Genomic DNA, 115343 nt, shown 5'->3' with positions numbered 1-115343 from the left:
TGGAGTTTTCTTCGCCATGAAACGGATTCTTATAGCTGACGATCATGAAACGGTGCGATCCGGACTACGTGCCGTGTTGGAAGCGCGCGCCGGATGGGAGGTCGTTGTGGAGGCGCGCGATGGCAAGGAGGCGGTCGCTGGGGCTGTGGAAAAAAGGCCTGACGTTGCGATTGTTGACTACGCGATGCCGTTTATGACTGGGGTGGAAGTTGCGCGGCGCATCAGGGAACATCAGCAAATCACGGAAATACTCATTTTCACAATGCATGACTCGGAGGTGCTTGCGTTGCAGGCGTTTCAGGCAGGTGCCCGCGCATTTTTGCTGAAGGCTGATGCGAACAAGATGCTCTTGGCGGCCGTCGAGTCATTGATAACTCATAAGCCGTTCTATGCGGGTTCCTTCACGAGCGAACTGAAGGGGATGGTGACTGGAAAGGGCGAGCCGAACCAGGTGCTTTCCCCTCGGGAGAAGACGATCGTTAAATTGGTTGCGGAAGGGTACAGCAATAAGGGCGTGAGCGCGGTCTTGAATCTCAGCATAAAGACGACGGAGACGCATCGCGCGGCCGCTATGCGCAAGCTTAACATAAATTCGACGGCGGGCCTGGTTCGATACGCCGTTCGCAGCAAGCTCGTGGAGGCATGAGAACTCGGTTTGTTCGTCTAAGAAAAGCGAGTTCGTGCCAAAATCTGCGCATTCGAACGCTTTGATCTAAACACAAATAGGATTCTGGTGAGATGGCGCTGCCCCTTGTGAGGAGTCCGGGAGAGCTGGCCGACCAGATGATGAAGGGCGGCGCCTCTAAGGTGTTGAAGATTGTTCAACCGAGAAATCCGAATACTCATCCACCGAGTTTCAGGGTTTTGTGGGATTAACGCCAGGCAAGCCGATCAGTATGATGAGTCAGTCCTACTGTCGCATTGCTAGCGCCGATCGCCTTGGCCAGTGGTTCCAACCGGCAGGAACGTCACTGTGAAGCAGATCCTGATTGCGGATGACCATGAAGTCGTTCGCTCCGGTCTTCGCGCGATCATCGAAACTCGCGCCGACTGGACCGTGGGCGGAGAAGCGATCGATGGCAGGGAGGCCGTTGCGTTAGCTTTGAAAATGAAACCGGATGTCGCAATCGTCGATTACTCAATGCCCGTCATGAATGGGTTGGAGGTCAGCCGTCGAATTAGATTGCATCATCTACAGACAGAAGTTCTCATTCTCACAATGCATGAAAGCGAGGAGATTCTGACGGAAGTCCTTCTGGCAGGTGTGCGGGGGGTCCTACTAAAATCAGATGCGAGGAGCCATCTTATTATGGCTATCGAAGCACTACTTGAGCATCGACCTTACTTCACCAGTGTTTTGTTGGAGAAGTTGCTTCATGACTATCAGACAAATAAGAAGGATAAATCGGAGATCTTGCTATCTTCGCGAGAGCAGAGCGTTGTTCAACTGATTGCGGAAGGGCACACCAACAAGTCCGTGGCCGAGGTCTTGAATCTCAGCGTGAAGACGGTCGAGACCCATCGCGCATCGGCAATGCGTAAACTCAATATTTCATCGACCGCCGAGTTGGTCCGGTATGCAATTCGCACAAAATTGATCGGACTTTGAAACGAAGTTTTCTTTTGGCCAGTTGAACCTGCTGTTCCGGTTAAGAAGGCCGTTCCGCGTGTGGAGAAGCGCCGACAGCTGCAGAAACGTTACGCCTGTGCGAGCATGCGAGCCGCGCAAATCGGTGCACTGCGTAGGGGTATGATGCGTCTTCGTTGTCAACAGCCGGGTCCAGCACGCCGGGGTGATGCGCTACGGCGACCTGCATATAACCGCACAACGTGCCCACGCGCGGGCCGTTGCAAAAGTTCTGTGCGGCAAAAGTCCGCTGTCGCGAGGACAGTGTCCGTCCACAACGGTGTGTGTCCTGAGGCGGATATCATGCGCCACGACGCAGAGGTTCACACCCGCGGCGCTGCCAATCCCATGACCGATGTATCTTACTTTGTCCGCGCTGGGTTTCGGGGCTGGAGGAGCGTCAGCCCACGAGCTATTGGCGGAAGTATTGGCAACCAAATTGACCCGCGTGCAGGCCCGCTGCCCAATACCTGGCGTAACGTTGCGTAAACATTGCGATGCAATAGCATTACCCGCATTGTCTCTGGCCCGATCTCTTGCTTTGGCCCTCATATTTGAGGAATGACTTCCGGCGCAGGCATTATCATCCCCCCGTCGCTCGGCCCTGCGGTTGAATTCAGTGGCAGTGAGTTCGATGCAAAAGTCGTTCGCGAACGCAGATCTAATCCCGTAGGCGCCAGCAAGCGCATAAAGCGCAACAGCAGCGAGCGCAAGCAATCCAACTTTCATGGCTTTCCGGTATCCTCGCTCTGACCGTTGTATACCGCATTCCGAAGTACGGCACCAGAAGCGTCCCGCCGTGCATGGTGCCGGTCAAGTAATTCTCGACCAAGCAGAACTCGCCCCTGATCTCGAGCCCGTGCCTTGGCGGCACATGGGGCGAGGACTTGCGGGGACAGGCGGCAACTTCTGCCCACTGCGTCGATCATACGCATCTCGTGGCGATGCCATGCTTCCCATCGTTACGATGATGCAATTCATTTTCGAAACATTAGTTCCACGGCCAGCCCGCCGTAAGGCGACGGCCTGCATCTCTGCCTCACAAGGGCGAGCAACCGCGCGCCGATTTCATGGAGGGTTTTTTATGACGAGCCGTCCCTCTGAATCTGTCAGCTCACAATCCCATCGGGTGCGGCGACCTTCATTAACTTCGGCGCGAAGGCTGGCACTGATGGCGTCTGTCGGCCTCGGTGTAGCTGTTTACGGTTTCAGCCCTGCACCTGGCGCCTTCGATAGTTTTGGCGCCGCCGCGCACGCTCAGGTCAATCAAGCCGTCTCCAGCACCGCCCAGCGCGCGGGCTTCGCCGACATGGTGGAGCGGGTGAAGCCTTCTGTGATCTCGGTCAAGGTCACGATGAAGAAGGCAGCCGGAGCCGGCGAGGAAGGCGATGACGAAGGATCCGGTTCGCTGATGGAGCGCTTCTTTCGCCAGTTCGGCGGTCCCGATGGGATACCGCAGAGGCCCGGTCACGATGGCCGGCACCGAGGAATGATGGGCCAGGGTTCAGGCTTCTTCATTTCGTCCGATGGTTATGCTGTGACCAACAACCACGTCGTTGAAGGCGCCGAAAAAGTTGAAGTCACGACCGACGCAGGGAAAAACTACACCGCGAAGGTGATCGGAACGGATTCGCGGACCGATCTGGCCTTGATCAAGGTCGAGGATGGCACAGGCTTCCCGTTCACCAAGCTGTCTGAAAGCAAGGCCAGGATCGGCGATTGGGTGCTTGCGGTCGGCAATCCGTTCGGCCTCGGCGGCACCGTCACGGCAGGCATCGTGTCGGCCAGCGGTCGCGACATCGGCAGCGGGCCCTATGACGATTTCATTCAGATCGACGCGCCGGTCAACAAAGGTAACTCGGCCGGAGTCTTGGCGCGCGCCGGTTGGGGTTGATGCAGCGGGACGATGGATGCAGAAGTAGTGTCAGCCATTGGAACCGGTCCTTTCGGTTGTGATGGTCAGGCGTGGCGTCGTGCTTCCAACACGACGTCGCGCCGCTGAAAGTTTTGGTGGATAGAGCAGGTGTTCCCTGGGATTGCGCCCGCGCATACGCGAACGGTCACGATAAGATTCGGCCCGATGTGTTTAGTAGCGAGTACACACGATGACCGACAAAAAACCGCGTAACCTGATCACCTTCAAAGAAGCCCTTGCACGGGGCCATTTCAAATCGACCACGGCATACAAGCTGATTGCCGCCGGCAAGATCGACGCCTTCAAGATGGAGGGCCGGACCATGATCGATGCCGACTCAATTGACCGCTATCATGAGAACCTGCCGAAGATTGAGCCGAGGGGTCCGGGGTCACGCGACCATGCGTAGCTTGGGCGGCTGGTTGCTGGTGCGCATCTGATCGCACATATCGGCCCAATGCTGGAGCATGTGCGTTCGCTCCGGCAGGAGCTGGTTGCGGTTGTAGGTCGCGGCCTGTGAGGCGTCGACATGCTCCAGGCAATACTCGACCGCATCCTCTGAGAAGCGCGGCACCTGATGACCCTCGACGGTCACGCGCTCGGCGTTGAGCAACGTGCTGGCGCTTGATCGGAAGCCGTGCGGGCAATGCATGTCCTGGTAGGCCATGGAATTGAGTGCGATTTCCAATGCATTGGTCGAGAGCGGGCCGGGCGCGGGAATGCCGTTCTTCCCCGCCTTCTTCCGGCGCACGCCGGGGAAGAGAAAACGGCTGTTGCCCGTCAACCCCTGCAGATCACGCAACAGGGCGACCGCCTGTCGCGACAGCGGCACAAAATGAGGCTTGCCGCGCAGTTCCTTGATCTTCTCGCGGAATTTGCGCTGCTTCAATTTGGTGAACGGGATCGTCCACATCGGCACCTCGCCGTCGAGATCGAATTCGCTCCACTCCGCATTGCAGACCGTGCCGGGCCGAACCATGGTCAGTGTCAGCAGCTTGAGCGCGATGCCGACGAGATTGCCCTGCCGGCCGTTGTATCCCCAGACATGGCGAAGTACCCCGGTGAAGGGCTCGGTTTCCACCAATGCCGGGCGCGGCGTCTGCTCCGGCGTCGTGTAGCTATCGTTAAAGCCGACGCCGACCAGGGGATTGATCGGTACGTACTGCTTGCCGCGCGCGTAGGCCATAATTCGCAAGGCCGTAGCCTGCGCCCTTCGCCGGGTCTCGTGGGTGCCATTGCTTTCGTAAGCGTCCAGCACGGTGATCACGTCCCTGGGCTCGACGTCAGCGATGGCCTTGTTCCCGAAAGCAGCGACCAGCTTATTGACCATCCGGGTATCGCGATCCTGTGTCTTTTCCGAGCGCGGCTTCTTATTGATCAGCGCGATCCATTCATCGGCGACTTCCTTGAAGGGTTTGGTCCCGGACGTCACGGTCTCCTTCGCGCGACGTGCCTCGACCGGATCGGTACCGTCCTTAATCTGCTTGCGCGCTGTATCGCGCTTGTCGCGGGCCTCGGCGAGAGTAACGCCCTTCTTCGGGTCGGGATGGTATCCGCCAAAGGACGCGGTCCTGGGTTTGCCGCCGAAGCGGTAAGCCAACTGCCAGAGCTTGGTCCCATTGGGCCGAATCAGCAGATAGAGGCCGCCACCATCGAACAGCTTCCGAGGGCCGGCGGATGGCTTGGCGTGGTCGCATTCCTTGACGGTGAGGGGCATTCGCGAGTTTCCTTTTAGGTCGTTGCCTACACCGCCTTTTGGCGTTGCCTACACCCGTTACCTACAGGTTGGGGTGGTATGGGCGGTGCACGGCGAAAGGCCGCGAAAGAAATTGTACGTAAAAACCCTGAATTCACAAGGGTATCTGCGTTTTGGTGGGGAATTGCGGAGGGTCGCGGAGGTGCGCGAAAGCGCTTTTGGCTCCCCGGGCTGGATTCGAACCAGCGACCATTCGATTAACAGTCGAATGCTCTACCGCTGAGCTACCGAGGAACAGGCGAAACAAAGGTTCGCGAGCGGGCAGCGTATAACAAAGCCTTTCGGGCTTGCAAAGGACCAAATCACCGGCTGTGCGCTGGCTTGAAGCCGGGCCGGAAAGCCCTGCGGGACAACGATTTGTCGTCGTTTTCGTCCTCCTGGGTAACGGTAGCTGGAACCAGGCTCGTGCAATTCCGTCATACAGAGGTGTGATCGACCGGGCCGCCAATTCGACTTAATCGCCCAAAAGGCTCGGTCATGCCGGGTTTCAAGGGAGCTGATTCGATGCCAGCCATTACGGCCGACCTGATACGCACGGTACCTTCGATCGTCCCAAGCGACATTCCCGCAATGAGCGACGACGAATGCTTGCTTCGGCTCGCGCAAGCCATTGAAGCGCATGATACCGAGCACCTGGATGAAGTCGCGCGGCTGATCGCCCGGCTCGCCGTGGCGATCGAATAGGCGGCGTTTCCCGCGTCACGGCGGTGGCCCGGCAAGGCGGCGGCCGCATGTTGCGTTTTGCCGACGCTTGTACCAAAGATGACGCGGTTTCAGCTCTCGCTTCCAGTTCTCTTGCGGCCACGGCCGCATGCTCTCAGGGTCTTAGCCTATGTCCGGTTTTGCGACCGCGCGCCAGAAGATGGTCGATGGTCAGGTGCGTCCGAGCGACGTCACCGATATCCGAATTCTCGACGCCATGCTGGCGGTGCCGCGCGAGGCCTTCGTTCCCGACAACAAGCAGGCGCTGGCCTATCTGGACCTCGATCTCGATGTCAGCGAAGGCGGCGCGGCCAAGCGGTTCCTGATCCAGCCGGCAGTGCTGGCGAAGATGCTGCAGGCGGCTGAGATCAAGGAGAGCGACCGCGTCCTGGTGGTCGGCTGCGCCACCGGATACGCCGCCGCCGTGATCGCCCAATTCGCTCCGCAGGTGACCGCAACCGAGAGCGATTCGGCGCTGGCGGCGAAGGCGCAGGCGATTCTCGCCCGCAATGGCTGCGGAAATGTCACGGTCCGCGCTGCGGCGCCGGCCGATGGCGACGCGGCAGGCGCGCCTTACGATGTCATCGTGCTGAACGGCGCAACCCAGATCGTGCCGGAACAGCTCTACGGTCAATTGCGCAACGGCGGCCGATTGGTGGGCGTTTTTGCGACATCACGGCCGGCGCGGGCCACCATCGTGACCGCTTCGCACGGCGATTTCGGTCACCGGACGCTGTTCGATGCCGCTGCCCCGGTGCTGCCGGGCATGGAACTTGTTCCGGCCTTCGTTTTTTAGTTTCGCCGTTTCCGTGCCTAATATTCGCCCTCCGTCCCCGGCTAAATCCTCTTCGAAATCAGAAGTGTGGCCCGTTTGCCCCACGTGAAGAGTTTCGACGGCGTTTGCTTGCGGGGTGGTTCCGTCCAGCCTACGTGCGGACTAAGGTGAGCCGGGACTCACTTCGAGTGAAGCGACGTTCGGTTAATAATCATGTGCAACCATGATCATTGGGCCGGGCGACCAAAGAGATTGGATTGCTTGGGATGCGTGGGGTGAAGGTATTTGCCGGGGCCGCGGCTTCGGCCCTTCTATTATTGTGCATGGGCCCTATGCCCGTCTTGGCCGACACGATTGAGGCAGCGCTGGTGCGCGCCTATCAGAACAATCCGCAGCTCAATTCGCAGCGCGCGCAGGTGCGTATTACTGACGAGAACGTGCCGCAAGCGCTGTCGGGCTACCGCCCGAAAGTCGCGGTCACGGCGAGCGCGGGCTTCCAATATACGGATACGCTGAGCACGCAGGGAGGCGACGCCAACACCCTGGTGAAAACCCCTATTCACGGCGCCAATCCGCCGCGCAGCGTCGGCGCGACCATCACGCAGACGCTTTTCAACGGCCAGCAGACCGCGAACAGAACCAGAGCGGCCGAGGGCCAGGTCTCCGGCGCGCGCGAAGCCCTGCGGGCACTCGAGCAGACCGTCCTGCTCAGTGCCGCCACGATCTACATGGACTATCTGCGCGATTCCGCGATCGTCGAGGTGCAGAAGAGCAACGTTCGCGTGCTCGAGCAGACGCTGAAACAGACGCGCGACCGCTTCAATGTCGGCGAAGTCACGCGCACCGACGTTGCGCAGTCGGAGGCGCAGCTTGCCGCCGGCAAGACCCAGCTCTTGACCGCGGAAGCCAATTTGACGACGACGCGCGGGAACTTCCGCCGCATCATCGGCAACGAGCCGGAAGCGCTTGCGCCGGGCTCGCCGGTCGACCGCTTCCTGCCGGGGACACTGCCGGCCGCCGTCGAACTTGGTTTGACGCAAAATCCGAACGTCACCGCGGCGATGTTCGGCATCGACGTCAGCTATCTCCAGGTCAAGGTGGCCGAAGGCGCGCTGTTGCCGACCGTCACGCTTCAGGCCTCGGTGCAGCAGTCCTATGAGCAGAGCCTGATCCAATACCGCTCGTTCGGCGCGTCCGCGGTCACGCAGCTTTCGGTGCCGATCTATCAGGGCGGCGCCGAATATGCGCTGATCCGCCAGTCCAAGGAAACGGTGGCGCAGCAGCGCCTCATTCTCGACCAGACCCGCGACCAGACCCGCGCCAACGTTGTTACCGCATGGGGACAGCTCGTTGCCGGCAAGGCGCAGGTCGCCTCAGCCCAATCGCAGGTGACAGCGTCGGAAATCGCGCTCAACGGCGTCCGCGAGGAAGCCAAGGCCGGACAGCGCACCACGCTCGACGTGCTGAACGCGCAGCAGGCGCTGGTCAATGCGCGCGTCGCGCTGGTCACCGCACAGCATGATCGCGTGGTGGCGTCATACTCCGTGCTGAACACGATCGGACGGCTGTCACCGCAGGTGATGAACCTGCCGACCACGGTCTACGACCCGAGCGTGCACTATCATCAGGTGCGTGATAGCTGGGCCGGCGTTCGCACACCCGACGGCCGCTGATACCAGAGTCGATTTCCACACAGGCGGGATGAAATCGTCGCCCGGCGCCCGAAGCGCCGGGCGCTTTGCTTGCAATCAATTGTGGCCATGACGTACCGTTTCTGGGGCGAGCTGAGCGATTCGTGGCCCGCGTCTTTGCATCGTACGGACGCGCGTCGGGGTCGTTTTGAGGGGAGTAGGACCTGCGCGCGTTGCGGCGGGCGGGCTTGATCTGGGGACAAGTCGGGCTTGTGCGATGAAAATCCCGGCCTGCATATCCGGAACCGGCAATTCCTTCGTGGCTTTGATGTAAAATGGTTTCGATGTGGAGTCGGAGATGACGCAACCTGCAAAGGTCCAAGAGCCCTCGATGGAGGAGATTCTGGCGTCGATCCGTCGCATCATTGCTGACGACGAGGCAAAGCCTGCTGCCGCCGAGAAGCTGGTGAGCCCTGCGGCAGCCGTGAAGCCGGTGATGAAGGATATCCCGCCGTCGGCGATTGCCCCGGCGCCGAAGCCGGCTCCCGCGCCGAAGCCGGCCCCGCCACCACCGCCGCCGCCTGCACCCGAACCGGTCGCCAGCAACAGCCAGGATGACATCGACTCCATGCTGGCGAGCCTCGATGCGGCGACGCCCGAGGCGGATATCAGGCCGGCGCCCCCCGAGCCCGAACCCGACGTATTCGAACTCACCGACGAGATGGCATTGCCGGAGCCAGCACCAGCCCCCGCCGCGGCAGCATTCAGCAAGGTCGAACCTCAGGACGACATCGAATTCACCGAAGCCAAGGCGTCACGTCGCCAGCCGGCCTATGAGCCTGCGTTCGAGAGCACGCCAGCGCGACCAATTTTATCGCATTCGACCGTCTCCGCCGTGGAATCTGCCTTCAACTCGCTGGCCAATACCGTGCTGAGCAACAACGCGCGGACGCTGGAAGATCTGGTCAAGGAGATGCTGCGGCCGATGCTAAAATCCTGGCTCGACGACAATCTGCCTGGATTGGTCGAGCGGATCGTCAAGGCCGAAATCGAGCGGGTTTCGCGCGGCGGGCGCTAACCCCAAGACGTGCTTGGTCGAGGCTTGCTTGGTCAGGGCTTGCATGGTCAAGGCTGCGTCGGCGGACGTCGATCGAGACCCCATTCGTACCTTCAAACCGGCGTTACCACGGCTCTCCGCTGCCCCGGACCCGCGTTGTCCGGTTGACTTGAGGCGCTGTGGCGGCTTTCTAGGGCCCGGCCCGGCGTCGATCACGTCCAAACCGGGCGCTACCACGTTGATTTGATTTACATTCCTTGAATGGACCGGCGACGGTTTCGTTCAAGAGCGCCCCCACCATTCCCAATTGCAGTGTCATGATCGAGAAAAACTACCAGCCCGCCGATATCGAAAGCCGCATGTCCCGGATCTGGGAGGAGAGCGGCGCGTTCATGGCCGGTCGCCCGGAACGAAAAGACGCCGCGCCGTTCACCATCGTGATCCCGCCGCCGAACGTGACGGGCTCGCTGCATATGGGCCACGCGCTGAACAACACGCTGCAGGACATCCTCTGCCGGTTCGAGCGCATGCGCGGCCGCGACGTGCTGTGGCAGCCCGGCACCGACCATGCCGGCATCGCGACCCAGATGGTGGTCGAACGACAATTGATGGAACGGCAGGAGCACCGGCGCGACCTCGGCCGCGCCAAATTCCTCGAACGCATCTGGCAATGGAAGGCCGAGAGCGGCGGCACCATCGTCAACCAGTTGAAGCGGCTGGGCGCCTCCTGCGACTGGTCGCGCGAGCGCTTTACGATGGACGAAGGCCTGTCGCGCGCGGTCGTGAAGGTGTTCGTCCAGCTGCACCGCGAAGGCCTGATCTACAAGGACAAGCGGCTGGTCAACTGGGACCCGAAGCTGGTGACCGCGATCTCCGATCTCGAGGTGCTGCAGGTCGAGGTCAAGGGCAGTCTGTGGTATCTGCGCTATCCGATCGAGGGCAAGATTTTCAGCCCCGACGATCCCTCGACGTTTGTCGTCGTGGCGACGACGCGGCCCGAGACGATGCTCGGCGATACCGCCGTTGCCATTCATCCGGAGAACGCACGGATCGGGCATCTGATCGGCCAGCACGTGATCCTGCCGCTGGTCGGCCGCCGCATCCCGATCATCGGCGACGACTATGCCGATCCCGAAAAGGGATCGGGCGCGGTCAAGATCACGCCGGCGCACGACTTCAACGACTTCGAGGTCGGCAAGCGCCACGGCCTGCCGCAGATCAACGTGTTCGATCGCGAGGGCTGCATGGCGCTCAACGAGAACGAAGACTATCTGCGCGGATTGCCCGAAGGCGCGCTGATGCTGGCGGAAGAGCTGCACGGCGTCGACCGCTTCGCCGCGCGTAAGCTGATCGTGGCGCGGCTGGAAGATTTCGGCTTCCTGGAGAAGATCGAGCCGAACACGCACATGGTGCCGCATGGCGACCGCTCGAATGTGGTCATCGAGCCCTATTTGACCGACCAGTGGTATGTCGACGCAAAAACCATGGCGCAGCCGGCGATCGCGGCCGTGCGCTCGGGCGCGACCACGTTCGTGCCGAAGAACTGGGAAAAGACCTATTTCGAATGGATGGAGAACATCCAGCCCTGGTGCATCTCGCGCCAGCTCTGGTGGGGCCATCAGATTCCCGCGTGGTATGGCCCTGACGGCAAGGTGTTCGTCGCCGAGACCGAAGAGGAAGCCGTCGGCAACGCGCTCGGCTATTACGTCGAGCAGGAAGTCATCACGGAAGAGCAGGGGCGCGAGATGGCGCTCGATCCGGCCAAGCGCGAGGGCTTCATCACGCGCGATGAGGACGTGCTCGACACCTGGTTCTCGTCCGGGCTGTGGCCGTTCTCGACGCTCGGCTGGCCGGACGAGGCGGCGGAAGTGAAGCGCTATTACCCCACCAACGTCCTCGTCACCGGTTGGGACATCATCTTCTTCTGGGTCGCCCGGATGATGATGATGGGCCTGCACTTCATGAAGGAGGCGCCGTTCTCGACCGTCTACATCCACCGCCTGGTTCGCGACGAGAAGGGCGCGAAGATGTCAAAGTCGAAAGGCAACGTCATCGATCCCCTCGGCGTCATCGACGACTTTGGCGCGGACGCGCTGCGCTTCGCGCTGGCGCGCGGCGCGGCCCATAGCCACGACATCAAGCTGTCGCCGCAGCTGGTCGAAACCAATCGCAATTTCGCGACCAAGCTGTGGAATGCCTGCCGCTTCGCCGAGATGAACGGCTGTGAGCAGCCCGCGGACTTCGATCCGACGAAAGCCAAGGAGACCCTGAATCGCTGGATCGCGCATGAGACTTCGCGCGCCACGCGCGAGGTCACCGAGGCGATCGAGGGCTATCGGTTCAACGATGCGGCGAATGCGATCTACCGCTTCGTCTGGAACGTCTATTGCGACTGGTATGTCGAGCTCGCAAAGCCCGTGTTGATGGGCGAGGAGGGGGCGGCCAAGGCCGAGACCCGCGCCATGACCGCCTGGGCGCGGGACGAGATTCTCAAGCTGCTGCACCCGTTCATGCCGTTCATCACCGAAGAGCTCTGGGCGGTGACGGCCAAGCGGGACGGCCTGCTGGTGCTGGCCGAATGGCCGCGCAAGGCGAGCGCCGTAACCGAAGAACAGATCGCTTCGATGGCGCTGGCAGGACCCGGCGATCCGCTGATCGCGCCGGTCATGGCCGCGCTGGACGCCGGCGATTTCAGCGACCCCGCAGCCGAGGCCGAAATCGGCTGGGTGGTCGATCTCGTCACCGCCATCCGTTCGCTGCGCTCGGAAATGAACATCCCGCCGGCCACGCTGATCCCGCTGGTGCTGTCGGCTGCGTCCACGGAGACCAAAGAGCGCGCGCAGCGCTGGAATGACACCGTGAAACGCCTGGCGCGGTTGGCGGATATCTCCTTCGCCGATCGCCCGCCGGAAGGCGCGGTGCAGCTGCTTGTGCGCGGCGAGGTGGTGGCGCTACCGCTCAAAGGCGTGATCGACCTATCGGCCGAAAAGACCCGGCTCGACAAGGAAATCGTCAAGGCCGACGCCGACATCAAGCGCGTCGACGCAAAACTCGGCAACGAGAAGTTCGTGGCGAATGCGCCCGAAGAGATCGTGGAAGAGGAAAAGGAAAAGCGCGAGGCGGCGGTAGCGCGAAAGGCGAAGCTGCAGGAAGCGCTGGAACGGCTGAAGATGGCGTCGTGACGCAGGGCGCTGAATTATCCCCGTCATTGCCTGCGACAAACGCAAGCGTTTGCGCAAGGGAGCGAAGCGACGAAGCAATCCATCTATCCGTTATGCCGCACGATGGATTGCTTCGCTTCGCTCGCAATGACGGCGGAGGTTTTCAGTCATCATCGAGGGCCTGATCGATGCTGGACCACGTCTCCATCACCATTTCCGATTTCGCCGCCGCCGAACCCTTCTACGACGCGATCATGAAGGCGCTCGAAATCGTCAAGGTCGGCCGCAGCGACCGCTGGCTCGGCTACGGCGAACGCGCTGACGCCGACCACCCGGATCGCGTCTACATCGCCATCTACAAGGGCGCGAGGCCGGACGAGGCTGCCAGCCGCCACTGGTGCTTCAAAGCGAAGTCGCGAAGCGAGGTGGACGCGTTCTGGCGCGCAGGTATCGCCGCCGGTGGCACTGACGATGGGCCACCCGGCCTGCGCGACTATCATGCCGCCTATTACGGCGCATTCCTTCGCGATCCCGACGGCAACAAGGTCGAGGCGGTGTGCCACCGTGCGGAGTAGCAAGGGGAGCAAGCGTAGCCCTCATGAGCGAAGCGATATCCGGGGATGTGGTGGCCCGACATGTGGGGTGTGAAATCCAATTCAGAGCGGTCGGCGGACGTCCGCCTTGGCGCGCATTCCGGACTCAAGTCGGACATGGCACGAGGTCGGAAAAAGTGCCAGCAGGAGACATTCTGGGCTCGTCAAAGATCGAGATCGAGTGATGCTGGTCAAGGTCGCGAACAAGGATACCGAAAGCGTCGTCTCGGCGCTCATCAAGCAATCGCAGCGACTGCCCAGCGAACTTTACCGGTCGTTGACTTGGGATAGATGCAAAGAGCTCGCCGATCATCAGCGCCTGACATTGGCCACCGAGGTGGACGTCTACTTCTACGATCCCCGCTGTCCCTGGCAACGCGGGTCAAACGAAAACACCAACAGATTGCTGCGCCAGTATCTTCCGCGTGGCACCGATCTGTCCCTGCATAGCCAGGCCAAGCTCAGCGCGATCGCAAGACAGCTCAATGAAAGGCCGCGAAAGACCTTGCTCTATCAGACCCCAGCTGAGAAGTTCGCAGAATGTGTTGCGGCGATCAGTTGAACCCGCCGCGCAAAGCGGACATTCAGCCAACCAGCATTGTGAGTAGACATCGGCACTTGGTCGACCACCTCGTTAGCGGCGATTTCTGAATCGTGAAGTGAGACGGGCTCGGCGGCGGGATGCGGCAGCTTCTGCCGACCACGCAACGGAATTACTGCTTCGCCCCTGCGGCGACGGCGGTCGCCATGTACTTCGAATAGAATTCAGCGACCCGCGCGCGCCACATGCCGACGAACGCCTCCGATGTCACCATGTCCACCGATTTCCACGCCTTCTTGAGGGCCGGAAGGGTGTTGCCCCAGATCGCGCGTTTGCACCACTTCTCGCCCTTCTCCCTACCTTCGCTGGTGGCGCACATGGATTTCCAGGCGATGCGATCGGGCTGGCTGACGTGCTCGGCGGCGCCTTCCCAGCCCTGCTGATGGATCAGGTAAAGATCGTTCAAGTCCGGCTTCCGGTGCGTGATCCACTCGAACAGGATGCCTTCGGTAATGACCTTGTAGGCGGCCGCAACCGCATTGTCGCGGGGACTGCGAATCTGCCCAAAGCCGAATTTGCTGAACTCATATTCGCTCAGCTGAAACAGGCCGATATACGACCCGGTGCGTTGATTGGGGTTGAAACCGGACTCGATCTTGGCAACCGCTTTCATGAAATTGAAATCGAGACCGAACGCGTCGGAAGCACGTTTGATCTCCTCGACCGGCGTTCCGACCGGGATGTCCTTGAGCGAACGCAGGACGGTCTCCGCCGGCTTCTCGGCGGGCGGCACTTCGGACCAGACGTAATAGATGAGATATTGGAAATCCTGCGTCGCCGGCGCTGGGTTGGAGGCAACACCGGTCTCATCGCTCGTTGTCGGCGCCGGTTGGGTGGCATCATAGTGACCGAACGGCACCGATCTTGTCCCGATCAAATCGTCGCCTGCTTTGGCGTGGGCCGACGATGGACCGGAAGCGGCATCAAGCATCGAGCCAAGCGTGACTTCCTGCAATGGCGGCTCGGGGGCGGGCTCGGGCTGCGGCCGCGGCAGAGCCTGCATCATCTGCTCGCGTAGCTTGACCAGACCGTCGAGGCGGTCGGACTCCAGCGCCGGCGCTTCGTATGGTTGCTTGCACGAGGCGACCTCGGCCGGGCGCAAGGCGCGTTGGTGGACCGCAACCAGGATTAGCGTACCTATCGCCGCACCGGTGAAGATGACCCTGAAGGCGAGCATGGCAGCGAGCTTTCCATGCGCAACGGGGCGACAACATGGCGAGATCACGACCGAGCCCGGAATGTGTCCGAATCACGTATCAGCCAAGCGTCGGAAGCGGACTTAAGCGGGCCGCTGCCCATGTCCGCCTTGGGTCATTCGCGTCATTTTGGTCGTCGGCCGACTACTTCCGGTCTTCTTCTGGAAACGGACATCGGCAGGGCCGGTTGTCTCAAAAGTGCCAGACTCGGACTCATGCACGTTAAACCGACACCCCGTTGCCCGCCGTGAGACGAAAACGTGTCGATGATCGAACCGAGTCCATTTCCAACGTCCGTGAACGATGGGAGCATTCGCACCAGCTCGATCGTCTAAAAATGGTCGAGAAGAGGCCGCCAGCAAAAGGCGGCCTCTGGCTCAGATGCGCAAGCTACTCTGGCAGACCATCAACGGCAAACGAGCGGAACTTCGCGTATTTTTCGCCAACCTTGCGAAGCTCGACATATTCTGGATTGGCCCGCCAAGCCCGAATTTTCTCCATACTATCCCAGACCTGAACGACCACGCGCTTTGGCGGGTCCCCATCAAAAGCTGTCACCGTTCCTGTAGTTGCGGCGGATCCGCCGATAGCCAAGAAGCGACCGCCAGCTGCCTTGATGATGGCCTGAGCCTTCGGAGCGTACTCCTTTGCATACGCATCGGGGTTGGTGACGTCGATTTCTGCCACGAAATAGACCGGTGGCTTTGCCTGAGCGTGAAGACCTTGAACCGCGAGAGCGCCAATCGCGACACCTGCGGTCACTGCCACTGCGACTTTGTAATTTGATCTCATGGCATTCCCTCCTAGTGTGTGCAATTTGCCCCCCGAGGCACACGTTGAAAGTGCCCCAGCTGACGGTGGAATCAAACGTGCGCGGTGGATGTGAACCGGCTCACATGGGCGAATGCAAATTTCTGAGACCGACGGCGCAGATATGTAAGGAGGCTTGTCAAGTCGGAGTTGGGTCATTCGCGTCGATTTGGCCGGACCACTGCGACTTCCGGTCTACCGCGGTGAACGGACACGCTCAGGATAGGCCGGCACGTCTCAAAAGTGCCAAAAGCAGAAGTGAACGTTGCTATTCGATCACCTCGTCGGCGCGGGCGAGCAGCGTTGGTGGGAAGTCAAGACCAAGGTGCTTTAGCGGTCTTGAGGTTGATGGCCAGCGTGAATTTAGTTGGTTGCTCGACCGGCAATTCGCTAGGCCGGGCGCGCCTCTAAGGTCCCTCCGTAATCGTCCATGTGAATTTTTCTTGATCCTGCTCGCTCAATGTTTTCTTGTAGAACGTCTCCTTTTTTTCATCTCTTCGGCAGGTTGTGCCAACTGAATTAAACGGACCGCGATCTCAGCGTGAGCCAAGCGTCGGCTTGCACTGATATTGCCGATGTCCGGTTGGGGTCATAGGCGGACATCGACGAGCGCAACCGGGAAGTCCGCTTTGCCGCTATGAGCCGACGTCGTCAGCTCAGCCTTTTAGTTCGATAGAACTAACGTTAGGGCGAGGTCTCGTCGGGACGGCCGCCGGTGGCGAGCGGTTGCAGGCAGGTTAGGAATAAATGCGTGCAGAAGAAATGCGCCAGCCAAGGCGGGCGTGACGGCGGAACAGAACCGAGCGACGCTGTTGACGATGTGACCAGCCAGCGCCTCGACAAGGCTGCCTCGCTTCCAGGTCAGGAACCTTCGTGAAGTTGTGAGCCTCCGTTACCTAAGGTAGATTGGCAACATGACCACCGTGGAACCCCGACGCGACATCACAGTGTCGCTCTCGCCAGGCGACGATGCAGTCGCTACAGCGCCGCGCATTGTCAACGGCTTGACCGTCCGCCCGCGCAAGAAGGTCAATCTGTGGCCCTACGGTTTTCTTTTGCTGCCGGATTTCGCGGTGCCGCTAGTTATCGCCGGTCTCGGCATGCGTCGGTTGCTGCGATATCTCGAGGCCAATAGGCCGAAAAGTTAGCCGACGCGACAGCAGCTACGGTAATGGTCTGCTAAGGGTCAAAAGCGGCCATCGCACACCGGCCCATGAATAGGAGAGGTCGTCTTGCGAACGACCTCTCCTTCGTGCCCGGCAGTGTTATGCTTGTTGCGATCAGCTTTTTTGAACCGCGGCCGCGGCCTTGCGTATCACGTCGATAACGACATCGGGCTGAGAGAGCATCGGCACGTGGCTGCTCGCTACCTCGGTGACGGTCGCTCCCATGCGCTTCGAGACCCAGCGTTGCAGATCGGGATGCACAGTGTGGTCTTGCGTGGCCAGAATGTACCAGCTTGGCTTCGACCTCCACGCGATTTTGTCAGCGCTGAGCTTCTGTTGCTGGAACAGATTGTAGACGGGCGCGTAATGGGTGGCCCAAACAAGCTTCTGTTCTTCCTCGGAGAGGTCTCCTGCGAAGAACTCGGTGCCGCTCGGAAGCATCCAGGCACGCCCATCGGCGACCTCGACGCGCGAGAAAATATCCGACGGATACTTGTCGAGCTGATCCTGTACGGTCTCGCCGGCATCTGGAGCGACCGCTGCAATGTAGACGAGACCGACCACGCGCTCGTCGGTGCCCGAGCCCGTGATGGTGGCTCCGCCATACGAGTGGCCGACGAGAAGGACCGGGCTGCCAACACGATTGAGTGTGCGCTTCACCGTCGCCAAGTCCTCTTCAAAGGAGTCCAGGCCATATTGAACGGCGATTACCTCATACCCGTCGGCCTGCAATGCTGGAATGACCTTGCTGAAACAAGAGCCATCTGCCCAGATGCCGTGGCAGAAAACGATCGTTGGTTTAGTTTGCGCAGACATACTGCATTCCCTTTTCTAGAACGAACTCAGTGATGAGGGGATTGGAAGATTTAGAATGGGCGCTAAGGGGCAACCCCCGTTGCGCCGCTCAGATTATTCGTTCATAGATGGCCGGATAGCTGCAAATCGTTCGGTTCTTTCGTGATCAGAAGTCCTGAATGACAACGATTTTGGAGAGAACGGCCGGTCTCCTGGCCTTCGTGCGGACGGTTGATGCAGGTTCTTTCGCCGGCGCCGCGAGGTCGATCGGCGCCAGTCCTTCAGCGGTATCCAAAAGCGTCGCGCGCCTCGAAGAGCGACTCGGTGTACGCTTGCTGCAGCGCTCAACGCGCACGCTGAGCCCGACTTCTGAAGGCGCCGCTTATTATGAACATGTGGCCCCCCATCTTCGCGCGATAGAGGAAGCCGATGACATCGTGCAGGTCCCGGGCAACGTGCGAGGCGTGCTTCGGGTCACTGTGCCGAGCACATTTGGACGCCCATTGATTTCCGCATGGGCGGGCTCGTTTTTGGAGCGCTATCCGGACATAAAGCTCGACCTCAGCGTCACAGACCGCCGTGTCGATCTCATCCGTGAGGGTTTCGACCTCGCTGTCAGAATTGGAGAGTTGGAAGACACGAACCTGATCGGTCGTTCCCTGGGTGTCCTGCAATATGTTCTGGGCGCATCGCCAGAATATCTTCAGCGAAGAGGAATCCCGCAGTCGATCGACGATCTTACGCAGCATGCCTGCCTTCGCCACCTGCTTGGCGGCCGGCCGCAAGCGTTTACTTTTGCGGACGGCACGCGGATCATCCCCAATGGCCCCTTCGATAGCGACGATGCTCAGTCCTTGATTGAGGCAGTCGTAAAAGGCGTTGGTATCACGCAGTTCATGCGCATCGCAATCGAGGACGAGCTTGCCGCCGGACGATTGAATGTCGTGCTGCCGGAGGTACCGATGTTCACCACGCCGGTCTACGTCCTGCACGCGTTCGGACGGCAACTCCCACTGCGAGCGCGCCTGTTCATCGATTTTCTTGTCGAAGCCTTGGGCGTGTCGCGTAATTTGTAGCTCTGAACTTTCGGAACTGGACAGAAACGCGTCGGGCAGGGGCTACGTCACTAAACCTGAATTTAATGGAAACGATGGGGAGCGAACTCCACCTGTTCGTTGTGTAACGGTGTTTGCATAACCGCTCGAAAGGACAAAGCCATGAAAGTCGCAATGACAGCGCTGGTCGCCGCGTTAGTGCTCTCAAGCACGTGTGCATTCGCAAGTACGGCGCATCATGAACCGTTGGTCAGAAGCTATCCCATGTACAGGTACGCTGCTCCGCACGTCGTCCTGCATCCGAACTACGGCAATCCGAACGGAAATCCGGATGGTCCGACCACGTTGAGCGGCACCGGCGATTCTCAGTTCGGCGGCACGTCGGCCGGCACCAGCGGCTACAACTAGGTGGAAAGTAGCAGCGAGGAAGCCTAACTAATCCGGATGAGCGGAAACGATATCCGAGGGTAGCATTGCGCCAATCTGCGATTTTCTCCAGCAACTTCAAGCTGATTTGCCTTGTCCAGCTTCGGCCGCAAAAATATTCCGCTTCATGACGGACCCAAATCAACCCTACAACTCCCGCCATCCCGTCCCGAGAAGAGGGGCGTTGGCCATCGTCACGAACGTTGGGGCGGGTTGCGGTGGACGCGGCAGCGTCAGGCGCGAAAGGTGTTCGCAGGGCGGTTATCCGTGAGCGAGCACAGCGCGCAGACGAACGGCGCTTAAACGCTTTCGCCAGAAGTTTGGCCGGCGGCACTGGCTGGCTGAATGGTTCGGCGGAGGAAGCTGCGTACGGCAAAACCGTGTGGTCCTGGCACCCGTGGCTGGTGTCAAGCTGGCGGAGGTTTGCGAAGCCCGACCGGGCGACGCGAGCTGTCAATTCGTCAGCGACGGAGGCAAGAGGAATTCGTCTCCGGGGAGAGCTCGGCATAAGCCGTAAAGCCATTGCGCGGGGAATGCCGGGCTGCTCCGGCTGTACCTGTATGCTCGTGTGCGCATTCTTGAGTGCATCTTGCACACGAGACCGCGGGTGCCAGCCGGCACCCGGCATTCCCTGCGCCCTCTCACTCTTTGAGGGTGATCGACTTACAAGGCTCGGGCGCATCGTGTCGCGAGAATGCTGACACACATTCGCTGTCATCGCCCGGCTTGTCCCTACGATATTCACACATCTCCAAGGCCGCTTCCCTTGCAGTGTGTTCCGTTCTCTGAATCGATGATGCTCCCACGACAACGGGAGAGCGTTCATGGAAGGCAGTTTGGGACGGTTCGGCGACCGGCGCCTGGAAAAAGGGGGGCCTGCTTGCTGGCTCGGCTGGTTTGTGTTGGCCAATCGGGCATCAGCGTACGCCGCGTGGGCGGCAATCGCGCGGGCGAGATACGCTTTACCCGGTTTTTGCGTAACAAGCGGGTGAAACCCGACGCGATGGTCGCAACTGCCCGCGCGCGCACCGCCGGGTTAGTCATGGGGCGTCACATCCTGGCGATCCAGGACACGACGACTCTACGCGACGATGGCAAGCAACGCAGTCTGAACCTGCATCCAATGATCGCGGTGGACGCCAGTGATGGCGGGCTGCTGGGTCTTGTCGATGCGGTATTCCTCAGTCACGTCGGCGGCAAGAAGCGTCTATGCAAAAAGCGCCCCTTCGCCGAGAAAGAGAGCCGCCGCTGGCTTGACGCCACCAAGACAGCGGCTGGCTTGGTCGCAGCCGGAGCGGTCTGCGTTACCGTCATCGCCGACCGGGAAAGCGATATTTACGAAGAGTTCGCCTGCCGGCCCGCCGAGACGGAGCTTCTGATCCGCGCCAACCATGATCGCGTTCTGGAAGATGGTGGTGCGCTGTATGGCTGCATGGAGGAGGTAGCCGAACTGGGCCGCGAGACAATCGATCTGCCTGCCAATCCGGGCCGGCCTGCCCGTCAGGTGGTATTGGCGTTGCGCGCGCGTGAGGTCACCCTGAAGCGGCCGAAACGCAATCATCCCGCCGAGGCGGCAAAACTGCCGAAGACTGTCACACTCACCTTGGTGGAAGCGCGTGAGGTCGATCCCCCGGACGGCGTAACGCCGGTGCATTGGCGGCTGCTCACCACACATAAGGTGGCCACGCTCGCCGATGCATGTCGGATCACCGGCTTTTACCGCCAGCGCTGGACCATCGAGCAGGTGTTCCGGGTGATGAAGACCAAAGGCTTCGATATCGAAGCGGTGCGTGTCGCCGAGGATGGTCCATTCGAGAACCTGACTACTGCGACGCTGATCGCTGCCATTCAAGTGCTGCAGATGGTGCGCGAGCGCGATGGCGTGGCTGGGCGGCCGTTACAGGATGCGCTCGACATCGAGGACAAGCCCGCGCTGGAAGCGATCTGCCAAACCCTTGAAGGCAAGACCGAGAAACAGAAGAACCCGCATCCCAAAGGATCGCTGGCATATGCCAGTTGGGTGTGTGCGCGCCTCGGCGGCTGGACCGGCTACTACGGCAAGCCTGGCCCTATCGCCATGATGCACGGGCTACAAGCTCTCAAAGCAATGCTTCGTGGCTGGAAACTCCGAAACGATGTGTGAATCTTGTAGGGCTTGTCCGGGCGACCCAGTATTCCAGAGACAGCTATGATTGAATCGATAGGCCGCGGCGTACTGGTTCACCCGCCTTCGCGGGTGATGACAGCTAACGATGTTGACACAGCCCATCCATCAAAACGGCTTGCTCAGAAACTTCGATCCCTTCAACCCGTACCGCCACGGCAGATTGACCGCTTTTGTTATTCCGATCCGTATGCCGGCCGCGATGTCGGGTTTAGCGAGCCGCGCATGCAGCGCAAACGGCGGCTGATCGAGCGGCAATTCATTATGTTTGATCGTGATGCCCAGCGCCTCGCAGAGCTTGCCCGGGCCGGAACACAGCGCGCGCTCCTCCTGCAGGCCCCGGCGGCGGCGCATCGCGGGCAGGCCGTGGGTCGGCTGCAGCGCGCGGATCAGCACGGCGCTGGCCGAGCCTTCCTTTTCGCAGACGAAATTCACGCACCAGTGGATGCCGTAGGAACGGTAGACATAGGCAAAGCCCGGCGGGCCGAACATCACCCGGTTGCGCGGCGTCGGCCCATTGAAGGAATGCGCGGCCGGCTCGGTGTGATGATACGCCTCGACCTCGGTGATGATGCCGCCGACGCCGTCGACCAGCAGTGTCGCCCCGATCAGGTCGGGCGCGACTTCATGCACGCTGCGGCCAAAAAACGAGCGCTTCAGCGGCTTGCCGAGGCGAGGGGCGGCGGCAGTGGCCGGCTTGGGCTTTTGAACCATTTTCAGGTGAGAATCGTTCGTGGAATGGGTGAAATTCGTCATTATCTTGCACGATCTGCTAGGTTTCGCGAGCGGAGTCGCGCGGTCGTCCGCAACCGGGTTGCAGGCGCGAGCAACACGGATTAGCTAGGTATTCTCGCCATTTCCGGACTGAACATGGTCGTCCTCGTCGATACCGTCTCCGTAAACCAGGTGCGCCCGCGTCACCCCGAAAAGGTGAACCGGCCGGATGCGCTGTCGCCGCCGAAGCCCGACTGGATCAGGGTGCGCGCGCCGAATACCCGCGGCTATGCGGACACGAGGAAGATCGTCAAGGAGAACGGCCTTGTCACGGTGTGCGAGGAGGCCGGCTGCCCGAACATCGGCGAGTGCTGGGACAAGAAGCACGCGACCTTCATGATCATGGGGGACACCTGCACGCGGGCTTGCGCGTTCTGCAACGTCAAGACCGGCATGCCCGGCGCCCTCGATGCATCCGAGCCGGAACATGTCGCCGAGGCCACCTTCAAGCTCGGGCTTGCCCATGTCGTCGTGACCTCGGTCGACCGCGATGATCTTGCCGACGGCGGCGCGGAGCATTTTGCCCAGATGATCCGCGCGATCCGCGCGCGCTGCCCGACCACAACCATCGAGATCCTCACGCCAGACTTTTTGCGCAAGGAAGGCGCGCTCGAAGTCGTCGCGGCGGCCAAGCCCGACGTGTTCAACCACAATCTGGAAACCGTGCCGGCGCGCTATCTCACGGTGCGCCCGGGCGCGCGCTACTTCCATTCGATCCGCCTGTTGCAGCGGGTCAAGGAGATCGACCCGACGATCTTCACCAAATCAGGCATCATGGTCGGCCTCGGCGAGGAGCGCCACGAGGTGCTGCAGGTGATGGACGATCTGCGCTCGGCCGAGGTCGATTTCCTGACCATCGGGCAATATCTGCAGCCGACCCGCAAGCATCACGCCGTCATGCGCTATGTGACGCCGGATGAATTTTCGGGCTACGAGAAGGTCGCCTACACCAAGGGGTTTCTGATGGTGGCGGCGAGCCCGCTGACGCGCTCGTCGCACCATGCGGGCGAGGATTTTGCCAGGCTGCAGGCGGCGCGCGTCGCACGGACCCGCTAGTCTCGGATCGAACCAATGCAACGCGTTCTCGTCATGGGATCGTCGGGGTCCGGCAAGTCGACATTTGCTCGACGGCTGTCGGAAATTGCGGGCATTCCCTTTGTTTCGCTGGATGCGCTGTACTGGAAGCCCGGCTGGGTTGCCTCTGACAACGCCGAGTTTGAACAGCGCGTGGCCGAAATCGCGCGCCAGCCGCGATGGGTCATGGATGGCAACTACACCCGGTACGGCGCGGGCGAATTGCGCCGCCAAACCAGCGACACCGTGATCTGGTTCGACCTGCCGCGCCGGAGCTGCATGCTCGGCATCATGAGACGGGTCGCCGGCAGCTACGGCAAGGTTCGCCCGGAAATGGCTGAAGGCTGCCCGGAGAGACTAGACTTCGAATTTTTTCGCTATGTCTGGGCCTACCGCCGGCAGCAGCGGCCGAAACTGCTGGACTATTTTCAAGGGCTGCGCGCCGATCAATCGCTGGTCTGCTTCACCGACCGGACGCAGGCGAACGATTATCTGAAGCAAATCGCGCTGAAGCAGAACCGGACGGGTATGCACTGATGCCGCGCTTTTCCAGCAAGCGCCGGGTTCATCACACCGCGTCGCAGATGTTCGATCTGGTCGCCGACGTCGAGCGCTATCCGGAATTCGTGCCGCTGTGCCAGTCGCTGCGGATACGTCAGCGCACGCCGAAGGCAGACGGCACCGAAATCATCGTCGCCGACATGACCGTGTCGTTCAAGGTGGTGCGGGAATCCTTTACCAGCCGGGTGACGCTGGACCGGCCGAACCTGAAGATCATGGTCGAATATCTGAAGGGCCCATTCAGCAATCTCGAAAACCGCTGGACGTTCGAGCCGAAATCCGGAACCGATTGCGACGTCGGATTCTTCCTGTCCTATGAATTCCGAAGCCGGATGCTGGCGATGCTGATGGGAACGATGTTCGACACCGCGTTCCAGCGCTTTGCCGCCGCGTTCGAAAAGCGGGCGGACGCGGTTTACGGGAAGCAGCAGGGAGTGACATGACGACATTCGAACGCGTTGGCTTTATCGGCCTCGGTGGAATGGGACGGGGCTTGGTGAAGAACCTCGTCGCCAAGGGCGTGGCGGTCACCACCTATGATCTCAATCCGGCCGCTGTGGCGGTCGCCAAATCGTTTGGCGCGACCGCCGCCAGCAATCTCCAGCAAATTCGCGACTGCCGCATCATCATGATTTGCGTCAACGAAGCCGAGGACGTCGAAGCGCTGATGGTCTCTCGCGACGGATTGCTGGCCGGTCAGGCGCCGGGGTTCATCATCGTGGACCACACCACCGGCAGCCCGCAGATGGTCGCAAAGCTCGACCGGATGGTGCGTGCGGCCGGCGGGCGCTATGCGGAGGCGCCGATGACGCGAACGCCGAAACATGCCGATATCGGCAAGGTCAACGTGCTGTTCGGCGGCGAGGGTGACCTGCTCGACGATCTCAGATCCTATTTCGAGCTCTATGCCGAAAACATCTTCCACATCGGCCCGCTCGGGCACGCCATCCGCATAAAACTCATTCACAACTACATCGCCTTCGCCAATGTCGCGGCGTGGTGCGAGGGGTTTGCGCTCGCCGCAAAGGACGGGCTCGATCTCTCGCAGGTGATCGGCATCATTTCCGCCGCCGGCGCCAAGAGCGGCATGCTCGATCTCTATGGCCAGGCAACCCTCGATGGCGACTTCACCCCGCTGATGTCGCTGGCGAACGCCCGCAAGGACGTCCGCTATTACGCGCGCTGGCTGGAGGAGGCGGGCTTGCCCGGTTTCATGGCGGATGCGGTGCACCAGACCTACCGGCAGGCAGCGCTGCTCGGGCATGACGGGGAATCCTGCACCGCCGTCATCAAGGCCTATGAGGCCGTGACAGGCGTGGACGCACGGATCGCGCCGAAAGACCAGCAACAAGAAGGAAAATGACCAGCGGAATACCTGATCGCGCAGGAAAACCGGTTGATGGTGCCGACGCCTTTCTTTAAGCCGGGTCCAAATCCGTAATCCCATAGCGGAAGGGCGAGGCAATGGACGCAAATCTTCGAACCGGTGGCCATATTCTGATCGAGCAACTGGCCCTGCACGGCGCCGACACCGTGTTCGGCGTGCCCGGCGAAAGCTTCCTGGCCGCGCTCGACGGCATGTACCAGAGCCAGCGCGTGCGATTCATCAACGCCCGGCACGAAGGCGGCGCCGCCATGATGGCGGAGGCCTATGGCAAGATGACCGGCCACCCGGGTATCGCGTTCGCCACGCGCGGCCCCGGCGCCACCAATGCGTCCGCCGGCGTTCATGTCGCATTTCAGGACTCGACGCCCATGATCCTTCTGCTGGGGCAGGTCGGGCGGGACATGATGGAACGCGAAGCGTTTCAGGAAATCGACTATCGCCAGATGTTCGGGCCGATGTCGAAATGGGTGGCCCAGATCGATGATGCGCGGCGGATTCCGGAATTCATCTCGCGCGCGTTCTTCACTGCGACCTCCGGCCGTCCCGGCCCGGTCGTGCTGGCGCTGCCGGAGGACATGCTCACCGACACCGCCGAGGTGCCGGATGCGCCGCCCTACACTCCGCTTCCCATCGCGCCTGATGACGGCGCCTTGCGGCAGTTTCATGCGCTGCTTTCGGGGGCGAAGAAGCCGTTCCTGATCGTCGGCGGCGGCGGATGGAGCGATCAGGCGCGCCGCGATCTCGAGGCGTTTGCGTCGGTGCATGAAGTGCCCGTCGGCGTTTCGTTCCGCTGCCAGGACTATTTCGACAATCTGCATCCCTGCTATGGCGGCCATATCGGCATCGGTCTCGACGCAAAGATCGCCGACCGGATCCGCAACAGCGATCTGGTGATCGCGCTTGGCGCAAGGCTGGGGGAGGCCACCACATCCGGCTACACGATGTTCGATATTCCAAAACCAAGGCAGCCGCTGGTTCACGTCTATCCCGATCCCGAAGAGATCGGCCGCGTCTATTCGCCGACGCTCGGCGTGGTCGCAAGCAGCGCGGCCTTTGCGGCCGCAATCAACCGGCTGGAGCCGAAGCATCAATCGCGCGCCGACTATGTCAAGGTGGCGCATGCCGACTATCTCGCATTTGCCGAGCCGACACGCTCGCCCGGCGATGTGCAGCTCTCGCAGATCGTGCGCGGCCTGAGCGATCGCTTGCCCCACGACACCATCATCTGCAACGGCGCCGGCAACTATGCCGTCTGGGTGCACCGGTTCTGGCGCTATCGCCAATTTCGCACGGAACTGGCGCCGACCTCGGGCTCGATGGGCTATGGCCTGCCTGCGGCCGTCGCCGCCAAGCAGTTGCATCCGGAACGTACGGTGATCGCGTTTGCCGGCGACGGCTGCTTCCAGATGACGGGGCTGGAGTTCATGACCGCGGTAGAAAACCGGCTGCCGCTGATCGTGATCGTCTGCAACAACGGCATGTACGGCACCATCCGGATGCATCAGGAGCGGACTTATCCCGGCCGTGTCTCCGGCACCGATCTCGCCAACCCCGACTTCGCCGCGCTTGCGCGCGCCTGCGGTGGTTTTGGCGCCCATGTCGAGCGGACCGAAGATTTTGCCCGCGCTTTCGATGAGGCCGTGGCCTCGGGGTTGCCTTCGATCATCGAACTCACGATCAGCCCAGAGGCGCTAACGCCGGTGGCTTCGCTGAGCGAAACGCGCGCCAAGGCTTTGGCTGCGCAGGGTTGACCGACTTCAAGTTCGCGTCGGCCGGCGCCGTTTGACGGCGCTGCGCCGCGGCGTCCGCGCCACCCGTGGACGCAACCGGCTCATCGTTTCGCGTCGCGGCTTGACGGGCGGCTGTGGGCCACGCGCCAGCTCCATCAGCATGCGTAGCGCCTCGACGACGGAGCGCTGGCGCACGGTGGTGCGGCCAATGGCACCAAAACGGAATTCGCGGTGCAGGATCTTTCCGTCGCGCGAGGCGACCGCGAAATGCACCAGCCCGACCGGCTTGCCCGGCGTCGCTCCGCCGGGGCCTGCGATGCCGGTAGTGGATACGGCGAGATCAACGCCGGCTTTTTCGAGCGCGCCTATCGCCATCGCGGTCGCAGTTTCCTTGCTGACCGCGCCGAACGTCGAAAGCGTCGTCGCCTTGACGCCGAGCATCGCGCGCTTGGCATCGTTGGAATAGGTGACGAAGCCGCGGTCGATCACGTCTGACGAGCCGGGAATGTCGGTCAGCGCGCCGGCGACCAGGCCGCCCGTGCAGGACTCCGCCGTCGCGATCGTCAGCTTGCGCATCCGGCATAGGTCAAGCAGCGAGCGGGAGAGGGCGCGGGCGTCGCTGCCGCTCATCTTACTCGCTCCAGGGCAGACGGATGGTGGCGCTTGCGGTCGCGGCGATGCCTTCCTCGCGGCCGGTGAAGCCAAGCCGCTCGCTGGTCGTTGCCTTGACGGCGACGCGCGAGATGTTGAGCCCGGTGATCTCGGCGATGCGGGCGCGCATGGTATCGCGCAGCGGCCCGATCTTCGGGCGTTCGCAGATCATCGTGACTTCGAGATTGGCGATCCGGCCGCCGCGCGCGGTGACACGATCGACGGCATATTTGAGGAACTTGTCGGACGCGGCGCCTTTCCATTGCGGATCGCTCGGTGGAAAGTGCGAACCGATGTCGCCATCGGCCAGCGCGCCGAGGATGGCGTCGACCAGGGCATGCAGGCCGACGTCGCCGTCGGAATGGGCGAGAAAGCCGCGGGTGTGCGGCACCCGTACGCCGCAGATCATCAGATGATCGCCGTCGCCGAAGGCGTGCACGTCATATCCCGTGCCGGTCCTGATGTCGCCGAGCTGGGCGGCGAGGCGGGCTTCCTCGCGGATGAAATCTTCAGGCGTTGTCAGTTTCATGTTTGCAAGATCGCCTTCAAAGGTCGCTACCGTCAATCCCGCCCATTCAGCGAGCGCCGCATCATCGGTGAAATCGCTGCGGCCATCGCGCGCGGCGCGGCGATGGGCATCGAGAATCACATCGAAGCGGAACGCCTGCGGCGTCTGCGCGATTCGCAAATTTGCGCGTTCGGGTGTCGCCTCCACATCGCCGGTATCGCCGACCTGCTTGATCGTGTCGGTGACGGGAATCACGGGAACGGCGGCGCCCGTCCGGCCGGCGGCGTCGATCGCGCGCGAGATCACCGCAGGGGTAACGAAGGGCCGCGCGGCGTCATGGATCAGAACGATGTCGGGCTTCTCCGCGGCCAGCGCCTCGAGCCCGGCATGCACCGAGGCTTGACGCGTCGCGCCGCCGTTGGTGGGCGGCTGGTGGCGCAGTCCCGCGACAGCCGCATGGAAGATGGCGGCGTCATCGGGATTCACCACCGGCTGCACGGCAAACACGTCCGGATGCCGGCAGAACGCCTCCATGGCGCGGAAGATCACGGTCTGTCCGCCGATCTCGCGATATTGCTTGGGTCCACCGGCACCGGCGCGAAGCCCGCGTCCGGCTGCGACGAGGATGGCTGCGGTACGCTCAGGTCTGGGCATCTGGACTCAAATGCGAAACGGAACGGGGTGGAGGGTGTCGGGCGCGCTGGCGCACAGCCCATACCATGTCGAATACGGAAAACAGAGTGATTCCCATCACCTGTGGGAAAAGCGGTTTTTGTTGCAGTGCACTTGCACAAATGATAGATCTGTCTAAAGTGTAGGCAAGAAGCTTGACTGCCCAAGATTTGTGCTCACAATATGCGCTGACGTCGGCAATGAAGCCGCCGCCCCAACCATGAGAACGATGTGACCGGCCCGGAAAGTTCACGCTCTAAGCCGTTGAAAATAGGCGAGATTGCTGCCGCCAACCGGGTTCTCCTGGCGCCGATGTCCGGCGTCACTGATGCTCCCTTTCGACGCCTTGCCGCCACCCTCGGCGCCGGATTGGTCGTCTCAGAGATGACTGCCAGCGACGAACTCGTGCACGGCAGGCCGATGTCGCTTCTGCGCTGCGAGACGGCCGGTGTCGGAGCGCACGTCGTTCAGCTAGCGGGTTGCGAGGCGCATTGGATGGCGGAGGGCGCACGGATCGCGGAAGCGGCCGGGGCCGATATCATCGATATCAATATGGGCTGTCCGGCACGTCACGTCACCGGCGGCCAATCCGGTTCGGCGCTGATGCGCGATCTCGATCATGCGCTCACGTTGATCGAAGCCACGATCGCGGCGGTGAAGGTGCCGGTGACGCTGAAGATGCGGCTCGGCTGGGACGATCGCTCGCTCAACGCGCCCGAACTGGCACGCCGCGCAGAACAGGCCGGCGTGCAGATGATTACCGTGCACGGGCGCACGCGTTGCCAGTTCTACAAGGGCTCGGCTGATTGGGCCGCCGTGCGCGCGGTCAGGGACGCGGTTTCCGTGCCGCTCGTCGTCAACGGCGACATCACCTCATTCGAGAAGGCGGTCCAGGCGCTGGAAGTGTCGGGCGCGGACGCCGTAATGATCGGGCGCGGTGCGCAGGGCCAGCCCTGGTTGCCGGGGCAGATCGGACGCCGGCTCGAAACCGGACAGGCGGAGATGGCACCGTCACTCGCCGAACAACTCGCGCATGTGCGCGCCCTCTACGACGAAGTTTGCAGCCATTACGGCCTGCGTACCGGGCTGAAGCATGCGCGCAAACATCTCGGCTGGGCGCTGGAGATCGCAGCCCAGTGCAGCCGCGCGCCGGCGGAGACGCTGAAGGGCTGGCGGCAGAAGATCTTGACGTCCGAGGATCCGCATCGCGTGCACCGATCGCTGCAGGACGCGTTCGACGATTTTGCATGGAGTGCTGCCGCATGACGTCAGCCGCAGAACATCGCCGGCCAGTGCCCACCGACAGCGAGGCCATCCTCAATGCGCTGCCCAATCCGGTATTGCTGGTGGCGCCCGACGGCCGCATTGTCGACGCCAATATCGCCGCCGAATCCTTCTTCGAAATCTCGACGCAATTCCTGCGCCGGCAGTCGCTGAAGGAGTTGGTGCCGTTCGGCAGTCCGCTGCTGGCGCTGATCGACCAGGTGCGCTCGAGCGGATCGCCCGTCAACGAATACAAGGTCGATCTCGGCACGCCCCGCATCGGCGGCGACCGCCAGGTCGATCTGCACGTTGCCCCGCTCACCGAACGGCCCGGCCACATCGTCGTGATGCTGCAGGAGCGCACTATCGCCGACAAGATGGACCGGCAGTTGACGCATCGGAGCGCGGCGCGCTCGGTGATCGCGCTGGCCGCGATGCTGGCGCATGAAATCAAGAATCCATTGTCCGGCATCCGCGGTGCGGCGCAATTGCTGGAGCAGGCGGCCTCATCCGAAGACCGCATGCTGACACGGCTGATCTGCGACGAGGCCGACCGCATCGTAACCCTGGTCGACCGCATGGAAGTGTTCGGTGACGACCGTCCGGTGGCGCGCGGGCCGGTCAACATCCACTCCGTGCTCGACCACGTCAAACGGCTGGCGCAGTCCGGCTTCGCCCGTAACGTCCGCTTCATCGAGGAATACGATCCGTCGCTGCCGCCGGTGCTGGCCAACCAGGACCAGCTCATTCAGGTGTTCCTCAATCTCGTGAAGAATGCCGCGGAGGCCGTCGCCGATCTCGGCTCGGACGCGGAAATCCAGCTCACCACCGCTTTCCGCCCCGGCGTTCGCCTGTCGGTGCCGGGCAAGAAATCGCGGGTATCGCTGCCGCTCGAATTCTGCGTCAAGGACAACGGTTCCGGCGTGCCGGAAGACCTGCTGCCGAACCTGTTCGATCCCTTCGTGACAACGAAACAAACCGGCAGCGGGCTCGGCCTGGCGCTGGTTGCCAAGATCGTCGGCGATCACGGCGGCATCATCGAATGCGAATCCCAGCCGCGGAAGACCACCTTCCGCGTGCTGATGCCGATGTTCAATCCCACCAAACAGTTCGACCAAAGCAACCGCGACGGCGTTCCGGGTACGCTGCCGCCTGCCTCACAGGACGCAAGATGAGGAATAACGATGCCCGCAGGTAGCATACTCGTTGCCGATGACGACACCGCCATCCGCACGGTTCTGAACCAGGCTCTTTCGCGCGCCGGATATGAAGTTCGCCTTACTGGAAACGCCGCGACGCTGTGGCGCTGGGTAAGCCAGGGCGAGGGCGATCTCGTCATCACCGACGTGGTGATGCCCGACGAGAACGCATTCGATCTCTTGCCGCGCATCAAGAAGATGCGGCCGAACCTGCCCGTCATCGTCATGAGCGCACAAAATACCTTCATGACGGCGATCCGGGCCTCGGAACGCGGTGCCTATGAATATCTGCCAAAACCGTTCGACCTGAAGGAGCTCATCACCATCGTCGGCCGCGCACTGGCCGAGCCCAAGGAGCGGGTGGCGAGTGCGGCGGACGATTCCGAATTCGATTCGATTCCCCTGATCGGCCGCTCGCCGGCGATGCAGGAAATCTACCGGGTGCTGGCGCGGCTGATGCAGACCGACCTCACGGTGATGATCTCCGGCGAGTCCGGCACCGGCAAGGAACTGGTCGCCCGCGCGCTGCATGACTACGGCAAGCGCCGCAACGGCCCGTTCGTCGCCGTCAACATGGCGGCGATCCCGCGCGACCTGATCGAATCCGAATTGTTCGGCCATGAGCGCGGCGCGTTCACCGGCGCCAATACCCGCGCTTCCGGCCGGTTCGAACAGGCCGAAGGCGGCACGCTGTTTCTCGACGAAATCGGCGACATGCCGATGGAAGCGCAGACGCGGTTGCTGCGCGTGCTGCAGCAGGGCGAATACACCACGGTCGGCGGGCGCACCCCGATCAAGACCGATGTGCGGATCGTGGCGGCAAGCAACAAGGATTTACGCATCCTGATTCAGCAGGGGCTGTTCCGGGAAGATTTGTTCTTCCGCCTCAACGTGGTGCCGCTGCGCCTGCCGCCGTTGCGGGAGCGGATCGAGGATCTGCCCGATCTGATCAGGCATTTCTTCTCGCTCGCCGAGAAGGACGGCTTGCCACCGAAGAAGCTCGACACCCTCGCGCTGGAACGGCTTAAGCAGCATCGCTGGCCCGGCAACGTGCGCGAGCTTGAAAACCTCGCGCGCCGGCTGGCGGCGCTTTATCCGCAGGACGTCATTACGGCCTCGGTCATCGATGGCGAGTTGGCGCCGCCGGCGGTCACCTCGGGCGGCAACGCCCCGATGGGCGTGGAGAACCTTGGCGGAGCCGTTGAAGCCTACCTGTCCTCGCATTTCTCCGGCTTCCCGAACGGCGTGCCGCCGCCGGGCCTCTATCACCGCATCCTCAAGGAGATCGAGGTGCCGCTGCTCACCGCGGCGCTGGCCGCCACGCGAGGCAACCAGATCCGCGCGGCCGACCTGCTCGGCCTCAACCGCAATACGCTGCGGAAGAAGATCCGGGACCTCGACATTCAGGTCTACCGGAGCGGCGGCTAGGGATCGCAAACGCTTCCTTCCGCAATAAGGACCGGTGCCGCAGCTGGGGATCGATCGCATTAGCGGTTGGACTCGCCGTGGAATTGTCGCAATTTGGCAACATTGTGATATGAATGCATCAGTCCGCGAATGGCGGGCGCAAGCCCTTTCAGCTCACCGATTGCCGGAATGACCACCGCAGAGACGACCTCGGCACCACCGTTTGACCCGTCGCTTACCGAATCCGGAGGAGGGATCCTGCGGAAATGGCTGGCGCCGTTTGCGGTCGGGATCGCGCTGCTGTCGGCGTTCCTGACCTTCATCGTGCTGGCCGGTCTGACGCCGATCGAACCCACGCGGCAGGTTGTCTATTCGTTCCTCCTGATCAACACCGCGACCATCCTGCTGCTGGTTGGGATCATCATCCGCGAAATCTGGCAGGTGATCCAGGCCCGGCGCCGCGGCCGCGCGGCGGCGAGGCTACACGTCCAGATCGTCAGCCTGTTCTCGATCATCGCGGTGTTGCCAGCGGTGGTGGTTGCCATTGTCGCCAATGTCACCCTCGATCGCGGTCTCGACAGGCTGTTTTCAGGGCCCACGCGAGCAGCGATCGAGAATTCGCTGAACATTGCCCATGCCTATGTCAATGAGCACGCTTACCTGATTAATGGCGACATTTTGGGGATGGCTAACGATATCTCCAATGCGCGACCGCTCTTCGACCAGGACCGCCGGACGTTTCGCGAATTGCTGACGGCAAGTGCCACTGCGCGCAACTTGCCGGGTGCCATGCTGATCGACAAGGACCGCAACGTCCTGGAAACCGCGCAGACCGGCATCCAGCAGCAATTCACGACACCGCCGCAGGAATTCCTCAACAATGTCGGCGAAGACAAGCCGGAGATCGCGGTATTCCCGGAAGAGAACTACGTCGCCGCGGTGATTCGCCTGCGCGCCTTCAGTGATACGTTCGTTTACGTCGCCCGCTTGCTCGACCCGCGGGTGGTCGGCCAGCTTAAGCAAACCCAGGCCAACGTCGCGGAGTACGCCGCGATCGAATCGCAAAGACTCGGCATCCAGGTCACCTTCGCGTTGATGTTCGCGGTCATCGCGCTGACGATCCTGACGGCCTCGGTGTTGATTGGGCTGAATTTTGCCAACTGGCTGGTGGCACCGATCCGCAGCCTGATGAGCGCCGCCAATATCGTCTCGACCGGTGACCTGAATATCCAGGTTCCCGTACACAAATCCGAAGGCGACCTTGCGCAACTCGGCGAGACCTTCAACAAGATGACGGCCGAATTGCGCACCCAGCGTGACGAGCTGGTGAACGCCTCGGACCTGATCGACAGCCGCCGCCGCTTCATCGAAGCGGTGCTGTCGTCGGCCAGCGCCGGCATCATCGGCGTCGACGCTTCGGGCAGCGTCGGCATTCTGAACCGCTCGGCCGAGAAACTGATCGGCCACGCCGAATCCGAGACGCTGGACCATCCGCTCTCGGACGTGCTTCCCGAGCTCGACGACATGATGAAAACCGCGCGGGAGGGCACGCAGCGCCTGGTGCAGGGCCAGATCACGATCACCCGCGACGGCCACGAGCGCAATCTGTCGGTCCGCGTCAGCGCGGAGCAGACCAGCCAGTCGCGCAACAGCTACATCATCACGCTCGACGACATTACCGAACTTGTCTCCGCACAGCGCACCTCGGCGTGGGGCGACGTTGCGCGCCGCATCGCCCACGAAATCAAGAATCCGCTGACGCCAATCCAGCTTTCGGCCGAACGGATTCGCCGCAAATTCGGCAAGGTCATCACCGAAGACAAGAACATCTTCGAACAATGTACCGACACCATCGTGCGGCAGGTCGACGACATCAGGCGGATGGTTGATGAATTCTCCCGCTTCGCGCGAATGCCAAAGCCGGTCATGGAAGGCGAGGATGTCGCCGACACCGTGCGGCAGGCGGTATTCCTGATGAAGGTCGGCCATCCCGATCTCGATATCGAGGCCGATATCAAGCAGGATCCGATGCGCGCGCAGTTCGACCGCCGGCTGATCTCGCAGGCGCTCACCAACATCATCAAGAACGCGACGGAGGCGATCGAACAGGTGCCGCCGGAAGAACTCGGCAGGGGGCGCATCGACGTCATTGCCGCGCGCGAGAACGACGACATCGTGATCGACGTGATCGACAACGGTATCGGCCTGCCCAAGGTGAGCCGTGCGCGATTGCTGGAGCCTTATGTGACGACGCGCCAGAAGGGCACCGGGCTCGGGCTCGCCATCGTCGGCCGCGTGCTGGAAGACCATGGCGGCCGTATCGAACTCAAGGATGCCTCCGATTTCCGGTCCGGGCAGCGCGGCGCCTGGATGCGGCTGCGGTTCGCCGTGTCGGGTCATGCGCCGAAGGCGGAGGAAAAGCGGCCGGGTTCGGACGCCAAACCACAGGTTGACGAAACAAAAGCGCCGTCAGGCGAAACCAATGAGGCGGCATCCGCGACCAATGATGAAGCAAAAACCGAAGCCGCAACAGGCAACTGACAAGACAGGTGTAACCCATGGCCAGTGACATTCTGATTGTCGACGACGAAGCCGATATTCGTGACCTCGTTGCGGGCATCCTGGACGACGAAGGTTTCAGTACCCGGACCGCGCGCGACAGCGATTCGGCGCTGGCCGAGATTTCCAACCGCCGCCCGCATCTGGTGTTTCTCGACATCTGGCTGCAGGGCTCCAAGCTCGATGGCCTGCAATTGCTCGAGCAGATCAAGAAGGATCATGCCGACGTTCCCGTGGTGATGATCTCCGGCCATGGCAACATCGAAACCGCGGTGGCTGCGATCAAGCGCGGCGCCTATGACTTCATCGAAAAGCCGTTCAAGTCCGACCGGCTGATCCTGGTGGCGACGCGGGCGCTGGAAACCTCGCGGCTCAAGCGCGAAGTGAAGGAACTCAAGCAACTGGCTCCCACCGCCAGCGTTCTCACCGGCCGCTCCGCCTGCATGAACCAGTTGCGCCAGACCATCGACCGGGCAGCCAAGGCCAACAGCCGCATCCTGATCGTCGGCCCCTCCGGTTCAGGCAAGGAACTGGCCGCGCGCACGCTGCACAATGCATCGAGCCGTTCGGAAGGACCTTTCGCCGTCATCAACGCCGCGGCGATCACGCCGGAGCGGATGGAGGTCGAACTGTTCGGTATCGAGCATTCGAACGGCGAGCAGGCGCGCAAGCCCGGCGCGCTGGAAGAGGCCCACGGCGGCACGCTGTTCATCGACGAAATCGCCGACATGCCGCGCGAGACCCAGAACAAGATTTTGCGCGTGCTGGTCGATCAAACCTTTCAGCGCTCGGGCGGCACCGCCAAGATTCACGTCGACGTCCGCATCATCTCCTCCACCGCGCGCAACCTGGAGGAAGAGATTGCCGAAGGGCGATTCCGTGAGGATCTCTACCACCGGCTGTCGGTGGTGCCGATCCGCGTCCCTCCGCTGTCGGAACGCCGCGAGGACATCCCGGAACTGATCGACTATTTCATGGACCAGATATCGGCGGCGACCGGCTTGCCGAAGCGCCAGATCGGCCAGGATGCGATGGCGGTACTGCAGTCGCATGTGTGGCCCGGCAACGTCCGCCAACTCCGCAACAATGTCGAGCGCGTCATGATTCTGGCCGGCGGCGGTCCTGAAGCGATCATCACCGCCGACATGCTGCCACAGGATGTGGGTTCGATGGTACCGGCGATGCCGACCAGCAACAATGGCGAGCACATCATGGGGCTGCCGCTGCGTGAGGCGCGGGAAGTGTTCGAGCGTGATTACCTGATCGCGCAGATCAGCCGGTTCTCGGGCAACATTTCGCGCACCGCCGAATTCGTCGGCATGGAGCGTTCGGCGCTACACCGCAAGCTCAAGGCGCTTGGGGTTGGCTGAGACTTGAGTGAATCGATCATTCGCTGCTTGCCGAAAATCCGCGGCTGATCTTGCGCGCTCGGAGCCGATCCATGCACTTGCTTTGGAATATTTATCTCTTTCCGCGCTTTTGCGGAGAATGGCCACTGGGTTCCTGCTAGGCGGAACGCGAACCGGCTTGCCTTAAAACCGCGCGTACCCTCTAATCGTCCTGCCGAGCCGACCGGAGGGGGATCTCAGGGGAAGCCGGCGAGTCGGGGCAGGCTCCGTGAGAGAGCAACAACCGGCTTAACAAAAAAGAAGCACGAGACGGCGGGACAAAAACAATGGCGGCAGACCGCGCACAAAATCTACAAGACACCTTCCTGAATCACGTTCGTAAAACAAAAACGCCACTGACGATCTTTCTGGTCAACGGAGTGAAGCTGCAGGGAATTGTTACCTGGTTTGACAACTTCTGCTTGCTGCTTCGGCGCGATGGTCATTCGCAGCTTGTCTACAAGCATGCGATCTCGACCATCATGCCGGGGGCTCCGATCCAGTTGTTCGAGGGCGGCGAGGACGCTCCGGCTTGAGAGTGAACTGATTGGAACCCCTCAACCGTGAAGGGAGCGCCGATCGTCCGCGGTCGGCAGGGGGTCAGCAAAGCGGGCGGGTGATCGTCATCGGCCCCTACTTGCGAATGCGCCGCGGCGACGCCGATGCGCAAGCGAATGAGGCTGCGCGCGATTCCGAGGCCCGGCTCGACGAGGCGACGGGCCTGGCGCGCGCCATCGACCTCACGATATCAGACGCGCTGATTGCGCCGATCAGCCAGATCCGGCCTGCGACCTATCTCGGCAAGGGCAAGGTCGAGGAGATCACCGGCCTGATCGCGGGCCACGACATCGAACTTGTGGTGATGGATTGCGCGCTCTCGCCGATCCAGCAGCGCAATCTCGAGAAGGCGTGGAACACCAAGGTTCTCGACCGCACCGGACTGATCCTGGAAATCTTCGGCCGCCGCGCCAAGACCAAGGAAGGTTCGCTGCAGGTCGAACTCGCGCATCTCAACTATCAGCGCAGCCGGCTGGTGCGCTCCTGGACCCATCTGGAGCGTCAGCGCGGCGGTTTCGGATTCATGGGCGGCCCCGGCGAGACCCAGATCGAAGCCGACCGCCGCCTGATCGGCGATCGCATCACACGGCTGGAGAACGAACTGAAGAAGGTGCAGGCGACGCGGCGGCTGCATCGCGCCGGCCGGCAGCGGGTGCCGTACCGCGTGGTGGCGCTGGTCGGCTACACCAACGCCGGCAAGTCGACGCTGTTCAACCGCCTCACGCGCGCTGACGTGCAAGCCGCCGACATGCTGTTTGCGACGCTGGATCCTACCTTGCGTGCGCTGAGCCTGCCGCATGGCGGCAAGGCGATGTTATCAGATACCGTCGGATTCATCTCGAACCTGCCGACGCAGCTCGTCGCGGCGTTTCGCGCCACGCTGGAAGAGGTGCTGGAGGCCGATATCATTCTCCACGTCCGCGACATCTCGCATGAAGATGCGGAGGCGCAGGAGCGCGATGTCGACACCGTGCTGCGTCAGCTCGGCATCGATCCCGACTCCGGTGCGGGCATCCTCGAAGTCTGGAACAAGATCGATCGCTTCGATCCCGAGGAACGCGAGAACCTGCGCAACATCGCCACGCGCCGCCCGCCGGAGCGGCCGTGTTTTCTGGTGTCCGCCGTATCAGGCGAGGGCGTGAATGAGCTGTTGACCGCGATCGAGGATCGGCTGGCGGCAACGCGCACGACGCTCGACCTTTCGATCGATGCTTCAGACGGCGCCGGCATCAGCTGGCTGCACCGCAATGCCGAAGTACTCAACAAGGAGCTCCACGGGGGGCGCTTCGATATGACCGTGCGCGTCGACGAGACCAAGCGCGACATCGTGGTCTCCAGGTTCGACGCCGTGCCGCACGTGGCATAAGCCGTCTCGCAAGCCCAACTTCGATCTCCGGAAATCCGTGGAATAGTTCGATGTTCGAGGCCAGGCTTGAGTCCCGGATCGCCTCGTGATCGAGTGTCTCGCCCAACCGAAGGGAGAACTCCATGAAGGCCATCGCACTGGGCGCATTCGGCGGCGCGCTGCTCGCGTCCTCCGCTTTCGCCGCGCCCCTCAACGCGACGACGATTGGCTCCGCCGAAGTCTCCGACGTCGACCAGGTCGGTCTGGTCTGCAACGAGTATGATGGACGCTGCTGGCGGACCCGGGGGCCGCGCTATGTCCTGCGCTATTTCTATGACCCCAGCTACTTCCCCGGCCGGGGCTACAACTACTACGCTGGCCCCGGCTACTACAATCGCGGATATGGCGGCTATTACGGCGGACCGAGGTTCGCCATTCGCGGCTGGTAGCCAGTTCAAGACGGCGCGACCGCGCCTCCTAACCATGAGGATTGGCGCCGCAGTAACGCAGTAACACTAGCCCTGGCCGCTCCGGGCCTTGGTCGGCGCCCCTGACGCCGGCCGGCCGGCGCCCTTGGCCTCGTTCCACAGCGCGTCCATCTCGGCAAGCGAGGCTTCCTCGAGGGAACGGCCGGTGCTTGCGAGCGCCTTTTCGATATAGGCAAAGCGGCGCTCGAACTTGGCGTTGGTGCCGCGCAAGGCGGTTTCCGGATCGGCGCCGACGTGGCGGGCCAGGTTGACCAGCGCGAACAGGAGGTCGCCGGTTTCTTCGGCGAGTTCGTCCGCATTGCCGCCGTCCAACGCGGCCTCGATCTCGTCAGCTTCCTCGCGGATCTTGTGCAACACCGCGCGGGGATCGTTCCAGTCGAAGCCGACCGTGGACGCCTTGCGCTGTAATTCCATCGCCCGCGTCAATGCCGGCTGGCCGGCCTTGACGCTCGATAGCAGCGATTTATGCGCCGTCTCTTCCGGCGGCCGCCGTGCCGCGCGCTCGGCCTTTTCCTCGGCCTTGATGCGCTCCCAGGCGCTCTTGACGCCGGCGGGAGCGATATTGCCGTCCTTGTCGGCGAACACATGCGGATGGCGGCGGATCATCTTCCTCGTAATCGCCTCGACCACGTCGCCGAAGGCGAAGGCATTTTGCTCTTCCGCCATGCGGGCGTGATAGACGACCTGCAGCAGGAGATCGCCCAGTTCCTCGCGGAGGTCATCGAAATCGCCACGCGTGATCGCGTCGGCCACCTCGTAGGCCTCCTCGATGGTGTAGGGCGCGATCGTCGCAAAATCCTGCTCGAGGTCCCACGGGCAACCCGTGACAGGGGTACGCAGCGCCGCCATGATCTCAATGAGGCGGGAAATATCGCGGGAAGGGGTCATGGCATTTCCGTCGGCTTGGGAGAACGAGCCGCTTTATGCCGCAAGCGGCGCGACGATCCCAGCGGAACGAACCGAAATCGGGCAGTTTCCACCGATTGGCCTCACGGCCCGGGAATGCTATTGGCCCCCTTATGAACGACCAATCATCGTCCGAAACCGCACTGGTGCTGTTTTCCGGCGGGCAGGATTCCACCACCTGCCTGGCTTGGGCCTTGCGGCGCTTTACCCGCGTCGAAATGCTCGGCTTCAGCTACGGCCAGCGCCACGCGATCGAGCTTGAATGCCGCGACCGGCTGCTGTCAGGCATCAAATCGCTGCGGCCCGATTGGGCGGCAAAGCTCGGCGAGAGCCGCACGCTCGCGATTCCGACACTTGCGGAGATTTCCGACACGGCGCTGACGCGCGATGTCACGATCGAAATGGGCGCCGACGGCCTGCCCAACACCTTCGTACCCGGCCGCAACCTGGTGTTTCTGACCTTCGCCGCGGCGCTGGCGTACCGGCGTGGCATCCGCCACATCATCGGCGGGATGTGCGAGACCGATTACTCCGGCTATCCGGATTGCCGCGACGAGACCATCAAGGCGCTGCAGTCCGCGCTCAATCTCGGCATGGCGAAGAACTTTGAGCTGCACACGCCGCTGATGTGGCTCGACAAGGCCTCGACCTGGAAGCTGGCGCATGAGCTCGGCGGGGCAGGGCTGGTCGACCTGATCCGCGAGCACTCCCACACCTGTTATCTCGGCGAGCGCGGCGCGCAGCACGATTGGGGCTATGGCTGCGGCGAATGCCCGGCCTGCGCATTGCGGGCGAAGGGTTGGCGGGAATATGTGGGGCCGTAGTTCGCCCGACATGCGCCACACGTTCGGATGTCGTCGCCCGCCTTGTGCGCAATTGCGCACTGGGGCGGGCGATCCAGTATCCCAGAGACTGTGTTTAAGCCGATAAGGCGCGGCGTACTGGATACCCGCATTCGCGGGTATGATGGCTGCGGCGAACTACCCGAAGTCCTCCGCCGTCAGCTCGATCGGCGCACCATGTGGCGTGCGGTCGGCCGCATGGTCCCAGGCGTCGCGGTAGCGATGCAAGGCATCCGATGTCGTAACGCCCTTGGCGGCGACGAGCGTTTCCAGCGTGGCGAGCCAGTGCCGGTAATAGGTCTCGCCGGTGTCGGGATCGCCTTCGGCTTGCGCGCGCTTGATCTGCGCGCCCAGCGTTTCCGCCCATTCCTTCCAGGTGAAGACGCCGGCTTCATGCAGCGCCAGCGCCATGGCGAAGGCGCGCGCCTCCCAGGGCTCGCGAAATACCGGGCCGTCCTCGTCGCGGGGCACGCCGGGGACAGCGACAGCCGCCCGCATCGCCTGTTGCGGGGTCAGATTCATTATGCGCGCTCCAGATAGGATTCCCAGGCGTCGACGGAGACACTGAGCGTCGGGTCGGCGTCCTTGCCCCACAATTCCGGCCCATCGAAACGCACGGTGTAGAGCCATTGCGGGTCCTCGCCCTTGCCGAGCGAGTTGGTGTCGGGGAAGACGTGGCAGCCGTGATTGAGCTCGACGGTGCCGAGATGTCCGCGGACATATTGCGGCAACCGCGTATGCGTCACCGGGTGGATGTCCTTCATCCGCACGGTCTCGCCGATCTCAAACATCGCGGGCGCGTTGGGTTCGCGTTCGGTCGGGCCGCCGCGCCGGATCGCCGGCGTGACCTCTTTTGGAGCGATCGGCGTAATGCCGGGCTTTGGCGGGGAGAGCACCTTGCCGGCTTCGATCTCCTCACGCGTTACCAGCCCGCGCTCGATCATCAGTGTTTCCAGCCCGGCCAGCCAAATCTGGAAATAGCTCTTGCTGAGATAGTCCTCGGGCGGCCGGTTCTCGCGCGCAAACCGCGACATGTCGATGTTCCAGCCGCCCGGACGCGCCATCGCGACCGTCAGCGCAAAGGCGCGGCGCTCCCATTCGCCGTGAAACACCGGCTCGTTCGGCTCGGGCACAACAGGGCCAAAGCCCTTGGCGCCGCCCATGTCATGTGCGCCGTCCATCAGGCGGTCTCGCCCGGCTGTTTCGGCAGGCCCGTGCCGATCATGCTGTCGCGGGTGACGAGTTCGGCGAGCTGCTCGGCGCTCCAGCCCTCGGTGCCCTCAGGCCGCATCGGCAGCACGAGGTAGCGGATCTCGGCCGTGGAATCCCAAACCCGGATTTTAGTCGTGTCCGGCAGCGTCACGCCGAAATCCTTCAGGACACCACGCGGATCGGAGACGGCGCGCGAGCGATAGGGCGCGGATTTGTACCAGACCGGCGGCAGCCCCAGCACCGGATGCGGGTAGCAGGAGCACAGCGTGCATACGACCATGTTGTGCTGTTCGGGCGTGTTCTCGACCACCATCATGTGCTCGCCCTGGCGGCCTGAATAATCAAGTTCGGCGATCGCCGCGGTCGGGTTCTTCATCAGGCGTGCATGGTAGGCCGGATCGCTCCAGGCCTTGGCGACCACGCGAACGCCGTTGCGCGGTCCGATCTTCTTCTCATAGAGATCGATCAGGAGATCGAGGGACGCCGGATCGACATAGCCTTTCTCGGTCAGGATCGATTCCAGCGCGCGCACGCGCAGTTCGGTCTCCGACAACTCGGAATGGTCGTGATCGTGATGGTGGTCGTGGTGATCGTGATCATGGTCGCTCATGCCTTCAGGATAGGCGCAAAATCCGGGCTATGTCGAGGCAGAGACTCTGCTAGCATTTGCCGATGGGGCGGCGGGCAGGACGCATCGGAATAGCGGCGGCAGCGGCCATTTTGGCCTGGCTTCCGGCTGAAGAGCTGCGCGCCGCGAATGGAGCCTATGCGGTCGATGCGGCCGACATTTCCGAAGTCGGCTCGTGCAAGGTCGAGAGCTGGCTGTCGACGGCTTCCAACACCGATTTCTCCGCCGTCGCTAATCCCTCCTGCGTAGTCAATCCGTCCCAGCCGGTTGAGTTGAGCATGCTCACCAACCGTGCGCGCAGCGACGGCGAATGGAGCAACACGATCCAGCCGAAGGCCAAGACGAACATTGTGCCCACCGGGATCGGTAAGCTGGGCTTTTCAATCTATGCCGGCGGTTCTTTCGACGCCCTTACTGGGGAAAACCGCAGCGCCTTTGCAGTGATCCCGGCGACGTTCCGGCTCAACGAGAACATGCGCATCAACGTCAATGGTGGCTGGCTATGGGACCGCAGCGTTGATCGTCACTATCTGCTCTACGGTATCGGCTTTGACTGGAAGTTCACCGAAACCTTGCAGTGGACGATCGAAGCCTTCGGCCAGGCCGGCCAATCGGATACACCGAGCGTGGTCCAGCCGCGGTTTCAGACCGGCGTGCGTTACCGGCCGAACGAAATTTTCTCTGTCGATCTGATCTATGGCCGCAACATCACGGGCGAGAACGCCAACTGGATCACGCTCGGCACCACGATCCGTTTCCCGGTGCCCGGCGGCAAGCCGGCCCGCGAGCGGACCGGCCATTTGTGAGCCGCTCTCAAACGCGCCGCGGCGCTTCCCAAGACGGCAGATTTCTGCGCTAAGGTTTCGGAAAATCAAAGAGCAGGGGAGGCCTTGCGTTGGCTGATTTTGTAAAGATCGAGAAGGGCCTCGGGCCTGAGGGCCGCATCGCGGTCGTGCGTTTCGACCGCGGCGACGGCATCAATGCGATGTCACCGGAGGCGCTGCGCCAGCTTACCGACGCCGCCCGAAGCTTTGAGGATGACGGCGCGACCTCGGTCGTGGTGCTCACGGGCGGCGCCAAATCTTTCAGCGCGGGCTTCGACCTCAAGGACCCCGAAGGCCGGTCTCGCAAATCCATGGACCTCGGCGCGCTGCGCCGGCACCTGAAACTTGGACCGCGGCTGACGCGGGCCTGGCAGGACATGGAGCAGGTCACGATCGGCGCGATCGAAGGCTTTTGCGTCGGCGGCGGCGTAGCTTTGGCGGTCGCGCTGGACTTCCGGGTGATGGCCAGAGACGCCCATATGCGCGTGCCCGAGATCGGCCTTGGCATGAACATGAGCTGGCAGAGCGTGCCGCGCATGCTGCATCTGATCGGACCGGCGCGCACCAAGCAGGCGGTGATCCTGGCCGACCAGCGCATCTCAGCCACTGAAGCCCACGAATGGCGTCTGGTGGAGGAGGTGGCTGAACCCGGCAAGGCCTTCGACGCCGCGATGGCGCTCGCCGCCAAGGTCGCCGCCCAGCCGCCGCTGTCAGTTGCGATGACCAAGCTGACCGTCAACCGCCTGGCGCACGCGCTGGACGATCTCGCGAGCCACATGGACGTCGACCAGTTCGCACTGGCCAGCATGAGCGAGGATCATAAGGAGGGCGTCGAGGCGTTTCTGGAAAGACGCAAGCCGCGGTTCAAGGGCAGGTAAGAAGCCGTGACGTTATCGCCAAGACGATCCCGGGTTGCGGAGACGTCTCAATGGTACAACATCACCGCTCTCTCGCTGACCGTTCTACGTTGGCCAATTGCAACCACCGATTTCACATGCTACTTCTAGGCGTATTGTGACGCCAGAACTACAATTGTTTCAAAAAAACTTTTGGAGGTACAAATGGCTTTCGCCGCGCTTGATACGTCTCAGAAATCAACCAACCTAATCGATTGCATGAAGGCGAGGGGGATCACGGCCATCGGCCGCTATTACACCAGAAACCGCAGCAACTCGAAGATCCTCACAGCCGACGAAGCGCGCCGGCTCTCTCAGGCAGGTATCAAGATCTGGCCCGTCTACCAGAACCGGCATCGCGAGCCGGTCGATTTCAGCGCAACCAAGGGGAAGCTGGAAGCCGAGGATGCGCTGGACTACGCCAAGAACATAATCAATCAGCCCACTGGATCCGCAATTTATTTCTCGGCCGATTTTGACGCGACCCAAGCGACCTTCAACTCTGCCATCCGGCCCCATTTCCAGGCGATTGCCGCGGCTTTTGCGGCGGCCGGGAATCCCTATCGCGTCGGCGTCTATGGCTCCGGCGCGGTGTGCAAGAGCCTGCTCGATGCCGGAATTGTGCAGCTCAGTTGGCTTTCGCAATCTGGTGGATTTCGCGGCACGCCGCAGTTCAAGGCTTCGCGGCGCTGGAACATATTGCAGGCGCTGCCAGTCTCAGGCTTCTGCGATTTTGACGATGATGTAGATCCCAACACAATTAATGCCGACATGGGCGACTTCGGCGGGTTCGTCCTTGGTCAAGCGTTAGAACCGCAAGTGATTGCGTCGGTCGAAGCTCGAGCGGCCACTGGGCCCATGGACGCCTTGCCCGCCCATCCTGAATTTCCCGGTGTGCCTGCTTTTCCCGGACGGCCGCTCCATAGGGGCGAGCTCGGTTCGGCGGACGTAAAGGCGCTTCAAGCCCGACTGAACGAACTCGGCTTCGGGCGGCTTGTCGTCGATGGTGACTTCGGGGAGGCGACGGAGAACGCGGTCCTTCACTTCCAGGCACGAAACTCGACGCCGGATGGAAAGCCGCTCGTGATTGACGGTGAAGTTGGCGAATCCACGTGGGCTGCTCTGTTTGGCCCTGGCGCCATTTTTAGCACACAGGCGCTTGATCCGAGTGCGTCGATGCGAGACCTGGTTATCGATATAGCCGCATCGCAAATCGGCGTTGTGGAGCAACCGCGGGGTTCAAATCGCGGCCCCGAAGTAGACGTCTTCATTCGGACCACCGGCCTCAATCCGGCCCACGACAGTTTTCCATGGTGCGTCTGCTTCCTGTATTGGGTCTTCGAGCAGGCCGCCAAGATCAAGCGGATTGAAAATCCTCTGCCCAAGACGGCAGGAGTGATCGCACTCTGGAATCTCGGGCGCCACACCGAAGCGCAGGTGGTACGCAAATCGGAAGCGAATGCACGTACCGTAGAGCCGGGCATGATCTTCATGCTCGATCTTGGTGGGGGCAAAGGCCACGCGGGCCTCGTGATCGAGGTGAGAGGCGACCACGTCATAACGATCGAGGGCAATACGAACCCCGGCGGCTCGTCCGATGGCTTTGGTGTTTTTCGGCGCGATGCGCGTCCGATCGCAACTGGCGTGCTATTGGGCTATCTCGATTTTTGCGACATCTAAGCGCGCCAAACAGGCCGTGATCCTTGGCTGACCACGGCGGCCGAGGTGCAATAATGGCGGCTGGTGGAGGAGGTGGCCAATCCCGGCAAGGCCCCTTCGACGCCGCCATGGTGCTCGCCCCGCCAAGAAGGCGTCGAGGAATTCCTCAACCGCAGCAAACTGCGGTTCAAGGGAGGTAGGATCAAGCCGTCAGCTATGCAATCCCGGCGGCACGGGTATGGCTCGCTTCTGCGGACTGCGACGAGCTTCCAATCTCGGTTGGGCGTTGCGCGACCTTCATGAGAGATTAGATCAAAGCACCGCCGTTCGTGGCGAGCCCACTTGGAGAACACGTGATGAAAACAGTGCAAACGATATTGGCTGAAGCCGAGGCAGAAGTGCCGCGCATCAGCCCAGACGAAGCCAAGGGAATGCTGGGCAGGGCTGATGTGTTGTTCCTCGATGTTCGTGAGCCTGCGGAGGTGGCAGCCTCGGGCAAGGTGCCTGGCGCCGTTGCCGTGCCGCGCGGTCTTGTCGAGTTCCGCGCCGATCCCGCCTCGGCGATGCACGACAAAGCATTCGACCGCGCCAAGACGGTAATTGCGTATTGTGCTTCAGGTGGACGCTCAGCGCTCGTCGGCAAGACCCTCAAGGAAATGGGTTATTCCAACGTGCGCAATCTCGGCGGCTTCAAGGGCTGGCTGGAGGCGGGCGGAGACGTGGAAAAGGCCTGATCGGCGCCCGGCGCTCTCACTTGCGCGTTCTTCAAACCGGCCGATCCGGTCGACCGTCTGAGGCACTTTGTCTTGCTCTGGTCAGTCGGATCGGCCAGAAGCCTTTGCTCAATCGGATGGTCAATCGGATCGGCCAGAAACCCGCGGTGAGCAACAGCACGGACACGCCGAGGCTGGCTGCGCCAATCCTCTGCCAGATCTGGATCGTGACATTGGGGAGCACGGGGACCCCAAGGAGCACCGCGACCGTCAAGGAAAGAAAAAGCACGACGAAGCCGGCGGCGATTCTCCGCACGATTCCTGGCCAGCGGAACGCAGCCCACAATGCCGGGGCCGCGATCCCGGCGGCTTCGAGCAGGTTCTTCATGGTGCCGATGATTGTGGTATGATCCCGCTCCAGGAGAAAGACGAATGGCGAGGAAGCTGAAGCCGTATCAGACCTCCCTTGGCTTCTTCGACCTGGCCATAGCGGCGCCGTCGATGAAGGCAGCATTGGAAGCTTGGGGCGCCGACAGCAATCTCTTCCACCAGGGTGCTGCCGTGGAAAGCGAGGATCCGGAGGTCGTTGCCGCGACCATGGCGGCACCGGGCGTCGTCCTGAAGCGTCCTGTCGGATCGAGTGGTCCTTTCAAGGTGAACGCCGACTTGCCAACCGATCTCGCTGGCGAGCGCAGCGCGAAGGGGGCTGTTCGAACCACTGCCAGAGGAAAGTCGCAAAGGCATCTGAAACGCGCCGCTGACCCGGCGACCGACCGGAAAGCTGCGCTCGCTTTCGAGAAGGAACAAAAGCGCCGAGAGCGCGAACGCGCCAAGGAAGAAGCCGCTCAGCAAAAGGAACGGGAGCGGCGGCGGGTCGCCGTTGATAAGGCGCAAAGAGCGTTGGAAGCTGCCCGTCAAAAGCACGAAGAAATGGTAGCGAAAATCCAATCTGAGGCAGAGGCTCTCGAGAAGAGATCCAAAGTCGAAGAAGCGCGTTGGGCGGAAGAGAAGACTAGGTTGGAAGGCCCCACGCGCGAATTGGAAAGGCTTTCTGCGACTGTCCCTCGTCAGGCGTCTGGTGGCGGCACCCTCGACGTCGTCGTCCGCCTAAGATCATCTGGCGCCGCGCAGATATCTCGTCGCTTGAGAAGCAAAAACTTCACCCCGTTTGGATGAACTTTGCCCATGGGCCAAAATCGTCGGTGTTGGCCAGCCGTCCGATCTTGCCGATCTCGCGCCACAGCGACCTGGCACAATGGCGCATTGAAAGCTGCTCCTCATCTTTGGCCGCTAGGAGATGCGCCGCATAGACGGCGTTGCGAATTTCGCCGCCGGTAAGATCGAATGGACCGGACAGGAGGTCGAGATCGATATCGCTGCCGCGTTCGGCAGGGAGCAGGCGGTCCCAGATGCGACGTCGGTCGGCAGCATTGGGCCTAGTGAATTCGGCACATATCTGCATGCGGCGCAGAAAGGCATCGTCGATGTTACCTGGGAGATTGGTCGCGAGGATGATGAGGCCACCGAAGGTCTCCAGCCGCTGCAGCAGGAAATCGACCGTTGTGTTGGCATAGCGATCATGGCTGTCGTGCAGTTCGGTGCGCTTGCCAAAGGCCCAGTCGGCCTCGTCGCAGAACAGGCCGACGCGCGAGCGTTCCGCCTCATCGAGGATGGCCGCGAGCCGCTTCTCGCTCTCGCCGATATATTTGTCGACCACCTGTGACAGGTCGATGCGGTAGAGCGCGTAGTCCACTTCCCGGGCGATGATCTGCGCGGCCATGGTCTTTCCGGTCCCGGGGGGGCCGCTGAATAGGCAAGCAAGGCCGCCCCCTGCATTGAGGGCTCGGGCCGGTCCGTCTGAACCGAAGAGGCGGCTGCCATGCCGCGCCCAGGCGATGACAAGATCGATCTCCGCCTTCACGTTCGGCGGCAGCACGATGTCGCTTGCCCGATAGAGACAGGGGAGGGCCTCCGCCATACCCTGAAAACGGACCTCGCGCAGTGTCTCGCAAGCGACGCGTGCGTCGGCAACAGCGACATCACTTCGTCCATCGGCAGAAGCCTGCGTGCGGGCGAGACCCATTGCAGCGTGGATACCATCTCGCCCGACGTCGAAACGTTCGGCAAGCGCCGTGATTTCGCCAGGCTCCCAGCTATCCGGCGACGCGGCCTGCCACATGCGGCAGCGTTGCGCCAAATCGCGGCGTGGGCTTTCGACCTTGAGGACCGGATAGCTGGCATCCTGCGCGAGGCGGGGAACGGCCTTGGCTGCCGCCGTGACAAGAAGCGGCGCTCCAACATCCCGCGTGAGCGTTCGCCACAGCTCGGGCGCAAGCAATTCCGCGTCCGTGACGATGACCGCGCTTTCCGAAATAGCGGCCTCGCGCGCAAGTCGCGCCACGGCGTCAGGCACCTCGGACGGGCTCACCATAATTGCATCGCTGCAAAGCCGGGCTGCGAAACCCTTGGCGATTTCGGACCTTCCACATCCCGCGTCGCCCGATACTACAACGATCGGATTGTTCATTGTCCTGGCCGCGAGTCCGGCCGCTACGCGCTCGAATTCCGTGGCTGCTCCGTCGGGAAGCGGCAGCGCGGCGAAACCCGGTCCGCGCACATTGACCGATGAAAACGGCGGTTTTCGCTTGAGATCGAGGAGCAACGGCCAGAGATCGGCGGGAACGACAAGGGAGCGAGTGACGAACGGTCCTTCGCCGTCAAGACGTGCTAGATCGTAGCGCGAGAAGGGACCGTCGGCTTGGAAGTGGCAGGCGATTGCCGCGGGCGAGCCGCCAAGGTCGGCGGCAAGACCGAGCATGGGACGGAGCTTTCCCATGTGATCGTTGAGAAGCCCCATGAATCGTGCGGCAAGCGGATCTACCTCGACCAGCGCGGCAAGGAACAGAAGCGAGGCCTCGAGCTCGCCAAGCTGAAAGAGCTGCTTGATGTGTGCAAGGCCATCGGGGAGCCTCTCGTCCGGCGAGGTCCGACTGGCAAGTTCATGCATGAGACCGGCAAGCTCGGCTGCCGGACCGCCCGTCGCACGCTCTTGCCCGCGCGCTGCAAGAATGCGGCCCAAAAGCCTTACCAGCAGGCTGCGGTAAGGATATGGCGCCGATGGCTGAGCGGAAGGCGGTTGTGGTTCGTCGTCGGGAGGCTTGTAATGATTTCGGCTGAAGACTTTCGCAAACCAGCCCGTTGGCGCTTTAGCCAATCCGAGCGCCAACAGCACTGTGCCGGGTGAGATATCATCGATCCTCTGCACCGGCTGGCCCGGCAGGAATAATTGCGCCGCGTTGCCGTCAGGAAGGATCGACACCGCACGGACTGCAAGGCCGCGCTGGATTGCTTCTGCCGCGGCCAGCGGATCAGCCGTGATCAGCGCGTCAACCCTGTCTCCCGCCTTCAACTCTTCGGCGGAAACGATTTCGACGTCCGGCACGCTCTGGAGAGTTTCGCGCAAGATCGTTTGCAGCATGCGCGGCAGGCCGCGAGGCGCGAACGCAATCCGTGTACGTGCCATTGCCCTGATCCTGTGCGAGCTCGCGAGACCTTAGGATCACCGGTCGGGCTTGCAAACGCGCCAAGCGATCCAGCCAGGGTTCACTTTGTGCGCGCCGAAAACCAACCTTTTTTGAACAGGTGAGGACAGCGTAGTTTCTGTTGCCGCTTCGAAGGATGCATGCGGCTAGATCGGATCTGGATCGCGCCGACATGAAAATGGCTTGATAAATCGCAGTCACACACGAGCCATTTCATCCGAGGATCTAGGTCTTCCCGCCGGCGAAGATCCAGGCCCGCGCATGGATCGCGGACTGGAACCTGGCATTGCGTCCGCAACGCGGGGCGTTTCGGGAATCGGGCGCGATATCATGCGCTTGCCTGCCCAAATTCAGCGATGGACCGACTTTGAACCATTGCAACCTTTGCTCCGGCGTCACCTTGAAGGCAGAGTTTGCGCGACCGTCACGAGTGGACAGCGCATGACAGCTCTCACCACGACGTTGCAAAGCTGGGCAGGCCACGTGAGCCGGAGCACGTGCGATGGCTAACTGGAGAGTGATCGAGAATACCGGGCGCACCATCGTCAGGCTGATCGAACGGCAGATCGCCATCCTCGGCATTCCCAACGTTACCGTGATGCTCGCCTCTGCCGAAGCCTTTCCGCTGCTTGCCGCCGCCAGAGACCCATTCATCTCGGTGTTCCTGTTCCAGATCGGCATCAACGGCGAAATGCGCAACCGCCCACCGCAGCGCCGTGCCGACGGCTCCTATGGCAGGCAGTCGCTGCCGCTCGAGCTCTCATATCTCATTACGCCATGGGCCGTTCGCGACGACAACATTCCCAGCGACAGCGCGGCCACCGGCGAGGAGGCGCGCCTTCTCGGCGCCGTCATGCAGGCGCTGTATGACAATGCGGAGGTCGGACGGAGCGACCTCTTCGAACCCGTGCCGGTCTGGGCCCCCGATGACGGCTTACAGATCGTCATGGAGTCGCTACCGATCGACCAGCACTACCGCATCTGGGATGCGGCCGAGCTTGGCTATCATCTGTCCGCCGTCTATCGCGCGCGCGTGGCAAGCCTCGAGCCCACGCCGGATGCCGCCGGCGCGCCGGTCGTCGAAGCCGGCATGGAGCTGGTGCCATGACCGCCGACTCCATCGTTCATCACCTGTCGCTTGCGGTCCGTCTTGTCGATCATTTCTCGGGAGCGGCACCCGAGGTCGAATTTCCGGTCCGTATCGGCGGTAGCCTGGCGAGACCGGTGTTGCGTCCTGGCGGTGGCGGCGCGCGGCAGTCCGACGGCACCTATCGCTTCCGCAATCTGGCCATCGGCACGTCGCGCGTGCTGTGGAGGCTGCCCTTCACGCGCGGCCACGGCGGCTGGACCCGTTGGGAAGATGATCCGGAGGTGACGCTGCCGCGGCCCGATCCGGCAACGCCGATGGACATCGTCGTCTGGCCGGAGGCCACGGCCCCCGCGCCCGCGAGCGCCACCGGTGTGCGCGGCAAGCTCGTCGGCGCCAATGCCCAGAACCTGACGGTCCGCATCGCCCGCCAGGGCCGGCCCTTCGATTGCTTCAACCGCAGCAACGATGCGGGTGAATTCCTGTTTCTGCCGCCGGGAGGGCTCACCCCCGGCAATACCGGTCTGGTGCCACTCACCATTGCCGTCAGCGATGCCGGCGGCACACCGCGTGCCGTGACCGGCGGTCGCTTCGTGCCTGCATCGGCCGGCGTCGCTTTTGCCGGAAGCAATTTTGTCATCGCGCCGCGGAGCGTTCCGCGGGTTCTGTTCACCCTTGCCTAGCGCCACGTCCCCCAGGGAGGAGCGACATGCCTGAATATCTTCATCCCGGTGTCTACATCGAAGAGACGTCCTACCGCGGCAAGCCGATACAGGGCGTGTCGACCAGCACCGCGGGCTTTGTAGGCGCCGCGCGCAAGGGGCCCGAGGGCCGCGCCCAGTTCGTCTCGAGCTTCGCGCAGTTCCGCCGCTTGTACGGCGATCCCATCTCGCCGGTGGTTGGCCTTGGCGACTATCTCGGTCATTCCGTGAAGTCCTTCTTCGAAAATGGCGGCGCGCGCTGCTACGTGGTGCGCGTGCTGCCGGGCGACGCGCTGCGATCGCAGATCGCCATCGAACAAGGCATCGTATTGAAGCTTGCTCCCGGCGTCACGGTTCGTGGCCCGACGCGCAATATCCGCCTCAATGCGCTGCGCGGGGTCGGCGACGGCACCATCCTGCACGTATGGACGAGGCCGGACGCCAACAGTCCGTTTGCCGAAAGCCGTCAGGTCACCGTCGCAAGCTACGATGCGACACGCAACATCGTTACCACCGACGCCGGCACGCAAATCCCCGGCGGCGTGACCCTCGATCCCGACAACACGGTGTTCCTGATCGATAACGGCGCACCGGCCAACGCCCTGGTCAATGGCGGCGGGCCGACATTCTCCGCTAGGAATCGCGGTGTCGATGGCGACAGGATTGCTGTCGAGGTCCGGCCGCGCGACCGTGCGCCGGTGACGCTGCCGGCGATGTCCTTCGGTCGCCAGGATCCGCTGATCGATGTGGCCGTGTTCCCGCTGGCTGCCGCGCAAACCACTATCGAGTTCACCGCGCCCGCGCTTCGCCGCATGCGTACCGGTGACGTCATCAGGATCGGAGCCAACCAAAACCTCACGGTGCAGGCCATTGCCGACGGCGACGTGACCTTCAGCGTTGTCGGCGGCGGCGCCGGAAACGATCATACAGGCGGGGCCAATATCTTGCTCGTCGACCGCGGCGGCCCGCTCGGCACAGCTGTGACGCTGGGTGCGGCTCCCGCCGCTTTTGCGATCGATATGACGGCTGGCGCCGGGCCATTTGGGCCTGCGGCACTACCCCACGACATCGCCATGCTGCTCCGTAACGGCGACGTGGTGCGCGTCGACACCGGCGGCGTCACGACCGATGTCAGCATCACTGCCGTGCGCGTCGCCGAGGAGATCGCGGCCGGACAGCATGTGACGCTGGCGGCGCCTGGGCTCGCAACCGCCGAAGCCGGTCCCGCTGAGGCCCGTATCACCACGACTGGCCGGGGCAACCCGGTGATCAACCGTATCTTTCTCGGTAGCGTCGCGGGCCTTGCCGCCCCGCAGCGCGCCGGCAGCCTCGAGCCCTTGTCGATCGCAGCCAACGGCGCCGCCGATCCGGCCCATGTGCTGCTCGTCGACCCCGCGAACAACCAGGTGTTCCTGGCCACGGTGGCCGGCGAATTTCCGGCGGCCGTCACGTCGGCCACATGGGTCGCGGCCGACGCGCTCGGCGTCGCCGCCGACGGCACGCAGGTGGTGCGTGTCACCAGCACCGCGAGCTTCTATACCGGCGCCAAGGTCGAGCTCGACACCGGTGCCGCGAAGATCGAGCTGGTCGTCGAGGCCGTCGACACTGGCGCCAGAACCGTACGGTTCACCACGCCGCTGGCTCTGGGCGCCGGCACCACCATCGACCTCCCGGCCGACCCCGCGGCCCGCCACGTCTATCTCAGGACCTGCGAGATCGACGTTGTGATCTCGGAAGGCGGCGTCGTCAGTGAAACCTTCGAGGGGCTGACCTGGAACAATGACCAATCGACCGATGCCGGCCTGCGCTACTATGCCGACCGCATCAACGATGCGGAGATCGGCTCGGCGCTCGTCACCGTGGCGCCTGTCGCGCCGCAAGGAACAGGCTTCGCGCAGGCGCCGGTCACCGCCAACGGCAGGCCGAAATGGTTGGGTGGCGGCTCCAACGGCACGGCGCTGACCGACAACGACCTGATCGGCAGCGATCTGGGTCCCGGCCGGCGCACCGGCATCGAGGCCTTGTCGGAACGCGACGACATCGCCATCGTCGCCGTGCCCGGCGTAACCGTCGAGACCGTGCAGCAGGCGCTGCTATCCCATGCCGAGCGCCTGCGCTACCGCATCGCCGTGCTCGATGCGCCCCAGAATGCCCTCGATGTCGTGTCCCTGCTGGCGCACCGGAACAACTACAGCAGCAAATACGGCGCCTACTATGCGCCATGGCTGAAGGCGTTGAACCCGATCAATGGCAGGGTCGAAAACTTCCCGCCATCGGGCTACGCCGCCGGCATCTATGCCCGCTCCGACAACACCGTTGGCGTTCACAAGGCGCCGGCCAACGAGGTGGTGCGCAACATCACCGATGTCGTCCTGCCTTTCACGGCCGGCGAGCAGGACGTGCTCAACCCCAGTGGTGTGAACCTCATCCGCGATCTGACGCCGCGCGGCATCAGGCTGTGGGGGGCCCGCACCACGACGGACGACCAGGAATGGAAATACGTCAACATCCGCCGGCTGTTCATCTTTGTCGAGCATTCGATCGACATCGGCACGCAATGGATCGTGTTCGAGCCGAACAGCGAAGCTCTATGGGCGCGCGTCGTCGAGTCGATAACCGCGTTCCTGATCGGTGTGTGGAAGAGCGGCGCGCTGATGGGAACGACGCCCGAGGAGGCCTTCTTCGTCAGGTGCGACCGCACGACCATGACCCAGGACGACATCGATAACGGGCGGCTCGTCTGCGAGATCGGTCTCGCGCCCGTGGCCCCGGCGGAATTCGTCATCTTCCGCATCGGCCAGTTCACGGCCTCGGCGACCTGACCACGCGCGAGCGACAAGGAGAAATGAACGATGGCTACTCCACGCCCCAACGGCAATCCCTATTCGAACTTCAACTTCGTGGTGGAGATCAACAACGCCGAGATCGCCGCCTTCTCGGAGGTGACCGGTCTCGACAGCGAGAACACGCCGATCGAGTACCGCGAAGGTGCCGACGCCACCTCGGCGCCACGACAGCTTCCGGGCATGGAAAAGTATTCCCCGGTGCAGCTCAAGCGCGGCATCACCGGATCGACCGCGTTGTGGGATTGGCGCAAGGAGGTGCGCGACGGCGGCACCACGTTCCCGGCCTCGCGCAACGTCACCATCAAGCTGCTCGACGAAAAGCACGATCGCAGCAAGCCCGCCATGACCTGGACGCTAACCAACGCCTGGCCCTCGAAGCTCACCGGGCCCTCGCTGTCCGCGAAGGGCAACGACTTCGCCGTCGAACAGCTCGACCTCGTTCACGAACGGCTCGACATCTCGTGAGGCATGACCGTGAGCATTGGCTATTCCATTCCTGGCGTCTACCGCGAGCCGAGGCCGCGGGCGGAAGGCTTCCCGCGGGTTCGAACCGATGTGGCGGGCTTTGTCGGTGCCGCGGGCCCGCAGCATATCGGCAAGGCGGTGGTTGTCGAGGACTGGAAGAGCTATGTCGCCGAATTCCGCCAGGACGATCGCAAGCGGCCGATCGAAGCGCCCGCCGGCGGGGCGCTGGAGATGGCCGTCCGCGACTTCTTCGCCAATGGCGGCCGTCGGCTGTGGATCGTCAATGTCGCCGCGCGCATCGACGCCGTCTCACCGCAGGAATTACTCAACGACATGCTGGGTATCGGCCAGTCGCTGGAGTCCCACGGACTTGAACTGCTGCTGCGCCAGGATGATGTGTCGCTGGTGGCGCTGCCCGATCTCGACGCGGTGCAGGTGAGCGAGGACGATGGCGGCGAGCCGGTCTCGCTCCCTGGTGATCCCTGCTTCGGACGTTGCGGCCGCCGCACCAGCGACGATGCCGTCATCGCCCATCGCGCCGGGCCGAAGCTCACAGCAGAGCGCATCTTCAGCAACGAGGATGTGAAATTTGCCCAGCGCTATCTGCTCGAACGGCTTGAACAGGAGTCCTGGCGATGGTTCGCCGTGCTGGCGCCGCCGCCGGGGCTTCAAGCCTCCGCTGTCGTCAACTGGCGCCAGAGCCTTACCCGCCACATGGCGCCGAGCAACGCGCGTACGCTGCTCGATATCGATGAGGGCTCGGACCAGGGTGCGCTCTATTGGCCGTGGCTCATCATGCAGGATTCGCCCGGCGCGCCGCAAAGCCTTCGCTCGCCGGTCGGCGCCATTACGGGCCTGTTTGCCGCAACCGATCTGGCCGAAGGGCCGCAGGCGGCACCTGCCAACAAGTCGCTGTTCGGCGTGGTCGGTCTCGAAACCGATATCGGCGACGAGGAGAACCGCGTCGCCTACGATGCCGGCGTCAACGTCGTCCGCGCGCTGCCCGGTCGGGGCATCCGCGTCTGGGGCGCCCGCACGCTGCTGTGGCAGGACCAAAGGTCGAAGGGCGAGCCGCTCGCCTTCGTCAATGCCCGGCGCTGCCTGTCGGCGATTGCGCGCAGTGCCTGGGTCGTGGGCCAGCCGCTGGTGTTCCAACCCAACACCGTGATCCCGCGCATCAGACTGCATCAGACCTTGACCGGCTACCTGCTGCAGGTCTTCGCCAGTGGCGCGTTGATGGGCGACCGGCCGGAGCAGGGCTTCTTTGTCCAGGTCGAGCCCGCAGCGGAATCGCCCGAAGGCCAGTTGGTCTGCCGCATCGGCGTGGCGCTGGCGGCGGCCGCAGAATTCATCGTCTTCCGCATCGGACGCGAGAGCGGCGTCATCGAAACGATGGAGGCAGCATGATCTTCCCTCTCGTCCAGCCTGTTCTCAAGATTTCCTTCCTGGTCACCATGTGGGACACGCCCGATTCCGACGGCGGCGGTGTCGGCGGTGTGCTCAGCTCGGTCGGAACGGCCGTACTCAATGCCGCGGCCGCCTTCCTCGCCGGCGGCTTCTCGACCGTCGAGGGCCTCGAGACGCTGAACCAGCTCGAAACCTACCAGGAGGGCGGCGACAACCAGAATGAGCTGCGCTTCTTCTCGCGCGCAACCTACGCCAAGATCGCCATGAAGCGCGGCGTCACCTTCAACACCGATATCTGGGACTGGCAGAACCAGGTGGTGCTGAAGGGCCGCAAGTCGCGCAAGAGCGGCTCGATCGTTCTCATGGACACCAAGCAGCTCTTTGACGTCGGTGTCGGGGCCGCTCCTCCGTTTCAGCATTTCCCGGTTGCCGCCTGGACCTTCCACAATGCACTGCCGACAAGGCTCACCGGGCCAGGGCTCGACGCCCGCGACGGTTCGGGGCCGGCCGCCGTCGCCATCGAAACGCTCGAGCTCCATGCCGAGCGCGTCGAACGAATGTCGCTGTCGCTGGTGCCAGGCATCGCCGATCTCAATTCCGCGCTGACCGGATTGATCGGCGCCGGTGCCGGAGCCGCCGCCGGCCTCGGCGCGGCCGGCCTGTCGGCTCTTTAGGAGAAGCATCGCATGGCGCTCGACCGGGCCACGCTCACCAACGTCTCGAAGCCGGCGCAACCGTCGGTGCCGGTGATGTTCAATCCCAAGGAACTCGTCATCACCCGCAACATGCTCTACCCGGAGATCTCGGTGCCCGGCCTCGACATGCCGCTGCAGCAGTTCGTGCGCGGCGAAAGCCGGACGCTGACGGCGGAGTTGTTCCTCGACCGCTCGAACACCGGCGACTCGCTTGCCGACGATCTCGGCAAGCTCCGCCAGTTCGTCGAGATCGATAGCGACCTGCATGCGCCACCGGTTTGCCTCTTCGCGTGGGGCGATACCAGCTTCACCGGCGTGATGGCGGAGTTCTCCGAGAAATTCCACATGTTCGACGAGTCTGGAAAAGTGTTGCGTGCCCGCGTCACCGTGAAGCTCAAGTCCTACGAGGCGGCGACCCAGCAGTTCAAGCGTCTCAACAAGCAGTCGCCCGACCGCACCAAGGCCCGGACCGCCAGGGCCGGCGACCGCCTCGACCTGATCGCCTTCAGCGAATACGGCGATCCGGCGCTGTGGCCGGTGCTCGCCGATGCCAATGGCCTCGAACGGCCGCGGCTCCTTCAACCCGGCACCCTGATCCGCGTGCCGCCGCTCTAGAGATCGAACACGATGGCAAACGCAGATGTCGAGATCGGCCAGGTGAATATGACGATGAATTTCGAATCCGAGGTCGCAGCGCCGACGGTAACCGGCCAGGCGCGACAGATCGCGGCCGACCGTGCGCGCCTCAAGGAGTTGCTGCGGCCGCTGATCCTCGAGGTGCTCTGCGACGAGATCGACCTCAACGGCCGGATGCGGGGCTAGGCCATGGACAGCGACTTCCAGCCCGCGACAGAGACCCCTCCCGGCACGGCGTTTCATGCGCCGCAGGTGAGGCTGGTTAGCGGCGCCGGCGAACCGATCGAAAGCGACGGCATGCCGATCTCCCCCGATATCATCGCCGCCAAGGTGACGCTGACGCATAGTGGCGTCGGCCAGGTCGAGGTGGTGCTCAACAACCAGCGCCACGACAGCGACGGCCGACCGCTGTCGCCGCCATGGCGCTACAACAATCTCAAGCCCATCGGCTTTGGCGCCAGGATCCGGGTCGACATGCGTTACGGCGCCGAAGGCTGGACGCCGATGGTCCTGGCACGGATCACCGACATGGGCTTCACCTTCCCGCAGGCCGGCGGCGCGCTGGTGACGCTGAAGGGCGAGGACCTGCTGAGCCTGCTGCGTGTCAATCCCGATGCCGACAAGAAATATCCCGACATGCACGAGATCGACATGGTGCGGGACGTGCTCGACGTCTCGCAGTGCGGTCTCAAGCTCGCCGGCAACGGCGAGCCCGAGTTTTCGACCGAGATGACCAACGTAACCCGCAAGAAGGACACGACCTACCTCAAGTTCATCGAAGGCTTCGCCGAGCGCATGGACTACGAGATCTTCGTCGATTTCGACGATTCCGAGCCAGGTAAGGCGGGACGCAATCCCGGCGAGGCCGACAAGCGCGACGTGAGCTTCCACTTCGAGCCGGCGCGGTCCGGCACGCTCGATCCGCTCGTCACGCTGCAATGGGGCCGCGACATCATCGATTTCATGCCGCAGTTCGCGGTGTGGGACGTGCTCACCAAATGTACGGCCACCGGCAGCGTGCCGAAGGGGCGCGGCGCCATCTCGGTCGAGGTCGATCTCGAGGATGCGATCAGTGGCGAACTCCACACCGCTCCCGATGGTGTCGCGCCGCTGTCGGCCGGAGAGGCGCGCTCCAGCGCGTTCGCCGACGAGAATCGGCCGGATGACAATGCGCCCGCCAAGCAGGTGAGCAACATCGACGAGGAACGCGCCAGGCTTTTCGCCACGGCGGAGCTGCGCAAGTCCGCGCGCAAGTTCCTCACCGCCGAACTCACCACCATCGGCTTCACCAGGCTGAAGCCCGGCATCCATGTCGAGCTCAAGGGCGTGTCGGCGCCGTTCAACGGCATCTATTACGTCACGCGCGCCGTCCACAGCCTCAACAGTCAAGGCTACATCACCACGGCCAGTCTGCGTCGGCCCGGCATGCTGGACGCTGCGCTCTATCCAGGGAGCGGCTTATGAGCCAGGTTGCCCACAGAATCATTGCCGAATGCATGCGCGCGGTCGGCGAGGGCGGCGTTGCCGGGCTTCGCTATGGCGAGGTGAAGGAGATCACCGCTGACGGCTACATCCTCCAATGGCTGAGCGGCACGGTTCGTTCCCTCTCGGCGCCGGCGCGCGTCGCCCGCTTCATGGCGGGCAAGGAACGCGGCGCCTATTTCCCCTTCGAGATCGGCGACGAAGTGCTGGTCGGCTTTATCGACGGCTGCATCGACCAGCCGGTCATCATCGGTGCGCTGCATTCTGATCAGGACCCGGTGCCGGGCGAGGTCGACACGTCGGACTCGAACAACACCCGCGCTCTCGTCAGCCGCGAGGGCTCAAGATTGTCCTTCGACGACACCAAGGGCCAGACCAAGGTGCTGCTCAAATCGGCGGGCGGCATCGAGATCGTGCTCGACGATGTGGCCAAGAGCCTGACGCTCAAGTTCAACGACTCCACCAAGATCGTGATGAACGCCCAGGGCGTTACCGTCACCGGCGCGCAGATCAACCTGAATTGAGGCACGGAAATGAACATCGAAGCCGCCGCCACGGCACCTCCGCACTTCTTCCTGAGAGGATTCCGCGCGCCGCCCGGGCAGGTGTTCGATGCCAACCATCCCAATGCCGAAGCGGTGGGGACCGTGGTCACGCGCGCCCGCCTCAGGTTCGACGGCACCGCCATCGCGGCCGGCGATGTTCGCCTCGAGGACGAGCCCTATCTGACGTTCCCTGCTGAAGGGCCCTTCAAGTGCGAGTCCGACATCGCACCGTGGAAGCCGGTCGCCGATGTCGTGGTGGTCGATCGGCTGGTGTCATTCCTGACGCCGCTGCAGCAGGTCGATCTTGGTCCGCCGCCGGTTCCACAGGCCGTGGCCGGCCACATCGAGCTGTCGAACTTCGGCACCGTCGCGGTCGATCGCGGCGGCGGCTTTGGTGCGGTCACAGCGCGACCGTTTGGCTGGCGCAGGCGCGATACCGGTGTCAGGCTCACCCAAGCGGGGCGCATCGGCGGCGCGAACGATCCGTCCTCGCTGTCAGACTTCCATGCCGATCTCTTCGACCTGCCGGACCAGTACGACAATCTGTTCCAGAACGGCGGGCCGCTCGTGGGCGAAGCGCCTTTCGCACCCGGGGACCGCATCCGGTTCGGTGACGCCGCGGGGCCCGTGACCGTTCTCACCATCCCGGCCGCGCCCGCCGTCGCCATTACCCGCGATGGCGCGCCGCTCAATCCGCCGGTGAGTCTGACGCCGCGTGTCGACACCGTGGTGATGGACCGCGAGGCCGGACACTTCTCGCTGACGTGGCGCGCCTCCTTTGCCTGGGAGCCGCGTCTCGAAGATGCAACCCTGGAGATTTCCTGACATGGGCAAGCCGATCACCACCACGGCGCAAGGCATCTGCTTCGCCTTTCCCAATGTCTGCTACACGCCGCCGGTCAGCATTCCATTGCCGCTCGGGGTGCCGATTCCCTATCCGTCGATCGGCAAGCTCGCCGATACCCAGTCTGCTGCCACCAGCGTGAAGGCCGGCGGCAGCCCCGTGGTGCTGAAGCGCAGCAAGATCCAGACGACGACCAGCGATTCTGCGGGATCGTTGGGCGGCGTCATCTCGCACACCTTTGGCAAGGAGGTCGAGTTCGTATCGGCCTCGGGCAGCGTCTTTGCCAACGGCTCGGCCGTCGTGCGGATGTTCGACAAGACCAAGCAGAACCACGGCAACGCCAACGGCATCGTGCTCGGCGGGTTTCCGCGCGTCATGGTGGGAGATTGAATGATGCCTGACGCCGATCCCCGTCTCACCGGAACGCGGCCCTATCTCGGTGTCGGCTGGGCCTTTCCGCTGCGCCCGGTAGGCGGACGACTCGCTTACGTCTCCTATGAGGATGATGTCGAGCAGGCCGTCGAGATCATCCTCAGGACCAGTCCCGGCGAGCGGGTGATGAAGCCCAGCTTCGGCGCCGGCCTTGATTCCTTCCTGTTCGCCGGCAACAGCCCGGTCACCCATCGCCGCGTCGAAGGGGCGGTGAGGCAGGCGCTCCTCAACGACGAGCCGCGCATCACCGTCGAGCGGGTCACCGCGCGCGCCGGTGACGGCGATCCCAACCTGATGGAGATCGAGGTCGATTACGTCGTCCGCCGCTCCAACGCTTTCTACAACCGCGTCTATCCCTTCTATCTCAACGAGGCGGACTGACCATGCCGGTGACAGCGCCCAGGCTCGATGACCTCGATTTCGCTGCTGTCGAAACCATGCTGCGCGAGCGCATTCCTTTGGTGGCGCCGGATTGGACCGATCACAACGACAGCGACCCTGGCATCACGCTGATCCAGCTCTTCGCCTATCTCGCCGAACAGGTGGGTTACCGGCTGAACCGGGTGCCGGAGAAGACCTATGTCGAATTTCTGCGCCTCGTCGGCGTGATGCTCGACCCCGCCAAGCCGGCATCGACCCGCATGGCCTTCGCGCTGGCAAAGCCCGAGATCGCGGAGGGCGTGCTGATTGCGGCCGGCACCCGCATCACCGCCAAGGCGCCGCAATCGCCGGTGTTCGAGACCGACGCGCCGCTCGACGTTCTGCCTGCCCAGATCGCCGCTCTGGTGACGGTGCGCGACGGTCTTCTCGACATCAACGCCGGCGATCACGGCCCGGCCGCCGCCGGGACCGATCCTGCTACCTATGTCAACGAGCACTTCTCGCTCGCCTGGGACGGCAAGAGCCCGAAGCTCAAGGACATCCCGACCCAGCCGGTGCAGATCTTCTGCAAGGCCTCGGAGGCCAGCCATCGCTCTCTCTATATAGGCCTTGCCTTCAACCGCTCGCTTTCGGCCGGCTTCAAGGGCGCCCGCGCCACGCTGCACCTGCAGATCGACGAGGATGAGGTGCCCGAGGCCGGCGCTGCCGTCGAAGCCGGCGCTGCGCCGTTGTCGGTCGTCAACGCTTTTCAGGGGCCGCAGCTTGTCACCTATTCCTGGTACCGTCCGCCCGGAGCCGGCATAGCCACCGGAAAGTGGGAATCGCTGGCCGTGATCGCCGACGACACGGAGGCCTGGACCCGCTCCGGCGCCATCCGTTTCGACGTGCCGTTGAAGATCGATCCGATACCGCAGGGAAGCTGGATCGATGTCGAGCCGGGGCTCGCGCACCCGCTTGTCGGCAAGCTCAAGACCCCGGTTGACGGCGCCCCCGCCGACGTGCCGGTCAGCGGCTGGCTGCGTGTCACGTTCGCCGTTCCGCCGAAGATCGCGCTGCGCTCGCTCAACTTCAACACCACCATCGCCTCGAACCTCAAGACGGTGACGGGCGAGCGCATCGGCCGCGGCAACGGCAAGCCCGGCCAGACCTATGCGCTGGCCCAGCGCAACATCGCTTCCGGCAGTCTGAGCCTTGTCAGCCGCGATGCCGCCAATGCCATCCATCCGTGGACGGAAGTGCAGGATTTCGATACGGCCGGACCCAACGACCTAGTCTTCGTGCTCGACGCCGAGGCCGGCGTGGTGATCTTCGGCGACGGACTCCATGGCCGGCCGCCGATTGCTACCGAGCTCCTGATCGCCGCCTCCTACCGCAACGGCGGCGGGCTCGCAGGCGAAGTGGCAACCGGCGCCGTAAGCCAGCCCTCGGGCCTGCCGGCCGCGGTCACCTCCGCGTTCAACGTGACGCCGGCCCGCGGCGGACATGATGCTGAAACGCTCGACGCGGCCAAGGCGAGGGCGCCGCATGCGTTCCGCGCCCGCGGTCGCGCCGTTACGGCCGCCGATTACGTGGATGCTGCCGTTGCTGCCCCCGGTGTCCGCATTGCGCGCGCCTCGGTCGTGCCGTTGAGACGCCCTTATCCGCTGAACCATCTGGTCGCTGGCCTTACCGCACCCGGCGTCGATGTCGAGACCGAGGTGCCCGGCGCCTTGACCGTCATCGTCGTACCGAACAAGCCTGGTCCGTATCCGATGCCGCCGACCGGCGAACTCACCGCTGTCGCCCAGCATCTCGATTCGATCCGCCTGATCACCACCGAGGTCCACGTCACGACGCCGCAATATGTCCGCCTCCACGACCTGCGGGTCGTGGTGCGGGCCTTGCCCGGCTATACGCAGACCTTGCTGCGCGAGGCGGTGGGTGATGCGCTGTTGCGCCGCTTCCACGTACTGACCGGCGGAACTGACGGCACTGGAACGCCGTTCGGCGGCGTGCTCCATCACGCCGATCTGGTTGCAGCGGTGATGCGTGTGCCGGGCGTCGACCGTGTCGAAAACCTGTCCTGCCTCGCCGACGGTCGCACGCCGGATGGTGCCGTTCCCGTGATGAACTGGCGGATCGAGCGCCGCAAGACCATGCGTCTCACCAACTGTCCGAAACCCGGCGCCGCCGAGGATACCGACTATCTGCTGCTGCTCGCGGACGAGGTGCCGTTTTTCGATCCGGCAAGCATCACCGTTCAGATATCGGGGGCGCCATGATCCAGTCCGCGCTCGCCAGCAGACTGCGCTCGGGCCTCGACCCGAACGATACCTCCTGGCTACTCATTCGCAGCCTCGAAGACTGGCGCGCCGGGCAGGGGCGGGGCCTCGGCTACGATGCCAACCAGGGCGCCTTGCAGCTTGCGCCGCTGCCGCGTCCCGATCTGGCCGACACCTGGTTTGCCAACGCGCCGGTCACCGGCCCCGATGGCATCGTCTGGCGTGTCGACTGCGAGCGTGACCTCGTGCTGAGGAAGGCGCCCTGCGATTCCGGCTTCTCGCGGCCAGTCGGCATCGGCGGCAGCGGCTTTGCCACCGGCCGCTTCCATGCGCCGATATCGCTGTCGATAGATCCCTTCGGCCGCATCTGGGTGGCCGACGCCGGCAACGGCCGCGTGCAGGTGCTGGCACCGCGCGGCGACGAGGTGATCGCCGTTGTGGACGAAGGCCTGACACGGCCCGTTCACACAGCCTTCGATGACGAAGGCACCGCCTACGTCACGGACGCGGCAACCCGCGCGGTCCATGTGGTCTCGTCGCGGTTTACGTGCTTGCGCCGCGTCACGCTGGCAACGCGAGATGCCTGGACCGGCGCATTATGGACGCCGCCGCCCACGCCCGAGCCCCGCGCCTGCGCGGTCCTCGCCGATGGCACGCTCGCGGTGTTCGATCCCATGCGCCCCGGCCTGTGGCACATGACGAGCTGCGGTGAGCCGCGCTATTCGCTGCCGTGGTTTGCCGATGCCGGATTGCCGCCCGGCTGGCCCGCAACACCGCCACGCTTTGTTGCCGAGGGCGAGGTGACCATCGGACCGCTCGACAGCGGCACCGAAAACTTCGCCTGGCACCGTGTGGTGATCGACGCCGATCTGCCGGACGGCACGTCCGTCAGCGTACAAACCTTCGCCGGCAACGGGAGCGACGCCACCGTCTTTCCATGGGCGCCGAGGACGCCAGCGGCGATTCCCAGGGCCAAGGCTGACCGGCCCGGCGCCGCTTTCGACCGGCTGATACTGCCCGACACCGACATGTGGCCGCTCGAGCAACTCGCAGAGATGATCCGCGACCGGCCGAACCTTCATGCCTTCGATGGCGGCGGGCCGGTGAACGCCGACCGGGTCCTGGTGCCGCTGGCGGTGGCGCGACAACTCCATGCCGGTGACGTCATCCGCCTCACCACGCCCGCCGGCGGTGCCGCCGACATCACGATCTCCGCGATCAGCTCCATCACGGCGCAGGGGGCGGCAAGCGGCGACTTCGCAGCCCCGACGGCGATCACTCTGCTGATGCGCGACGGCAAGCCGTTGCCCTTTGGCTCCCTTGACCTCGGCTTCCTTGTCGATCCAGCCGCGGCGCCGATGGCGGTGGCATTGCGCGATGGAACGCCGGAGACCGTGGAGTTGCCGGCGCCACTTGCGCTGTTCCTGCGCGACGGCGACGTCATCGCGGTCAATGACGAAGCCCGTCTTGAAATTTTCTCCATCGATGACGGCATGGTGGAGATTCGCTTCGATGCTGCGGTCGCAGGCGATTTCGCCACGGCCAGCGTGACGCTGCTCGACACAGCGGGGCGGCTGGTGGTGCGGGAAGCACTCCCCGACACGGGTCAGGTCGCGCCCGGCACCCTGGTGACCGTCATCGACGATGCCCGAAGCGAACCGCATGCGATCAGCTGGATCGATGGCGAAACGCGGACGATGTGGCTCACCGCCGGCAGACTAGCCGGCGTCATCACCGCGCGAAGCTGGACCGATGTCGTGTTCGACAAGGCGCGGGCGACGGACCGCGGCCGCTATATCTGGCTGAAGCTGAGGGTGCATGGCGCCGGCCTGCCGCCGCCGGATGGCGTCGGCCCCGCCATCATCGCCAGTGCGACACCGCGGCTGCGCTCGGTCCGCATCACCGGACCGCGGCCCAGCCTGCTGTCACTGCTGCCGGCGCTGTATTCGCGCCGCGATCCCGATAGCGAGCAGCCGGGCTCCAATTTCCTCGAACGGTTCCTGACGCTGTTCGAGGGACAGTTCACCCGCGTCGAGGAAGCCTATGAGAGCGTGTCCCGGCTCATCAACCCGCGCGCCGCCGATCAGGAATGGCTCGCCTTCGTCGCCGCCTGGCTCGACATCGCTTTCGATCCGTCGTGGCCGACGGTCCGGCGCCGGCAGCTCGTGATCGAGGCCGCCGCGCTGCAGGCCGGGCGTGGCACGCCGCGCGCGATGGCCCGTTGGCTCGAGATCTTCACCGCCAGGCCCGTGGCCATCACCGAAGGTTTCATGATGCGCCCGCCAGCGCCGATTGCACTGGGCGAGAGCGGGGCGCTCGGCATTGCCTCGCTCGCGGGATCAAGCCCGGAGCTGCCCGACAGATTCGCGCATCGCTTCACCGTCGCCATCGACCTTTCCGATGTTCCCGACCGCGCTGCCGCGAGAGCCGCCGCGCGAAAAGTCATCGAGGCAATGAAGCCGGCGCACACGTCCTACCGGCTCGATGTCGGCAGCGGCGAAGCGCCGCGCATCGGCATCGACACCGCCATCGGCGGGATCTTCATTCCGGCAGAGGCCTGCGTGCCCGTCTGCGTCTGCGAACGCGACGACACCGAGCGCAGCACCGCCATGCCGGCGCATCTCATCCAGGGACTGCGGCAGGGCCGCGGCCCCATCATCCTGGCCGCTAGGAGTGGAGGCTGATCATGTCGAAATGGCAAGACCTCAGACAGCGCGGCGGCTGCGCCCCTGTCGGCTGCGGCCTGCCGGCCGGATTCTTCCGTGTGCGCTACTTCAGCGGCAAGCAGATGCGCCTGGCCGACTATGTCGATGAGCAGCGCTACCACGCCGGCAAGATGCGCTTCCACAACGAGCACCTGCACGGCGCCGGCATCCTGTGCGGTTTGAAGGTTAGCCTGCTCGATCCCTGCGGGCTCGTCATCCGTGTCGGCAAGGGCGCGGCGATCGATGCGTGTGGCCGCGAGATCGTCGTCGGCTTCGACCAGTGCGTCGACGTCGAGGCCTGGTTCAAGGCCCAGCATTTCAAATACAAGGATAGCGACGAAAATCCGTGCAAGCCCGACAAGGACCGCCGCGTCAGGGTGTGCGTGGTGATGCGCTATGCCGAATGCGCCGGCCAGCCCGAGCCGGCGCCGGCCTCGAAATGCGGCGGCGGCAGCGCCCACGATGATTGCGGCTGCGGCGGTGAAACCGCATGCGATCCCTGCAATCACCAGGTTGAATTCGGCCGCATCTCCGAGGAATTCGAGATGCGCATGATGTTCCACGCCGAGGCCGAGGCCGCTTCCGTCGACGACCTGTTCCCGGCAAAGGACATGATCGATGCCGCGGTCTCCGAGGCGTCGGGAGGCGTGGGGCTGCTCAAGGCCATCGCCAAGCCGATCCGCCAGGGCTGTGCCGCACCCGATCCCAACTGGCTGCTGCTTGCCTGCTTCGATCTCGTCCTCGATGACCACGACGACCACAAGATCGTGAAGATCGACGAGATCGACTACGATTGCGCCTCGCAGGTGTTGCTGTCGACCGAAGTCATCCAGTACCTGCTGGCCACGCTGTTCGCCGAGATCGATCCGGCCGTGGGCGGTCCCGAGGTCCTCGACATCTCCTTCCGCAAGCTCAACGGCAATCGCTACCAGTTCGTGCTGACGCTGAGTGCGCCGGTGGAGCAGGGATCCCTCGACAAGGACGACAGCTTCGCCATCCGCAGGCTGACTGGCAACGGCTGGGACGAGCCTGCCAACAACGCCGTGGATGCGTTCTATCGCGAGCATGCCGGCGGCGAATATCTTGTCGACGGCCCGGCAATCTATGTCGTCATCGACAACGCCGGCGGATTCCTCGCCAACGGCGGCCGCTACCAGCTTTATGTGCCGGACAAGGGCCAACCCGTCGTCGACAGCAAGCTCCGCCAGTTGCGGCCGCGCCACCTTGCCTGGCGTTTCGGCCTTTCCACCAACGCCCAGTCGGGTGACCTCGAGATGCAGCCGCTGTAAGCGCAAGGAGGCGTTGATGCCAAGAGTATCCGACAGCGCGCGCGAAGGGCGCAGGGAAGGCGGAGCGAGGCTGCTCCACCAGGTCGAGGCCCTGCTGATGGCCGGCGGCCTGAAGGCGGGGACCCTCACCGTCGGCGCCATCAGGAGTGCCATTCCGGTTTTCGAACTGCTGTCCGGCGTCAGCGCGCGAAACGCTGAAGGCGCAAACCAGCCCGACAGGCTGGGCTTCACCCGTGGCGAATGGGCGGTGCTGACCCAGTTTGCGACGCTGGTGCTGCTCGAAGCCATCGAGATCGCTTCGGTCACGGACCCGATCTACAAGGACGCGCCCCGATACGTCGCCTACAATGACGGCGTCCTGCAGCGGCCCCATCTCATGCACGTGCTGGCGCTTGTTGCCGCCATCAACCGCTACTTCCGCGCCGAGGACGAAAAGCCGCCCGCCGAGTCCGATCCAAGTCATTCAGTGACCCTGCTCGCGCTGGCGCCGGGCGAGATCGTGCCGCCCCTGCAGCCCAGCGAAATAAGGAGACTGGCCATGACACAGCGAGCCATCACCAAGCCCCAGGCCGCGATGTATGTACGAGGCTCCGACCCACCGCAGTTCACGGCGGCGCCGCCGGCCGGCACCATCTATGCCGCGGCATATGGCCAGTCAGCGACCAAGGGCACGGCCGCTTCGATGGCGACGGGCTGCGGTTGCGGCGGAGCCAGCCACGGTGGTTGCAAGTGCGGCGGCCAGTGCGGCGGCGATTGTGGCTGTGGTTGCGGCGGCAAGTGCGGCTGCGAAAGCTGCGGGCACAACCATGCCTTTGCGCCGGCGCGGCGCAAGCCCGACGGCAGCTGCGACAACATCTTCTCCATATCCTGCGACACGCGATGGCGCGTGCGCGAATGCCTGAAGATCGCGGTCTGTGACTTCATCCGCTGCCTCGGCGAGGAGGTCTGCGACGACGAGTGCCGCATCGTCGAGCAGCCCGACATCGGGCGCTGCGTCGAGGGCTTCGTCTGCACCCTGCTGGGGTGCCTGCCCGATGCGATCTGCCCGCCGCCCGAACCCAAACCGGTCCACTCTTGCATCGAGACTCCGCGCAGCCTGCCGGATTGCCGTTGCAACTTCGCAGTGGGGGATTGAGCCATGAACATGAACCCCCGACACGATTTCAAGCCCTGCGTGCCCGGCGCCTTCCGCGGCGGCATCGCCAGAACCGAATTCTTCGACGGCATGGTGCTGACCGAAGCCGATATGAAGCGCGAGCAATCCTATTGGCAGCTGAAGCGGCGGCTCACCAATCGCGCCCTCGGCCAGGGCGTGGTCTGGGGCCTTGGCGTCGAATGGGATGCGAAGGGCCGCTGCTTTACCGTGCGCCCCGGCTACGGCCTCTCCTGTTGCGGCGACGACCTCGTGGTCGAGTGCCCCGAATGCATCCGCGAATGCGACATCATCGACGTGTGCTCGGAAGACTTTCGCAAGCTGCTGGCCAAGCGCGGCGATCCCTGCAACTGCGACCCGCCGGATGGGCCGGTGGATGCCTGCCTGCTGCTCGAATATGTCGAGTGCCCCGAAGACCCGCGCCAGGTCTACGAAGATCCGTGCGCCGAACATCCGCGCGGCTGCCGTTATGGCGCCGTGCGGGAGACCGTCAGGCTGCGCCTGGTGCCCCCGCCGCCATGCCCGCCGCCGGGACCCATTGACCGCTTCTGCGCCAGGATCGAGGAGATCCGCAAATCGCTTCCCGCGAATGTGCAAATGCCCGACATGTCTTCAGCCGCGGGGCCGCGAGTGTCCCTGAGCCTTTCGGCCTTTGCCGCTGATCGCACCGCCCTCGGCGGCCACGCCACAACGCTGGTCAGCGAGAAGGGTGATACCGCCCAGGTGATCCAGCCCATCTCCGCTGGCGGTACTGACGACACCGTCCGCTACGGCATCGAACCGGGACCGGGCTATGTTTTCGCCAGTGCCTCGCGCAACGGGGCGCCGCTTCCGGTTGGCGACATCATGATGGGCGTGATGCGCAGCGAGAAGGTCGAGGACTTCAAGAAGGGCATCACCGCCGAAATCGTCGTCCAGATGGTGCCGCTGTTCGGCTCCGGCCCGGTGCGCATGGTCCACTACCAGCTCAAGGGCAACGTGGACAACGTCGGCTTTGTTCTCAAGGCCGAGGTCGTCGCTATCGAAGACTCAGAGCGGCGGCGCGATTGCCTCTCGCTCCTCACTGAAAGCCTGTGCGAAGGCGCCGACTGGTCGTGCAAGCTCCGCACGCTGGTGCTCGCCGTGCTTTGCGGATGGTTTCGCGGCCAGCTTGGAACGCCGGAATGCGGCGATGGGCCGGAGCCGAAGCCGGAGATCGTCGCGGCGCAGTCGGCCGTTGCCTGGCTGGTGTGCTGGCTGGCCTGGCAGCTTCTGTTCAGGATCGACATTAGCAAGGATCAGGCCGCCAAGGTCGAGAATTGCCTGCGCATGCTGTTCGAGGAATGGTGCTGCGGCTTTCACTACAAGGGGCCGAGCTGCAAGTGCAACGTCCATGGCATCGTGCTCGGCGCCATGAAGATCTCGCCGCGCGGCAAGGTCATCTGCTTCGACGAATGGGCTTACCGGCGCTATGTATTGACTGGCCCTCTCATTACCCATTGGGGCGCGCAGTTCGGGCTGCCGCCGCTCGATGTGTCGGCAACGCGGCTGGCAAGCTGGATCTGCTGCATCGCCAAGGCTCCGATGCCGCATCGAGCGGAGTTCATGGCGGGCGATGCACTCAGCACGTTCCTGCCGGTGGGAGGGGCTGCGATCGGACTAGGCGAGGGCTTCGCCAACGCCGCCACGTGGCGCGGCCTCACCGTCGAAGACCGTGGCAGCATCGGTCCGATGGAGTTCGTGGGCCGGGTGCTGCAGCGGCTGCTCGTCGACGACGGCGACCAGATCGCAACGGCAACCGCCGTGGGGCGCCGCCGGGTGAATGGGCTCGGCATCAACCTACTCGAGCCCTCGAGCTTCAGCTTCTCACCGCAACCGCCGCAAGGCAATCTGCACCAGTTCTTCATGACGGAACTGATGGCTGCGCCGATAGCGGCGCGCGCGCCAATCGCCGATTTCGCCGAGAAGCTGGCAGCCAGCATTCCGTTGGCGAAGCTCAAGACTGCGGCCGACACGCCGGTGGTGGAGCCGCTCGTCAAGGCGCTCGACCAGGCAGGTATCAGCACGGCTGCCGATCTTCTCGCGATCGGCTCCGAGCCGGCGCTCGCGCGGGTGAGGGACGTCGAGGCGCTGAGCGACAAGGTCGCCAGCGCGAGGGCAATGGCGTTGGTGTTCGGCGCCGCGGCCGGGTCCGTGAAGGATGGGACAACCGCTGCCGCTGCCGCCGCCGCCAAGCGCGCGGCAGATGATCCTTTCATCCGCGCCGACCTCGCCGATGCCGCAACCCTTGGCGCGATCCGTTCGGCCGTCAACGGCCATATCGCCGGACGCGGCATGACCGCTGCCGAGTTCCGCGAAATCGCAGGACGGACCATCGACTCCGGGGTTGACCATGGGCGGGCTGCGGGTCGTCGCCGCTGATCTCAGATTGACGGCGCCGGAGTACATGCGGTCCGGTGCCGACGACTTGCAGCGCGATGCAGCGGAGACTTTCCTGCCCGCGGTGCTTGCGGTGGCGGAGCGGCGACTCGTCGCTCGCTTCGGCGGGGAGGCGGTGATCCGCTTGCCACAGCTCGACCTTCAGCTCCGGCTGAAACCCGGTGAGCTGCTCACCGATGCAACCATCGAAGCCGTCGGCAGCGACATCGCCGAAGCCATTGCCAGCCGCGTGACCGCTGCATCGGAAGCAACCGCAACGGGTGCGCCGAGCGGCATCGTCTATCGCAGCGCCAGCGAGCGTGAGGCCTGCGCCATCGCCGCAGCGGCGCGAGGACAGGCGCCGCCCGCGGGCGAGCAGCAGGATTTTTCTGCGCTGTGGGGGACGTTTGAACGCCGTCAACCGGAACAACAGGCAAAGCTGCTTGTGCAGCTTTCGGAGATCAAGGCACTGCATCCGGTGTTGGCGAGGCTGTCGCGCGCTGGCCTTGCAATGCTCTTGCGCCGGGTGCGCATGGCCGTTCCCTCCACGGTGCGGCAGGAGTTGACGCGCGCTGCTGCGGCGAAGGGCATTGCTGCCGAAGCTGGGCCCTCGAGAGAGGCCCCGATTGGCCCGCCACCGAAAGTGGACGGCGCAATACCTCGCGCCGAAACGCCGTCTGGCCGGCAGGCTGTTTTCGCCGGAAAGCCCGGTGCATCGGCAACTGCCCGCCCGCAGGCTGTGCAACCGGGTGAAGCCGCGCGCGAATCTCGCAGCGTCACTTCGATGCCTCAGGACGGACGAAGCGACGACGTGGTGAAAGCAGATGCCCCCCATGCCGCGCGCATCGCGCCGGCATCGACGTCTCTCGAACATCGGCCGGCAATGACACAGCCGACCTCACTCGCCCGCGCCGCAGTGGCCGGCCCGCCGACTCAGGCCGTGATCGCGGAAGGCGAACCCTACGATGTTGCGATTTACGAAAGCCAATGGTGCGCGCTGCTCGGCCTCATCAATCTGTCGATGGCGTGTGAGCTGGCGGAACGGCTCTGGCGCATCGGCGTAGACGAAAGCGGGGTGCTCGCTGCCATGTTCGCAAGGCTTTCCGGCACGGCCGACGATCCCGCAAGCCGGGTTCTTGGCCGCGCTTTCCCCGACATCACCTCTTGCGCGACGGAATTGCCTGAATGGGCCGAGCGTGAACTGGTTGACGGCACCATTGCCGAGGCGATCCGTCTCACCGGCAATGGCGCCATCGCCCTGCGGATCAACGAACTGGCTTCGCATTACCGCAGCGGCGCGGGCTTCGACCTCGCGGCCTGGGGTGCGGGATTGCACCTGGCGCTGGCCGAAACGCGCTTGGGTGAGCAATTGACACCCGCTGCCGTCACGGCGCGTTTCGCGCGTCCCGGGCAGATCGTCGTCGGCCGCGATGTCATCCAGGTCATCCAGCCGATGGGGGCCGTTGACCTCGAGCTGCGTCGCGCCGGGCTTGATCTCAATCCCGGCTGGCTTGCTTGGCTGGCAAAGCGGCTCGAATTCGTCTTCGAGGAGCAGGACGAAGCGCCATGAACGGCAGCGCGCGCCAGACCTTGATCCGCTCCTCGCCGGCTCCGCCGGTCGCGACGCGGCACGCCAATCAGGCAAGAATATCCGAGACCGAAGAAGACCGGCTCGGCGCGCGGCGCCTCTGGCAGGAAAGCCGCGAGGCCGGCCGCCGGGACGCGTGGAGCGAGATGGCGGAGATCATCGCCAGGCTCCTCAGTGCAAGTCAGTTGGCTGAGCCGATGCCTGCACCGGCGCTGGCGGCATCCGTGCTGCCGGGTGCGGCCGCCGTACCGGCGGAAGCTGTTGTGCCGACGGAAGCACCGCAAGACGAAAGCGTCCAGGCCGCATCGGCAGGGGGACGGAGCGATCGTGACGCCGCGCAGCGCACTTTGCTTGCCGCAACATCGAAGCCCACGCCCGATACGCTCGCGGCGCCCGGCCAAAAAAAGCCCGCTGCCGCCGGACAAGAGGGGATCGTCGCCGCGCCGGAAGGAGAGCCTGCCGCTCCCGCGCTTGCCGCCGCCGATCGAATGCCCGGTATGCAGGAGCCAACCGCCGATCCGTCCGAGGCGCCGACCGCAATTGTCCAGCGCTGGCGCCAGGGCGTGCGGAGCGCCGGCGCCGCCGTGCCGGTGCCGCGGGTTAGCGTCAGCCGCACCAGTAGCGGCGCCCTCGACAAGGCCAAGGCCGCCGCCAAGACCAAGGGCGAACAAACGCGCGGCGGCCTCGGCAATGAGGCCACGGCCAATCTGCCGGCCACGCCACAGGTCGACAATCCGCCGCCACCGCCCCCGTCGAATCCGATTCCGCGCGAGACGCAAGCGATCATCACGGCCTCCGGCAAGCGGCTCGCCAACCAGTTTCCGCCGCTGCTGATACCATCGCCCCCGCGTGAGATCGAAGATAAAATCGTCGGCGGCTCGCTGCCGCGGCTCGACCAGAGGCCTATTCCGCCCGATCTCTTCAACGTCCTGATCACGCCCGGCGCCTTTGCCCTGTCGAAGATCGATACGGCCGCCAAGGGGCCGAACGGCAAGCGCACGCCCGAAGCCGAACGTGCTGTGCAGGCCCTCGACATGCTGGAAGGCCGTGACCAACTGCCAGAGAAGCAGGGCCACGGGCCGCCCGTGATGTTCGAAGACAAGGGCGCACCGCCGATGCGCCCGCTGCCCGAGCAATTCCGGACACCGGTGAAGGAAATCGTGGCGAGGCTGCTCGCCCGCACCGACACGACGACCAGCGATGTGCTGAACCGGTTGCGGTCACGCGCCTATCCGCATGATGCCCTCGTCACCAATTTCCCCGACTGCGGCGCCGGCATGACCGACGGCCTGCGCACGGCGATCACCACCGATCTCCGCGATATTGCGTTTGCTGCCGGCGCCACCGCGGAGGAGCTGGACGGCCTCATCGCCGCGCGCCAGCAGGCTCTTGCCGCATCGGTCGACGCGGCAAGGCAGGATGCGGCAGCGCTTGGCAAGGATACCACCGCCAAGGTAGCCGCTGAGGGCCAGAAGACGGTCGATGCGATCGACGGTGCCGCCAAGGCCGCCGATGAGGAGATGCTTCGCCGTCAGGAGGCGACGTCGGGTTCAGCCGATCCCGTCGTGATCAACAGGCGCCGCGACCTCACCGTCAACTGGATCACCGAGCACGTCACCAACCAGACCACTGCCTACCAGCTCGCCGGCGAGCAGCGCGCCAAGGAATTGCGCGAGGCCCGCGACGGACAGCTCGGCGGCTACCTTGCGCTCTCCCAGCGCGAACAATACGAGGTGCTGACTCCCAAGCCGCCGCGGCCCGAGCGTGTGCCCACCGACAGCGCCCGGGAGACGCGCCTTACCGATCTCGCCGCCGAAATCCGTGCCTGGACCGATACCCGCGTGGCAGAGATCGGCGAAGCCTTCCGCAAGATCATGACTGCGGCGTCAAACGAGACCAAGGCGTTTCGCGGCGCCGTCGAGAGCGCCGGCAGCTACGCCCGCGAGCGGGTCCGCGAATGGGCCGAGGACGAGGTGCTGAAGGGCGAAAGCTGGTGGACGCGCTTCATTGCCCGCATCCGCCGCTGGCTCAAGGAAGCCGAGGACGTCAACGAGACCTGGCGGGTGCGGCGCACCCAAGCCCAGCGCGACGGAATCGCGCTTGATCTTCTCACCGTCTCCGACATCGAGGCGAAGATGGCGGCCGGGATATCGCAGGAGGAGATCCTCAAGGACGGCGCGCTCTCCGACGAACAGCGGACGATCGTCAAACTGTATTTCCGGAAGGGCGCGAACGAAGGTCCGCTCGACATTGCCGCCAAGGGGCTCGAGGAGCGGATGGCAAGCGACCATCTCGAGCACGCCAGGACGGTATTCGAGTCGGAACTACGAGCCAAGCCCGCCGCCTTCAAGCAATACGACATCGTTCACAAGCTCGAGGATGTGGCGCGTTCGCTCAATCCCGGCTTCGATGCCGGAAAGATCACCCAGGATCTTCATTCGGCGATGGACCGATGGGGCACCGACGAGGATCTCATCTTCACATCGCTCAAGGGCGTCACGCCATTCGAGGGCGACGTGATACGCAAGATGTACCGCGCCCGCTACGACCTCGATCTCGACGACCATATCGAGAGCGAGATGAGCGGTGACGAACTCGACCAGGCCCAGGCCGAGCTTGCCGGCGAACCGTCGAAGGCGGATGCCATCGCCCTTCACGACGCCGTCGACGGCATCGGCACCAACGAGAACAAGATCTACGAGACCCTGCGCAACAAGACGCCCGAGGAGATCGAGAAGATCCGCGCCGAGTACCGCAAGAAGTACGGCGAGGAGCTCGACGCAGCCCTCAAGGACGACCTTGACGAAGGCAACGAGACCGACCGCGCCATGGCCCTTCTCAAGGGCGACACCGCGACCGCCGACGCCATTGCGCTTGACGAAGCGATGCGCGGCGGCTTGACCGGCCTCGGCACCGACGAAGCCGAAATCGAAAAGGTGCTCACCCGCGTCCGCCAGGAGGTGATGGCCCGCGCCAGGACCGAGAACTGGAACTCGGCGCAGATGGAAGCCGAAGTGCGTCGCAGGTTGAAGGCCATCTCCGACAAGTTCGAAGGGCGCTACAAGAATGTCAGCCAGTACAAGGGGGACGGCCTCACCGGCAAGACCACCCTGGAGCGCGCCTTCCAGTCCGAATTGAGCGGCGCCGAACTCGATCTCGCCGAGGCCCTGCGCACAAACGATCCGGTCGCCGCCGATGCCGCCAGGCTCGAGATCGAGCGCACCGGCTTCTACACCTCCGACAGCAAGGTCAACGGGGTGCTGCGCTCGCAGTACGAGCGAGCGCTCGAGAAGCGCCGGCTCGACGAAGGCCCGGCCCGCAACATGGCGATCCGCCGCCAGATCGATGCGATGCGCGAGCAGAGCTACACGGCGACCGGCCCCAACGCGCAGAAACTCAGCGAGAACCAGATTTCGGAAGCGCGCATCAGGCTGGAGCGTGAGGCCGACAGGGCGATGGAGAAGGACGCGGCGGTGGACGCCGGCGCGTCCATGGACGCGCTGACCAAGCTTTACAAGGACCGTTACCACGTGCCGGTCGAATTCGTCGTCGCCTTCGGCATGGATGGCCGCGACCAGCGCGAGGCCTTCGCATTGCTCAAGAACCGCGGCTATCTGAGCCCGCGCCAGGAGATCGAGCTTGCGACCGAGGGCGTGGGCACCGATGAGGACCTCCTGAAGAAGACGTTCTCGCGCATGACCCGTGCCGAAATCGAAGTGGTCCGCAAGGAATGGGAGCTTCGTCACCCCGGCGAAAACTTCAACGACATGATCCGCGGTGAGCTTTCGGGGCGCGACGAAAGCGACATCATGGACATGGTGGAGCATGGCGCGCCGGAGAGCGATGCTGCGCGCATCGAGCAGGAGCGGCGTCGCGTCGACCGTGAAATCCGCGACCTCACCGGTGCATTCGGCGGTGCTGCCGCCGGCAAGGAGGCCGCCTGGATGGAGGACCAGGTGAGGCGCCTCGAAGCGCTGAAGCCTGATCTGATGCGCACGGATTGGCAGAACACCGAGGAAGATCGCGAACGCCGCGAGAGGCTCGCGGCCGAAGTCGATTTCCGTGCCCAGCGCGTGCAAGACGCGGTCGAGGATCACCGCCGCAAGCTCGACAGCTTCGCCGATGACATCGCCATGGCGATCGGCGTCATCGTTGCCGTGGTGATTTCCGTTGCCTCCCTGGGGTCCCTCACCTGGGTGGGTGCGATCATCATTTCGCTGGTCGGCACGGCGCTCACCATGGGCGCCAAATATGCCATCAAGGGCGGATCCTACGCGGGTGCCGACGTTGCCATCGATCTTGCCGCCGGCGTGGTCGACGCCGCCACTGCGGGCCTTGCCACCAAGTTCGGCCTCAACAAGGCGCTGATGAAGGGGGTAGGGGCATTGGTGAGCAAGGCCCGGCTGAAGGACGTCGCCACGCTGATCGGCAAGAGCGGCATCGCGCAGCGCGCGCTCAAGACGCCGGTCCTGGGTGCCGCCACGCGTGCGGCAGGCCGCCTGCTGCCTTCGGCGGGCGCCATCGAAAAGGGTATCGTGCGCTTTGTTGCGGGTACGGCCGAAGACGCGGCGATGGCCATTCCCTCCGGGACCGTCGGCATTCTCGCCTCGGACGAGACCTGGAAAGGCGATCCTCTCCATAACTTCCTGTCGGGCGGCGGCGACACGCTGCTGCAGGCGGTGATCATGGGCAAGGTCACCCACGCCGCCTCCCATGTTGCGGGTCACGTCGCCACCGGCGTGCGCAGCGAAATCCGTATGGGCAGCGAAACCGGGCGCATGCGCGAGGTAAGCCGTCTCGTCAACGATCACTATGCCCGCTTTCACGAGGAAAACCCCGGCGCCTCGCTGGCGGATTTCCTCGGGCATGCCGAGGGTCGCACGCTCAGGGTCGAGATCGAGAAGCGCGGTCTGCTGCCGACCATCGAGAGCGCCAACGCCCGCGCCAGGACCGAAGCCGCTGCGCCCACCCGCGAGGCTGGCGGCGACGTGCGTGAGCCAACCGCGAAGCCAGCTCCGGAGGCGCGGTCCGGCGAGCTTCACAACGCTCTGCCGGAAAAGCTGCGCGAGGGGAGTTTCGTGACGCCCGACGAAAGTCTCGGCGGGCGCACGGTGAAGGTCGAGCCGCTGATGGTCGGCAAGGACATCGTCGGCGTCGACATCCGCGTCGGACCTGATGCGACACCGCTCGACGTGGCGCTCCATGGCGCCACCGTCGAGGCCATGCTGAAGTACCGCGGTGTCATGGGCCGCCTGCGCCGGGTGATGGCCGATCTCGGATCCCATCTCGTCGAAGGCGGCGTCAAGGTCGGCAGCCTCGGCTGGGAAGCGAAGCTCGAGCTCGACAAGCTGCCGGCCGTCCTCGCCTCGCGCATGAACGAAGTGGCCGGCGCTCGCATGATGCCAGAGACACAGACGCATTTCGACATGGATGTCGCGCACCTCCAGTCGCAGATCGACGCCTTCGAGCACGTGCTTCGCAATCCCGCGCTTGCCGCCGAGCCCGGCCGCGGCTTCGTCGCGGCTGAGTTCGAGGGCGGGGTGCCACCGGCGAAGCCAGAGGGTGTGAAGATTCCGACCGACGAGCTTGAAGGCATCCGCCGGATGGCGATCGAGGCAGGAACCGGCAACGCCGCGAGAATGGACGAGCTTCGCTCCGTCCTCGCTGCCATGGATTCCGGCAAACGCGCTGCTGTCGTCGAAGCGCTCGCTGCGCCGGTGCCTGCGGAACTCCTCGGCGCGCCGCCGTCTCGTAATCTTCTTGCCGAGATGGCGAAGGTCTGGCGCGACAATGCGCGGATTGGAGCCGCCTATGGCGCCAATCCCCGTGTCGCCGGCGAACATGTACAGTTGCTCCTGGACCTGCAGCGGCTTCGCATGCTCGCGCGCGATGGAATTCGCACTGGCAACATGAGCGAAGCGCAAAAATTTCGCCAGGAATTGATCGCGCGGCTGCCGAAGGGAATGGCCAGCAAGGTGCCGGAGATTGGCGGGCCGATATCGCACCTCGAATACCGCTTCGAGAAGGCGCACGATGCGGCGCAGGCCGAACTGATCAAGGCGGTTCGCGAGGCGCCCGATACCGACATGGCGGCGCTCAAAAACCGGCTCAAGGAAATTGCCAAGACCTTCAATCTCGAGAAGGGCGATCTCTCAAAGAGGATCTTCGAGGAGATGGTAGAGTGGATCAAGCAGCGCGGCCTCGAAGATGCGCGCTGGCAGAAGCACCTTGACAGCCTGCACAGCGAACTCAGGTCGAAGTCAACTGCCGAAATCCACCGTGCCATCGAATCTTCACCTGATCCCGAATTGCGTTCAATAATGAAGGACAAGGACGTCGAGGCTGCGTTCAAGGCCTCGGGTCCCAACGACGAGTTCAAAGCCGAGGGGGTCATCGCGGCCATGGAAGAAGCGATCAGGAAGCGGATGGGTCAGGATATTCGCGGCCGCAGGCCCGGGAGCCCCCACGAAATCCGCGACCAGTTGCGCGGAATGGCGGGGGGTATCGACCTTGAGGGTTTCATCATGGCGGACATCCTTGCCGAGAATATCGCAGCGGCCCAGCGGCTGCGGGCGCGGCTTGCGACCATCGCGCCCGAGGTTGTGTTCACGGTCGAGCGCGGCGGGCCATTGCTTGCCGAATTCCTGGTGCCGCCGGCAGAACGGCAGCAGCGGCCGGACAAGTTCGTCTCGGTGAACAAGAGCAAAAATCGCACCGAATATTTGCGCCCACAGATCGAGAAGGCGATTGCCAATGGCAAGCGATCCTTCGTTATCGTTGATGCGTACATGGGCGGCCATGCAATCGGCGAGTTCACGAACATGTTCCAGTCGATCATCGAGGCCCACCCTCATCTTGAGGGCCTGCGGTTCGAAACCCTGTGGTTGCGTGAGCAATTGGGTTACGAGCGCAACCTCGTCGAGGGGCCCGATGGTGCCGCGCTGGCTGTCGGTCTCCAGCCAGCATTCAAGATTCCGCCGGAACTTATCAACAAGGTGTTCCAGCAGATCGAGCCAGTCCGCTTCATTATGGGCGACGACGCGGCCGTCTTCTTCGATCCCAACTCCCGACGACCGATCTTCATCTTCGACAACGATGGTCACGTTGTGCAGACCATCGAGGTTGGCGTGAAACACCCCATAACCGGCGTGGTGCTGACCACCCCGCGCGAGATCCTCGTGGCATTGATGCAAGGGGTGAAGTTTCCAAAATGACCCACACCGCCGTCCTGCCCATGGAACTTCCCTTCGCGTCACTTGGTGAGGCGCTTGCCGCCGCGGGCTTTGCGCTTGTCGAGCAAACCTGTCTTGGCGGCGGCGAGGGGCCGGACCGCGCCCGGTGGAGCGGACAGGGGGGCGAGCTTCGGTTCTACCGGGATATTGCGACCGGACTGACAACGATTGTCGCATCGGGTCAGGCCGCGATTCCGCCGGCCGTGCCGCGCATGGGGCGCAAGGAGATGCTGGCGCTGATCGAAAGCCCCGCGCCGGTTGGCCGCCTTGCGGCATTGCAGGCAGTCGAGACGGCCGGCAACAGCTCGCTCTATGTGCAACTGCTGCCGCTACTGATCGACTCCGATGCCACAGTGGCCGGCGAAGCGCAGCGGCTGTTCGGCGAGGTGGCGGGGCGGTTGTTGCCCGCTCTCGCACCTGACATTGCCGTCGAGCCGCTCGCCGCGCTCTTTGCCGTGCCGGGCCTTCGCCACGAGAAACTGCAGATCCTGCGCGCCTTGCATGTCAAGCCGTCTCAGGCCGAACGGGCAGAGCCGGTGCTCGGACGCGCGCTCGCCGATTGCGACTGGGAGATCGCCGTGACGGCGATGATCGCCGCCGGCCGGCTCGGTATCCGCGGCCTTACTCCCTCGATCGCCCGCCTGCGATTGCCGGAGGGAAAGCGGCTCGGTCTCGTCCACGACGAAGCGCGGCTGATCCTCGCCCTGCGCGATGCGTGCCTCGTGCGACTGGGAGCCTCCTCCGCATCGCGCCTGCCGCAGGGGGTGCCGCAAGCCGTCATGGGTGACACCACGGGGCTGCCGCTCGCTCTCCAGCCCTTTGCGTCGGCACTCGTCATGCCGCTCCCGCGCGATGTAGTCCTGCCGCCGGAGCTGCCCGAGGTCCGCTGGACGCCGCACGGTCCTGAACTTCAGGACGGCCGCCTTCTTGTTTATGTCCCGATGCTGCCGCACTGGCTCGGCGACGAAATGCTGCGTCCGATGCCGCAGCCGGTGCGCCGGCTGGCGCCGCCGCAGGGCTTCTACATCGAGGCCGCGCCGCGCCCTGCCGCCGCCTATGATGCGGCGCTGGCGGATATTGCCGGTGAGCCGCAGCGAAGCGGGCTTCGGGCCATGCTGCCAACGCCCGATCTTTGGGAGATGGCCGCCCGCGGGCTCGACGGGCGGCGCTACCCCTGGGGCATGAACGCGCTGCCGGAGGCCCGCGTCGATGTGTCGCCCTGGGGCCTGTCGGGTATTGCCACGGGTCCCGGCGAATGGCTCAACGCACCCGCGGACAGCGATTATTTTCTGGTGTCGGGTGGCAGCAGGCTTCCCATTCCGGCGGCACGCTACCGTTGCAAGCGTGATATAGAACACACCTACCGATGCGCTTTCGTGTTAGCATCCCTTCCATAAACCGCTCGTCGATTTGAATTCAGCACGTTGCGGAGCAGGGCAGATGGCGTGCGGGGTCATTCTTTATTGTTCCAATCGTATTTATCGCGAAGGCCTGTCTCAGATTCTCAGCATACGTCAGGCGTTCGACGGTGTGTACGCCTGCAATGACCAGGCCAGCCTGCAAGCCCGGGTGGCGAGCGGGCGGCCTCCTGTCGTGATCCTGGTGGATATTTCGTCGGCGGCAAACGATGCCGCCAAGGCTGATTGCATCACGACGGCGCGACGGGTGAGTGGCGGACGGCCGGTCGTGGCCCTCGGGCTTGATGGCGCAGACACGGAAATTCTGGCCTCATTCGAGGCCGGCGCCAGCGCCTATGTGACGAAGGAAGAATCGATCGAGGACCTGGTACGCGTCAGTCTCGCCGCCGCCGATGGCCAATTCCTGTGTCCACCGCGCATTTCGCGGCTCATGCAGGAACGGCTGAGCGAACTCGCCGCCAGCCGCGAACGCAACGCAGGACTCGACCGCCTGTCGCGCCGCGAACACATTATTCTCGGCTTTCTGGGCGACAATCTTTCGAACAAGCAGATCGCCCGCGAACTCGGCCTGGAGGTTTCGACGATCAAGAATCACGTGCACAACATAATCGTGAAGTTGAGCGTCAAGAACAGGGTGCAAGCCGCGAGCTTCTGTCGCGCGATCTAGCGCTGACCGATCGATTTCCTGCTGCCAAGTTACCGAAGATTGCTGGAAGGCATTTTCCGCTTTTGTTTCAAATGCGCCTTGAAGGCGTTGAATATTCGTACGGATTTTGATTCCGCCATTCGGAGCTTCGATCCAGCGCTCCCAAGCTCGACTAATCCTTCTTGGGGCCCATGTGCCCCACCGAAATAATGATGGCTTCCGACCGTGGAGGGCGAGCAGGTCGACGCCATGCTTGTCGTGGCACAACAGCCCGCGATCTCTGAGGTCAACTAATCTATAATTCGCATAAGGTATATTATGGAATATATATATGTACAATTAGATCAGATGTTTAGGCGGATATTCTAGCAAACCAAGCCAGCCAGGCCGTCCTACGGGCGTTCGTTTGGCCCAAGCAATCCTGCTCCGCCAAAGGCCTGTGTTGTTGCCGCCGCGTGCGGACGCTGCAATAAGCGCGCAAGTACGTGGATGACTCGCGACGTCGCGTCATCGCAAGAACAACAAACCCTCAAGGGAGAGCCCAATGAGTTTTTCAAGACGCACGCTTCTCAAGGCATCCGCTGCGTCAGCGGTTTTGGGCGGCATCGGCGCGCCGCTGGTGGCGCGCGCCCAGACCGCCGAATTTACCTACAAGTACGCCAATAACCTTCCTGACGGCCATCCCATGAACGCCCGAGCCAAGGAAATGGCGGCGGCGATCAAGGCCGAGACCAATGGCCGGTTCGACCTGCAGATTTTCCCGAACAACCAGCTCGGTTCCGATACCGACATGTTGAGCCAGATCAGGTCCGGCGGCGTCGAATTCTTCACGCTGTCGGGGCTGATCCTGGCGACGCTGGTGCCGGCGGCATCCATCAGCGGCATCGGCTTTGCGTTCCCGGACTACGACACGGTCTGGAAGGCCATGGACGGGGGCCTGGGCGCCCATATCCGTGGCGAGATCAGCAAGGCGAACCTCGTGGTCATGGACAAGATCTGGGACAACGGCTTCCGCCAGACCACGTCGTCGACCAAGCCGATCAACGGCCCTGATGACCTCAAGGGCTTCAAGATCCGCGTGCCGGTGTCGCCGCTCTGGACCTCGATGTTCAAGGCATTCGATGCGGCGCCCGCCTCGATCAATTTCAGCGAAGTTTACTCGGCGCTGCAGACCAAGATCGTCGAGGGCCAGGAAAATCCGCTGGCGATCATCTCGACGGCGAAACTTTATGAAGTGCAGAAGTTCTGTTCGCTGACCAATCATATGTGGGACGGTTTTTGGTTCCTGGCTAACCGTCGCGCGTGGGAAAAAGTCCCTGAGGACGTCCGCGCCATCGTGGCCAAGAACATCAACGCGGCCGGCGTCAAGGAACGCGAGGATGTCGCCAAGCTGAATGCCGGGCTGCAGCAGGAACTGGCCGGTAAAGGCCTCACGTTCAACCAGCCCAACGTGACGCCGTTCCGCGACAAGCTCCGTTCAGCCGGCTTCTACGCGGAATGGAAAGGTAAATACGGCGACCAGGCCTGGGAGCTGCTCGAAAAATCGGTCGGCAAGCTGTCGTAATGTACAGCGTTTTCGCGCGGATACCGGTCCGCGCGAAGAAAACGCGTCAAACATGAGCTTTAAGTGCTGGGGGCCATTATGGCTCATGCCGAACTGAGTGAGGGCGTTGGCGGCGAGGCGGGGCAATCCCCTCGCCGCAATCTGCTGGTGTCGCTCGAACATACTCTGGGAATGCTGGTCGAGATTCCGGCCGCGTTCCTGGTTATCGCCGAAATCGTCATCCTGTTTGCCGGCGTGGTGGCGCGCTATGCGCTGCACCGGCCGCTGATCTGGTCGGATGAGCTGGCATCGATCCTGTTCCTGTGGCTCGCCATGCTGGGTGCCGCGGTTGCGTTCCGCCGCGCCGAACACATGCGGATGACGGCGGTGGTCGCCAGCGCGAAGCCCGCCATGCGGGCTTATCTCGATCTGGTGGCGACCGCGGCGGCGCTGGCGTTCCTCATCATGATTGCCTGGCCGGCTTACGAATACGCCTACGAGGAAAGTTACATCACCACACCGGCGCTGCAGATCCCGAACATCTGGCGGGCCGCGGCGCTGCCGGTCGGTATCGCCCTGATGGCGCTGTTTGCCTTCCTGCGTCTGGCCCGATCGGGCAACGTCCGGGCCGTGGTGGCTGCGATCCTGTCGGTCGCGCTCGTCATCGGGATCTTCTGGCTGCTCAGGGGTTCGCTCAAGCCGCTCGGCAATCTCAATCTGATCATCTTCTTCGTCGGTGTTGCCGGCTTCTGCGTCTTTGCCGGCGTTCCGATTGCGTTCGGGTTCGGGCTTGCGACCTACGGCTATCTGGCGCTGACGACGGGCACGCCGCTGATGGTGCTGGTTGGCCGCATGGACGAGGGCATGAGCCATCTCATCCTGCTGTCCGTGCCCCTCTTCGTCTTTCTAGGCTTGCTGATCGAGATGACCGGCATGGCGCGCGCCATGGTGGCGTTCCTGGCGAGCCTGTTGGGCCATGTCCGTGGCGGACTGCATTACGTGCTGGTCGGCGCGATGTATCTGGTGTCGGGCATCTCAGGCTCGAAGGCCGCCGACATGGCCGCCGTGGCGCCGGTGCTGTTTCCCGAGATGAAGGCGCGGGGCGCGAAGCCGGGCGATCTGGTCGCCCTCCTCTCCGCGACCGGCGCGCAAACCGAGACCATTCCGCCGAGCCTGGTGCTGATCACCATCGGCTCGGTCACCGGCGTCTCGATCGCGGCGCTGTTTACCGGCGGCCTGCTGCCCGGCCTGGTGCTGGCGATCACGCTGTCGGCGCTGGTGTGGTGGCGCTACCGGGGCGAGGACCTGCGTCATGTCACGCGGGCAAGCGGCGGCGAGATCGCCCGCGCGTTTGCCATCGCCCTGCCCGCCATCGCGCTGCCATTCGTGATCCGCTACGCCGTGGTCGAAGGCATCGCGACCGCGACCGAGGTTTCCACGATCGGCATCGTCTATGCCTTCATCGTCGGCTACCTGATTTACGGTCTCTTGATCTACCGCAATTTCGACTGGCGGCGGATCATGCCGATGTTGGTCGAGACCGCGTGCCTGTCGGGCGCGATCCTGCTGATCATCGGCTGCGCCACCGGCATGGCCTGGGGCCTCACGCAATCAGGCTTTTCGCGGACGCTGGCCGCCGCCATGACCGGCCTGCCGGGCGGCTCGGCGACCTTCATCGCCGTGTCGATCGTGGCCTTCGTGATCCTGGGCAGCGTGCTCGAGGGCATCCCGGCGATCGTGCTGTTTGGGCCGTTGCTGTTTCCGATTGCGCGGGCCGTCGGCGTCCACGAGGTTCATTATGCGATGATCGTTATCCTCGCGATGGGTATCGGGCTATTCGCGCCGCCCTTCGGAGTGGGCTATTATGCGGCTTGCGCCATCGGACGCGTCGATCCGGCCGAGGGGATCCGGCCGATCTGGGGCTACCTGCTGGCGCTGGTGGTCGGCCTTATTATCGTGGCGATCTTCCCGTGGATTTCCATCGGGTTCTTGTAAGTCTAACTTTTCAGATGGGACATAGCCGATGAGCGCAGCCCAGAACCAGTATTCGATCGGATTGGACAAGACGCCGGCGAATTACGTGCCGCTGACGCCGCTCAGCTTCCTCGCGCGCAGCGCCGCCGTTTACCCCGATCACGTCAGCACGGTCTATGAAGGCCGCAGTTTTACGTGGGCCGAGACCTATCAACGCTGCCGGCGCTTTGCCTCGTGGCTCGCTGGCCGCGGGATCGGCAATGGCGACACGGTCGCAGCGATGCTGCCGAATATCCCGGCCATGAACGAGGTGCATTTCGCCGTGCCGATGTCGGGCGCCGTCCTGAACGCGCTGAACATCAGGCTCGATGCCCCCTCAATCGCTTTCCAGCTCGACCATGGTGGCGCCAAAATCATTCTCGTCGATCCGGAATTTTCAGGTGTGATCTCTGAAGCGCTGACGCTGATGAAAGGCCAAAAACCCTTCGTCATCGATGTCGACGACACTGCCTTTGCAGGCGGCAAGCGGATCGGCGAACTCGAATATGAGGCGGCGGTTGCAGCGGGCGATCCGGGCTTCGTTGCAAAGCTGCCGGCCGACGAATGGGACGCGATCGCGCTGAGCTATACCTCGGGCACCACGGGCAATCCGAAGGGCGTCGTGACGCATCACCGCGGCGCTTATCTCAACGCCGTCAGCAATATCCTCGCCGGCAATCTCGGCCAGCATCCGGTCTATCTCTGGACGCTACCGATGTTCCACTGCAACGGCTGGTGCTTTCCGTGGACGGTCGCAGCCTCGGCCGGCATCAATGTCTGTTTGCGCAAGGTCGATCCGGCAAAAATCTTTGAGCTGATCCCCAAGCACGGCGTCACCCACATGTGCGGCGCGCCGATCGTCTACAATACGCTGATCAACGCGCCCGGTGCGCCCAAGGGTGGTAAGGCGCGCCCCGTTGTCGGATTGATCGCGGGCGCAGCACCCCCGGTCGCCGTGCTTGAAGGCGCCGAGAGCATTGGCATCAAGCTGACGCATGTCTATGGCCTGACCGAAGTCTATGGCCCCGCCTCGGTCTGCGCCGAACAGCCGGGCTGGGACCAACTGCCCGCCGACCAGCGCGCCCAGTTGAAGCGCCGGCAGGGCGTGCCCTACCCGCTGGAGGAAGCCGTCACCGTGCTCGATCCCGTGACCATGCAGGAGGTGCCGCGCGATGGGGAAACCATCGGCGAGGTGATGTTCCGCGGCAATATCGTGATGAAGGGCTATCTGAAGAACGAGAAGGCAACGCAAGAAGCCTTCGCCGGCGGCTGGTTTCACACCGGCGACCTCGGCGTGCTCGACGAGCACGGCTACGTCATCATCAAGGACCGCTCCAAGGACATCATCATCTCCGGCGGCGAGAATATCTCGTCCGTCGAGGTCGAGGACATCCTCTACAAGCACCCGGCCGTGCTGTTTGCGGCCGTGGTCGCCAAGCCCGATTCCAAATGGGGCGAAGTGCCCTGCGCCTTCGTCGAGCTCAAGGAAGGCGCCAAGGCGACCGAAGCTGACATCATCGCCTTCTGCCGCAGCCATATGTCGGGATTCAAGACTCCGAAGGCGGTGGTGTTCGGCACGATCCCGAAGACATCTACCGGCAAGATCCAGAAGTTCCTGCTGCGCAATCAGGTGGATTCGGCGAAAGCGATTTCGGCGTAATCGTAGCCGTCATTGCGAGCGAAGCGAAGCAATCCATCGCGCCGCTGGCGCAAGAGGAAAGATGGATTGCTTCGTCGCTTTGCTCCCTTGCGCAAACGCTTCGCGTTTGTCGCAGGCAATGACGACCTGGAAAAACTTGCCCAAACACTGCTACTGCGCCTGCTCCCGCTTGACCGGCGGATAAAACTGCGGCGCCTCGGTGCGCTCGTACATCCCGTAGTCGCGCATGACCTCGAAGATACGAAAATACTGGGTTGTCGGATCGGCAAACAGGCGTGAACCGAATTCGACGCCGGCATGCTCGTCCGGCAAATCGACCAGATGCGCAAAATGCGCGTCACGATAGACGCTCGCGAAAGCGTCCCGGCGCCATTCTGTCTCTGCCACCAGCGTGGCATTCTTCGATTCAGAGGCGAGGATATATGTCGGCTTGCGCCTTGCGGGGTCATTGTAGGGCGTGCGCCGCTCGGGCTGCCAGACCGGCTGCCCGGGCTTTGCCTCGTGAATGACCTGAGCGACGCGAATCCGATAGTCGGAAAAGACCCTCTCGCGGCCGATCGTCTGGACGTCATGATGGTGGGCATGGGCCCGCCAGGCCGTCAGGGCCCCCTCGTCCTGCCAGATCTGGTAGGACAGCAGCATGTTTTCCCGCGTCAAACTCCTGAAGCGATCGATGAAGAGGCAGCCGCCCATCGCCTCGAGGTCGGGTTTCAGCGAGGCCGCGAGATCGAGATATTGATCGCGGTGCCCGGGCCTTGTCTGGACTTCGAAGAACAGGCCAATCATCGAAATTCCTCCACCGCCCCGCGATCGAGTTTGTGATGCGCGACCGGCCTGCCGGGTTCTCCAGCATCAGCTTAATTCCGTCATAGGCCGGCATGATGTCCGGCGGAAGGCCCTGCCGTGTTACCTCTTAGTCGAAGTCATCCGGCGCGTGCGCGACGGGCGGGCTCAGTGCTGGCGGCATCGTCGCGACACTCCAGTATGTCGCCGGGATGGCAGTCCAGCGCTGCGGGTCCTAACCGAGCTCCAGCCGCATTCCGTCATAGGCCGGGATTACACCCGCCGGCAGGCTCTGGCGCAGCACCTCGTAGTCGAGATCGGAATGCATGTTGGTGATGACGGCGCGCTTCGGCTTGAAGCGCTCGATCCATGAAAGCGCATCGCTGACGCTGAAATGGCTGGGGTGGCCGGCATAGCGCAGCCCGTCGACGATCCAGAGGTCGAGGTTTTCCAGCGCCGGCCAGCTCTCCTCGGGAATGTCGTGGAGGTCGGGCGTGTAGGCGGCGGCCCCGATACGGAAGCCCAGCGCGGGAATCCGGCCGTGGTGAACCAGGAAGGCGGAAAGCTTCACCGGGCCGCCCTTCCCTTCGGTGGTATGGCTTTCGCCCGCTTCGATCGAATGCCGCGTCAGGATCGGCGGATAGTCGCTGCCCTCGGGCGCGATGAAGCAATAGGAGAACCGCGCCATGATGTCTTTGGCGGTCGACTGGTTGAAGTAGACCGGAATGCGCCGGCGCTGATGCAGCACGACCGAACGCAGATCGTCGATACCGTGGGTCTGGTCGGCATGCTCATGGGTCAGGAACACGGCATCGATGTGATCGACATTGGCGTCGATCAACTGCTCGCGCAGATCGGGCGAGGTGTCGATCACGATCCGCGTGGTGCCGTGCGCGCCTGTCCGCTCGACCAGCAGCGAGCAGCGGCGGCGGCGGTTTTTTGGATTATTGGGATCGCAGGCGCCCCAGCCGAGGGCCGGACGCGGCACGCCGGCAGAGGAGCCGCAGCCGAGGATCGTCAGCGTCATCGTCATGCGGTCGCCTTCGGTGCCGGCACCTTGGAGAACAGGCGGAAGAAATTTTCCGTGGTCTGCCGCGAAATCTCGTCCAGCGAGACGCCGCGCGCCTCTGCCAGCACTTTTGCGACTTCGACCACATAGGACGGCTCGTTGCGCTTGCCGCGAAACTTGCCCGGCGCCAGATAGGGCGAGTCGGTTTCGACCATGATGCGATCAGCCGGCAGCTCGGCGGCGAGTTCGCGCAAGGCTTCGGACTTCTTGAACGTCAAAATGCCCGTGAACGAGATCGACAGGCCCAGACCAATCGCCTTCATCGCCAGTTCGCGCCCGCCGGTGTAGCAATGCAGCACCGCGCGGAACGGTTCTTTTGCCACTTCGTCCTCGAGAATGCGGCCGCAGTCCTCGTCGGCCTCGCGGGTGTGGATCACCAGCGGCAGGCCAGTGACGCGAGCGGCTTCGATATGCGCGCGAAAGCCGCGCTCCTGCGCCTCGCGGGAGCCGTGTTCATAGAAATAATCCAGCCCCGCCTCGCCCAGCGCCACGACCTTCGGGTGTTTGGTCAGCTCGATCAACTCGCTTGCTGGAATGCCGTCTTCCTCATCGGCATGATGCGGATGGGTGCCGACCGAGCAATAGACATTGGGAAATCGCTCGGTGATGGCGAGCAGCCCGCCGAGCCGCTTCACCCGGGTCGAGATGGTGACGATACGGCCGATCCCCGCCGTCTCGGCGCGCGCGACAATGGCATCGAGATCTTCGGCAAAATCCGGAAAGTCGAGGTGGCAATGGCTGTCGACGAGCATGGCTTGCAAACGGCTCAATCCGCCTTTGGTTCGACGTAGCGCGGAAACACGCCGACCGGCGGCGGCAAGGCTGCGCCGGCCTTGATCCGCGTGCCGAGCGCTGCGAAGTCCCGTGCGTCCTGGGGAACGCCGAGACTGTCGAGCAGCTTGCTCGAGGCATCCGGCATCACCGGCTGCGTCAGGATGGCGACCTGCCGCACGACTTCCGCCGTCACGTACAATACGGTTTTCTGCCGGTCGGGATCGGTCTTGGCCAGCGCCCATGGCGCCTCGCCCGCGAAATAGCGGTTGGCTTCGGCGACCACGGACCACACCGCGTTCAGCCATTGATGGATCTGTTGCGTCGCCATCGCGGTCCGCGACGCCGCCAGCATGGCATCTGCCTCCGCCAGAATATCCTTGTCGTTGTCGGTGAACTCACCGGGCTCGGGCAGAACGCCGCCGAGCTGTTTGGCGATCATCGACAGCGAGCGTTGCGCCAGATTGCCGAGATCGTTGGCAAGGTCGGCATTGATGCGCGCGACGATGGCTTCATGGTTGTAGTTGCCATCCTGACCGAACGGCACCTCGCGCAGGAAGAAATAGCGCATCTGGTCGACGCCGTATTGATCGGCCAGATTGAAGGGGTCGACGACATTGCCGACCGACTTCGACATCTTCTCACCGCGGTTGAACAGGAAGCCATGCGCATAGACCCGCTTCTGCACGGGAATGCCGGCTGACATCAGGAATGCCGGCCAGTACACCGCGTGGAAGCGAATGATGTCCTTGCCGATGATGTGCACGTCCGCCGGCCAGTAGCGCCAGTTCGAATCGCTTTCGTCGGGAAAGCCGACGCCGGTGATGTAGTTGGTCAGCGCATCGACCCAGACGTACATCACGTGCTCGGGGTCGTTGGGCACCTTGACGCCCCAGTCGAACGTCGTGCGCGAAATCGACAGGTCTTTCAGGCCGCCTTTGACGAAGCTGATGACCTCGTTGCGGCGCGAATCCGGTCCGATGAAGTCCGGCTGGCTCTCGTACAGCGCCAGCAGGCGGTCCTGGTAGGCGGACAGCTTGAAGAAGTAGCTTTTCTCCTCGACCCATTCGACCGGCGAGCCCTGCGGGCCGCGGCGCACATTGTCGTCGCCGAGGACGGTTTCCTCCTCGGCGTAATAGGCCTCGTCGCGCACCGAATACCAGCCGGCATAGGTGTCGATATAGATGTCGCCGTTCTGCTGCATCCGGCTCCAGACCACCTGGACCGAGTGATGATGCGCCGGCTCGGTGGTGCGGATGAAGCGGTCGAACGACACGTTCAGCCGCTCGTCCATCTCCCTGAACCGGCCGGCATTGCGCGCGGCGAGCTCGGCGACGCCAAGCCCCTCGCTCTCGGCGGTCTGAATCATTTTCAGGCCGTGCTCGTCGGTGCCGGTCAGGAAAAACACATCCTTGCCGTTGAGCCGCTGAAACCGCGCCAGCGCGTCGGTCGCGATCGCCTCATAGGCGTGGCCGATATGCGGAATGCCGTTGGGATAGGCGATGGCGGTGGTGATGAAGTAGGTGTTGCGCGCGGCGGCTACCACCGGCTGGGCGGCAGCCGGCTTCGCGCGCGGCTTGGTTGGCTTTGCACGTTCAGCTACAGGGGCTGCCGCTACAGCGGGGTTCGCTTCCAGCGATGTTACCGCGCGCGCCTTCGTCGTTTTGTTCGCGGATTTCTTTGCCGATTTCTTGGCAGGTTTCTTGGCTGCCTTCTTCGCAGCCTTCTTCGGTGACTTCGGTGCGAGTTTCTTTGCAGCCTTCTTCGAAGCCTTGCCGGACTTCTTCACGACGCGCTTGTTCTTGGTCGCACCTGTCCTGGCGGCACGCTTTTTCGTAGCGGCCTTCTTGCTGGCGCGGGCGGGCAGCGCTTTGCGAGATTTCTTCGCCTTGCGCTTTTTCGAAGCTTTCTTTCCAGCCGTCGCCACCACGAATTCCTTTTATGCCTAAACAAGATTTGTCGGGATTGATATCCGGCGAAGCCTTACCGCGTCGCTTCCGCGAGCATCCCGAACACCGAGAAAACCAGCGGTTTTCGCTCCAGATTGTAGGATTCGGTGTCGCGCGCAGCGCGGACGATCTTTTCCCATACCTCAGCCAGCCGTGCAAGGCGGGGCAGATTCGCGTTGGCGTCGTCGGTGCGCAGCTTTTCGCCGATCCAGCGATCGATGCCGTCGATGAAAGCGGCCAGCGCCACCCGGTCGCTGGTGCCCAGCGCCTCGCCAAGCGCATGCAGCTCGCGCGGATCGACCTGCGGCAGCGTCGCCAGCAGCGCCGCGGTCCGCTGCTGCAGCTTCAGCGCGTCACCGCCGAGCAGCGTCAGCGCGCTGGATACACTCCCCTCCGCGGCCTCTGCGGCCTCCGCCAATGCCGGATCATCGGGCGCGACGTCAGCGGCCCGCGATGCCGCGCGAATGACGTCGTCGGTCGCGAGCGGCCGCAGCGGCAGCTTGCGGCAACGCGACAGGATCGTCGGCAAGGCCCGCGCCGGTGAATGGCTGGCGAGCAGGAACAGCGATCGTTGCGGCGGCTCCTCGAGAATCTTGAGCAGCGCGTTGGCGGCGTTCGGATTGAGCTCGTCGACGGTGTCGACGATGCAGACCCGCCAGCCATCCACCGCCGCGGTCGAGCCGAAGAACGAAATCGTCTCCCGCGTCTCGTCGACGGTGATCACGGTCCGCATCACGCCGCGATCGTTGAGGCCGCGTTCCAGCACCAGCAGCCCGCCATGCGCGCCGGCGCTGACCTGCCGCGCGACCGGATCGTGGGGATCGAGCGCGAGCGTCTCGGCGCGCTGCACGGACGGCGACATGGGATTGGAGTTGGCGAGCACGAAGCGGGCCATGCGATAGGCCAGCGTCGCCTTGCCGATGCCCTGCGGACCGCCGATCAGCCAGGCATGCGGAATGCGCCCGCTGCGATAGGCATTGAGCAATGCCGTCTCGGCCTCGCGGTGGCCGAACAGCTCGGCCGTTTCGCGGGGATGCCTGACCGCCACTTCCTGCTCGGTCTTTCGCGCGCTCATGCCGTACCCGCCGGGCTCGGGACCGCGAACACACGATCGCGCAGTGCGGTCCAGACGCCGGCAGCGACCGTGTCGGCATCGGCATTGGCGTCGATCAGCACGCAGCGATGCGGGTCTTCGGCGGCGATCCGCCGGTAGGCGTCGCGGAGATCCTGGTGGAATTGGAGGTCTTCTGACTCGAAACGGTCAGGCACGCCGCTGCCGCGGCGAGCGGCGGCGCGCTGTAGACCTACTTCAACCGGGATATCCAGAATGATGGTTAGGTCAGGCTTGAGGTCGCCGATGGTGACCCGCTGCATCGCGTTGAGCACGATGGGCGAGACCTGCCCCAGGCTGCCCTGGTAGGCACGGGTCGAATCCGAGAAGCGGTCGCACAGCACCCATGTCCCCTGGCTGAGCGCGGGCTGAATGACCGTGCGAACGTGATCGTCGCGGGCGGCCGCGAACAACAACGTCTCCGCGTCCGGTCCAAGCAGCTTTCCCATTCCCGACAGCACGAGATGCCGCATGATTTCCGCGCCCGGCGAGCCGCCAGGCTCGCGGGTAACGATGGCGCGCAGCTTCGCCGCGGCAAGGCGCTCGGCAAGCTTCTTGATCTGCGTGGACTTTCCGGAGCCCTCGCCGCCCTCAAACGTAATGAACTTCCCGCGTCCGGAAGGCCGCTGCAGCGTTGCCTGGGTCATGCTCAAAGCTTCTCTGCGCTCGCGCGGAACATGCCGATGACGAGCTCGCTGGCTCCGTCGATCGCGCGACGCATGGTCGAGCCGGTGCCGACCGCTTCCGCGGCATAGACCGGCGACTCCACGGCGATATTGGCGCCGCGCCACACTTTGACGACTCCGACCGGCTGACCGGCCTGGACCGGCGCTCGCACAGGGCCATTATAAACGATCCGCGCGATCAGTTTCTCGCTGCCGTTCTTCGGCAGCATCACCTTGATCGGCTCGGGGCTTGCAAGCTTCACCGAGCGGCTTTCGCCGCCAAACACCTTGGCATAGCCGACCTGCTGGTTGGCTGCGAACAGCGTGCGCGTCTCGAAACTACGAAAACCCCATTCCAGCATCTTCTTGGCTTCGGAGGCGCGATCGTCGGGATCCTCGAGCCCGTTGATCACGACGATCAGCCGCGTGTCGTTCTGCACGGCGGAGCCAACCATGCCGTAGCCGCCCTCCTTGGTGTAGCCGGTCTTCAGCCCGTCGGCGCCATTGAGCGTGTTCAGAAGCGGGTTGCGATTCTGCTGCCGGATCTTGTTCCAGGTAAACTCCTTCTCGCCGAACAATTTGTACATGTCGGGATAGGTCAGGATCAGGTGGCGCGCAAGTTTTGCCAGCTCCCGCACCGTCATCCTGTTGGCGGGATCGGGCAGCCCGTTGGAATTTCCAAAGGTAGACTTCGTCAGGCCGAGCTCGCGGGCGCGCTTGGTCATGAAGTCGGCGGCAAAGATCCGCTCGTTTCCGGCCATGCCTTCGGCGAGCGCAATGCAGGAATCATTGCCGCTCTGGATGATCGCGCCATGCAGCAGATCGTCCACCGGCACCTTGCTGTTGAGAACGGCAAACATGGTCGAGCCGCCGGCCGGCGCACCGCCCCTGCGCCAGGCGTTCTCGCTGACCCGGTATTCATCCGTCAGCTTGATCTTGCCTTCCTTGATAGCGTTGAAGACCACCTCGACCGTCATCAGCTTCATCATGCTGGACGGCGCCCGCAATTCGTCGGCGTTCTTCTCGAACAGCACGCTGCCGCTGGACGCCTCGACCAGGATCGCGGTCGGCGCGTCGCCGTCAAAGCCGCCATCTTCCTTCTTCGGTGCGCCCTGCACGCTGTTGTTGGCGGCATACACGATCCCGCCCCAACCGACTGCAAGCGCGACGACAGCAGCCATCAGGCCGCGCCACGGGACAACGGCCGCGGCGTCGGATTTGCGGGAAACGGAAGTCTCTGCTGCCATAGGCGATGTCCTGAAGGCCTGCGTTGTAACAGTTGGAGGTATCGCAAACAACACAGGCTTGGGATTTGCCGCCGTGTCGATCGGATTGCGGCACCGGACGAAGGAACGTATCGTGGCGGTGTTGCGATGTCCCGACAAGATACGAAAAACAGGGCGGAAACGCGATGCCATCCTCACGCACTATATCCGCCAACGGGCTGGACTTCTTTGTTGTCGAGGAGGGACAGGGTCCGCTGGTGCTGCTCTGCCATGGCTGGCCTGAACTATCCTATTCCTGGCGGCACCAGATCGGAGCCATCGCGGAGGCCGGTTTCCATGTCGTCGCCCCCGATATGCGCGGGTTCGGCCGGACCAGCGCGCCGGCCGAAATCGGCGTCTACACTATCTTCCACAATGTCGGCGACATGGTCGCGCTGGTGGCCGCGCTTGGCGAAAAGCAGGCGGTCATTGTCGGCCATGATTGGGGTGCGCCGGTGGCCTGGCACGCGGCGCTGTTCCGGCCCGATATCTTCACCAAGGTTGCGGGCCTCAGTGTTCCACCCCCTTCCCGCGGACGCGGCCTTCCGCTCGAAACCTTGCGGAAAAACGGCATCACCAATTTCTACTGGCAGTATTTTCAGCCGCCGGGCGTAGCCGAGGCCGAGTTCGAATGCGATGTCGCGGCAACGATGCGAATCGTGCTGGGCGGGCGCGGGTTCTCCGATCCGGCGGCCCATCAATATGTTCAGGAGGGCAAGGGCTTCCTCGCCGGTGCCGATCCGAATCGGCCGCTGCCGAACTGGCTGACCGAGGCCGACGTCGCCTATTTCGCGGCCGTCTACCAGGAGGCCGGCTTTCGCGGCGGGCTCAACTGGTATCGCAACATCGACCGCAACTGGGAGCTGACCGCGCCGTGGCAGGGCGCGCAAATCCACCAGCCGTCCCTGTTCATCGCGGGATCGAAGGATGGCGTCATTACCGGGCTGATCGGCGCCAAGCTGGTCAACGAGATGGAGCGCGTGCTGCCGAACTTGCGGCAAAAGCTCATTCTCGACGGGGCCGGTCACTGGATCCAGCAGGAGCGGCCCGATGAGGTCAACGCCGCCCTGATCGCTTTCCTGAAGGGATGATTTTTTGTTTGACGCGTTTTCTTGACGCGAACCGGGCGCCACTTCGCTCGAAAACGCTATCTAATACAGCCCACGCCCGCTGAGGATTTCGCTTGGTCCCCGCGGATCGACCGGCAGGTAACCCTGGCTCGGAGCCGTATAGCTGGCGTTATTCTCGTAGGACACGGCGCGCAGGTTTTCCGCGGCACGGCCACGCGAGCGGCTGGAGGCCGACATTTCCGAAGTCGCGTTGATTGAGGCGTAGTCGGCCGAGGTATTGCCGAGGCTATAGGGCCGCCCCTCCGGCATCGGAACCTCACCCCGGATCCGGCCCGCAGACGACGATATCTCGGGCACAAACGGATGGGCCGAAGCGACCCGGACCGTGGACGGGGACGGCGCGGGCTCGCCGGTGCGGAGCGTCGCCAGCAGCTGGCGGTCGTCGGAACCCTCCAGCGGTGCCCGGCCAACATATTCAACCCGCACGCGGGCGACACCATTTGCTTTGAATTCAAGGAGTTCCGCAGCCTTGTTCGAGACGTCGATGAGCCGGTTGCCGTGGTAGGGGCCGCGGTCGTTGACCCGCACGATCAGCGACTTGCCGTTCCGAACGTTGGTGACGCGGGCGTAGCTTGGGATCGGCAGGGTCGGATGGGCGGCGGTGAGCGAGGCCATGTCAAAAACCTCGCCGTTTGCGGTCAGCCGGCCATGGAAGTCGTCGCCATACCAGGAGGCCATGCCCTCGGCACGGTAGTTCGGATCCTCTTCCGGCACGTAGATCCGGCCCGCGACGGTGTAGGGCTTGCCGATGCGGTAGGTTCCGCCGCCCTTCGGCACGGGCTCCCCGAATCCCACCACGCGAGGGCTCGAGGAGACGCCGTATTTGGGATCGACGCGGCTGGCGAATTTGTCCGACGAGGCGCAATTGGCAAGGAGAAGGCACGTTGCCACGGCAACGGTACCACGCGCCGCCAGGACGATCGCTTTTGGCCGTCGAATCCCCATCGTCCCCAATTACCATTTTCAGCGGCCGACTGCCTACGTTGAAGCGCTGCGGCCTTACCCACGATGCGACCCACCTCCGCATCACGTCGTGAAGATATCGCAACCGGAACACGGCGGAAATGGGGTCTGCTCCCGCGTGGTGAATGAATGGTTGCCTTGCGCATCCGTTGATCTACGGGGCGCGGCGCCTCGATTCACGGTGTATGCGCCCTTCGTCGTAGCCATCCTGTGCCGCTTTCGGACAATCTGTTGCAGCAAATCATCACTCACGACCGATCTGCGATTCGGGCCTGTGAATCTTTTTGACTGTGCAACGATGGAGTCGTTCTGTGGATTGCGGGGGCGCAAAGGATTTGTGCGATGATCGAGACAGTTACAGCGGTGATGGGTTTGGTGAGCGCAGGCATTTTTCTTGCCCATGCATTTGAAGGCTATCGTTCCAGAGCTTGAGTTTTGACGCCCAGGGGTTCGGGCAACCGCCCGAGCCTTGGACAGAGGAATGGCTTGGCAGTTCCGGCCAGAGATTCGGAAAGTTTTAATAAATTCGGACGAGCATCTGAGTGGTAGGTGTCTCATGCGCAACTACGACATTGTCTCCAACGGATTTCTTGCCCTGACAACGGCCAGCTTCGTGCTCTTGTGCTCGAGCCTTTTGGTTGTCGTGTTCGGCTAGACAAGCTTCCGCTCCAATTGCGGCAACGGCGCCGGGACAATGCGATCCCGGTCGGAACCAGCATCATCCCACCCGACGAACCGCCGGCGAGCGCATTTGCGGCCAATGGTGTGATCACGATTTTCCCAGCGCGTGAAGTGCTTCATATAACGTGCACGTGAGCCACGTTATTTCTCCCGGTGACGGATCAGCCCGGTACTGCCGATTGCGGGAGCGGATGCAATCAGCCGCTCCTTTCGGCGGTTGTCTCGAAGAGCCTGCGTGGGGACTTGCACGGCTGTAACTCGATATCCGCGGGTCGATTGGCACGTTAAGACTGCGACCGGCCAGCGCGCTTCCGTTGCCGGCGCGAGTTCGCGGCGACGATTTCGAACACGGCGATAAGGGCTGCGCAACTGGCCAACCCCGCCACCGTCATGATGAAGGCACCAATTGCGGCGTTCGCGTCGTGCAGGGCGCGCACCGAACCTACATGACCGATTTCATCCGGGATCCCCGCACAGGTGGCTGCGCCGCGGGCGTGCCGCCGGCCAACCTCGGCTTTCGGCTCGTGGTGGAAGATCAGAGCTGGCCGCCTCTGCGAAGAATGATCGTCGCAGCCCTCACGCCGGGCTAATATGGGAAGTGTTTCGGGAGAATTGCGGATGCTCGTTTCTCGGTTGACCTCGCTCTCCATTCTGCTTGCTTCCGCGGCGCCGGCGTCAGGTGAGCCGCCGTTCGAAACCAAGACGATTTGCCGAACGGCGATCGCCTCGATCATGGGCCGTGATCCCAAACTCGTTCAGGCAACCGACGCCGCCGACGGCGTCGTCGTGCTGATCTACGTGCGGCCGATCGACAATTTCGTCTGGACCTATCGATGCCGGCTGGAAGACAATCGCGTGGTGTGGGCGGACGAACCGGGGCGGTGGCGGGAGGGCGCCAAGGACGACAAGATTTTCTTCGAGATACTCGGCGCCGGGGCTCAGCTTCGTATCATCGCTAACCATGTCGATGGATCGAGCACACGGCAATTGTTCGATCGTGACCTGATCCAATGAAGTCCGGCTCATTGCGTTCAGCAACAGGCTGGGCTAAGCGACTGAAATTATTGGTTTGGAAGGGTGGCCGAGTGGTTTAAGGCACCGGTCTTGAAAGACGAATGGGCGTGTATCGTCTAAACCGATAGCGTCTATCGCGTTTGTTTTTTCAGGGCTTTAGGACTTCGCCTGTCCTGCTCATTCTATCCCGTATCGTCCTGTTCCCGCGAGTTTGGGTCCAATTTTGGGTCCAAGCGAACTCGCGGGAGAACGCGTCATGGATGACGGCTGGATCATGGGCGGCGGCGTCATGGATGACGCGGCAATGGCGGCGGTGGCCTTGGATGACGGCGGCTCGATTGCCCTTCTCGTGCTCGGCGTCTTGGCGGTCGTCGCGCTGTTGACTCTGGTGGCCGGCGTCGTGGTGGTCTCTGGCAAGGTCAACAAGCTCGGCAGCGGCATTGACTGACCGGCGCCATGCCCCCTGGATGACTCAGGGAAGCCCGCTGGTGCGTCCGCCCGCCGCGCGCTGTCATATGCCGGTCGATCGGCGCCAGCGCATGGGCGAGTCTGCGTCGTTGCCCAACCGTGCAAAGCGGGCCACCCGGGATTCAACGTCATTGCGAATCCTTCCCACGCCCCTCAAATTTTCAGAAGGTGGAGCATTCGGCCGCGTAAGAGCCAAAGCTCTCAGCGAGCTATGCAAGTCGTTGAACAGAAGAGGTCGCCGACCAAGGCGACCTCTATTTTAAATCTACTAAAGCCGAATCTTCGGCTTCTTTATTTTGGGCACTTTGATTTCGGTGCCATGGCCAACGTTAACGTTGCCCCCCGGGACCCTTGCCGAACCGACCGTTCCGGTTGAAACGCCGCCTGGGCCTACCTCTGTCCCATGGGCAGCGCTAACCCCGGCGCCAGGTACCTTTACACTGCCGCTCGTGCTTGTGCTGATCTGAGCTTGGGATGACGTGGTTGTTAGACCAAGTAACGCCAGCGCTGAGACGGCCACTGAGAATTTGCGATACATGCCATTCTCCCGTGTTGAGGCGGGATAATTCCCGCTGTAGTTAGTTCAGGAAAAGATACGCCAGTTCAATCGGTGGCTGCGTGGTAATGTCACAACTACCGTTATACCGGTGCCGGGCCGAAGCCCCCGCGCCAGGATTCTCTGCGGCACGACGTCCAGTTGCGGACTAGGTTATCGTCGTGTTTTCTTCTAGCGGGCGCGAGAAGTCGCTGAAGGCTCAGACCATGGCGCGATCGATCAGGAATTTTCTAGCTGCGGGTTGTGCGCTTGGAATCCTCACGCTCGCCACGAGCGAGGCGTCATCAGGCGAGAAAGATAAAGCCAAACCCGAAGCTGATCGGTTCATAAAAGATCGGTTTACGATCAGACAGGACGGGTCCGTATTCTCACGAAGACAAGTCGGCCCGATTCCAGGTATGGGCGACCCGTGGAGTGAGAGTCTGTGGCAATTCGACGGCTTCAGCTGGGAGCTGTATGAAGAGGGACTATCGCATGCTGACAAACTTAATGGGCTGACCTGGAAAGGGTTTGTTGGAGTGAAGGTGAAAGCCTATCGCACCTATTATGCAAGACATGCCGAAGCTCTTGCAGCAAAGCCGTGCTGGAGATCTTGGAAAGATGTCCCTGCGTGGGCGGATCGTGCTGCATACGACTATAAATGGCCTCTCCAACAAATAAACGGCGTGTGGAAAAGGCAGCCGGAGAATAGTGGCCATTGGCTGGACGACAATGTTATTCCCGGAGAGGACGCCAAGGCACCGAGCGAGCAAGATATCTCGCGCGCGCTCAGCTATCCGCCCTGTTAATTTAATCTCGACGAGTAACGCAGGGACGCGCAACTCACGGCCCCCCTTATCGCCGTCGCCTAGCGTGGCTCTCAAGCCGTTGCCGGTTGCGCTTTTGATATGATCGGCGCCGGCGCATGGGTGGTCACTTCTTCAATTAGCGCGGACGAAGCCGGAATTCTACGGTGTTGCGAATCCCTTCCACGCGTGATTGTGTCCGTCCCCAAGTAAAACCATTGGGGAGGGACTGGGAATGAAGCAGATCATTTTGGCTGCAGCCTTGATGCTGGCCGCGACCGCCGCCCAAGCGCAATATCTCAGCGGCACGGGCTCGAATTCGCGGAGCCACAGCGTCCAAGGCCACACCACGAACTCTGGCACCTATGTGCAGCCCTACGTCGCCACCAATCCGAACAGCACCCAACGCGACAATTACAGCGCCACCGGCAATGTGAACCCGTACACCGGCGCAGTCGGCACGCGGACACCGCGGTACTGATTATGAAGGCATCACTACTGTTTGCGGTCCTCGCGCTGTTCGCCGGTCTCGCATCAGCCATTGAGTGGTGGCGAGCTAGTACCGTGAAGCCAGCAGACCCAAGACCATCCGCTCCGCCGCCTGATCCAGCGGCCTTGGCGGTCGATCGACCGCCGGGAATTCCGGCGGGTGGGATCTCCATGTTTGGCATGCATTCGCAGACCCAACGCAGCGGCGAGATCAATAGCCGTGCAGCTTTGTATTCGGGTATCGGAGTGATGCTCAGTGGAGCAGCGTCTATCCTTAGCTCTTACAACTACTGAAGACCGGACCGAAGCGCGTGAAGAGCCAGCGCGCGCTCACAAGCGCGCGCCGGAGGGATTTATGGAAAACTACCGGTTAAGCTTTCGGTGTGATCGGCGCCAACGCATGGACGAGTCCGCGGTGGACGCGAAAGAGGCCGCCAATTGAAGCGGCCTTACATGAACTTCTTAGCGTAGTATTCGGCGGCAAACCGCACGAACCGATGCTTCTCTAGCCATCGTAAAAAGAAGAGCATCTCGACCCGCTTTAATGCGGCGTATCGATCGTGATCTACGATCTTTTCGAGTCTGGTCTGTTTTCTTTTGCTCATGTTTTCGCCCCGCCTTGATGCGATTGTACCACGAGGGCGAAACGGCCCGCCAGCGTGAACCGGCGGGCATGAAAAAGCCGCCCGGTGGTGAGCCGGACGGCCTGGAAGGTAAAGCGCTGAAGCCCCGCGCCCGTGGTCGTCACCGCCGCAGCCGTCTCGCGTGTGCCGCAAGGCGCTGCCGGTGGCGCTCCCTCATCGATCGGCGCCGGTGCCTCATGAGTCGGTCTCCATGCTGGTCGCCGTCATGACCCTTCGCGCCCTACGATCGTTCGTCATCCACAGCAGTCCCTTCAAATCGCCGAAGTACAGCCAGTCAAAACTAAGGCGGTGGCGCTCGGCGAATTCGGCGACGTGAAACGTCTGGCACGTCAGCGCCTTGGCGAACTCCTTCTCCGGCAACTTCCGTTCATAGGCCAGGGCAAGGATCCTGCGCCGCATGGCTTCTTTGCTGGTTGAGCCGTCCTCCGCGAGCCTTCCGGCCGGCGTCGACCGACGCTGTTTTAGCCGGCGTGTCGCATTCCGTCGGCGGGTGAGCGCGAGCTTGGAGGGTTTGGCTTTGCGGTTGCTCATGCCCGCACCCCGATATTCTTGAGGGAGGTCACGAAGCTATCGACCAGAACCGCGGCACACGTACGGTCCGTCATCATCCATTCCGTCTCGAACTCGCTCCCCAGCTTCTGGAGGTAGTCCAGCCACTCGATCAGACCCGGCAGTGTGGTTGCGGATGCGGTCACCAATGCCTCGAAGGCATCGTTCTCGTCGTCGCACGGCTTTTCCGAAACCAAGTATGCGTCCGGATCGTGGGCTACCTCCAGTTGGTTCTGCAGCGTCAGGGCGTCCGTATGAGCGACATTGGCCCGCCGGTGCGCCTCGATCAGATCGAACACCGGGTCGATCGCAGGCGTGAGCGCCAGTGCAACGGCGGGGATAGCAGCGGCAGCGGCGCCGCCGGCAGCGATGGTGAGTAAGTGCCGCCGCGTTGGATCCGCGGGAAGTGCAGACGTGTTTGTGGGTGGCGTGCTAAGCACGCGATCAGCTTGGGTCATTTGGGTTGCATCCTTCGTGGCTCGGGTTAGAGCCGGGGCGGAAGTGTCAGCTTCCCCTCGGCTCGAATTTATGATAATCGTAAAATTATGAAGAAGTCAATAAACGATAATCGTAAAATGCGGGGCCGTCCGGCAACCGGGACTGCACCGCTGGTGGGCGTTCGCATGACGGAAGATTTTCAGCATGCGATCAAGGCTTGGGCGAAAAAACAGCCGGACAATCCACCGCTCGCCACCGCGACCCGTCGCCTCGTCGAACTCGGGCTCACCGTGAAGACGAAGGATCCAGAAGAGAAGCCGGCGAAGAAGACGAAGGGGAAAACGTGAGGTATCACGTGAAAAAGAACGTTAGCATCGCAGCGGTGATGATCATTGCAACAACAATTCCTGGAGGTGCGCTCGCACAAGAAAAGTCCGAACCAAGTCGAACCTTGATCGAGCTCTGGTATGAGGCAAATTCGCGATGCCGCGGCGGTTCGGGAGACTCTCCGAAGACTGAGGCAGCTTGCGACGAACGAGAGCGCTATAGCACCCGGCTTGAACGGTTAGGTCGCTGTTATGGAAAGCGAGGCCAGATCGGAGCCGAGATGACTTGGCACTTATGCGGAACGGAATCTGTACAGGAGGGAAGTAAGGGCGCTAATTCTTGGCCGGGAAAGTGGTTCACGGGGAACGTCAAGGCTTGTAAGGGCGCGCCAGGAGAGACCGAAGGACTTTTAAGCTATTCGGGTACCAAATTCGTTGGGATGGAGAACCACTGCTCCATCAAAAAGATAACGAGGCGGGGTGCTGGATTTGACCTCCTGCTCCGCTGTGCCGCAGAAGGAGAAGAATACGATTACAAAGAATACATCGAAATGTCGGACGGCAAGCTAAGTCGGACCACCCTGTTGGACGGTAAACGCCAAACCTATCTATACAGCCGCTGCCCCTAGTCTGTAGGCTGGGATCGCAAACGCCGACCGGAAAGCCATCGGCCGGCTTGTAGAGCTGAGGTTGAGTGTGAAGGCAAAATAGATGCGCACCATGCTGCTCTATCCGACATCTGAAATTCCAAATGACGCGCCAATCGAGCAGATTCGACTTCCTTTGGAACGTACGACGCACCCTCGCCGACGCCGAGCTAAAACCGTCGGCGACGTGCGGAAGGCAGCAAATGAAACTTTGCTTAGGTTAAGATTGAACCGCGGCATCGTAAATTACATCCGCTCAACGCTCGGCTGATGGGAAACCTAACGCTGCACGACCATAAGCCTCACTGCGCCGGCAGATGCAGAGCCTGAGTCGCGACACGTCAATCTCTCAAGAGGGACAATCCCCGCTCATTGTCGTGGCAGGTCCCCTTGCCCTCGCTCTGCGGTTGCTGAACACTGAAGCGCGTCGTAGGTCCTGCGGCTCACCGTCCATATGATGCAAAACTTTGAACGTCAAAGCGCAAAAACGCACGTTGCTCCCCACCCACCTTTGCCCATGTCGAAGTGGCTGGATGATTGCTTCATGTTGCTTGGACAAAAGCGACGGGAAGCTGCGGAAGCGGGTTAAGTCTCACCAGCCGCCCGGCGGGCTCACTACTTTCTCGCATCCCCGCTGTTATCTGCGAGATACCTGTAATTGCTCCGAGGACATCTCACGCGAACATTATGTCTCTGCCAACGTGCTTGCACAACTCGGGAGCTCGATCCTCATTTCCGGTGTGCCGTGGCTTGCTCTGGATGAGACCATGGACCTTGCGATTGATAACCTCGCGTCCAAGATCCTATGCAAGCGCCATAATGAAGCACTCTCGCCTTTGGACGCAGAAGCCGGTAGCTTTTTTCGATCTCTTACGGAGGCGTTGGCGGATCTCGAACGCTCTTCGACGTCGCGAAAACCAAATTTTCACCTCGCGAGCGGCACCGCGCTGGAATATTGGATGCTTAAAGTCGCATGTGGAATGTACTTCTCCATCGCGGCAAAAGATAAAGTTAGACTGTCCGAAACTCACACTATCGACTTGATTAAGATCAGGCGCGCTTTTTTTGAAGGTATTTGGGACGACAGAGGCGGCCTCTATTTCAAAGGTCACATCGGGTCCGCGATGACCACCGCGTGGAGTGTCGTCGTATCTCCCCTCTCAGATGACGCCGCAAAGATATTTTCGGGGGTGCGGATCGCGCTGTTAGGGCTCGAGCTTGAGCTTTTGTTCGATACAACTAACGTAAATCAAGGTCCGTGGACTGGTATCATTCGGCGGCCGACGGAATTGATTTTTGAGAAAGGCGGCCGCGAGCACCATATCATATTAACTTGGCCTGCCGGAACGCCCGAAAATGGCATTCACCTGAGCGATGAGCCCCCGCCCGGGGTAGCGCGGTTGCCCAGATGACGTCTCACCGCTCCTCGCCTGGATGCATCCGATAGTAAGCGTGATCTCGCGCCCCTCGCTTACTTCAACATCCCGACTGGCAGTAGCTGCCCGGTGTTCCGATCCACCACGGATTGATAATTTGCGCATTGTCGTCGGCCGCGGAATCATCCGCCATGGCTTCGCAGCGACATGCACCCTGGAGAGGACGATACCCACCCGGCGGCCCGGCGGAATGGCTTGCTGACGGTCACGTGACCTGCAACATCCAGTGTTCAGGCAGTAATTGCGATCGACGCATGGTCGACGTCCGGCTCGACACCCTACCCCAAGACCTGCCTTGGTCGGTGGTCGGTAGGCGCCTCGTCTGCAAGCAATGCGGCATCGCCGGTTCTGTGAACATCGTGCCAAACTGGCATGACAGGGCCGGCCACGCCGTGCCATTCACCAAGCATTGGAAAACGTGAGACTCAGCTTTTGAAACTGACCACCGACCGACCCTTCGCCGATCCGGAGAAGGCCGCGCGCCGCCTGCTGGAGCATTCGCACGCCTTCGAACCGTTTCAGGATGGCCGCATCTATATCGAGAAGCTCAACGGCCCGTTCCTGTTTGGCGACAAGGGCACGCCCGCGGAGTACAGCGCTGGCCTCGATCGCGCGATTTCGCGCGGTTGGCTTGTGATGCACGAATCCGGAACCTACGTGAAGTTTACCGCCGCCGGCGCGGACCTCTTCGCCTAATTGAGGCGAACGGGCTGGCGCCGCAATCTGTGGCTGGTTGCTGATCCAGCGGCCGGCGCGCTTAGTAACCGCCATGCAGCAACCAAAGAAAATCACTCGTGGGGAGATGCTATCAAACGACGGCCCTCGCCGGGTGATCGTCTGCTGCGGTGATTACGGTTGCCCCTATTCGGTCGTCATCAATGCTGAACGCTGGCCCGATGGTGTGTGCCTGTCCGATATCAAGCCCAAGTTTGTCTGCGGGGCTTGCGGCCACCACGGCGCCGATATTTTGGAGTGGCCAAACAAGCGGCCCTGGGACATGGCTGGCGTATGAGCAACCAAATTCTGGTCAAGCTTGTTGTCACCGTGATCATTCTGATTTCCCTCACCATATGGCGGTCGTCAGTTCAGCCGTTAGGCTGCGGCCACAAATGCCCCACCGACATTTCGGCCAGCCGCCGGTAATCAAATGATGCTGGCGGCTGATGGCTGACAAAAGCTGGAAGCGCAAGTTCGAGGATCCGATACCGCTGCCCGACGGCCGCCAGCTGCTCACGATGAAGGATGCGGCCGACTACATCATGAAGTTGCCGAAGAAGGAATCCGCCCTGCCGGAATGGCAAACGGCGATCGAGGTGCTGATGTTGTGCGTCCGCGGAGGTGATCCTATGCTGGCGCGGATCGGGATCATGAAGGCGCTGAACCGTCATGTCGAGCGGGTGTTCAATTCCGACCGCAAAGAACCGCATTGGGGGAAACGGAAGCTAAAGCGCGACCAGTGAGCTCCGTCATGAAGCTAGGCCTTCACTTTCGCCGGGTTAACCTTGGCTGCGTCAACGATCAGCTTCGACGGCGCGCCTTGGTCTGGAGCTTTCGTTAGTTGAAAGCTGTTCGCAACAATCATTGCGCCGGGCCGCGCGTCATCCGATGCAATACCCATCAACCCGATACTGACGGTGAACTCTACGGAAAGCAGCCACTTTCCCTCGTGGATTCCCTGCGCCTTGATCAACGCCTCGGTCGTTTCGATCACGCTAAATCCGTACTGCGTTGCGTCAGCCATTGTCATCGTCCGCGAAAATAACGGGCTTATTTGCCGGCAACCTGTACAAGTTCAGCACGGATCCGCCTCTCACAACCTCATCGACCTTCTCAACCAGCGTGTTCGAGGATGCCTCGGAAAATGCGTGGAAATTGTCGCCTGTATGAGCTTCGATCCAAGATTTCAAAAACCTGGTCGGAGCGTTTATGACGACCGACGAGCCTACCCCCACTGTTCCCTGCCAAACATTCTGGATCAAATCATCAGGGCGGCGGGGTTGTTCTGCTAGCCCCCTCGTAACCAGCATCACTAAGCAGGTATTTAGGCTCGTGTTATCGCGAGCTGCGCGCTCGATGAGTTGCGCATGCAGTGTCTTTGGAAGACGCGCTAAAACTTTTCCGCTTGGAAGTTCCTCGGCCCGGTGCGGCGCGGGGGGAGGCACCGGATTTCCTGCCTTTTTCGCGGCGCCGATCCAGGCCCAGATCGCATCTTGCAGTTCATGGACCGCTTCTTCGGCGGTGTCGCCGAAGGCGCTGCAGCCGGGGAGGTCCGGCGCAACCGCAATAAAGCCGCCATCCTCTTCACTAAAAAAAGTTTGAGTGGAATACCGAAGGTTCTCGCTCATCTTGGCTGATCCTTCTCGCAGTCCCAATATCTATCGATCATCTTACAGAGCTGCTTGGCTTGGTAGGGCTTGATCTTCCCGCCCCTGTCCTGAAAATCGAGTTGTTCGATTTCTCCTGGGCGCGCGTAACCGTTGTGCGAACCGCTGCGGTCAAATGCTGTAAAGCCAATGAGTTCTGCGACTTTGCAAGCGTCAGCAAACCGAACATCTTTCGGATTATCCAAAACCGATTGGATGAGTTTTGCACGTCTCGACAATGCGCGCTACTACAGGTGATATCAAATTTAGGAGGAGATGGTAAACAAACAACTAGTTCCCGAACATAGCTGCCCCGCCCTCGTCGCACAACCATAGGAGGCCCTTTCCGCTTATCATATTGAAATAATTGTGTTCTCTGAGCTACCCCGAGGCGGGTTACATCGGCGACTGGTTGATTTTGGTCGAATGTGTCGCGCCTGCCCCCGAATCTAAAAAATTGGCAATGCTGCTGATCTGGCTTGCGGGTCCGCGCCGGGTCAGCCCGGGGATGATCTCTCATTCCATCCCCTTGGGGGGCGATCCTGACGCCTATGCAGCCGCAGAGCGCACACGTTCAACGCGCAAACGCAAATCCGCGGTAAGCCTTGCCGCCTCTTCGCGCTCGGCCTTGGTTGCCGCCTGCAGCCTGGCAATCGCGGTCTCGCTGTCTTTGATCTGCGCGGCTCGGCTGGCACATTCGCCATCGAACCGCGCCCGGTCGGCTGCAATCTGCTTTTCATGTGCGGCGCGTTCCGCCTTGATGGCTTCTCGCTGCTTTTGGTGCGCGGCCTCGATCTCGCTTGCCTTGGCAATCAGCTCGTTGGCCGCGTCGGTGGCCTGCTGAATCTCTGCCATCCGCGCCGCGCAAGCCTTAGAATCGCTGAAGAACGCCGCCAGCGCGGTCAGCCGGCCGAAGTCGTCGCTTATGGCCGGCGCGTTCAAATTGTTGAGGCTGATCATGCTTTTATTCCCTACGTGTTCGTGATGACGGCGATCTTGAATGCGGTGCCGGTCTTGATGCCGGCGGACACGTCGCGATATTCGGTCTGCCCCGCTGCCATGCGGCCGGTCGTTGCAGTCGCGGTCGGGTTGGTGCCGAGGAGCACCGAGCAGATTGCGTCGGTGTGAACGCGGATGAAGCGGGTCTTGGCGTTGAAAGCCGCCGATTGAACACTGGCGCCACCGATCGCGACCGTCTGCTCAGCGATCGGAGTTTCCTTCGGCATCTGGCCGACGCGACCGGCGGGACCGATCCCGAGTTCCGCATATTCCGTGATGTAGAGGATCGCCATTCAGATGGCCCTTTGCTGCTCGTTCGGCGGCGCTACGATGCGGTTGCGTCTTTGATCAGGTTGAGCGGGCGCCGAACACGAGAATTCGCACTCGGCTTCACTTCGCTGGTTTCTTCCCGCAGAAAGCGCGCGGTCTGCAATGTCCTGGTCTGCGCGCCGCTGCCCACTTCGAACGCGCGGCCGGTTTGCGGGCATGCCTCGCCATCAATCGGCATATCGCCGGCGCGGTCGCGGTCGCGAATGAAGCTCGCGGTCTGCTGCTCTTTCGACAGCGCGCCAAAGCCGGTCTCGAACGCGCGGCCGGTCTCCGGGCAGCGCTCGGGGGCTTCGCCGAAAATCGCCTTCTCGTGGGCTGTTAGGCTCGACATGGTTTCCAGACTCCTCAGTTGATCGCTGTGAGAGGGAGCGGTCGCGTTCTGGTGCCGATCGGCATGAAGCCAGCCGGTAACGTTGCGAGGGACCAGATCTTCGACACCCAATCCGCGCAGGCTCGCGCCTCGGCGTTCTGCTCGGGCGTGAGTTCGACCGTGATGGTCTGCTCCTCGTTCGTCTTCGGATTTACGACGTCTACCTGATAGATCATGCTCCCTCCACCTTGACGCCGTTCAGAAGAACCTGGTTGATCGTGGTCATGCGTTGCTTCGCTTTTACGTCCCCTCCGAGATAGGCCTTCGTGAATTCGGCGCTGCCCATCAGCTCGCGCTTGAGGTTGGCAACGGCCTGGTACTCCGCGGGGCTGACCTTTTGTCCGCTGAGAAACTGCTTCGTGACTCCATCGGAAATTCCGAGTTCGCGAACGTGATCGACATAGCTGGCCATCTGCCTTTGCTCGCTGTTGCCGAAGTCAGGCGCCTTGCCCTCCATGATTGACGCCACGACATCGGCAGCGCTGCCGCCATCAACGATTGCGCCAGTAAGGGCTCTGAATTCCTTCAGCGCGGCGGGATCGGCGGTGAGGAAGCGGTCAACCCATCCCTTGTCGGCGGTCAGCGCGTTCATTTGGTTCTGCGCATCGGTCGCGGTCGGTGCCGGCGGTGGTGTCTGCTGCTGCTGCTGCTCTGTCATGCCGCTTTCCCATGGGTTGCTGCGTCCATCTGCTCCGAATCCAAGCGGGAGACCTGCTGTTCGATATCGTGGAGCATCGCCTGGTGTGCGACCTTCAGCACTTCGATGCCCGGCGGAATTTCCCCCGGCACGTCGCGCAACGAGACCACTTGCGGCTTTGCGAATGGCAATGGCGCCCGGCGGCCGTTGCTGGCCTCGCCAAGGCGATACATCTCCGCCAGCAGCAGCTTCTCGCACGAGCTCAGCAGATTGCCGCTCAGTCCGTTCTCGCCCATGGTCATCGTCGGAAAATTGGTGCCGGTTGGCAGAACGCCGACCATTGCTTCGGTCAAAACCGAAAATTCAGCGAACGCCCTGGCCATCTCGGCGGCATGATCAAGGGAGCGCTTCATCGCTTTCTCGCGGCTGGACACGTAGCTCTTGAAAGCGGCCATCTGCTCGGCACGCATGGCGATGGCGCCCGCGGCGACTGCTTGGCGATCGAGCTTCGCAGCCAGACGGTGCGCCGCGCGCAGCTCATCCACAGCCGTCTTGGCAGAATCGATCTTGGCGCGGTGCCCTGCCAGTTTCTCAGCCCCTCCCGGTTTCCGCTCGGCAGCCTCAAGCGCGAATTCCGCGACCTGCTCCTCGAGCTCTGCCAGAATTCCGAGAGCACAATCGAGCCTTTCGCTGACGGCGGGCGCGCGCGCGGTATTGGCAGGCAAAACCGGCTGCTCATCGGGCTTGGTCGCCGATTGCACTGCATTCTCCTCGCCGGACTTCTTGCGGAACATGGTCAGGATCCTCACGCCGCTTCGCTGTGCTGTTGGCCGGCCGCAGATCGCGAGGCCACCGCATCTTCCAACCGGCAGCGAATCCAATCAGATACGCCGCGACGTTCACGGGCGGCTGCTTCGCGGATTTTCTCCTCGAGATCGGGCTTGATGCGCGCGCCAATCATTTTCGTGTTCGACATTGTAACTAGTCCTCCTTCGTCGGATGACTGACAGCGGACACTGTTTGCGCGTCTCCATCAACGCACCGCAGTGCTTTACGCCTCACCCCGGGCCGCTTCCTGGGCTTCCAGCGGCCTTCCATCCGTTCCGCCATGTCCGGGTCTTCTACGATGACGACCAATGCGACCCGCAACGCCAACGCATCTAGGACCGCCTTCAGCGACATCTCGCCAAAGCCTCGGATCGGCGGATCGGCGAGCAATTTGGCGCTATATCCCGGCTGGACCCCGCTGATGAAATCCAGCACCTCGTGCGACAGGTTGATCGAGTCCTGCCGATCGCGCACGACCTGCAACAACTCTTCCCGAGAAGTTATCAGGCGCGGTTTCATGTCAGCGGATGTTCGACGGTGTTTGCGGATGATGGACAAGAATTCTTAGAAATCGCCGCGAAATTTTGAGAGCACATGAATTTCGGAATCGATCGCCATTTTTCCTGCCACCCCACTCCCGCCGGGTCTTTTCCCAGGGCAATATGACCATCTGCCTCGCGCGCGCGCGCATTCCAAACGTCTAGAGTTGCGTTGCTGCGCCCATAAAGCCCTTCCCCGAATTCGCAAACCGGTGCCGAGATGTGGTCAATCGGTTGATCTTGCACGCGATCGTTGATCGGTGCCGATGTCTTGGACCCAACCATGGACCCAGTCGTAACCGTTAGTAACGAGGTAACCTCTCGACCAGGGGGATGCATAATGCACGAGCAAACGGCGTTGGCCTCGCTGTTACTGCATGCATGCCGATAACGAGGTCCTTTTCGCTTCGTGCGACTGCCTATCCCGTGGGGCAAGCGTGCAGCACGCGTGCAGGCGTGCAGCTTGCCTATGGGTAGGCAGAGGAGTGGGCTACACGGGTAGCTGCACGTAGCTACACCCGAGCAACACGGTAGCTGCACGGTGTAAATCATAGTTTCACCGCCAGTCGGGAGGCGGGTCGCGAAGGGCGGCCGTAGTTCTCGATGTGGACCTTGTCGGCGCTGAATAGGCGGGCCATGGCGTCCTTCAGATCAGCCTTTCGGAAAGCGTGCCGCTTGGCGTCCGGGTCGTCGGCGAATGCCGTGGGGGCATAGTTGGGTGCCGTTGGCGTCGCGCTGACGTTGCGGCCCTGGCCGGTGAAGCGACGCAGCAGGTCGAGGAATACCTCTTCGGCCTTGGTTTCGCGCGCCAGTTTGTCGAGGCTGGAGGCGCCGCCCTCCGGCAGGAAGAGACCGCGCTGATAGCGCAGCACCATGGTTTCACCGCGGGGGCCGTACTGGTTTTTCTTGAACTCAAGTTCCCGCAGGTCGTTGTCCGGTTGCTCGCCATCTTCGCTCTTGGCCGCCTTGAGGTATTGCCGGAAGCGGAAGGCGCCGTGCCAAGCCGTTGAGCCGGACAAGCCGGATCCCGAATTGATGCCCTGAAGGCTGGGATGGCTGAGGACGGTCACCGAACCGTTTGCGATCTTGGCAAGGGCCTGCATGTGCATCGCGAAGGCGTAGACTTGGACGCGGTCGATCTCATTCCCAGAGAAGGCGCGCGACAGCGTGTCGATCGAGATGTTCTTGGGCTTGATGTCGCCGGCCGCCTCAAAGAGTTGCCGATAGAGGCCAGTTACCTCCACCTTGCCGCCCTTGGTGGCAGCGCACAGCGTGGCGTCTTGCCCGAGCAGCGGGAGCACATGCAGGCCGCCCGTGATCAGGTCCTTGAACGTGACGCTGTAGTGCTTGGCGATGGCCGCAATGCGGATGTGGATTTCGTCCTGGTCGTCCTCGGCGCCGAGGTAGAACGCGGGTCCCGGCTCGGGAAGCGTGCCCAGCCAGTCCTTCGCGGTAACATGGGCAACATTCTTCATGAGCTCGATAATGCTCTTGCCGGTGCCGCCCTCCCCGGAAAACAAGCCGGCCTGCTTCAGCGGCACCCGGTCCTTGATCGCCCACTGGCGCTCTGGGATAGGCCTACCGTCCCATTCGGACATGTCGAGCCACGGCAGATTCACCGCGGTCTTCGTTTCTTCCAAGAACGGGGCTTCATCGGCGCCGTCAACCGCTGGCGTGGCTCCGTAAGCCTCGAACGAGTCGACCGGTGGCGGCTCGTCCGCTGGACCGTCGGGCACGCGGGCGAAGCCAAGATCCTCGAACACCTGAAGGGCCATAGCCCGATTGGCCGCGCTCAACATCAGGCAGCCTCCAGTGTATCGAGGAGCGCCGGCGCGTCGTCCGGATGGTTACGTAGCCACGCTGCTAAGCGGTCAGGATCGCCGAGGGCCATCACATAGTTGAACGCGTTGATGGTTGCCTCCGGCGTCTTGTAGGGCCTTCGCGCCGGCCATTCGGGCTGCGGCTCGGGCTTGGGCGGCAACTCACCCGTCCACCTCCACGAGTCCCTGGGGTCATTCAATTCCCACTGCATCACCAATTGCCGAGCGTAGTCGGACGGTAGCTCGACGGCCGGCGCGAAGGCTTCCGACATCAAGCGCTGACATTCGTCCTGGCCGAGTTCGTCGACATAGCCAGCGCATTCGGCGAGCAGTTGCAGATTGTCGACCGCGGTCTGGATGTTGACCCATCCCTCGTCGACGAACCAGCGCTGGTAACCGCAGCACTCTGCGAATTCGGTTGCGGCATCCATCATTCGGCGCTGTCCTTGTCGATCAGGCCGAGTTCTTCTGCCTTTGCAACGGCCCTGCCGAGCGCCTTGTGCAGGTCGCGCAGCCGCCGCACGCTCACGGCGATGCCCTTCGTCGACGGCTTCAGGCAACCGTCGCGATCCATCACGTGCTTGCGGAGGTCGACGAGGTTGCTGCCGTTGAAGGTCTGCAAATTCACGACGAGGGCATCGTGCCTTCGATTGATCCAGTCTTTGAAGACTTCAACCGGTTCGGCGAGTTGAGGGCGTTTCCCCATGACGCTCTCCTCAGGCCGCGGTGAGCATGCGCTCGATAACGGCGCGCGGGATCACAATGCGACGGCCAATCCGGATTGAACCGATTTCACCCTTAGCCACGGCTGCGTAGGCGCCGGCACGGGAAATCGGGAAGATTTCCGGCAATTCATCGACAGAGAACGTCGCACGCCCGTCAAACTTGGGGGGAAGAAGAACCGGTGAGTTGTCCATGACATCCGCCTTTTTGGGATTGCTCGGTCATGGTCTATTTGGTAGTTTGTGATTTGAATATCGTTTTATTGTGGGATTTTGGTATGCAAAAAGCCAAACGAGGACGACCCCCCATCGCCGCTGAGACCGAGCAAGTCGCCGTCCGGTTGCCCAAAGCGTGGATCAAAGTGATGCAGCCGCATCTTTCCCAGAACATTCGCGATCGCTTGTATCGGTCGCTTTTCGAAGAGCAGATTGACCAGCAGCGCGATCAACATCTCGTCAGGCTAAGTGGTCAAATCGAGGAGCTTGCACGGCGCGTCCGGAGAGCAACTCGGGCGGACTGGCATTCAGATCGTCTTTCCCATCAGGTTTTCCTGGAGACGCTGCGCTTGCTGTTCGAGGCTCAGCCCGCGCCAACGGCTGAGGCCTCCACTCTGAAATCAGATCCCAATCAGGCCGCTGAAGTGATTTTCAACAGCTACGTCGAAGAGGTTCGCGAGTACGAGCAGGGAAAAACCGGAGGGAAGCAATGACCAAGCGAGGACATGGCGAAGGTGGCATTGATGAGCGCGGCGAGAACGTGTTTCGGCTCCGCTACCGTGTTGCCGGCAAGCGTCACACAAAAACGTTCCGCGGCACCCTCACCGAGGCGCGCAAGGAATTGCGCAAGCTCGTGCGCGCTGGCGATGCGGGCCAGCATGTCGAGCCAGACAAGATCACCGTCGGCGAGTGGATCTTGAGTTGGCTGGACGCCGGTGCGCCAGGCCGCAAGAAGGCGAAGGTTGGTGAGCGAACGCTGGAACGTTATAGCGAGCTGCTCCGCACCCATGTTATCCCCAAGCTGAGCGCCCGGCCGCTGCAGCAGCTTCGATCGGGCGAGATCGACCAACTCTACCTTGACATGGAAAAGCAGCAGGATGGCCCTTCACCGCGGACGCAGCACCACGTGCATATCGTCCTGGGCGCCTGCATGGCGACGGCCTTCCGAACCAAGCTGATCGTCGCCAACCCGATGGACTCGCTGAAGCAGATCCCGTCGGTCCGCGAACTCGACGAGGATGATGACGCTGATCTGATCGGCGAAGGGCTCAGCGAGGCCGACTTGGCGAAATTGATTGCCGGCTTCTCGGCCTCGTCCCTCTATCCCGTGATCGCCCTGGCTGCCGCCACCGGCGCG

General features: G+C 62.9%; 108 protein-coding genes, 1 tRNA gene and 4 pseudogenes (1 of these 113 cut by a window edge). 72 read left to right on the top strand and 41 right to left on the bottom strand.

Annotation, left to right across the window (positions count from 1 at the left end; all coding sequences use genetic code 11):
- Positions 1–16 precede the first annotated feature (16 nt).
- From V1283_RS16480 to V1283_RS16465, 4 genes and pseudogenes are all read left to right on the top strand, one after another.
- Entirely contained in the window at positions 17–646 is a 630-nt protein-coding gene (locus V1283_RS16480; RefSeq protein ID WP_334387509.1) for a response regulator transcription factor, read from the top strand.
- 327 nt (positions 647–973) lie between these two features.
- On the top strand, positions 974–1609 hold the full coding sequence (locus V1283_RS16475; RefSeq protein WP_334387508.1) for a response regulator transcription factor: 636 nt from the start codon (positions 974–976) through the stop codon (positions 1607–1609).
- A 1102-nt stretch (positions 1610–2711) separates the two neighbouring features.
- Positions 2712–3494: pseudogene (locus V1283_RS16470) on the top strand (trypsin-like peptidase domain-containing protein); the annotation flags it as partial.
- Positions 3495–3732: 238 nt separating this feature from the next.
- Entirely contained in the window at positions 3733–3951 is a 219-nt protein-coding gene (locus V1283_RS16465; protein WP_334387507.1) for a hypothetical protein, read from the top strand.
- Here the strand turns inward: V1283_RS16465 and V1283_RS16460 are convergent.
- Both V1283_RS16460 and V1283_RS16455 read right to left on the bottom strand, forming a co-directional pair.
- Positions 3934–5259, bottom strand: a complete 1326-nt coding sequence (locus V1283_RS16460) for a tyrosine-type recombinase/integrase (protein ID WP_334387506.1) — start codon at positions 5257–5259, stop codon at positions 3934–3936. The two genes, V1283_RS16465 and V1283_RS16460, sit on opposite strands and share 18 nt — an antisense overlap.
- Positions 5260–5457: 198 nt before the next feature.
- Positions 5458–5532: transfer RNA gene (locus tag V1283_RS16455), tRNA-Asn, on the bottom strand.
- A gap of 243 nt (positions 5533–5775) precedes the next feature.
- Between V1283_RS16455 and V1283_RS16450 the strand changes: the two genes are divergently transcribed.
- The 7 genes and pseudogenes from V1283_RS16450 to V1283_RS16420 all read left to right on the top strand — a co-directional run.
- Entirely contained in the window at positions 5776–5982 is a 207-nt protein-coding gene (locus V1283_RS16450; RefSeq protein ID WP_442895752.1) for a hypothetical protein, read from the top strand.
- Positions 5983–6130: 148 nt separating this feature from the next.
- Complete coding sequence (locus tag V1283_RS16445; RefSeq protein ID WP_334387505.1) at positions 6131–6796, top strand: protein-L-isoaspartate O-methyltransferase family protein; 666 nt, start codon at positions 6131–6133, stop codon at positions 6794–6796.
- Positions 6797–7041: 245 nt separating this feature from the next.
- A complete protein-coding gene (locus tag V1283_RS16440) occupies positions 7042–8448 on the top strand; it encodes a TolC family outer membrane protein (protein ID WP_334387504.1) in 1407 nt (468 codons plus the stop codon).
- Positions 8449–8764: 316 nt separating this feature from the next.
- Entirely contained in the window at positions 8765–9484 is a 720-nt protein-coding gene (locus V1283_RS16435) for a PopZ family protein (RefSeq protein ID WP_334387503.1), read from the top strand.
- Between the two features lie 296 nt (positions 9485–9780).
- Complete coding sequence (locus tag V1283_RS16430; RefSeq protein WP_334387502.1) at positions 9781–12645, top strand: valine--tRNA ligase; 2865 nt, start codon at positions 9781–9783, stop codon at positions 12643–12645.
- Positions 12646–12812: 167 nt separating this feature from the next.
- Positions 12813–13199, top strand: a complete 387-nt coding sequence (locus V1283_RS16425) for a VOC family protein (protein ID WP_334387501.1) — start codon at positions 12813–12815, stop codon at positions 13197–13199.
- A 199-nt stretch (positions 13200–13398) separates the two neighbouring features.
- A pseudogene (locus V1283_RS16420) lies at positions 13399–13779 on the top strand (IS30 family transposase); the annotation flags it as partial.
- 151 nt (positions 13780–13930) lie between these two features.
- Here V1283_RS16420 and V1283_RS16415 read toward each other — a convergent pair.
- The 3 genes and pseudogenes from V1283_RS16415 to V1283_RS16405 all read right to left on the bottom strand — a co-directional run.
- Entirely contained in the window at positions 13931–14995 is a 1065-nt protein-coding gene (locus V1283_RS16415) for a transglycosylase (RefSeq protein ID WP_334387500.1), read from the bottom strand.
- Between the two features lie 409 nt (positions 14996–15404).
- The gene (locus V1283_RS16410; RefSeq protein ID WP_334387499.1) at positions 15405–15806 is read right to left on the bottom strand and encodes a DUF1330 domain-containing protein; all 402 of its coding nucleotides are present in this window, start codon (positions 15804–15806) and stop codon (positions 15405–15407) included.
- A 286-nt stretch (positions 15807–16092) separates the two neighbouring features.
- Positions 16093–16222 (bottom strand): annotated as a pseudogene (locus V1283_RS16405) (ABC transporter substrate-binding protein); the annotation flags it as partial.
- 516 nt (positions 16223–16738) lie between these two features.
- Here V1283_RS16405 and V1283_RS16400 point away from each other — a divergent pair.
- A complete protein-coding gene (locus V1283_RS16400) occupies positions 16739–16972 on the top strand; it encodes a hypothetical protein (protein ID WP_334387498.1) in 234 nt (77 codons plus the stop codon).
- A gap of 132 nt (positions 16973–17104) precedes the next feature.
- Here V1283_RS16400 and V1283_RS16395 read toward each other — a convergent pair whose 3' ends face one another.
- Positions 17105–17806 (bottom strand): alpha/beta hydrolase, encoded by a 702-nt coding sequence (locus V1283_RS16395; RefSeq protein WP_334387497.1) that lies wholly within the window; start codon positions 17804–17806, stop codon positions 17105–17107.
- Between the two features lie 158 nt (positions 17807–17964).
- Here V1283_RS16395 and V1283_RS16390 point away from each other — a divergent pair, with 158 nt between their 5' ends.
- From V1283_RS16390 to V1283_RS16380, 3 genes are all read left to right on the top strand, one after another.
- A complete protein-coding gene (locus V1283_RS16390) occupies positions 17965–18861 on the top strand; it encodes a LysR family transcriptional regulator (protein ID WP_334387496.1) in 897 nt (298 codons plus the stop codon).
- 243 nt (positions 18862–19104) lie between these two features.
- The gene (locus tag V1283_RS16385) at positions 19105–19248 is read left to right on the top strand and encodes a hypothetical protein (protein ID WP_334387495.1); all 144 of its coding nucleotides are present in this window, start codon (positions 19105–19107) and stop codon (positions 19246–19248) included.
- An 898-nt stretch (positions 19249–20146) separates the two neighbouring features.
- On the top strand, positions 20147–21409 hold the full coding sequence (locus tag V1283_RS16380; RefSeq protein ID WP_334387494.1) for an IS4 family transposase: 1263 nt from the start codon (positions 20147–20149) through the stop codon (positions 21407–21409).
- 129 nt (positions 21410–21538) lie between these two features.
- Here the strand turns inward: V1283_RS16380 and V1283_RS16375 are convergent, their stop codons facing one another.
- A complete protein-coding gene (locus V1283_RS16375) occupies positions 21539–22144 on the bottom strand; it encodes a DNA-3-methyladenine glycosylase (RefSeq protein WP_334387493.1) in 606 nt (201 codons plus the stop codon).
- Positions 22145–22300: 156 nt separating this feature from the next.
- On the opposite strand from V1283_RS16375, the gene lipA reads away from it, so the two are divergent.
- The 5 genes from lipA to V1283_RS16350 all read left to right on the top strand — a co-directional run bounded on the left by lipA (position 22301) and on the right by V1283_RS16350 (position 26977).
- Positions 22301–23260, top strand: coding sequence for a lipoyl synthase (lipA, locus tag V1283_RS16370; RefSeq protein ID WP_334387492.1), 960 nt, complete (start codon positions 22301–22303; stop codon positions 23258–23260).
- Between the two features lie 15 nt (positions 23261–23275).
- Positions 23276–23815 carry a DNA topology modulation protein gene (locus V1283_RS16365; protein ID WP_334387491.1) on the top strand — a complete coding sequence of 180 codons (540 nt, stop codon included), beginning with the start codon at positions 23276–23278 and terminating at the stop codon, positions 23813–23815.
- On the top strand, positions 23815–24282 hold the full coding sequence (locus V1283_RS16360) for a type II toxin-antitoxin system RatA family toxin (protein ID WP_334387490.1): 468 nt from the start codon (positions 23815–23817) through the stop codon (positions 24280–24282). The genes V1283_RS16365 and V1283_RS16360 overlap by 1 nt, the downstream gene beginning before the upstream one ends.
- Positions 24279–25202 carry an NAD(P)-dependent oxidoreductase gene (locus V1283_RS16355; protein ID WP_334387489.1) on the top strand — a complete coding sequence of 308 codons (924 nt, stop codon included), beginning with the start codon at positions 24279–24281 and terminating at the stop codon, positions 25200–25202. Before V1283_RS16360 ends, V1283_RS16355 begins: the two co-directional genes overlap by 4 nt.
- Before the next feature lie 101 nt (positions 25203–25303).
- Positions 25304–26977 carry a thiamine pyrophosphate-binding protein gene (locus tag V1283_RS16350; RefSeq protein WP_334387488.1) on the top strand — a complete coding sequence of 558 codons (1674 nt, stop codon included), beginning with the start codon at positions 25304–25306 and terminating at the stop codon, positions 26975–26977.
- A gap of 6 nt (positions 26978–26983) precedes the next feature.
- On the opposite strand, the gene V1283_RS16345 is transcribed toward V1283_RS16350, so the two are convergent.
- Both V1283_RS16345 and V1283_RS16340 read right to left on the bottom strand, forming a co-directional pair.
- Positions 26984–27586: a CinA family protein gene (locus tag V1283_RS16345; protein WP_334387487.1), complete on the bottom strand. Its 603-nt coding sequence runs from the start codon at positions 27584–27586 to the stop codon at positions 26984–26986.
- Between the two features lies 1 nt (position 27587).
- Positions 27588–28769, bottom strand: a complete 1182-nt coding sequence (locus V1283_RS16340) for a bifunctional 2-C-methyl-D-erythritol 4-phosphate cytidylyltransferase/2-C-methyl-D-erythritol 2,4-cyclodiphosphate synthase (protein WP_334387486.1) — start codon at positions 28767–28769, stop codon at positions 27588–27590.
- A 282-nt stretch (positions 28770–29051) separates the two neighbouring features.
- On the opposite strand from V1283_RS16340, the gene dusB reads away from it, so the two are divergent.
- The 8 genes from dusB (at position 29052) to V1283_RS16300 (ending at position 38955) form a co-directional block, all read left to right on the top strand.
- A complete protein-coding gene (gene dusB, locus V1283_RS16335; RefSeq protein WP_334393083.1) occupies positions 29052–30053 on the top strand; it encodes a tRNA dihydrouridine synthase DusB in 1002 nt (333 codons plus the stop codon).
- Complete coding sequence (locus V1283_RS16330; RefSeq protein WP_334387485.1) at positions 30050–31225, top strand: two-component system sensor histidine kinase NtrB; 1176 nt, start codon at positions 30050–30052, stop codon at positions 31223–31225. Before dusB ends, V1283_RS16330 begins: the two co-directional genes overlap by 4 nt.
- Positions 31226–31234: 9 nt before the next feature.
- The gene (gene ntrC, locus V1283_RS16325) at positions 31235–32677 is read left to right on the top strand and encodes a nitrogen regulation protein NR(I) (RefSeq protein WP_334387484.1); all 1443 of its coding nucleotides are present in this window, start codon (positions 31235–31237) and stop codon (positions 32675–32677) included.
- Between the two features lie 168 nt (positions 32678–32845).
- Positions 32846–35197, top strand: a complete 2352-nt coding sequence (locus V1283_RS16320; RefSeq protein ID WP_334387483.1) for a sensor histidine kinase NtrY-like — start codon at positions 32846–32848, stop codon at positions 35195–35197.
- Between the two features lie 17 nt (positions 35198–35214).
- Entirely contained in the window at positions 35215–36585 is a 1371-nt protein-coding gene (ntrX, locus tag V1283_RS16315; protein WP_334387482.1) for a nitrogen assimilation response regulator NtrX, read from the top strand.
- Positions 36586–36890: 305 nt separating this feature from the next.
- Positions 36891–37139: an RNA chaperone Hfq gene (gene hfq / locus V1283_RS16310; protein ID WP_006020546.1), complete on the top strand. Its 249-nt coding sequence runs from the start codon at positions 36891–36893 to the stop codon at positions 37137–37139.
- Between the two features lie 11 nt (positions 37140–37150).
- Positions 37151–38527, top strand: a complete 1377-nt coding sequence (hflX, locus tag V1283_RS16305; protein WP_334387481.1) for a GTPase HflX — start codon at positions 37151–37153, stop codon at positions 38525–38527.
- Positions 38528–38649: 122 nt separating this feature from the next.
- On the top strand, positions 38650–38955 hold the full coding sequence (locus V1283_RS16300) for a hypothetical protein (RefSeq protein ID WP_334387480.1): 306 nt from the start codon (positions 38650–38652) through the stop codon (positions 38953–38955).
- A 66-nt stretch (positions 38956–39021) separates the two neighbouring features.
- On the opposite strand, the gene mazG is transcribed toward V1283_RS16300, so the two are convergent.
- Positions 39022–39882, bottom strand: a complete 861-nt coding sequence (gene mazG, locus V1283_RS16295; protein WP_334387479.1) for a nucleoside triphosphate pyrophosphohydrolase — start codon at positions 39880–39882, stop codon at positions 39022–39024.
- A gap of 131 nt (positions 39883–40013) precedes the next feature.
- Between mazG and queC the strand changes: the two genes are divergently transcribed.
- Positions 40014–40724 (top strand): 7-cyano-7-deazaguanine synthase QueC, encoded by a 711-nt coding sequence (gene queC / locus V1283_RS16290; protein WP_334387478.1) that lies wholly within the window; start codon positions 40014–40016, stop codon positions 40722–40724.
- A 156-nt stretch (positions 40725–40880) separates the two neighbouring features.
- Here the strand turns inward: queC and V1283_RS16285 are convergent, their stop codons facing one another.
- Genes V1283_RS16285 through nthA form a run of 3 tightly spaced genes read right to left on the bottom strand, consistent with a single transcriptional unit; the run spans position 40881 to position 42564 of the window.
- On the bottom strand, positions 40881–41264 hold the full coding sequence (locus tag V1283_RS16285; RefSeq protein ID WP_334387477.1) for a nitrile hydratase accessory protein: 384 nt from the start codon (positions 41262–41264) through the stop codon (positions 40881–40883).
- Complete coding sequence (gene nthB / locus V1283_RS16280) at positions 41264–41923, bottom strand: nitrile hydratase subunit beta (protein ID WP_334387476.1); 660 nt, start codon at positions 41921–41923, stop codon at positions 41264–41266. Before nthB ends, V1283_RS16285 begins: the two co-directional genes overlap by 1 nt.
- Positions 41923–42564, bottom strand: coding sequence for a nitrile hydratase subunit alpha (nthA, locus tag V1283_RS16275; protein WP_334387475.1), 642 nt, complete (start codon positions 42562–42564; stop codon positions 41923–41925). The genes nthB and nthA overlap by 1 nt, the downstream gene beginning before the upstream one ends.
- A gap of 62 nt (positions 42565–42626) precedes the next feature.
- Between nthA and V1283_RS16270 the strand changes: the two genes are divergently transcribed.
- From V1283_RS16270 to V1283_RS16255, 4 genes are all read left to right on the top strand, one after another.
- A complete protein-coding gene (locus tag V1283_RS16270) occupies positions 42627–43388 on the top strand; it encodes a hypothetical protein (protein WP_334387474.1) in 762 nt (253 codons plus the stop codon).
- A gap of 89 nt (positions 43389–43477) precedes the next feature.
- The gene (locus V1283_RS16265) at positions 43478–44284 is read left to right on the top strand and encodes an enoyl-CoA hydratase/isomerase family protein (RefSeq protein ID WP_334387473.1); all 807 of its coding nucleotides are present in this window, start codon (positions 43478–43480) and stop codon (positions 44282–44284) included.
- Positions 44285–44467: 183 nt separating this feature from the next.
- Positions 44468–45982, top strand: coding sequence for a glycoside hydrolase domain-containing protein (locus V1283_RS16260; RefSeq protein ID WP_334387472.1), 1515 nt, complete (start codon positions 44468–44470; stop codon positions 45980–45982).
- 335 nt (positions 45983–46317) lie between these two features.
- The gene (locus V1283_RS16255) at positions 46318–46695 is read left to right on the top strand and encodes a rhodanese-like domain-containing protein (RefSeq protein ID WP_334387471.1); all 378 of its coding nucleotides are present in this window, start codon (positions 46318–46320) and stop codon (positions 46693–46695) included.
- Positions 46696–46726: 31 nt separating this feature from the next.
- Here the strand turns inward: V1283_RS16255 and V1283_RS16250 are convergent, their stop codons facing one another.
- Entirely contained in the window at positions 46727–47062 is a 336-nt protein-coding gene (locus tag V1283_RS16250) for a hypothetical protein (RefSeq protein WP_334387470.1), read from the bottom strand.
- A gap of 44 nt (positions 47063–47106) precedes the next feature.
- Between V1283_RS16250 and V1283_RS16245 the strand changes: the two genes are divergently transcribed.
- The gene (locus V1283_RS16245; RefSeq protein ID WP_334387469.1) at positions 47107–47850 is read left to right on the top strand and encodes a cell envelope biogenesis protein TolA; all 744 of its coding nucleotides are present in this window, start codon (positions 47107–47109) and stop codon (positions 47848–47850) included.
- Here the strand turns inward: V1283_RS16245 and V1283_RS16240 are convergent.
- A complete protein-coding gene (locus V1283_RS16240; protein WP_334387468.1) occupies positions 47834–50197 on the bottom strand; it encodes an AAA family ATPase in 2364 nt (787 codons plus the stop codon). The genes V1283_RS16245 and V1283_RS16240 overlap by 17 nt on opposite strands.
- 521 nt (positions 50198–50718) lie before the next feature.
- On the opposite strand from V1283_RS16240, the gene V1283_RS16235 reads away from it, so the two are divergent.
- The 25 genes from V1283_RS16235 to V1283_RS16115 all read left to right on the top strand — a co-directional run bounded on the left by V1283_RS16235 (position 50719) and on the right by V1283_RS16115 (position 87642).
- On the top strand, positions 50719–51324 hold the full coding sequence (locus V1283_RS16235; RefSeq protein WP_334387467.1) for a DUF4255 domain-containing protein: 606 nt from the start codon (positions 50719–50721) through the stop codon (positions 51322–51324).
- Positions 51321–51986, top strand: coding sequence for a hypothetical protein (locus tag V1283_RS16230; protein WP_334387466.1), 666 nt, complete (start codon positions 51321–51323; stop codon positions 51984–51986). Before V1283_RS16235 ends, V1283_RS16230 begins: the two co-directional genes overlap by 4 nt.
- 26 nt (positions 51987–52012) lie before the next feature.
- Positions 52013–54826 (top strand): phage tail sheath subtilisin-like domain-containing protein, encoded by a 2814-nt coding sequence (locus V1283_RS16225; protein ID WP_334387465.1) that lies wholly within the window; start codon positions 52013–52015, stop codon positions 54824–54826.
- A gap of 30 nt (positions 54827–54856) precedes the next feature.
- Positions 54857–55315: a phage tail protein gene (locus tag V1283_RS16220; protein WP_334387464.1), complete on the top strand. Its 459-nt coding sequence runs from the start codon at positions 54857–54859 to the stop codon at positions 55313–55315.
- Between the two features lie 3 nt (positions 55316–55318).
- Entirely contained in the window at positions 55319–56722 is a 1404-nt protein-coding gene (locus V1283_RS16215; RefSeq protein WP_334387463.1) for a phage tail sheath subtilisin-like domain-containing protein, read from the top strand.
- Positions 56719–57396: a phage tail protein gene (locus tag V1283_RS16210; protein ID WP_334387462.1), complete on the top strand. Its 678-nt coding sequence runs from the start codon at positions 56719–56721 to the stop codon at positions 57394–57396. Before V1283_RS16215 ends, V1283_RS16210 begins: the two co-directional genes overlap by 4 nt.
- A 12-nt stretch (positions 57397–57408) precedes the next feature.
- The gene (locus tag V1283_RS16205) at positions 57409–58032 is read left to right on the top strand and encodes a CIS tube protein (protein WP_334387461.1); all 624 of its coding nucleotides are present in this window, start codon (positions 57409–57411) and stop codon (positions 58030–58032) included.
- Between the two features lie 12 nt (positions 58033–58044).
- Positions 58045–58239 (top strand): hypothetical protein, encoded by a 195-nt coding sequence (locus V1283_RS16200; protein ID WP_334387460.1) that lies wholly within the window; start codon positions 58045–58047, stop codon positions 58237–58239.
- 3 nt (positions 58240–58242) lie between these two features.
- Entirely contained in the window at positions 58243–59517 is a 1275-nt protein-coding gene (locus V1283_RS16195) for a phage late control D family protein (protein WP_334387459.1), read from the top strand.
- Positions 59514–60059: a phage baseplate assembly protein V gene (locus tag V1283_RS16190; RefSeq protein ID WP_334387458.1), complete on the top strand. Its 546-nt coding sequence runs from the start codon at positions 59514–59516 to the stop codon at positions 60057–60059. Before V1283_RS16195 ends, V1283_RS16190 begins: the two co-directional genes overlap by 4 nt.
- 9 nt (positions 60060–60068) lie before the next feature.
- Complete coding sequence (locus V1283_RS16185) at positions 60069–60905, top strand: hypothetical protein (RefSeq protein WP_334387457.1); 837 nt, start codon at positions 60069–60071, stop codon at positions 60903–60905.
- Position 60906: 1 nt separating this feature from the next.
- Positions 60907–61314, top strand: coding sequence for a DUF4150 domain-containing protein (locus V1283_RS16180; protein WP_334387456.1), 408 nt, complete (start codon positions 60907–60909; stop codon positions 61312–61314).
- 3 nt (positions 61315–61317) lie between these two features.
- Positions 61318–61737, top strand: a complete 420-nt coding sequence (locus tag V1283_RS16175; protein ID WP_334387455.1) for a GPW/gp25 family protein — start codon at positions 61318–61320, stop codon at positions 61735–61737.
- Positions 61738–61739: 2 nt separating this feature from the next.
- Complete coding sequence (locus tag V1283_RS16170; protein ID WP_334387454.1) at positions 61740–63998, top strand: putative baseplate assembly protein; 2259 nt, start codon at positions 61740–61742, stop codon at positions 63996–63998.
- Positions 63995–66682 (top strand): phage tail protein, encoded by a 2688-nt coding sequence (locus tag V1283_RS16165; RefSeq protein WP_334387453.1) that lies wholly within the window; start codon positions 63995–63997, stop codon positions 66680–66682. The genes V1283_RS16170 and V1283_RS16165 overlap by 4 nt, the downstream gene beginning before the upstream one ends.
- 2 nt (positions 66683–66684) lie before the next feature.
- Positions 66685–67992 carry a hypothetical protein gene (locus tag V1283_RS16160; protein WP_334387452.1) on the top strand — a complete coding sequence of 436 codons (1308 nt, stop codon included), beginning with the start codon at positions 66685–66687 and terminating at the stop codon, positions 67990–67992.
- Between the two features lie 16 nt (positions 67993–68008).
- On the top strand, positions 68009–69127 hold the full coding sequence (locus V1283_RS16155; protein WP_334387451.1) for a hypothetical protein: 1119 nt from the start codon (positions 68009–68011) through the stop codon (positions 69125–69127).
- 3 nt (positions 69128–69130) lie between these two features.
- Positions 69131–71545, top strand: a complete 2415-nt coding sequence (locus tag V1283_RS16150; RefSeq protein WP_334387450.1) for a hypothetical protein — start codon at positions 69131–69133, stop codon at positions 71543–71545.
- Positions 71517–73112 carry a hypothetical protein gene (locus V1283_RS16145; protein WP_334387449.1) on the top strand — a complete coding sequence of 532 codons (1596 nt, stop codon included), beginning with the start codon at positions 71517–71519 and terminating at the stop codon, positions 73110–73112. Before V1283_RS16150 ends, V1283_RS16145 begins: the two co-directional genes overlap by 29 nt.
- Positions 73109–80344, top strand: coding sequence for an annexin (locus V1283_RS16140; protein WP_334387448.1), 7236 nt, complete (start codon positions 73109–73111; stop codon positions 80342–80344). The genes V1283_RS16145 and V1283_RS16140 overlap by 4 nt, the downstream gene beginning before the upstream one ends.
- On the top strand, positions 80341–81759 hold the full coding sequence (locus V1283_RS16135; RefSeq protein WP_334387447.1) for a hypothetical protein: 1419 nt from the start codon (positions 80341–80343) through the stop codon (positions 81757–81759). Before V1283_RS16140 ends, V1283_RS16135 begins: the two co-directional genes overlap by 4 nt.
- A gap of 133 nt (positions 81760–81892) precedes the next feature.
- A complete protein-coding gene (locus V1283_RS16130) occupies positions 81893–82447 on the top strand; it encodes a response regulator transcription factor (protein WP_334387446.1) in 555 nt (184 codons plus the stop codon).
- A 523-nt stretch (positions 82448–82970) separates the two neighbouring features.
- On the top strand, positions 82971–83990 hold the full coding sequence (locus V1283_RS16125; protein ID WP_334387445.1) for a TRAP transporter substrate-binding protein: 1020 nt from the start codon (positions 82971–82973) through the stop codon (positions 83988–83990).
- Positions 83991–84068: 78 nt separating this feature from the next.
- On the top strand, positions 84069–85964 hold the full coding sequence (locus V1283_RS16120; RefSeq protein ID WP_334387444.1) for a TRAP transporter large permease: 1896 nt from the start codon (positions 84069–84071) through the stop codon (positions 85962–85964).
- A gap of 28 nt (positions 85965–85992) precedes the next feature.
- Positions 85993–87642 carry an acyl-CoA synthetase gene (locus V1283_RS16115; protein ID WP_334387443.1) on the top strand — a complete coding sequence of 550 codons (1650 nt, stop codon included), beginning with the start codon at positions 85993–85995 and terminating at the stop codon, positions 87640–87642.
- Positions 87643–87792: 150 nt separating this feature from the next.
- Here the strand turns inward: V1283_RS16115 and V1283_RS16110 are convergent, their stop codons facing one another.
- From V1283_RS16110 to V1283_RS16080, 7 genes are all read right to left on the bottom strand, one after another.
- Positions 87793–88428 (bottom strand): antibiotic biosynthesis monooxygenase family protein, encoded by a 636-nt coding sequence (locus V1283_RS16110; RefSeq protein WP_334387442.1) that lies wholly within the window; start codon positions 88426–88428, stop codon positions 87793–87795.
- 232 nt (positions 88429–88660) lie between these two features.
- Positions 88661–89458 (bottom strand): MBL fold metallo-hydrolase, encoded by a 798-nt coding sequence (locus V1283_RS16105; RefSeq protein WP_334387441.1) that lies wholly within the window; start codon positions 89456–89458, stop codon positions 88661–88663.
- Positions 89455–90246, bottom strand: a complete 792-nt coding sequence (locus tag V1283_RS16100) for a TatD family hydrolase (RefSeq protein ID WP_334393082.1) — start codon at positions 90244–90246, stop codon at positions 89455–89457. The genes V1283_RS16105 and V1283_RS16100 overlap by 4 nt, the downstream gene beginning before the upstream one ends.
- Positions 90247–90260: 14 nt before the next feature.
- On the bottom strand, positions 90261–92192 hold the full coding sequence (gene metG / locus V1283_RS16095; protein ID WP_334387440.1) for a methionine--tRNA ligase: 1932 nt from the start codon (positions 92190–92192) through the stop codon (positions 90261–90263).
- Between the two features lie 56 nt (positions 92193–92248).
- Positions 92249–93289, bottom strand: a complete 1041-nt coding sequence (locus V1283_RS16090; RefSeq protein ID WP_334387439.1) for a DNA polymerase III subunit delta' — start codon at positions 93287–93289, stop codon at positions 92249–92251.
- Positions 93286–93972 (bottom strand): dTMP kinase, encoded by a 687-nt coding sequence (tmk, locus tag V1283_RS16085; RefSeq protein WP_334387438.1) that lies wholly within the window; start codon positions 93970–93972, stop codon positions 93286–93288. The genes V1283_RS16090 and tmk overlap by 4 nt, the downstream gene beginning before the upstream one ends.
- Positions 93973–93974: 2 nt before the next feature.
- Positions 93975–95237 (bottom strand): D-alanyl-D-alanine carboxypeptidase family protein, encoded by a 1263-nt coding sequence (locus V1283_RS16080; RefSeq protein WP_334387437.1) that lies wholly within the window; start codon positions 95235–95237, stop codon positions 93975–93977.
- Between the two features lie 164 nt (positions 95238–95401).
- On the opposite strand from V1283_RS16080, the gene V1283_RS16075 reads away from it, so the two are divergent.
- Positions 95402–96346: an alpha/beta fold hydrolase gene (locus tag V1283_RS16075; protein ID WP_334387436.1), complete on the top strand. Its 945-nt coding sequence runs from the start codon at positions 95402–95404 to the stop codon at positions 96344–96346.
- Positions 96347–96406: 60 nt separating this feature from the next.
- Here V1283_RS16075 and V1283_RS16070 read toward each other — a convergent pair whose 3' ends face one another.
- Positions 96407–97330 carry a septal ring lytic transglycosylase RlpA family protein gene (locus tag V1283_RS16070; RefSeq protein WP_334387435.1) on the bottom strand — a complete coding sequence of 308 codons (924 nt, stop codon included), beginning with the start codon at positions 97328–97330 and terminating at the stop codon, positions 96407–96409.
- A gap of 1103 nt (positions 97331–98433) precedes the next feature.
- Here V1283_RS16070 and V1283_RS16065 point away from each other — a divergent pair.
- The 5 genes and pseudogenes from V1283_RS16065 to V1283_RS16045 all read left to right on the top strand — a co-directional run.
- Positions 98434–98619: pseudogene (locus V1283_RS16065) on the top strand (formylglycine-generating enzyme family protein); the annotation flags it as partial.
- 28 nt (positions 98620–98647) lie between these two features.
- A complete protein-coding gene (locus V1283_RS16060; RefSeq protein ID WP_334387434.1) occupies positions 98648–99043 on the top strand; it encodes a hypothetical protein in 396 nt (131 codons plus the stop codon).
- A gap of 256 nt (positions 99044–99299) precedes the next feature.
- The gene (locus V1283_RS16055; protein WP_334387433.1) at positions 99300–99491 is read left to right on the top strand and encodes a hypothetical protein; all 192 of its coding nucleotides are present in this window, start codon (positions 99300–99302) and stop codon (positions 99489–99491) included.
- Between the two features lie 782 nt (positions 99492–100273).
- Positions 100274–100855 (top strand): hypothetical protein, encoded by a 582-nt coding sequence (locus V1283_RS16050; RefSeq protein WP_334387432.1) that lies wholly within the window; start codon positions 100274–100276, stop codon positions 100853–100855.
- A gap of 232 nt (positions 100856–101087) precedes the next feature.
- Complete coding sequence (locus tag V1283_RS16045) at positions 101088–101333, top strand: hypothetical protein (RefSeq protein WP_334387431.1); 246 nt, start codon at positions 101088–101090, stop codon at positions 101331–101333.
- An 826-nt stretch (positions 101334–102159) separates the two neighbouring features.
- Here V1283_RS16045 and V1283_RS16040 read toward each other — a convergent pair.
- Both V1283_RS16040 and V1283_RS16035 read right to left on the bottom strand, forming a co-directional pair.
- Positions 102160–102516, bottom strand: a complete 357-nt coding sequence (locus V1283_RS16040; protein ID WP_334387430.1) for a hypothetical protein — start codon at positions 102514–102516, stop codon at positions 102160–102162.
- Positions 102513–102992, bottom strand: a complete 480-nt coding sequence (locus tag V1283_RS16035) for a hypothetical protein (protein ID WP_334387429.1) — start codon at positions 102990–102992, stop codon at positions 102513–102515. The genes V1283_RS16040 and V1283_RS16035 overlap by 4 nt, the downstream gene beginning before the upstream one ends.
- A gap of 153 nt (positions 102993–103145) precedes the next feature.
- Here V1283_RS16035 and V1283_RS16030 point away from each other — a divergent pair, with 153 nt between their 5' ends.
- The 5 genes from V1283_RS16030 (at position 103146) to V1283_RS16010 (ending at position 106841) form a co-directional block, all read left to right on the top strand.
- The gene (locus V1283_RS16030; RefSeq protein ID WP_334387428.1) at positions 103146–103319 is read left to right on the top strand and encodes a hypothetical protein; all 174 of its coding nucleotides are present in this window, start codon (positions 103146–103148) and stop codon (positions 103317–103319) included.
- A gap of 1393 nt (positions 103320–104712) precedes the next feature.
- Positions 104713–105357 (top strand): hypothetical protein, encoded by a 645-nt coding sequence (locus tag V1283_RS16025; RefSeq protein WP_334387427.1) that lies wholly within the window; start codon positions 104713–104715, stop codon positions 105355–105357.
- A 456-nt stretch (positions 105358–105813) separates the two neighbouring features.
- Positions 105814–106077, top strand: a complete 264-nt coding sequence (locus tag V1283_RS16020) for a hypothetical protein (RefSeq protein ID WP_334387426.1) — start codon at positions 105814–105816, stop codon at positions 106075–106077.
- A 73-nt stretch (positions 106078–106150) separates the two neighbouring features.
- Positions 106151–106393, top strand: a complete 243-nt coding sequence (locus V1283_RS16015) for a hypothetical protein (protein WP_334387425.1) — start codon at positions 106151–106153, stop codon at positions 106391–106393.
- A 151-nt stretch (positions 106394–106544) separates the two neighbouring features.
- Positions 106545–106841 carry a hypothetical protein gene (locus V1283_RS16010; RefSeq protein ID WP_334387424.1) on the top strand — a complete coding sequence of 99 codons (297 nt, stop codon included), beginning with the start codon at positions 106545–106547 and terminating at the stop codon, positions 106839–106841.
- A gap of 14 nt (positions 106842–106855) precedes the next feature.
- On the opposite strand, the gene V1283_RS16005 is transcribed toward V1283_RS16010, so the two are convergent.
- From V1283_RS16005 to V1283_RS15930, 16 genes are all read right to left on the bottom strand, one after another.
- The gene (locus V1283_RS16005; RefSeq protein ID WP_334387423.1) at positions 106856–107122 is read right to left on the bottom strand and encodes a hypothetical protein; all 267 of its coding nucleotides are present in this window, start codon (positions 107120–107122) and stop codon (positions 106856–106858) included.
- A complete protein-coding gene (locus tag V1283_RS16000; protein WP_334387422.1) occupies positions 107115–107726 on the bottom strand; it encodes a type II toxin-antitoxin system HicB family antitoxin in 612 nt (203 codons plus the stop codon). The genes V1283_RS16005 and V1283_RS16000 overlap by 8 nt, the downstream gene beginning before the upstream one ends.
- Positions 107723–107983 carry a hypothetical protein gene (locus tag V1283_RS15995; protein WP_334387421.1) on the bottom strand — a complete coding sequence of 87 codons (261 nt, stop codon included), beginning with the start codon at positions 107981–107983 and terminating at the stop codon, positions 107723–107725. Before V1283_RS15995 ends, V1283_RS16000 begins: the two co-directional genes overlap by 4 nt.
- A 310-nt stretch (positions 107984–108293) precedes the next feature.
- Positions 108294–108704, bottom strand: coding sequence for a hypothetical protein (locus V1283_RS15990; protein WP_334387420.1), 411 nt, complete (start codon positions 108702–108704; stop codon positions 108294–108296).
- An 11-nt stretch (positions 108705–108715) separates the two neighbouring features.
- Positions 108716–109036 carry a hypothetical protein gene (locus tag V1283_RS15985; protein ID WP_334387419.1) on the bottom strand — a complete coding sequence of 107 codons (321 nt, stop codon included), beginning with the start codon at positions 109034–109036 and terminating at the stop codon, positions 108716–108718.
- Between the two features lie 32 nt (positions 109037–109068).
- Entirely contained in the window at positions 109069–109404 is a 336-nt protein-coding gene (locus V1283_RS15980; protein WP_334387418.1) for a hypothetical protein, read from the bottom strand.
- Between the two features lie 14 nt (positions 109405–109418).
- Complete coding sequence (locus V1283_RS15975) at positions 109419–109619, bottom strand: hypothetical protein (RefSeq protein ID WP_334387417.1); 201 nt, start codon at positions 109617–109619, stop codon at positions 109419–109421.
- Complete coding sequence (locus V1283_RS15970; protein WP_334387416.1) at positions 109616–110101, bottom strand: hypothetical protein; 486 nt, start codon at positions 110099–110101, stop codon at positions 109616–109618. Before V1283_RS15970 ends, V1283_RS15975 begins: the two co-directional genes overlap by 4 nt.
- Positions 110098–110874: a hypothetical protein gene (locus V1283_RS15965; protein ID WP_334387415.1), complete on the bottom strand. Its 777-nt coding sequence runs from the start codon at positions 110872–110874 to the stop codon at positions 110098–110100. The genes V1283_RS15970 and V1283_RS15965 overlap by 4 nt, the downstream gene beginning before the upstream one ends.
- An 11-nt stretch (positions 110875–110885) precedes the next feature.
- Entirely contained in the window at positions 110886–111041 is a 156-nt protein-coding gene (locus V1283_RS15960) for a hypothetical protein (RefSeq protein ID WP_334387414.1), read from the bottom strand.
- Positions 111042–111061: 20 nt separating this feature from the next.
- Positions 111062–111427: a hypothetical protein gene (locus V1283_RS15955; protein ID WP_334387413.1), complete on the bottom strand. Its 366-nt coding sequence runs from the start codon at positions 111425–111427 to the stop codon at positions 111062–111064.
- Positions 111424–111732, bottom strand: coding sequence for a hypothetical protein (locus tag V1283_RS15950; RefSeq protein ID WP_334387412.1), 309 nt, complete (start codon positions 111730–111732; stop codon positions 111424–111426). Before V1283_RS15950 ends, V1283_RS15955 begins: the two co-directional genes overlap by 4 nt.
- Positions 111733–111995: 263 nt before the next feature.
- Positions 111996–113246, bottom strand: coding sequence for an AAA family ATPase (locus V1283_RS15945; RefSeq protein WP_334387411.1), 1251 nt, complete (start codon positions 113244–113246; stop codon positions 111996–111998).
- Entirely contained in the window at positions 113246–113701 is a 456-nt protein-coding gene (locus V1283_RS15940; protein ID WP_334387410.1) for a hypothetical protein, read from the bottom strand. The genes V1283_RS15945 and V1283_RS15940 overlap by 1 nt, the downstream gene beginning before the upstream one ends.
- Positions 113698–113973: a transcriptional coactivator p15/PC4 family protein gene (locus V1283_RS15935; protein ID WP_334387409.1), complete on the bottom strand. Its 276-nt coding sequence runs from the start codon at positions 113971–113973 to the stop codon at positions 113698–113700. The genes V1283_RS15940 and V1283_RS15935 overlap by 4 nt, the downstream gene beginning before the upstream one ends.
- 10 nt (positions 113974–113983) lie before the next feature.
- Positions 113984–114184 (bottom strand): helix-turn-helix domain-containing protein, encoded by a 201-nt coding sequence (locus tag V1283_RS15930; protein WP_334387408.1) that lies wholly within the window; start codon positions 114182–114184, stop codon positions 113984–113986.
- Positions 114185–114213: 29 nt separating this feature from the next.
- On the opposite strand from V1283_RS15930, the gene V1283_RS15925 reads away from it, so the two are divergent.
- Both V1283_RS15925 and V1283_RS15920 read left to right on the top strand, forming a co-directional pair.
- Entirely contained in the window at positions 114214–114699 is a 486-nt protein-coding gene (locus tag V1283_RS15925; protein WP_334387407.1) for a hypothetical protein, read from the top strand.
- A protein-coding gene (locus V1283_RS15920) for a tyrosine-type recombinase/integrase (RefSeq protein WP_334387406.1) crosses the window boundary here: on the top strand, positions 114696–115343 show its 5' portion. It continues 585 nt past the right edge of the window; only the first 648 of its 1233 coding nucleotides appear in the window; its start codon is at positions 114696–114698; the stop codon falls past the right edge of the window. Before V1283_RS15925 ends, V1283_RS15920 begins: the two co-directional genes overlap by 4 nt.

Source organism: Bradyrhizobium sp. AZCC 2262 (genome assembly GCF_036924535.1).
GTDB lineage: Bacteria > Pseudomonadota > Alphaproteobacteria > Rhizobiales > Xanthobacteraceae > Bradyrhizobium.
Note: the sequence above shows the minus strand (reverse complement) of the source record. Positions and strands in the feature narration are given on the sequence as shown.

Bases quoted from the DNA above. Each gene is read 5' to 3' on its own strand.
- V1283_RS16075 (WP_334387436.1), top strand. From the start codon at position 95,402: ATGCCATCCTCACGCACTATATCCGCCAACGGGCTGGACTTCTTTGTT.
- V1283_RS16300 (WP_334387480.1), top strand. From the start codon at position 38,650: ATGAAGGCCATCGCACTGGGCGCATTCGGCGGCGCGCTGCTCGCGTCC.
- V1283_RS16340 (WP_334387486.1), bottom strand. From the start codon at position 28,769: ATGCCCAGACCTGAGCGTACCGCAGCCATCCTCGTCGCAGCCGGACGC.
- V1283_RS16125 (WP_334387445.1), top strand. From the start codon at position 82,971: ATGAGTTTTTCAAGACGCACGCTTCTCAAGGCATCCGCTGCGTCAGCG.
- V1283_RS16375 (WP_334387493.1), bottom strand. From the start codon at position 22,144: ATGGTTCAAAAGCCCAAGCCGGCCACTGCCGCCGCCCCTCGCCTCGGC.
- V1283_RS16170 (WP_334387454.1), top strand. From the start codon at position 61,740: ATGCCGGTGACAGCGCCCAGGCTCGATGACCTCGATTTCGCTGCTGTC.
- V1283_RS15990 (WP_334387420.1), bottom strand. From the start codon at position 108,704: ATGATCAGCCTCAACAATTTGAACGCGCCGGCCATAAGCGACGACTTC.
- V1283_RS16440 (WP_334387504.1), top strand. From the start codon at position 7,042: ATGCGTGGGGTGAAGGTATTTGCCGGGGCCGCGGCTTCGGCCCTTCTA.
- ntrX (WP_334387482.1), top strand. From the start codon at position 35,215: ATGGCCAGTGACATTCTGATTGTCGACGACGAAGCCGATATTCGTGAC.
- V1283_RS16115 (WP_334387443.1), top strand. From the start codon at position 85,993: ATGAGCGCAGCCCAGAACCAGTATTCGATCGGATTGGACAAGACGCCG.
- ntrC (WP_334387484.1), top strand. From the start codon at position 31,235: ATGCCCGCAGGTAGCATACTCGTTGCCGATGACGACACCGCCATCCGC.
- V1283_RS16090 (WP_334387439.1), bottom strand. From the start codon at position 93,289: ATGAGCGCGCGAAAGACCGAGCAGGAAGTGGCGGTCAGGCATCCCCGC.
- tmk (WP_334387438.1), bottom strand. From the start codon at position 93,972: ATGACCCAGGCAACGCTGCAGCGGCCTTCCGGACGCGGGAAGTTCATT.
- V1283_RS16360 (WP_334387490.1), top strand. From the start codon at position 23,815: ATGCCGCGCTTTTCCAGCAAGCGCCGGGTTCATCACACCGCGTCGCAG.
- V1283_RS16100 (WP_334393082.1), bottom strand. From the start codon at position 90,246: ATGCTCGTCGACAGCCATTGCCACCTCGACTTTCCGGATTTTGCCGAA.
- V1283_RS16060 (WP_334387434.1), top strand. From the start codon at position 98,648: ATGCTCGTTTCTCGGTTGACCTCGCTCTCCATTCTGCTTGCTTCCGCG.
- V1283_RS16350 (WP_334387488.1), top strand. From the start codon at position 25,304: ATGGACGCAAATCTTCGAACCGGTGGCCATATTCTGATCGAGCAACTG.
- V1283_RS15955 (WP_334387413.1), bottom strand. From the start codon at position 111,427: ATGAAACCGCGCCTGATAACTTCTCGGGAAGAGTTGTTGCAGGTCGTG.
- V1283_RS16480 (WP_334387509.1), top strand. From the start codon at position 17: ATGAAACGGATTCTTATAGCTGACGATCATGAAACGGTGCGATCCGGA.
- hfq (WP_006020546.1), top strand. From the start codon at position 36,891: ATGGCGGCAGACCGCGCACAAAATCTACAAGACACCTTCCTGAATCAC.
- V1283_RS16435 (WP_334387503.1), top strand. From the start codon at position 8,765: ATGACGCAACCTGCAAAGGTCCAAGAGCCCTCGATGGAGGAGATTCTG.
- V1283_RS16385 (WP_334387495.1), top strand. From the start codon at position 19,105: ATGTACAGGTACGCTGCTCCGCACGTCGTCCTGCATCCGAACTACGGC.
- V1283_RS16415 (WP_334387500.1), bottom strand. From the start codon at position 14,995: ATGCTCGCCTTCAGGGTCATCTTCACCGGTGCGGCGATAGGTACGCTA.
- V1283_RS16080 (WP_334387437.1), bottom strand. From the start codon at position 95,237: ATGGCAGCAGAGACTTCCGTTTCCCGCAAATCCGACGCCGCGGCCGTT.
- V1283_RS16465 (WP_334387507.1), top strand. From the start codon at position 3,733: ATGACCGACAAAAAACCGCGTAACCTGATCACCTTCAAAGAAGCCCTT.
- V1283_RS16445 (WP_334387505.1), top strand. From the start codon at position 6,131: ATGTCCGGTTTTGCGACCGCGCGCCAGAAGATGGTCGATGGTCAGGTG.
- V1283_RS16270 (WP_334387474.1), top strand. From the start codon at position 42,627: ATGGGGCGGCGGGCAGGACGCATCGGAATAGCGGCGGCAGCGGCCATT.
- V1283_RS16050 (WP_334387432.1), top strand. From the start codon at position 100,274: ATGGCGCGATCGATCAGGAATTTTCTAGCTGCGGGTTGTGCGCTTGGA.
- V1283_RS16355 (WP_334387489.1), top strand. From the start codon at position 24,279: ATGACGACATTCGAACGCGTTGGCTTTATCGGCCTCGGTGGAATGGGA.
- V1283_RS16040 (WP_334387430.1), bottom strand. From the start codon at position 102,516: ATGAGCAACCGCAAAGCCAAACCCTCCAAGCTCGCGCTCACCCGCCGA.
- V1283_RS16215 (WP_334387463.1), top strand. From the start codon at position 55,319: ATGACCGTGAGCATTGGCTATTCCATTCCTGGCGTCTACCGCGAGCCG.
- V1283_RS16235 (WP_334387467.1), top strand. From the start codon at position 50,719: ATGGCTAACTGGAGAGTGATCGAGAATACCGGGCGCACCATCGTCAGG.
- V1283_RS15985 (WP_334387419.1), bottom strand. From the start codon at position 109,036: ATGGCGATCCTCTACATCACGGAATATGCGGAACTCGGGATCGGTCCC.
- V1283_RS15945 (WP_334387411.1), bottom strand. From the start codon at position 113,246: ATGTTGAGCGCGGCCAATCGGGCTATGGCCCTTCAGGTGTTCGAGGAT.
- V1283_RS16160 (WP_334387452.1), top strand. From the start codon at position 66,685: ATGTCGAAATGGCAAGACCTCAGACAGCGCGGCGGCTGCGCCCCTGTC.
- V1283_RS16005 (WP_334387423.1), bottom strand. From the start codon at position 107,122: ATGGCTGACGCAACGCAGTACGGATTTAGCGTGATCGAAACGACCGAG.
- mazG (WP_334387479.1), bottom strand. From the start codon at position 39,882: ATGACCCCTTCCCGCGATATTTCCCGCCTCATTGAGATCATGGCGGCG.
- V1283_RS16175 (WP_334387455.1), top strand. From the start codon at position 61,318: ATGCCTGACGCCGATCCCCGTCTCACCGGAACGCGGCCCTATCTCGGT.
- V1283_RS16250 (WP_334387470.1), bottom strand. From the start codon at position 47,062: ATGAAGAACCTGCTCGAAGCCGCCGGGATCGCGGCCCCGGCATTGTGG.
- V1283_RS16110 (WP_334387442.1), bottom strand. From the start codon at position 88,428: ATGATTGGCCTGTTCTTCGAAGTCCAGACAAGGCCCGGGCACCGCGAT.
- V1283_RS16255 (WP_334387471.1), top strand. From the start codon at position 46,318: ATGAAAACAGTGCAAACGATATTGGCTGAAGCCGAGGCAGAAGTGCCG.
- V1283_RS16000 (WP_334387422.1), bottom strand. From the start codon at position 107,726: ATGAGCGAGAACCTTCGGTATTCCACTCAAACTTTTTTTAGTGAAGAG.
- V1283_RS15940 (WP_334387410.1), bottom strand. From the start codon at position 113,701: ATGATGGATGCCGCAACCGAATTCGCAGAGTGCTGCGGTTACCAGCGC.
- V1283_RS15980 (WP_334387418.1), bottom strand. From the start codon at position 109,404: ATGTCGAGCCTAACAGCCCACGAGAAGGCGATTTTCGGCGAAGCCCCC.
- V1283_RS16205 (WP_334387461.1), top strand. From the start codon at position 57,409: ATGGCGCTCGACCGGGCCACGCTCACCAACGTCTCGAAGCCGGCGCAA.
- V1283_RS16195 (WP_334387459.1), top strand. From the start codon at position 58,243: ATGGACAGCGACTTCCAGCCCGCGACAGAGACCCCTCCCGGCACGGCG.
- V1283_RS16230 (WP_334387466.1), top strand. From the start codon at position 51,321: ATGACCGCCGACTCCATCGTTCATCACCTGTCGCTTGCGGTCCGTCTT.
- V1283_RS15930 (WP_334387408.1), bottom strand. From the start codon at position 114,184: ATGGACAACTCACCGGTTCTTCTTCCCCCCAAGTTTGACGGGCGTGCG.
- V1283_RS16190 (WP_334387458.1), top strand. From the start codon at position 59,514: ATGAGCCAGGTTGCCCACAGAATCATTGCCGAATGCATGCGCGCGGTC.
- V1283_RS16145 (WP_334387449.1), top strand. From the start codon at position 71,517: ATGGGCGGGCTGCGGGTCGTCGCCGCTGATCTCAGATTGACGGCGCCG.
- V1283_RS16150 (WP_334387450.1), top strand. From the start codon at position 69,131: ATGAACATGAACCCCCGACACGATTTCAAGCCCTGCGTGCCCGGCGCC.
- V1283_RS16225 (WP_334387465.1), top strand. From the start codon at position 52,013: ATGCCTGAATATCTTCATCCCGGTGTCTACATCGAAGAGACGTCCTAC.
- V1283_RS15925 (WP_334387407.1), top strand. From the start codon at position 114,214: ATGGTCTATTTGGTAGTTTGTGATTTGAATATCGTTTTATTGTGGGAT.
- queC (WP_334387478.1), top strand. From the start codon at position 40,014: ATGAACGACCAATCATCGTCCGAAACCGCACTGGTGCTGTTTTCCGGC.
- V1283_RS16425 (WP_334387501.1), top strand. From the start codon at position 12,813: ATGCTGGACCACGTCTCCATCACCATTTCCGATTTCGCCGCCGCCGAA.
- V1283_RS16285 (WP_334387477.1), bottom strand. From the start codon at position 41,264: ATGAATCTGACCCCGCAACAGGCGATGCGGGCGGCTGTCGCTGTCCCC.
- V1283_RS16330 (WP_334387485.1), top strand. From the start codon at position 30,050: ATGACGTCAGCCGCAGAACATCGCCGGCCAGTGCCCACCGACAGCGAG.
- V1283_RS16105 (WP_334387441.1), bottom strand. From the start codon at position 89,458: ATGACGATGACGCTGACGATCCTCGGCTGCGGCTCCTCTGCCGGCGTG.
- V1283_RS15970 (WP_334387416.1), bottom strand. From the start codon at position 110,101: ATGACAGAGCAGCAGCAGCAGCAGACACCACCGCCGGCACCGACCGCG.
- V1283_RS16220 (WP_334387464.1), top strand. From the start codon at position 54,857: ATGGCTACTCCACGCCCCAACGGCAATCCCTATTCGAACTTCAACTTC.
- V1283_RS16035 (WP_334387429.1), bottom strand. From the start codon at position 102,992: ATGACCCAAGCTGATCGCGTGCTTAGCACGCCACCCACAAACACGTCT.
- V1283_RS16400 (WP_334387498.1), top strand. From the start codon at position 16,739: ATGACCACCGTGGAACCCCGACGCGACATCACAGTGTCGCTCTCGCCA.
- V1283_RS16185 (WP_334387457.1), top strand. From the start codon at position 60,069: ATGAACATCGAAGCCGCCGCCACGGCACCTCCGCACTTCTTCCTGAGA.
- V1283_RS16320 (WP_334387483.1), top strand. From the start codon at position 32,846: ATGACCACCGCAGAGACGACCTCGGCACCACCGTTTGACCCGTCGCTT.
- V1283_RS16010 (WP_334387424.1), top strand. From the start codon at position 106,545: ATGGCTGACAAAAGCTGGAAGCGCAAGTTCGAGGATCCGATACCGCTG.
- V1283_RS16025 (WP_334387427.1), top strand. From the start codon at position 104,713: ATGGACCTTGCGATTGATAACCTCGCGTCCAAGATCCTATGCAAGCGC.
- V1283_RS16395 (WP_334387497.1), bottom strand. From the start codon at position 17,806: ATGTCTGCGCAAACTAAACCAACGATCGTTTTCTGCCACGGCATCTGG.
- V1283_RS16460 (WP_334387506.1), bottom strand. From the start codon at position 5,259: ATGCCCCTCACCGTCAAGGAATGCGACCACGCCAAGCCATCCGCCGGC.
- nthB (WP_334387476.1), bottom strand. From the start codon at position 41,923: ATGGACGGCGCACATGACATGGGCGGCGCCAAGGGCTTTGGCCCTGTT.
- V1283_RS16260 (WP_334387472.1), top strand. From the start codon at position 44,468: ATGGCTTTCGCCGCGCTTGATACGTCTCAGAAATCAACCAACCTAATC.
- V1283_RS16430 (WP_334387502.1), top strand. From the start codon at position 9,781: ATGATCGAGAAAAACTACCAGCCCGCCGATATCGAAAGCCGCATGTCC.
- V1283_RS16200 (WP_334387460.1), top strand. From the start codon at position 58,045: ATGGCAAACGCAGATGTCGAGATCGGCCAGGTGAATATGACGATGAAT.
- V1283_RS16015 (WP_334387425.1), top strand. From the start codon at position 106,151: ATGCAGCAACCAAAGAAAATCACTCGTGGGGAGATGCTATCAAACGAC.
- V1283_RS16135 (WP_334387447.1), top strand. From the start codon at position 80,341: ATGACCCACACCGCCGTCCTGCCCATGGAACTTCCCTTCGCGTCACTT.
- V1283_RS16345 (WP_334387487.1), bottom strand. From the start codon at position 27,586: ATGAGCGGCAGCGACGCCCGCGCCCTCTCCCGCTCGCTGCTTGACCTA.
- V1283_RS16155 (WP_334387451.1), top strand. From the start codon at position 68,009: ATGCCAAGAGTATCCGACAGCGCGCGCGAAGGGCGCAGGGAAGGCGGA.
- V1283_RS16450 (WP_442895752.1), top strand. From the start codon at position 5,776: ATGCCGGGTTTCAAGGGAGCTGATTCGATGCCAGCCATTACGGCCGAC.
- V1283_RS16180 (WP_334387456.1), top strand. From the start codon at position 60,907: ATGGGCAAGCCGATCACCACCACGGCGCAAGGCATCTGCTTCGCCTTT.
- V1283_RS16055 (WP_334387433.1), top strand. From the start codon at position 99,300: ATGGATGACGGCTGGATCATGGGCGGCGGCGTCATGGATGACGCGGCA.
- V1283_RS16210 (WP_334387462.1), top strand. From the start codon at position 56,719: ATGATCTTCCCTCTCGTCCAGCCTGTTCTCAAGATTTCCTTCCTGGTC.
- nthA (WP_334387475.1), bottom strand. From the start codon at position 42,564: ATGAGCGACCATGATCACGATCACCACGACCACCATCACGATCACGAC.
- V1283_RS15950 (WP_334387412.1), bottom strand. From the start codon at position 111,732: ATGGTTGGGTCCAAGACATCGGCACCGATCAACGATCGCGTGCAAGAT.
- V1283_RS16140 (WP_334387448.1), top strand. From the start codon at position 73,109: ATGAACGGCAGCGCGCGCCAGACCTTGATCCGCTCCTCGCCGGCTCCG.
- V1283_RS16120 (WP_334387444.1), top strand. From the start codon at position 84,069: ATGGCTCATGCCGAACTGAGTGAGGGCGTTGGCGGCGAGGCGGGGCAA.
- V1283_RS16245 (WP_334387469.1), top strand. From the start codon at position 47,107: ATGGCGAGGAAGCTGAAGCCGTATCAGACCTCCCTTGGCTTCTTCGAC.
- V1283_RS16390 (WP_334387496.1), top strand. From the start codon at position 17,965: ATGACAACGATTTTGGAGAGAACGGCCGGTCTCCTGGCCTTCGTGCGG.
- V1283_RS15935 (WP_334387409.1), bottom strand. From the start codon at position 113,973: ATGGGGAAACGCCCTCAACTCGCCGAACCGGTTGAAGTCTTCAAAGAC.
- V1283_RS15975 (WP_334387417.1), bottom strand. From the start codon at position 109,619: ATGATCTATCAGGTAGACGTCGTAAATCCGAAGACGAACGAGGAGCAG.
- lipA (WP_334387492.1), top strand. From the start codon at position 22,301: ATGGTCGTCCTCGTCGATACCGTCTCCGTAAACCAGGTGCGCCCGCGT.
- V1283_RS16045 (WP_334387431.1), top strand. From the start codon at position 101,088: ATGAAGCAGATCATTTTGGCTGCAGCCTTGATGCTGGCCGCGACCGCC.
- V1283_RS16165 (WP_334387453.1), top strand. From the start codon at position 63,995: ATGATCCAGTCCGCGCTCGCCAGCAGACTGCGCTCGGGCCTCGACCCG.
- V1283_RS16410 (WP_334387499.1), bottom strand. From the start codon at position 15,806: ATGAGATCAAATTACAAAGTCGCAGTGGCAGTGACCGCAGGTGTCGCG.
- V1283_RS16240 (WP_334387468.1), bottom strand. From the start codon at position 50,197: ATGGCACGTACACGGATTGCGTTCGCGCCTCGCGGCCTGCCGCGCATG.
- V1283_RS15965 (WP_334387415.1), bottom strand. From the start codon at position 110,874: ATGTTCCGCAAGAAGTCCGGCGAGGAGAATGCAGTGCAATCGGCGACC.
- V1283_RS16365 (WP_334387491.1), top strand. From the start codon at position 23,276: ATGCAACGCGTTCTCGTCATGGGATCGTCGGGGTCCGGCAAGTCGACA.
- V1283_RS16070 (WP_334387435.1), bottom strand. From the start codon at position 97,330: ATGGGGATTCGACGGCCAAAAGCGATCGTCCTGGCGGCGCGTGGTACC.
- V1283_RS15960 (WP_334387414.1), bottom strand. From the start codon at position 111,041: ATGATTGGCGCGCGCATCAAGCCCGATCTCGAGGAGAAAATCCGCGAA.